The organism is Paraburkholderia sp. RL17-347-BIC-D (assembly GCF_046027915.1).
In the GTDB taxonomy this organism is placed as follows: Bacteria; Pseudomonadota; Gammaproteobacteria; order Burkholderiales; family Burkholderiaceae; genus Paraburkholderia.
The window spans coordinates 112,197-227,539 of the sequence record NZ_JARESS010000003.1 but is presented as its reverse complement, the minus strand read 5'-3'; the positions used below and the strand labels follow the sequence as shown (position 1 = coordinate 227,539).

99 protein-coding genes, 1 tRNA gene and 3 riboswitches (2 of these 103 cut by a window edge) are annotated in these 115,343 nt (G+C 62.6%); of the genes, 64 read left to right on the top strand and 36 right to left on the bottom strand.

What is annotated here, in order from left to right; genetic code table 11:
• Together P0D96_RS06515 and P0D96_RS06510 are read right to left on the bottom strand one after the other, a co-directional pair.
• Positions 1 to 31, bottom strand: the 5' end (the start) of a protein-coding gene (locus P0D96_RS06515; RefSeq protein WP_095417868.1) for a class IV adenylate cyclase. Its footprint begins 506 nt before the window's first position; the window shows 31 of its 537 coding nt (coding positions 1-31); the start codon lies at positions 29 to 31; the stop codon falls past the left edge of the window.
• Positions 32 to 357: 326 nt separating this feature from the next.
• Entirely contained in the window at positions 358 to 1,257 is a 900-nt protein-coding gene (locus P0D96_RS06510) for a LysR family transcriptional regulator (protein ID WP_408312515.1), read from the bottom strand.
• Positions 1,258 to 1,400: 143 nt separating this feature from the next.
• Here P0D96_RS06510 and P0D96_RS06505 point away from each other — a divergent pair, with 143 nt between their 5' ends.
• From P0D96_RS06505 to P0D96_RS06380, 26 genes are all read left to right on the top strand, one after another.
• Entirely contained in the window at positions 1,401 to 2,939 is a 1,539-nt protein-coding gene (locus P0D96_RS06505) for a CoA-acylating methylmalonate-semialdehyde dehydrogenase (protein WP_408312512.1), read from the top strand.
• 166 nt (positions 2,940 to 3,105) lie between these two features.
• Positions 3,106 to 4,818, top strand: coding sequence for a GMC family oxidoreductase (locus tag P0D96_RS06500; RefSeq protein ID WP_408312509.1), 1,713 nt, complete (start codon positions 3,106 to 3,108; stop codon positions 4,816 to 4,818).
• A gap of 286 nt (positions 4,819 to 5,104) precedes the next feature.
• Positions 5,105 to 5,884, top strand: a complete 780-nt coding sequence (locus tag P0D96_RS06495) for an ABC transporter ATP-binding protein (protein WP_132376519.1) — start codon at positions 5,105 to 5,107, stop codon at positions 5,882 to 5,884.
• Positions 5,881 to 6,639, top strand: a complete 759-nt coding sequence (locus P0D96_RS06490) for an ABC transporter ATP-binding protein (protein ID WP_132376520.1) — start codon at positions 5,881 to 5,883, stop codon at positions 6,637 to 6,639. The genes P0D96_RS06495 and P0D96_RS06490 overlap by 4 nt, the downstream gene beginning before the upstream one ends.
• 52 nt (positions 6,640 to 6,691) lie before the next feature.
• Complete coding sequence (locus tag P0D96_RS06485) at positions 6,692 to 7,906, top strand: ABC transporter substrate-binding protein (RefSeq protein ID WP_132376521.1); 1,215 nt, start codon at positions 6,692 to 6,694, stop codon at positions 7,904 to 7,906.
• Positions 7,907 to 8,093: 187 nt separating this feature from the next.
• Entirely contained in the window at positions 8,094 to 8,978 is an 885-nt protein-coding gene (locus P0D96_RS06480; protein WP_132376522.1) for a branched-chain amino acid ABC transporter permease, read from the top strand.
• Positions 8,978 to 9,949, top strand: a complete 972-nt coding sequence (locus P0D96_RS06475; protein ID WP_408312693.1) for a branched-chain amino acid ABC transporter permease — start codon at positions 8,978 to 8,980, stop codon at positions 9,947 to 9,949. Before P0D96_RS06480 ends, P0D96_RS06475 begins: the two co-directional genes overlap by 1 nt.
• Positions 9,950 to 10,464: 515 nt before the next feature.
• On the top strand, positions 10,465 to 11,631 hold the full coding sequence (locus tag P0D96_RS06470) for an ABC transporter substrate-binding protein (protein WP_408176353.1): 1,167 nt from the start codon (positions 10,465 to 10,467) through the stop codon (positions 11,629 to 11,631).
• Positions 11,632 to 12,000: 369 nt separating this feature from the next.
• Positions 12,001 to 13,161: an ABC transporter substrate-binding protein gene (locus tag P0D96_RS06465; protein WP_132376525.1), complete on the top strand. Its 1,161-nt coding sequence runs from the start codon at positions 12,001 to 12,003 to the stop codon at positions 13,159 to 13,161.
• 205 nt (positions 13,162 to 13,366) lie between these two features.
• Positions 13,367 to 14,422, top strand: a complete 1,056-nt coding sequence (locus P0D96_RS06460; RefSeq protein WP_408176354.1) for a branched-chain amino acid ABC transporter permease — start codon at positions 13,367 to 13,369, stop codon at positions 14,420 to 14,422.
• Between the two features lie 4 nt (positions 14,423 to 14,426).
• Positions 14,427 to 16,211: a branched-chain amino acid ABC transporter ATP-binding protein/permease gene (locus tag P0D96_RS06455; protein WP_132376527.1), complete on the top strand. Its 1,785-nt coding sequence runs from the start codon at positions 14,427 to 14,429 to the stop codon at positions 16,209 to 16,211.
• Positions 16,212 to 16,222: 11 nt separating this feature from the next.
• Complete coding sequence (locus tag P0D96_RS06450) at positions 16,223 to 16,975, top strand: ABC transporter ATP-binding protein (protein WP_206001998.1); 753 nt, start codon at positions 16,223 to 16,225, stop codon at positions 16,973 to 16,975.
• 174 nt (positions 16,976 to 17,149) lie between these two features.
• Positions 17,150 to 19,108, top strand: a complete 1,959-nt coding sequence (gene mnmG / locus P0D96_RS06445; protein WP_408312505.1) for a tRNA uridine-5-carboxymethylaminomethyl(34) synthesis enzyme MnmG — start codon at positions 17,150 to 17,152, stop codon at positions 19,106 to 19,108.
• Entirely contained in the window at positions 19,105 to 19,788 is a 684-nt protein-coding gene (rsmG, locus tag P0D96_RS06440) for a 16S rRNA (guanine(527)-N(7))-methyltransferase RsmG (protein WP_408312502.1), read from the top strand. Before mnmG ends, rsmG begins: the two co-directional genes overlap by 4 nt.
• Before the next feature lie 93 nt (positions 19,789 to 19,881).
• Positions 19,882 to 20,673 (top strand): ParA family protein, encoded by a 792-nt coding sequence (locus P0D96_RS06435; protein WP_132376531.1) that lies wholly within the window; start codon positions 19,882 to 19,884, stop codon positions 20,671 to 20,673.
• 18 nt (positions 20,674 to 20,691) lie between these two features.
• Complete coding sequence (locus tag P0D96_RS06430; RefSeq protein ID WP_408284651.1) at positions 20,692 to 21,579, top strand: ParB/RepB/Spo0J family partition protein; 888 nt, start codon at positions 20,692 to 20,694, stop codon at positions 21,577 to 21,579.
• Positions 21,580 to 22,385: 806 nt separating this feature from the next.
• Complete coding sequence (locus P0D96_RS06425) at positions 22,386 to 22,931, top strand: ATP synthase subunit I (protein WP_408284653.1); 546 nt, start codon at positions 22,386 to 22,388, stop codon at positions 22,929 to 22,931.
• Between the two features lie 163 nt (positions 22,932 to 23,094).
• Positions 23,095 to 23,946 carry a F0F1 ATP synthase subunit A gene (gene atpB, locus P0D96_RS06420; protein WP_132376534.1) on the top strand — a complete coding sequence of 284 codons (852 nt, stop codon included), beginning with the start codon at positions 23,095 to 23,097 and terminating at the stop codon, positions 23,944 to 23,946.
• A gap of 93 nt (positions 23,947 to 24,039) precedes the next feature.
• Entirely contained in the window at positions 24,040 to 24,309 is a 270-nt protein-coding gene (atpE, locus tag P0D96_RS06415; RefSeq protein ID WP_007180033.1) for a F0F1 ATP synthase subunit C, read from the top strand.
• Positions 24,310 to 24,447: 138 nt separating this feature from the next.
• Positions 24,448 to 24,918, top strand: a complete 471-nt coding sequence (locus P0D96_RS06410) for a F0F1 ATP synthase subunit B (RefSeq protein ID WP_408284655.1) — start codon at positions 24,448 to 24,450, stop codon at positions 24,916 to 24,918.
• Positions 24,919 to 24,920: 2 nt separating this feature from the next.
• Positions 24,921 to 25,460 (top strand): F0F1 ATP synthase subunit delta, encoded by a 540-nt coding sequence (locus tag P0D96_RS06405; RefSeq protein WP_006050846.1) that lies wholly within the window; start codon positions 24,921 to 24,923, stop codon positions 25,458 to 25,460.
• A 58-nt stretch (positions 25,461 to 25,518) separates the two neighbouring features.
• Positions 25,519 to 27,060 (top strand): F0F1 ATP synthase subunit alpha, encoded by a 1,542-nt coding sequence (gene atpA, locus P0D96_RS06400; protein WP_132376536.1) that lies wholly within the window; start codon positions 25,519 to 25,521, stop codon positions 27,058 to 27,060.
• A gap of 139 nt (positions 27,061 to 27,199) precedes the next feature.
• Entirely contained in the window at positions 27,200 to 28,084 is an 885-nt protein-coding gene (atpG, locus tag P0D96_RS06395) for a F0F1 ATP synthase subunit gamma (protein WP_408176363.1), read from the top strand.
• A gap of 101 nt (positions 28,085 to 28,185) precedes the next feature.
• Positions 28,186 to 29,580 carry a F0F1 ATP synthase subunit beta gene (atpD, locus tag P0D96_RS06390; protein WP_408176364.1) on the top strand — a complete coding sequence of 465 codons (1,395 nt, stop codon included), beginning with the start codon at positions 28,186 to 28,188 and terminating at the stop codon, positions 29,578 to 29,580.
• A 69-nt stretch (positions 29,581 to 29,649) separates the two neighbouring features.
• Positions 29,650 to 30,075, top strand: a complete 426-nt coding sequence (locus tag P0D96_RS06385) for a F0F1 ATP synthase subunit epsilon (RefSeq protein WP_012434800.1) — start codon at positions 29,650 to 29,652, stop codon at positions 30,073 to 30,075.
• 235 nt (positions 30,076 to 30,310) lie between these two features.
• Positions 30,311 to 32,041, top strand: a complete 1,731-nt coding sequence (locus P0D96_RS06380) for an AMP-binding protein (RefSeq protein WP_408284659.1) — start codon at positions 30,311 to 30,313, stop codon at positions 32,039 to 32,041.
• 890 nt (positions 32,042 to 32,931) lie between these two features.
• Here P0D96_RS06380 and P0D96_RS06375 read toward each other — a convergent pair.
• Positions 32,932 to 33,729 (bottom strand): transporter substrate-binding domain-containing protein, encoded by a 798-nt coding sequence (locus P0D96_RS06375; protein ID WP_408284661.1) that lies wholly within the window; start codon positions 33,727 to 33,729, stop codon positions 32,932 to 32,934.
• Between the two features lie 218 nt (positions 33,730 to 33,947).
• Between P0D96_RS06375 and hemE the strand changes: the two genes are divergently transcribed.
• The 4 genes from hemE (at position 33,948) to P0D96_RS06355 (ending at position 39,597) form a co-directional block, all read left to right on the top strand.
• Positions 33,948 to 35,048 (top strand): uroporphyrinogen decarboxylase, encoded by a 1,101-nt coding sequence (hemE, locus tag P0D96_RS06370; protein ID WP_132376541.1) that lies wholly within the window; start codon positions 33,948 to 33,950, stop codon positions 35,046 to 35,048.
• Between the two features lie 465 nt (positions 35,049 to 35,513).
• Complete coding sequence (locus P0D96_RS06365) at positions 35,514 to 37,760, top strand: primosomal protein N' (protein WP_408312499.1); 2,247 nt, start codon at positions 35,514 to 35,516, stop codon at positions 37,758 to 37,760.
• Between the two features lie 170 nt (positions 37,761 to 37,930).
• A complete protein-coding gene (locus P0D96_RS06360) occupies positions 37,931 to 39,352 on the top strand; it encodes a YeiH family protein (protein WP_408312497.1) in 1,422 nt (473 codons plus the stop codon).
• On the top strand, positions 39,352 to 39,597 hold the full coding sequence (locus tag P0D96_RS06355; RefSeq protein WP_408312690.1) for a hypothetical protein: 246 nt from the start codon (positions 39,352 to 39,354) through the stop codon (positions 39,595 to 39,597). Before P0D96_RS06360 ends, P0D96_RS06355 begins: the two co-directional genes overlap by 1 nt.
• A 112-nt stretch (positions 39,598 to 39,709) precedes the next feature.
• On the opposite strand, the gene P0D96_RS06350 is transcribed toward P0D96_RS06355, so the two are convergent.
• Positions 39,710 to 39,877, bottom strand: coding sequence for a hypothetical protein (locus P0D96_RS06350; protein ID WP_165923883.1), 168 nt, complete (start codon positions 39,875 to 39,877; stop codon positions 39,710 to 39,712).
• Between the two features lie 314 nt (positions 39,878 to 40,191).
• On the opposite strand from P0D96_RS06350, the gene putA reads away from it, so the two are divergent.
• Both putA and P0D96_RS06340 read left to right on the top strand, forming a co-directional pair.
• Positions 40,192 to 44,121 carry a trifunctional transcriptional regulator/proline dehydrogenase/L-glutamate gamma-semialdehyde dehydrogenase gene (gene putA, locus P0D96_RS06345; RefSeq protein WP_408312494.1) on the top strand — a complete coding sequence of 1,310 codons (3,930 nt, stop codon included), beginning with the start codon at positions 40,192 to 40,194 and terminating at the stop codon, positions 44,119 to 44,121.
• Between the two features lie 88 nt (positions 44,122 to 44,209).
• Positions 44,210 to 45,358, top strand: coding sequence for a branched-chain amino acid ABC transporter substrate-binding protein (locus P0D96_RS06340; RefSeq protein WP_132376545.1), 1,149 nt, complete (start codon positions 44,210 to 44,212; stop codon positions 45,356 to 45,358).
• A 143-nt stretch (positions 45,359 to 45,501) separates the two neighbouring features.
• Here P0D96_RS06340 and P0D96_RS06335 read toward each other — a convergent pair whose 3' ends face one another.
• The 8 genes from P0D96_RS06335 to P0D96_RS06300 form a co-directional block, all read right to left on the bottom strand.
• Complete coding sequence (locus P0D96_RS06335; RefSeq protein ID WP_408284667.1) at positions 45,502 to 47,220, bottom strand: thiamine pyrophosphate-binding protein; 1,719 nt, start codon at positions 47,218 to 47,220, stop codon at positions 45,502 to 45,504.
• 218 nt (positions 47,221 to 47,438) lie between these two features.
• Entirely contained in the window at positions 47,439 to 48,827 is a 1,389-nt protein-coding gene (locus tag P0D96_RS06330; protein ID WP_408284669.1) for an L-serine ammonia-lyase, read from the bottom strand.
• A gap of 29 nt (positions 48,828 to 48,856) precedes the next feature.
• The gene (locus P0D96_RS06325) at positions 48,857 to 49,987 is read right to left on the bottom strand and encodes an alginate lyase family protein (RefSeq protein WP_408284670.1); all 1,131 of its coding nucleotides are present in this window, start codon (positions 49,985 to 49,987) and stop codon (positions 48,857 to 48,859) included.
• 139 nt (positions 49,988 to 50,126) lie between these two features.
• On the bottom strand, positions 50,127 to 53,063 hold the full coding sequence (gcvP, locus tag P0D96_RS06320; protein ID WP_408312491.1) for an aminomethyl-transferring glycine dehydrogenase: 2,937 nt from the start codon (positions 53,061 to 53,063) through the stop codon (positions 50,127 to 50,129).
• A 71-nt stretch (positions 53,064 to 53,134) separates the two neighbouring features.
• The gene (gcvH, locus tag P0D96_RS06315) at positions 53,135 to 53,515 is read right to left on the bottom strand and encodes a glycine cleavage system protein GcvH (protein WP_012434788.1); all 381 of its coding nucleotides are present in this window, start codon (positions 53,513 to 53,515) and stop codon (positions 53,135 to 53,137) included.
• A gap of 64 nt (positions 53,516 to 53,579) precedes the next feature.
• Positions 53,580 to 54,698, bottom strand: coding sequence for a glycine cleavage system aminomethyltransferase GcvT (gene gcvT / locus P0D96_RS06310; RefSeq protein ID WP_408312488.1), 1,119 nt, complete (start codon positions 54,696 to 54,698; stop codon positions 53,580 to 53,582).
• An 80-nt stretch (positions 54,699 to 54,778) separates the two neighbouring features.
• Positions 54,779 to 54,932, bottom strand: a riboswitch (glycine riboswitch).
• A gap of 34 nt (positions 54,933 to 54,966) precedes the next feature.
• Positions 54,967 to 55,067: riboswitch (glycine riboswitch) on the bottom strand.
• 149 nt (positions 55,068 to 55,216) lie between these two features.
• Positions 55,217 to 55,567 carry a hypothetical protein gene (locus P0D96_RS06305; protein WP_132376550.1) on the bottom strand — a complete coding sequence of 117 codons (351 nt, stop codon included), beginning with the start codon at positions 55,565 to 55,567 and terminating at the stop codon, positions 55,217 to 55,219.
• A 195-nt stretch (positions 55,568 to 55,762) separates the two neighbouring features.
• A complete protein-coding gene (locus P0D96_RS06300) occupies positions 55,763 to 56,812 on the bottom strand; it encodes an oxidoreductase (protein ID WP_132376551.1) in 1,050 nt (349 codons plus the stop codon).
• 337 nt (positions 56,813 to 57,149) lie between these two features.
• Here P0D96_RS06300 and P0D96_RS06295 point away from each other — a divergent pair, with 337 nt between their 5' ends.
• On the top strand, positions 57,150 to 59,240 hold the full coding sequence (locus P0D96_RS06295) for a UvrD-helicase domain-containing protein (RefSeq protein ID WP_408312484.1): 2,091 nt from the start codon (positions 57,150 to 57,152) through the stop codon (positions 59,238 to 59,240).
• A 172-nt stretch (positions 59,241 to 59,412) separates the two neighbouring features.
• Here P0D96_RS06295 and P0D96_RS06290 read toward each other — a convergent pair whose 3' ends face one another.
• A complete protein-coding gene (locus tag P0D96_RS06290; RefSeq protein WP_132376553.1) occupies positions 59,413 to 60,309 on the bottom strand; it encodes a c-type cytochrome in 897 nt (298 codons plus the stop codon).
• A 275-nt stretch (positions 60,310 to 60,584) separates the two neighbouring features.
• Between P0D96_RS06290 and P0D96_RS06285 the strand changes: the two genes are divergently transcribed.
• Positions 60,585 to 60,660 (top strand) — tRNA-Arg (locus P0D96_RS06285).
• Positions 60,661 to 60,734: 74 nt separating this feature from the next.
• Positions 60,735 to 60,893, top strand: a riboswitch (yybP-ykoY riboswitch).
• A 96-nt stretch (positions 60,894 to 60,989) separates the two neighbouring features.
• Positions 60,990 to 62,000, top strand: a complete 1,011-nt coding sequence (locus P0D96_RS06280; protein WP_408312481.1) for a sodium:calcium antiporter — start codon at positions 60,990 to 60,992, stop codon at positions 61,998 to 62,000.
• Positions 62,001 to 62,082: 82 nt separating this feature from the next.
• On the opposite strand, the gene P0D96_RS06275 is transcribed toward P0D96_RS06280, so the two are convergent.
• Positions 62,083 to 63,150 (bottom strand): HAD family hydrolase, encoded by a 1,068-nt coding sequence (locus P0D96_RS06275; protein ID WP_408285547.1) that lies wholly within the window; start codon positions 63,148 to 63,150, stop codon positions 62,083 to 62,085.
• A 585-nt stretch (positions 63,151 to 63,735) separates the two neighbouring features.
• On the opposite strand from P0D96_RS06275, the gene P0D96_RS06270 reads away from it, so the two are divergent.
• From P0D96_RS06270 to P0D96_RS06255, 4 genes are all read left to right on the top strand, one after another.
• Complete coding sequence (locus tag P0D96_RS06270) at positions 63,736 to 64,479, top strand: hypothetical protein (protein ID WP_408176382.1); 744 nt, start codon at positions 63,736 to 63,738, stop codon at positions 64,477 to 64,479.
• 25 nt (positions 64,480 to 64,504) lie between these two features.
• Entirely contained in the window at positions 64,505 to 65,920 is a 1,416-nt protein-coding gene (locus P0D96_RS06265; RefSeq protein ID WP_408312477.1) for a DUF1254 domain-containing protein, read from the top strand.
• A gap of 7 nt (positions 65,921 to 65,927) precedes the next feature.
• Positions 65,928 to 67,436 carry a DUF1254 domain-containing protein gene (locus P0D96_RS06260; protein ID WP_408285553.1) on the top strand — a complete coding sequence of 503 codons (1,509 nt, stop codon included), beginning with the start codon at positions 65,928 to 65,930 and terminating at the stop codon, positions 67,434 to 67,436.
• 100 nt (positions 67,437 to 67,536) lie between these two features.
• The gene (locus P0D96_RS06255) at positions 67,537 to 68,511 is read left to right on the top strand and encodes a SphA family protein (RefSeq protein WP_408176384.1); all 975 of its coding nucleotides are present in this window, start codon (positions 67,537 to 67,539) and stop codon (positions 68,509 to 68,511) included.
• Here P0D96_RS06255 and P0D96_RS06250 read toward each other — a convergent pair.
• The 11 genes from P0D96_RS06250 to P0D96_RS06200 form a co-directional block, all read right to left on the bottom strand.
• On the bottom strand, positions 68,492 to 68,872 hold the full coding sequence (locus P0D96_RS06250; RefSeq protein WP_408176386.1) for a hypothetical protein: 381 nt from the start codon (positions 68,870 to 68,872) through the stop codon (positions 68,492 to 68,494). The genes P0D96_RS06255 and P0D96_RS06250 overlap by 20 nt on opposite strands.
• 74 nt (positions 68,873 to 68,946) lie before the next feature.
• The gene (locus P0D96_RS06245) at positions 68,947 to 69,684 is read right to left on the bottom strand and encodes a class I SAM-dependent methyltransferase (RefSeq protein WP_408176387.1); all 738 of its coding nucleotides are present in this window, start codon (positions 69,682 to 69,684) and stop codon (positions 68,947 to 68,949) included.
• A 5-nt stretch (positions 69,685 to 69,689) separates the two neighbouring features.
• The gene (locus P0D96_RS06240) at positions 69,690 to 70,475 is read right to left on the bottom strand and encodes a phytanoyl-CoA dioxygenase family protein (protein ID WP_408312474.1); all 786 of its coding nucleotides are present in this window, start codon (positions 70,473 to 70,475) and stop codon (positions 69,690 to 69,692) included.
• 33 nt (positions 70,476 to 70,508) lie between these two features.
• Positions 70,509 to 71,033, bottom strand: a complete 525-nt coding sequence (locus P0D96_RS06235) for a GNAT family N-acetyltransferase (RefSeq protein ID WP_408176389.1) — start codon at positions 71,031 to 71,033, stop codon at positions 70,509 to 70,511.
• Entirely contained in the window at positions 71,030 to 72,007 is a 978-nt protein-coding gene (locus tag P0D96_RS06230; RefSeq protein ID WP_408176391.1) for a hypothetical protein, read from the bottom strand. The genes P0D96_RS06235 and P0D96_RS06230 overlap by 4 nt, the downstream gene beginning before the upstream one ends.
• The gene (locus P0D96_RS06225) at positions 72,004 to 72,702 is read right to left on the bottom strand and encodes a WbqC family protein (protein ID WP_408176392.1); all 699 of its coding nucleotides are present in this window, start codon (positions 72,700 to 72,702) and stop codon (positions 72,004 to 72,006) included. The genes P0D96_RS06230 and P0D96_RS06225 overlap by 4 nt, the downstream gene beginning before the upstream one ends.
• Positions 72,703 to 72,707: 5 nt before the next feature.
• Entirely contained in the window at positions 72,708 to 73,853 is a 1,146-nt protein-coding gene (vioA, locus tag P0D96_RS06220; RefSeq protein ID WP_132376565.1) for a dTDP-4-amino-4,6-dideoxy-D-glucose aminotransferase VioA, read from the bottom strand.
• Positions 73,850 to 76,237, bottom strand: a complete 2,388-nt coding sequence (locus P0D96_RS06215; protein WP_408312471.1) for a tetratricopeptide repeat protein — start codon at positions 76,235 to 76,237, stop codon at positions 73,850 to 73,852. The genes vioA and P0D96_RS06215 overlap by 4 nt, the downstream gene beginning before the upstream one ends.
• 265 nt (positions 76,238 to 76,502) lie before the next feature.
• Positions 76,503 to 76,817 carry a flagellar protein FliT gene (gene fliT, locus P0D96_RS06210; RefSeq protein ID WP_408176394.1) on the bottom strand — a complete coding sequence of 105 codons (315 nt, stop codon included), beginning with the start codon at positions 76,815 to 76,817 and terminating at the stop codon, positions 76,503 to 76,505.
• A 3-nt stretch (positions 76,818 to 76,820) separates the two neighbouring features.
• Entirely contained in the window at positions 76,821 to 78,338 is a 1,518-nt protein-coding gene (gene fliD, locus P0D96_RS06205; RefSeq protein WP_132376568.1) for a flagellar filament capping protein FliD, read from the bottom strand.
• A 157-nt stretch (positions 78,339 to 78,495) separates the two neighbouring features.
• Positions 78,496 to 79,644, bottom strand: a complete 1,149-nt coding sequence (locus tag P0D96_RS06200; RefSeq protein ID WP_408312468.1) for a flagellin — start codon at positions 79,642 to 79,644, stop codon at positions 78,496 to 78,498.
• 267 nt (positions 79,645 to 79,911) lie between these two features.
• Between P0D96_RS06200 and P0D96_RS06195 the strand changes: the two genes are divergently transcribed.
• Complete coding sequence (locus P0D96_RS06195) at positions 79,912 to 80,853, top strand: aldo/keto reductase (protein WP_408176398.1); 942 nt, start codon at positions 79,912 to 79,914, stop codon at positions 80,851 to 80,853.
• A 361-nt stretch (positions 80,854 to 81,214) separates the two neighbouring features.
• On the top strand, positions 81,215 to 81,427 hold the full coding sequence (rpsU, locus tag P0D96_RS06190; RefSeq protein WP_006050883.1) for a 30S ribosomal protein S21: 213 nt from the start codon (positions 81,215 to 81,217) through the stop codon (positions 81,425 to 81,427).
• 185 nt (positions 81,428 to 81,612) lie between these two features.
• Here rpsU and P0D96_RS06185 read toward each other — a convergent pair whose 3' ends face one another.
• Both P0D96_RS06185 and P0D96_RS06180 read right to left on the bottom strand, forming a co-directional pair.
• Entirely contained in the window at positions 81,613 to 82,038 is a 426-nt protein-coding gene (locus P0D96_RS06185) for a hypothetical protein (protein ID WP_408176400.1), read from the bottom strand.
• 393 nt (positions 82,039 to 82,431) lie between these two features.
• Positions 82,432 to 83,028, bottom strand: a complete 597-nt coding sequence (locus P0D96_RS06180; RefSeq protein ID WP_408176401.1) for a DNA-3-methyladenine glycosylase I — start codon at positions 83,026 to 83,028, stop codon at positions 82,432 to 82,434.
• A 140-nt stretch (positions 83,029 to 83,168) separates the two neighbouring features.
• Here P0D96_RS06180 and P0D96_RS06175 point away from each other — a divergent pair, with 140 nt between their 5' ends.
• Both P0D96_RS06175 and P0D96_RS06170 read left to right on the top strand, forming a co-directional pair.
• Positions 83,169 to 84,050 (top strand): glucosamine kinase nucleotide-binding domain-containing protein, encoded by an 882-nt coding sequence (locus P0D96_RS06175; protein WP_408312466.1) that lies wholly within the window; start codon positions 83,169 to 83,171, stop codon positions 84,048 to 84,050.
• Positions 84,051 to 84,181: 131 nt separating this feature from the next.
• A complete protein-coding gene (locus tag P0D96_RS06170) occupies positions 84,182 to 85,003 on the top strand; it encodes a Cof-type HAD-IIB family hydrolase (RefSeq protein ID WP_408176404.1) in 822 nt (273 codons plus the stop codon).
• A 159-nt stretch (positions 85,004 to 85,162) separates the two neighbouring features.
• Here the strand turns inward: P0D96_RS06170 and P0D96_RS06165 are convergent, their stop codons facing one another.
• The 3 genes from P0D96_RS06165 to aqpZ form a co-directional block, all read right to left on the bottom strand.
• Complete coding sequence (locus P0D96_RS06165) at positions 85,163 to 85,474, bottom strand: PXPV repeat protein (RefSeq protein WP_132376575.1); 312 nt, start codon at positions 85,472 to 85,474, stop codon at positions 85,163 to 85,165.
• A gap of 286 nt (positions 85,475 to 85,760) precedes the next feature.
• Complete coding sequence (locus P0D96_RS06160; protein WP_408312463.1) at positions 85,761 to 86,456, bottom strand: histidine phosphatase family protein; 696 nt, start codon at positions 86,454 to 86,456, stop codon at positions 85,761 to 85,763.
• Positions 86,457 to 86,610: 154 nt separating this feature from the next.
• A complete protein-coding gene (gene aqpZ / locus P0D96_RS06155; RefSeq protein ID WP_408312460.1) occupies positions 86,611 to 87,351 on the bottom strand; it encodes an aquaporin Z in 741 nt (246 codons plus the stop codon).
• Between the two features lie 290 nt (positions 87,352 to 87,641).
• Here aqpZ and P0D96_RS06150 point away from each other — a divergent pair, with 290 nt between their 5' ends.
• A complete protein-coding gene (locus P0D96_RS06150; RefSeq protein ID WP_007179981.1) occupies positions 87,642 to 87,944 on the top strand; it encodes an H-NS histone family protein in 303 nt (100 codons plus the stop codon).
• A gap of 289 nt (positions 87,945 to 88,233) precedes the next feature.
• On the opposite strand, the gene P0D96_RS06145 is transcribed toward P0D96_RS06150, so the two are convergent.
• Entirely contained in the window at positions 88,234 to 89,298 is a 1,065-nt protein-coding gene (locus P0D96_RS06145) for a glycosyltransferase family 4 protein (protein WP_132376578.1), read from the bottom strand.
• A 705-nt stretch (positions 89,299 to 90,003) separates the two neighbouring features.
• On the opposite strand from P0D96_RS06145, the gene flhD reads away from it, so the two are divergent.
• From flhD to P0D96_RS06045, 20 genes are all read left to right on the top strand, one after another.
• Positions 90,004 to 90,324 carry a flagellar transcriptional regulator FlhD gene (flhD, locus tag P0D96_RS06140; RefSeq protein WP_013589958.1) on the top strand — a complete coding sequence of 107 codons (321 nt, stop codon included), beginning with the start codon at positions 90,004 to 90,006 and terminating at the stop codon, positions 90,322 to 90,324.
• Between the two features lie 51 nt (positions 90,325 to 90,375).
• Positions 90,376 to 90,936, top strand: a complete 561-nt coding sequence (flhC, locus tag P0D96_RS06135; RefSeq protein WP_011490228.1) for a flagellar transcriptional regulator FlhC — start codon at positions 90,376 to 90,378, stop codon at positions 90,934 to 90,936.
• Between the two features lie 214 nt (positions 90,937 to 91,150).
• Positions 91,151 to 92,011, top strand: a complete 861-nt coding sequence (gene motA / locus P0D96_RS06130; RefSeq protein WP_013340867.1) for a flagellar motor stator protein MotA — start codon at positions 91,151 to 91,153, stop codon at positions 92,009 to 92,011.
• 21 nt (positions 92,012 to 92,032) lie between these two features.
• A complete protein-coding gene (gene motB / locus P0D96_RS06125) occupies positions 92,033 to 93,040 on the top strand; it encodes a flagellar motor protein MotB (protein WP_132376580.1) in 1,008 nt (335 codons plus the stop codon).
• 84 nt (positions 93,041 to 93,124) lie between these two features.
• On the top strand, positions 93,125 to 93,502 hold the full coding sequence (locus tag P0D96_RS06120; RefSeq protein ID WP_132376581.1) for a response regulator: 378 nt from the start codon (positions 93,125 to 93,127) through the stop codon (positions 93,500 to 93,502).
• An 88-nt stretch (positions 93,503 to 93,590) separates the two neighbouring features.
• On the top strand, positions 93,591 to 95,876 hold the full coding sequence (gene cheA / locus P0D96_RS06115; RefSeq protein WP_408312456.1) for a chemotaxis protein CheA: 2,286 nt from the start codon (positions 93,591 to 93,593) through the stop codon (positions 95,874 to 95,876).
• Positions 95,877 to 95,939: 63 nt separating this feature from the next.
• Positions 95,940 to 96,476, top strand: coding sequence for a chemotaxis protein CheW (locus P0D96_RS06110; protein WP_074762485.1), 537 nt, complete (start codon positions 95,940 to 95,942; stop codon positions 96,474 to 96,476).
• A gap of 42 nt (positions 96,477 to 96,518) precedes the next feature.
• Positions 96,519 to 98,387, top strand: a complete 1,869-nt coding sequence (locus P0D96_RS06105; RefSeq protein WP_408312453.1) for a methyl-accepting chemotaxis protein — start codon at positions 96,519 to 96,521, stop codon at positions 98,385 to 98,387.
• Between the two features lie 204 nt (positions 98,388 to 98,591).
• Complete coding sequence (locus tag P0D96_RS06100; RefSeq protein ID WP_132376584.1) at positions 98,592 to 99,542, top strand: CheR family methyltransferase; 951 nt, start codon at positions 98,592 to 98,594, stop codon at positions 99,540 to 99,542.
• Positions 99,539 to 100,375, top strand: a complete 837-nt coding sequence (cheD, locus tag P0D96_RS06095) for a chemoreceptor glutamine deamidase CheD (RefSeq protein WP_408312450.1) — start codon at positions 99,539 to 99,541, stop codon at positions 100,373 to 100,375. Before P0D96_RS06100 ends, cheD begins: the two co-directional genes overlap by 4 nt.
• Positions 100,376 to 100,380: 5 nt before the next feature.
• Positions 100,381 to 101,469 (top strand): protein-glutamate methylesterase/protein-glutamine glutaminase, encoded by a 1,089-nt coding sequence (locus P0D96_RS06090; protein WP_408312447.1) that lies wholly within the window; start codon positions 100,381 to 100,383, stop codon positions 101,467 to 101,469.
• Between the two features lie 75 nt (positions 101,470 to 101,544).
• The gene (gene cheY / locus P0D96_RS06085) at positions 101,545 to 101,940 is read left to right on the top strand and encodes a chemotaxis response regulator CheY (protein ID WP_095417937.1); all 396 of its coding nucleotides are present in this window, start codon (positions 101,545 to 101,547) and stop codon (positions 101,938 to 101,940) included.
• Between the two features lies 1 nt (position 101,941).
• The gene (gene cheZ, locus P0D96_RS06080) at positions 101,942 to 102,652 is read left to right on the top strand and encodes a protein phosphatase CheZ (RefSeq protein WP_408176414.1); all 711 of its coding nucleotides are present in this window, start codon (positions 101,942 to 101,944) and stop codon (positions 102,650 to 102,652) included.
• 289 nt (positions 102,653 to 102,941) lie between these two features.
• Positions 102,942 to 103,487, top strand: coding sequence for a DUF2844 domain-containing protein (locus P0D96_RS06075; protein ID WP_408176416.1), 546 nt, complete (start codon positions 102,942 to 102,944; stop codon positions 103,485 to 103,487).
• A 15-nt stretch (positions 103,488 to 103,502) separates the two neighbouring features.
• Positions 103,503 to 104,792, top strand: a complete 1,290-nt coding sequence (locus P0D96_RS06070; RefSeq protein WP_408285594.1) for a DUF3443 domain-containing protein — start codon at positions 103,503 to 103,505, stop codon at positions 104,790 to 104,792.
• 356 nt (positions 104,793 to 105,148) lie between these two features.
• Complete coding sequence (gene flhB / locus P0D96_RS06065) at positions 105,149 to 106,372, top strand: flagellar biosynthesis protein FlhB (RefSeq protein WP_132376589.1); 1,224 nt, start codon at positions 105,149 to 105,151, stop codon at positions 106,370 to 106,372.
• Entirely contained in the window at positions 106,369 to 108,471 is a 2,103-nt protein-coding gene (flhA, locus tag P0D96_RS06060) for a flagellar biosynthesis protein FlhA (protein ID WP_132376590.1), read from the top strand. The genes flhB and flhA overlap by 4 nt, the downstream gene beginning before the upstream one ends.
• A 328-nt stretch (positions 108,472 to 108,799) precedes the next feature.
• Positions 108,800 to 110,773: a flagellar biosynthesis GTPase FlhF gene (gene flhF, locus P0D96_RS06055; protein WP_408285596.1), complete on the top strand. Its 1,974-nt coding sequence runs from the start codon at positions 108,800 to 108,802 to the stop codon at positions 110,771 to 110,773.
• The gene (locus P0D96_RS06050) at positions 110,766 to 111,635 is read left to right on the top strand and encodes a nucleotide-binding protein (RefSeq protein WP_132376592.1); all 870 of its coding nucleotides are present in this window, start codon (positions 110,766 to 110,768) and stop codon (positions 111,633 to 111,635) included. Before flhF ends, P0D96_RS06050 begins: the two co-directional genes overlap by 8 nt.
• A gap of 27 nt (positions 111,636 to 111,662) precedes the next feature.
• Entirely contained in the window at positions 111,663 to 112,397 is a 735-nt protein-coding gene (locus P0D96_RS06045; RefSeq protein ID WP_132376593.1) for an RNA polymerase sigma factor FliA, read from the top strand.
• A 60-nt stretch (positions 112,398 to 112,457) separates the two neighbouring features.
• Here P0D96_RS06045 and P0D96_RS06040 read toward each other — a convergent pair whose 3' ends face one another.
• The 5 genes from P0D96_RS06040 to flgA all read right to left on the bottom strand — a co-directional run.
• Positions 112,458 to 112,868, bottom strand: coding sequence for a type II toxin-antitoxin system HicB family antitoxin (locus P0D96_RS06040; protein ID WP_132376594.1), 411 nt, complete (start codon positions 112,866 to 112,868; stop codon positions 112,458 to 112,460).
• Positions 112,865 to 113,047, bottom strand: coding sequence for a type II toxin-antitoxin system HicA family toxin (locus P0D96_RS06035; protein WP_132376595.1), 183 nt, complete (start codon positions 113,045 to 113,047; stop codon positions 112,865 to 112,867). Before P0D96_RS06035 ends, P0D96_RS06040 begins: the two co-directional genes overlap by 4 nt.
• Before the next feature lie 311 nt (positions 113,048 to 113,358).
• A complete protein-coding gene (locus P0D96_RS06030) occupies positions 113,359 to 113,805 on the bottom strand; it encodes a flagella synthesis protein FlgN (protein ID WP_408176423.1) in 447 nt (148 codons plus the stop codon).
• A gap of 94 nt (positions 113,806 to 113,899) precedes the next feature.
• A complete protein-coding gene (gene flgM / locus P0D96_RS06025) occupies positions 113,900 to 114,253 on the bottom strand; it encodes a flagellar biosynthesis anti-sigma factor FlgM (RefSeq protein ID WP_132376597.1) in 354 nt (117 codons plus the stop codon).
• Positions 114,254 to 114,454: 201 nt separating this feature from the next.
• A protein-coding gene (gene flgA, locus P0D96_RS06020; protein WP_408285602.1) for a flagellar basal body P-ring formation chaperone FlgA crosses the window boundary here: on the bottom strand, positions 114,455 to 115,343 show its 3' portion. It continues 620 nt past the right edge of the window; 889 of the gene's 1,509 nt are visible here — the last part of the coding sequence; the start codon falls outside the window, past its right edge; the stop codon is at positions 114,455 to 114,457.

Below are 115,343 nucleotides of genomic sequence, written 5' to 3'. Positions count from 1 at the left end.
CGCGGGCTTTGATTTCAATGTTGCGTGCCATGTCAGGCTCCTGTCGAAGGATGGAGTGGTCGGCGGCTTCCGGTGTTGCCGGGGCGAAGCTGCCGGGAAGGACAAAGTCAAGTGGAACGGAAAAGGATGCGGAGCCGGCGCGTGAGCGCGAACCCTCAATCTAACAAAAACTGCGTGACGGTGTGGTTTCAGATGCCGGGCAGGCGATCGTGTTCCACGATCGGCGCTGGCGACGGTGCACGCGCAAGGAGATCGTCAGGAGGGCCGCACGATTTGATGAGCGTGTCATGAGAGGGGCTCATATCGCTCGCCCCTGGCGTCCTTGTGTCCTACACGCAAACTCGGTTCACCTGCGCCTCAAGTCGTCCATTGCTGCTCGATCAGCTTCAACGCCGCGGCAATCGCCGGTTCCTCCTTGCGTCGCGCGAGCGTGATAAAGGTGAGCTGAGTCGGCACGGTGACACCTTCGACGATGGTCAACGCGTGCGCATGCGCTTCGGCGATGGCGGTGGCGTCGCGCGCGAGCGTGAGACCGACGCCCGATTTGACCAGGTCGAGCATCGACGGCTCCTGGTCCACTTCCGCCACCTTGACCGGCTTCACGCCAGCCTCGTCGAAACAGCGCGACAACAACCGGTTATGCGCCGACGCCGGCGGCGTCCAGATCCACGGCAGCGCCGCGAGCGAACGCCAGTCGCGCGCGCCCTTCACGCGGTCTTTCCAGCCGGCCGGCGCGAGCACACGGTACTGGAAATGAGTCAACGTGACCGCATGAAAAGCCGGGCCGTCGCGTGGTTCGTCTTCGGACGGCAGGCCGATGTAGTAGCCGACATCCAGTTCACCCGCGCGAACCTGGTCCAATACCCAGCCTGACATGCCGTGGCGCAAGGCCGTCTCGATGTGCGGCCAGGTCTCCACGAGCTGCTTGAGAAAGCCGCCCAAGCGCAGGAACGCCGGATCGAGGATCGTGCCGATCCGTAGCCGTCCGCGCACTTCGTGACGCAGCGATTGCGCCGCCCGCTGCACGTCGTTCGCCGCGGCGAGCGCCCGTTCGGCGTGGGGCAGCAGCGCCTGGCCGTCGCGCGTGAGCGAGAGCCCGTGCGAGGTCCGCGTGAACAGCGTCACGCCGAGCGTCTCTTGCAAATGCTTGATTTGCAGGCTGACGGCGGGTTGGGTCAGGTGAAGATGCACCGCGGCACGCGTGAGATTGCCCTCGCGTGCCACGGTGACGAACGCCCGAAGTAGAGTCAGATCCATATCCTGATATTAGCTCGCCTTATAGCGCAGTTGAGCATTACTCATTGGATTTGTCGACCCGAAGCGCCGTACGCTTCAGCTTCAGCATGCGTTTATCACGCCGCGGGCGCCGGGGCGGAAGACTTCACAGGAAAGAGGACACCATGAGCGAGACATATCAGGACGAAACCCAGCGCAGCGCGACCAGCGCCCGCGCGCTGACCCATTTCATCAACGGCAAGACGCTCGATGGCACGAGCGGCCGTTTCGGCGACGTCTTCAATCCCGCGCAAGGCAGCGTGAGCGCGCGCGTGCCGCTCGCGAGCGTCGCCGAAGTCGATGCCGCCGTCGCCGCCGCCCGTGCCGCATTTCCCGTGTGGAGTGAAACCGCGCCGATCAAGCGGGCGCGTGTCCTGTTCAAGTTCAAGGAACTGCTCGACCGTCACCACGACGAACTCGCGGAACTGATCACGCGTGAACACGGCAAGGTGTTTTCGGATGCGAAGGGCGAGGTGATGCGTGGCATCGAGATCGTCGAGTTCGCGTGCGGCATTCCGAATCTGTTGAAGAGCGACTTCACCGATCAGATCGGCGGCGGGATCGACAACTGGAATCTGCGTCAGCCGCTCGGCGTGGTTGCCGGCATTACGCCGTTCAATTTCCCGATGATGGTGCCGTGCTGGATGTTCCCCGTCGCGATTGCGTGCGGCAACACGTTCGTGCTGAAGCCGTCGGAGCGCGATCCGTCCTGTTCGAACCGCCTCGCGGAATTGTTGAAGGAAGCCGGCTTGCCGGACGGCGTGTTCAACGTCGTGCACGGCGACAAGGTTGCTGTCGATGCGCTACTCGTGCATCCGGAAGTCAGCGCGTTGTCGTTTGTCGGTTCGACGCCGATTGCCGAATACATCTACACGGAAGGCACGAAGCACGGCAAGCGTGTGCAGGCTTTGGGCGGAGCGAAGAATCATCTGGTGGTGATGCCGGACGCGGACCTCGACCAGGCCGTCGATGCCTTGATCGGCGCGGCGTACGGTTCGGCGGGCGAGCGCTGCATGGCGATTTCGGTGGCCGTCGCCGTAGGGCATATCGCCGATGAGTTGATCGAGCGGCTCACGCCGCGCGTGAAGAGTTTGAAGATTCTCAACGGCATGGAATCGGATGCCGAGATGGGTCCGTTGGTGACGGCGGTGCATCGCGAGAAAGTGGTCGGCTATATCGACTCGGGTGTCGCGTCGGGCGCGAAGCTGGTTGTCGACGGACGAGGCCATCAGGTCAGCGGTCATGAGAAGGGCTTCTTTCTCGGCGGCACTCTGTTCGACAATGTTTCGACCGATATGAAGATTTATCGCGAAGAGATTTTCGGACCCGTACTGTGTGTGGTGCGCGTGCCGGATTTTGCTTCCGCGGTGGAACTGATCAACGCCAACGAGTTTGCTAACGGCGTGTCGTTGTTTACGTCCGATGGCGGCGTCGCACGCGCTTTTTCGCGCCAGATTCAAATCGGCATGGTAGGGATCAACGTGCCGATTCCGGTGCCGATGGCATGGCACTCGTTTGGTGGCTGGAAGAAGTCGCTCTTCGGCGATCATCACGCGTATGGTGAAGAAGGCGTGCGGTTCTACACGCGCTACAAGAGCATCATGCAGCGCTGGCCCGACAGTATTGCCAAGGGCGCTGAGTTTACGATGCCGGTAGCGAAGTAGTGTGAGGCATTTGCTTTCGGCAAGGCTTGTGGTGGCTTGCCGAAGGCCGTGGCAGAAACGAGTGCTAAACGGGCAGAAGAAAGGCGTAAAACACAAATAGAGCCCGACGCCGCAGTCGCATGGCAATCATGCGACTCGCCGACAAAAAAGCTTAGGAGACTGGACAATGAGCCATACCGATACGACGCCCGCGGCCCGGCGCCTCGAAGGCGAGTTCGACTACATCATCGTGGGCGCGGGGACGGCGGGTTGTGTGCTGGCCAATCGCCTGACTCAGGATCCCGACGTGCAGGTATTGCTGCTCGAAGCCGGCGGTAAGGACGATTACCACTGGATTCACGTGCCGGTCGGTTATCTCTATTGCATCGGCAATCCGCGCACGGACTGGCTTTATAAAACGCAGGCGGAAGCGGGCCTCAATGGCCGCTCGCTCTCGTATCCGCGCGGACGCGTTTTAGGCGGCAGTTCCTCCATCAACGGCATGATCTACATGCGTGGTCAGCGCGAAGACTACGATGAATGGGCGCGTGTCACCAACGACCCGTCCTGGTCCTGGAACTCGGTGTTGCCTGTCTTCAAACGCAGCGAAGACCACCATGCTGGCGCAACCGAATCGCATGGCGCGGGCGGACCGTGGCGCGTCGAGAAACAGCGGTTGAAATGGAAAATTCTCGAAGAGTTTTCGCGCGCCGCGCAAGAGACCGGCATTCCCGCTACCGACGACTTCAATCGCGGTGACAACACCGGTGTCGGCTACTTCGACGTCAATCAGAAGCGCGGCATTCGCTGGAATGCATCGAAGGCGTTTTTGCGTCCCGCACTCAAGCGGCCGAATCTCACCGTAATCACCGGTGCGCATACGCAGCGCGTCGTCTTCGAAGGACGCCGTTGCACAGGCGTCGAATATCGCGGCAACGACACGGACTATCTGGCCAAGGCCCGCTGCGAAGTGATCCTCAGTTCAGGTGCGGTCAACTCACCGCAATTGCTCGAACTGTCCGGCATCGGCAATGGCGCGCGTCTGCAGAATCTCGGCATCGAGGTCGTCAACGATCTGCGTGGTGTGGGTGAAAATCTGCAGGACCATTTGCAATTGCGCATGGCCTACAAAGTCGACGGCGTACGCACGCTCAACACTGCGTCCGCGCATTGGTGGGGCAAGCTGCTGATCGGCATGCAGTACGCGTTTTTTCAAAGCGGGCCCATGTCGATGTCGCCGTCCCAACTTGGCGCGTTTGCCAAATCCGATCGGGAGGATCGCTCGCTTACCCGGCCCGACCTCGAATATCACGTCCAGCCGCTTTCTCTCGACCGCTTTGGCGAACCGCTGCATCGGTTCAATGCGTTCACGGCGTCGGTGTGTCAGTTGCGGCCCACTTCGCGCGGCAGCATTCACATCGAATCCGCCGACCCTTCGGCGCCGCCGTTGATCGCACCGAACTATCTCTCCACCGATTACGACCGGCACGTTGCCGCCAATGCGCTGCGTCTCACGCGCCGCATTGCTGGAGCGCCCGCGCTGGCTCGCTATCGACCGCAGGAAATTTTGCCGGGCGTTCAGTACCAGACCGAGGAAGAGTTGCAGCAGGCCGCCGGCGCGGTCGGTACGACCATCTTCCATCCGGTCGGCACCTGTCGCATGGGCACGACAGACGACCCCGGAGCCGTGGTCGACAACCGGCTACGGGTTATCGGTGTTGACGGACTGCGCGTGGTTGATGCTTCTGTCATGCCAAACATCACCTCGGGCAACACCAATTCGCCCACGCTGATGATCGCCGAACGCGCCAGCGAGATGATCCGCGATGATCGCCGTGCGCGCGTGGCCGGCAGTTTCGCGACACAAACGAGCTCGGCGCCTTCCATGTCCGCCGTGTGACAGCTAGCGCACGAGCCGCATGAGATGCCCGTCCGTCATGCGCGGCGGGCATCTCGCACGTATGGGTCCCGCTCGGGCGGGCATCATCCACTAAGTGCAAATCCCAATGAATGCGCTGCATCATTGGCGCGACAATGGCAGCCATGCTGCGTGCCGCCCCATGGATCACCGTCCGGATTGGTGCAGCACGCCAACGAGCGGCACGGGGTGCCGCCGTCATAAAAAGTCGCGCAGCGGTTCGCGCGTAAGATCGTAATGCTTCGCCTTACTCCGTATGGAAGGGAACATGATTCTCGGCGATACGATTCTCGAAACGCGCGGCCTCACTCGTGAGTTCAAAGGCTTCATCGCCGTGAACGGCGTGAACCTGCGCGTGCGCCGTGGTTCGATCCATGCGCTGATTGGCCCGAATGGGGCAGGCAAGACCACCTGCTTCAATCTGCTCACCAAATTTCTGGAACCCACCGCGGGTCAGATCGTTTTTAACGGCATCGACATCACGAGCGAACGCCCGGCGCAAATCGCGCGGCGCGGCATTATCCGCTCGTTCCAGATTTCTGCTGTGTTTCCGCATCTGACAGCATTGCAGAATGTGCGCATCGGTTTGCAGCGCCAGCTCGGTACGGCATTTCATTTCTGGAAGAGTGAGCGTACGCTGCGCCAACTCGATGACCGCGCAATGGATCTTCTCACCCAGGTCGGACTGACCGATTTCGCCGATGTGTTGACGGTCGAACTTTCCTACGGCCGCAAGCGCGCGCTGGAAATTGCCACCACGCTTTCCATGGAACCCGAGCTCATGCTGCTCGACGAACCCACGCAAGGCATGGGCCATGAAGACGTCGACCGCGTGACGGCGTTGATCAAAAAAGTATCGAGCGGCCGCACCATCCTGATGGTCGAGCACAACATGAATGTGATCGCCGGCATCTCCGACACGATTACCGTGCTGCAACGTGGCGAAGTGCTCGCCGAAGGCAGCTACGCGGAAGTGTCGAAGAATCCGCTCGTGATGCAAGCCTATATGGGCAGCGCCGACGCGGCGCTCGCCGGAGCCCACGCATGAATACGATTGCCGAGCGTGAAAGCCTCGACGTAAGCGGGACGGAGAACGCTGCTCCCGCGCTGGACATCAAGGGTTTGCAGGCGTGGTACGGGGAGTCCCATATTCTGCACGGCGTCGATCTGACGGTGAACCGCGGCGAAGTCGTCACGCTGCTGGGTCGCAACGGTGCGGGCCGGACCACCACGCTGCGCGCCATCATGGGCCTGACCGGACGGCGCACCGGTTCGATCCGCATCGGCGGACGCGAAACCATCAATCTGCCCACGCATCGCATCGCGCATTGCGCCGTGGGTTACTGCCCGGAAGAACGGGGTATCTTTTCGAGCCTCTCGTGCGAGGAAAACCTGCTGTTGCCGCCGCCGGTCGGCGACAAGGCACACATGATGTCGCTCGAAGAAATCTATTCGATGTTTCCGAATCTGCAAGAGCGCCGCATGAGCCAGGGCACGCGGCTGTCGGGCGGCGAACAGCAGATGCTGGCGGTGGCGCGCATTCTGCGCACCGGCGCGAGCTTGCTGCTGCTCGACGAGATCTCGGAAGGGCTCGCGCCTGTTATCGTGCAGGCGCTGGCGCGCATGATCATGACACTCAAGGCGCGGGGCTATACCGTTGTGATGGTCGAACAGAACTTCCGTTTTGCCGCGCCGCTTGCAGATCGCTTCTACGTGATGGAGCACGGCGCGATTGTCGAGCACTTCGGGGCGAGTGAACTCGAAAGCAAGATGCCGGTCCTGCACGATCTACTGGGCGTATAAAAAACGCCCGATTGCCTCTGATAACCACAAGCGAAGAAACCAGGAGACAGGAATGAAAAAGAACCCACTCGCGCGGCTTGCCACACTTTGTTTCGCGGTCGCCGCCGGCGCCGCTTTGACGATGGGCAGCGCGCAAGCGGCTGACGACGCGGTCAAGATCGGTTTCATTACCGATATGTCCGGTCTGTATGCGGATATCGACGGGCAGGGTGGACTCGAAGCGATCCGTATGGCGGTGGCGGATTTCGGCGGCAAGGTGAACGGCAAGCCGATCACGGTGGTGTATGCGGACCACCAGAACAAGGCGGACATCGCAGCGTCGCGCGCACGTGAATGGTTCGACCGCGACGGCGTCGATCTGCTGATCGGCGGCACGAACTCGGCGACCGGTCTGTCGATGAACACCGTGGCCGGAGAAAAGAAGAAGGTCTACATCAGCATCGGCGCGGGCGCGGACACGCTGACCAATGAGCAATGCACGCCGTACACGATCCACTATGCGTACGACACCACGGCGCTGGCCAAGGGCACGGGCTCGGCGGTGACGAAGCAGGGCGGCAAGACCTGGTACTTCCTGACCGCCGATTACGCATTCGGCAAGGCGCTGGAAAAGAACACATCGGACGTGGTGAAAGCGAGCGGCGGCCAGGTGCTGGGTGCGGTGCGCCATCCGCTGTCGGCTTCGGATTTCTCGTCGTTCCTGTTGCAGGCGCAGGCGTCGAAGGCGCAGATTCTCGGCCTCGCCAACGCGGGCGGCGACACGATCAACTCGATCAAGGCGGCCAAGGAATTCGGCATTACCAAGACGATGAAACTCGCCGCGCTGCTGATGTTCATCGACGATGTGCACAGCCTGGGTCTGGAAACCACGCAAGGCCTCGTGCTGACGGACAGCTGGTACTGGAACAAGGACGCCACGACGCGCAAGTGGGCGCAGCGCTACTTCGAAAAGATGAAGAAGATGCCGTCGAGCCTGCAGGCTGCTGACTACTCGGCGACCATGACCTATCTGAATGCAGTGAAGGCGGTGGGTTCGACCGACTCCGACAAGGTGATGGCGCAACTGAAGAAGACCAAGATCGACGATTTCTATGCGAAGGGCTACATCCGTCAGGACGGCAGCATGATCCACGACATGTACCTGATGCAGGTCAAGACGCCGGCTGAATCCAAAGAGCCGTGGGACTACTACAAGATCACAGCGACGATCCCCGGCGAGCAGGCCTTCACAACCAAGGCGGAAACGCGCTGCGCGTTGTGGAAATAAACGCTGGTTCGTAACCAGATGGCCGTCTGCCTGCTGCTCCTGTCGGGCGATGCGTAACGTCACGATGGTACACAGGCTGACGGTGAACCGTTTCACATGCCGCGCGCGATCGGCGTCTTTGCCGCTGATTGCGCGCCGGCCGGATCGTGCGTGACCGATCTCACCTTGGCGATGGGTTAAGGCTTCAATGGAAATCTTTGGCGTTCCGCTACCGGCGATGCTGAGCCAGCTGCTGCTGGGGCTCGTGAACGGCTCGTTCTACGCGATTCTGAGCCTCGGGCTGGCGGTGATCTTCGGCTTGCTCAACGTGATCAATTTCGCGCACGGCGCGTTGTTCATGCTGGGCGCGATGCTCGCGTGGATGGGCTTTTCGTATTTCGGCCTGCCTTACTGGGTCATGCTGGTGCTGGCACCGCTGATCGTCGGACTGTTCGGCATCGCGATCGAGCGCTCGATGCTGCGCTGGCTCTACAAGCTCGACCATCTATATGGGCTCTTGCTGACCTTCGGGCTCACGCTGGTGGTGGAGGGCGTGTTCCGCTCCATCTACGGTTCCTCCGGGCAGCCGTACGACGTGCCGTCGGCGCTTTCCGGCGCAACCAATCTCGGCTTCATGTTCCTGCCGAACTATCGCGCGTGGGTCGTGGTGGCCTCGCTGGCGGTGTGCTTCGCGACATGGTTCGTGATCGAGAAGACGCGCCTTGGCGCCTATCTGCGGGCCGGCACTGAAAACCCGAAACTGGTCGAAGCGTTCGGCATCAATGTGCCGCTGATGATCACGCTCACCTACGGCTTCGGCGTCGCGCTCGCGGCGTTTGCCGGCGTGCTCGCCGCACCGGTGATTCAGGTCTCGCCGCTGATGGGGCAGCCGATGATCATCACCGTGTTCGCGGTGGTCGTGATCGGCGGCATGGGTTCGATCATGGGCTCGATTCTCACCGGCTTGCTGCTCGGCGTGATCGAAGGGCTGACGCGCGTGTACTACCCGGAAGCGTCGGCGACCGTCGTCTTCGTGATCATGGCGCTGGTGTTGCTGGTGCGCCCGGCGGGTCTCTTCGGCAAGGAAAAATGATGCAGAGAAAAGTGCTCTACGGTCTGCTGCTGATCGTGCTTCTCGCGGTGCCCGTGCTCGGCATCTATCCGCTCTTCGTGATGAAGGTGCTGTGTTTTGCACTGTTCGCGGCGGCGTTCAATCTGCTGATCGGCTACACCGGCTTGCTGTCGTTCGGCCACGCGATGTTTCTCGCTTCGGCCGGCTATGTCACGGGCTATGCGATCCAGACGCTCGGCTTCTCGCCGGAGCTCGGTGTGCTCGTCGGCACCGCGGCGGCGACCTTGCTCGGCCTGATCGTGGGTATCTTCGCGATTCGCCGTCAGGGCATCTACTTCGCGATGGTCACGCTGGCGCTCGCGCAGATGGTCTACTTCGTGTTCCTGCAGGCGCCGTTCACGCATGGCGAGGATGGCCTGCAAGGCGTGCAGCGCGGCAAGCTGTTCGGCCTGCTGGATCTGTCGTCCGACGTGGCGTTGTACTTTGTCGTGCTCGCCGTGATGGTGCTCGCCTTCCTGCTGATCGTGCGGATCGTGCATTCGCCGTTCGGGCAGGTGCTGGTGGCCATCAAGGAAAACGAGCCGCGTGCGGTGTCGCTCGGCTACGATACGGATCGCTTCAAGCTGCTCGCGTTCATTCTGTCGGCGGGGATTGCGGGTCTCGCGGGTTCGCTCAAAGTATTGGTGCAGGGCTTCGAGACGTTGAGCGACGCGTACTGGACCATGTCCGGCCTCGTGATCCTGATGACGCTCGTCGGCGGCATGGGCACCTTGTTCGGGCCGTTGCTCGGCGCGGCGCTGATTGTGGCGCTCGAAGACCGGCTGGGCGATATCGGCGGAGCGTTGGCGACGACCACGGGCGTCGAGTGGTTCCGCTCACTGGGCGAATCGGTGACCATTGTGACCGGCGTGATTTTCATTGCGTGCGTGCTGGCGTTCCGTCGCGGCATCGTCGGCGAAATCATCGCGCGCGTACGGCCGCTGCGGGCGTGATGCACAGTGAAACACGCAATTGCTTCGGCATCCGATATAATCCGGCCGTCTTGATGCGGCGAGTTTGGATCGATAATCGAGTCGAAATGCATACCCGGCAAGGCTCGCGCAAACGTGCCCCAATTCAGTGCCGCAGTGCACCACTAGGGTAATTGCTAGTTGTAGTACGCAGGGTGCTCGTTTAATCTTCATGCAGTTCTGATGCACCACGAAATTTGCAGGTGGAGAACGAGGAGACAATGAGGCACTCAGTGCCCAGACGAAAGCGCTGTTGGATTGATATCCAACAGCGCTTTTTATTTGTGTTTCTGCTTATTCGCCATTCAAATCCCCCGCTAATTCGGTGACCCTTTTTTATTCACCGAACATGTCTCTATTTCACACGGCTCAACCCCGCAAAACGCTTGCGGCACGTGGCTTTCGTCCGCTAAACTCGCTATTCACCGACCGCCTGGTCGGGATTTAAATCCACGGATTTAAATTCGAATGAATGACGGGGTAGATAGAGGAGCGGAATGAAGTCGGCATTGCGTTGGATCAGTGCGGCATTGGTCGCCACCGGAGTGAGCGCGGCATGGAGCGGCCATGCATTCGCGGACGTGAAAATCGGCGTGACCGTGTCGGCAACGGGCCCGGCCGCGTCGCTCGGCATTCCGGAAAAAAACACGATCGCGCTGCTGCCTAAAGAGGTGGCAGGCCAGAAGATCGATTACATCGTGCTCGACGACGCCACGGATTCCACCCAGGCCGTCAAGAACACGCGCAAGCTCACGAGCGAAGATCACGTGGATGCGCTGATCGGCTCGACCGTCGTGCCGAATTCGCTGGCCATGATCGACGTCGCCGCCGAAACCTCCACGCCCATGATCTCCATGGCCGCCGCGGCGAGCATCGTCGAACCGATGGATGCGAAGCGCGCGTGGGTCTTCAAGACGCCGCAGAACGACATTCTCATGGCCACCGCGATCGCGCAGCACATGTCGAATCACGGCGTGAAGACGGTCGCGTTCATCGGCTTCTCCGACGCTTATGGCGAGAGCTGGTTCAAAGAGTTCGGCAAGGCTGCGGATCTCGCGAAGATTAAGGTCGTCGCGAACGAACGTTTCGCGCGCAACGACGCATCGGTGACTGGCCAAGTGCTGAAGATCATGTCGCAGAATCCGGATGCGGTTTTGATCGCGGGCGCCGGCACACCGGCCGCGCTGCCGCAGAAAACGCTCAAGGAGCGCGGCTACAAGGGCAAGTATTATCAGACGCACGGCGTCGCCAATAACGACTTCCTGCGCGTGTGCGGCAAGGATTGCGAAGGCACGTATCTGCCGGCGGGTCCGTTGCTCGTCGCTGAGCAACTGCCCGATTCGAATCCGGTGAAGAAGAGTTCGCTCGCCTATAAGCGCGCGTACGAAACCGCTTACGGCGCGGGCTCGGTGTCGACCTTCGGCGGCCACGCGTGGGACGCGGGCCTGCTGCTGCAACGCGCGATTCCGCTGGCGCTGAAGAAGGGTCAGCCGGGCACGCCTGCGTTCCGCGAAGCACTGCGTGCAGCGCTGGAAAGCACCAAAGACATGCCCGCGTCGCACGGCATCTTCAACATGAGCGCGAACGACCACGCTGGTCTCGACCAGCGGGCGCGCGTGATGGTGGAGATTGTCGGCGGCAAGTGGAAGTTGTCCGGCGACTGAGCGAAGGCTAAGCGATATGGACCTCCATTAAACAAAAGACGCGTGCAGTTGACGCGTCTTTTTTATTGTCCGCATCGCGTGAAAAAGTGTGGTTCCGCGGCTTCAGGACAAACCCGCATTTGGGTTGCGGTCTATTGACCGTCGTTCATGCAGAACGCAATACTACTAACATGTTAGTGTTTTGTTCACAGGATTTCGCAGCAGTTTGCAGTCGTGGTACGCAGCAGGGAGTGGCACCAAAGCGGCAAAGGTATTCGCGCTGAGCAGGGAAAACCATGCTTGGCACACCTGAACCCTATAACTAGATTCAGACACCCGGCCCGTGAGTCGGATTACAGATACGCGCTTCAAAGCGTTTGGAGACTTGCAATGACAAAGACAAAGCAATGGGTACGCACCGGCATCGCCATGGCGTTGATGTGCGGCGCGGGCGCGGCGTTCGCCCAGGTGAAAATCGGCGTGACGCTTTCCACGACGGGGCCGGCTGCATCGCTCGGGATTCCTGAAAAGAACACGATTGCGCTGCTGCCGAAAGAGATCGGCGGCAAGACCGTGCAATACATCATTCTCGACGACGGATCCGATACCGGCAAAGCCGTGCAGAACACGCGCAAGCTGATCGACGAAGACCACGTCGACGCGATCATCGGTTCGACCGTCACGCCGAATTCGCTCGCGATGCTCGACGCGGCTGCTGAAGGCAAGACGCCGGTGATCTCGCTGGCGGCATCGGCGGCGATCATTTCGCCGATGGATGCGAAGCGCGCATGGGCCTTCAAACCGCCGCAAAACGACAGCCTGATGGCCGACGCGATCGCCGACTATATGGAGCATCACGGCGTGAAGACGGTGGGCTTCATTGGCTTCGCGGACGCCTACGGCGACGGCTGGAACAACGTCTTCACCGCAGCGGCCGCGGCACACAATCTGAAGATCGTTTCCAACGAGCGCTTCAACCGCACCGACGCATCGGTGACGGGCCAGGTGCTGAAGACGATGGGCGCGAATCCCGACGCGGTGCTGATCGCGGGCGCGGGTACGCCGTCGGCGCTGCCGGCCAAGACGCTCAAGGAGCGCGGCTACAAGGGCAAGGTCTACCAGACGCACGGCGTCGCCAACAACGACTTCCTGCGCGTGTGCGGCAAGGATTGCGAAGGCGAATTCCTGCCTGCTGGTCCGATCCTCGTGGCGGATCAGTTGCCTGACTCGAACCCGGTGAAGAAGTCGTCGCTGGCCTATAAGTCGGCGTACGAGAAGGCGTATGGCGCGGGCTCGGTGGCGACCTTCGGCGGTCATGCATGGGACGCCGGCCAGATGCTGCAAGCGGCGATTCCGGTCGCGCTGAAGAGTGCTCAGCCGGGCACCGAAGCGTTTCGCGTGGCACTGCGCGGCGCACTTGAGAACATCAAGGAGCTGCCGGTCTCGCACGGCATCATGAACACGACGACGACCGATCACAACGGCCTCGACAAGCGCGCACGCGTGATCGTGCAGATCGTCGACGGCAAGTGGAAGCTGCAGAACGACTAACGACAAGAGCGGTACGCGCCTCTCGCGCAACGTGCGGCATGTGACGCCGCATTGCCATTCTGTTCGATGACAATGGCATCGACCGCCGCGCCGTGTTCCGGCGCGGCGGTCGCCTTTTCAGGCATTGCGGGTCGGTGGACGGCTGCGAGTTCTGCCGCCACGACTGTTTCCCAGTTTCGATTTCGACGCTTCAGGACGAGGAAGTATGGATCTATCAATTGCGGCGATCCTCGCGCAGGACGGCATCACCACCGGCGCGATCTACGCGCTGCTCGCGCTCGCGCTGGTGCTGGTGTTCTCCGTGACGCGGGTGATCTTCATCCCGCAGGGGGAGTTTGTTTCGTACGGCGCGTTGACGCTCGCCGCACTACAGACACAAAAATTTCCGGCCACCTGCTGGTTGCTGATGGCGATGGGCGCGGCCTGCTTCGTCGTCGAGATAGCGGGGCTGGTGCGGCATCCCGAACGGCGCCGGCATGCGGCTCGCACGCTGGTCATGCTGGTCGGCAAATATCTGCTGTTTCCAATCGCGGTCTACGCGCTCACGCAAGGCGTTTTCATGCATCAGCTGCCGATGATCGCGCAGATCGCGTTGACGCTGCTGATCGTGATTCCGATGGGACCGTTCGTCTACCGGCTCGCGTATGAGCCGATCGCAGAGGCGACCACGTTGCTGCTGTTGATCGTGGCGGTGGCGGTGCACTTCGCCATGGTCGGCCTGGGTCTCGTGATGTTCGGTGCGGAAGGTTCGCGCACCACTGCGTTTTCCGATGCGACCTTCAACATCGGCACGCTGACGATTTCCGGGCAGAGCTTGTGGGTGGTTGGCACCGCGGTTGTGCTGATCGGCGCGCTGTATCTGTACTTCGACCGCTCGATCTCGGGCAAGGCCTTGCGCGCGACGTCGGTGAACCGGCTCGGCGCACGGCTCGTCGGCATCGGCACGACGCAAGCAGGGCGCCTCGCATTCACGCTGGCGGCGGGCCTCGGCGCGCTGTGCGGCATCCTCGTCGCGCCCTTGACCACCATCTACTACGACTCGGGCTTCCTGATCGGTTTGAAGGGCTTCGTGGGGGCGATTATCGGCGGCCTCGTCAGCTATCCGCTGGCGGCCGCGGGCTCGATCCTGGTCGGCCTGCTGGAATCGTATTCGTCGTTCTGGGCGAGCGCCTATAAGGAAGTGATCGTGTTCACGCTGATCATCCCAGTGTTGCTCTGGCGAAGTCTTGCCAGCCCGCACGCCGAAGAGGAAGAGGAGTGACGCGATGAAACGGATTATGCAAAACAAGTTCTTCTGGTTGTTCCTCGTGGTGCTGTTCGCACTGCCGGTGTTGCCGCAACCGATTCACGTGCCTGAGTACTGGGTGACGCTGCTCAACTACATCGGCCTGTATTCGATCGTGGCGATCGGCCTCGTGCTGCTGACCGGTATCGGGGGAATGACGAGCTTTGGGCAGGCCGCATTTGTCGGGATCGGCGCCTATGCGACCGCGTATCTGACGACACGGTACGGCGTCTCGCCGTGGCTCGCGCTGATCGCGGGTGTGGTGGTGACGGCGTTGATCGCGCTGATGCTCGGGCTGGTGACGATGCGCCTGTCTGGGCACTTTCTACCGCTCGGGACGATTGCGTGGGGACTCGCGCTGTTCTACCTGTTCGGCAATCTTGAGATGCTCGGCAAATACGACGGCATCAACGGGATTCCGGTGCTGAATGTGTTCGGCATCAACCTGGAGTCGGGCCGTCACATCTACTACCTGATCTGGCTGGTCGTGCTCGGCGCGGTAATTTCAGTTCAGAACCTGCTTAATAGTCGGCCGGGGCGGGCGATCCGCGCGTTGCGCGGCGGCGGGATGATGGCCGAAGCGATGGGCGTGAACACCGGCTGGATGCGCGTGGTGATCTTCGTGTACGCGGCAGTGCTGGCGTCGGTGTCGGGCTTCCTTTACGCGCATCTGCAGCGCGCGGTGAACCCGACGCCGTTCGGTCTGAACCACGGCATCGAGTTTCTGTTCATGGCCGTGGTTGGCGGCGTCTCCCACGTCTGGGGCGCGGTGCTCGGCGCGGCGATCCTGACGGTGCTGCAGGATTATCTGCAGACGTTGCTGCCCAAGCTGCTCGGCGAGAACGGCAACTTCGAAGTGATCGTGTTCGGCATCTTGATGGTGCTGTTGCTGCAGTACGCGCGCCAAGGCGTATGGCCGTTCGTCGCGCGGTTTTTCCCGAAGGGTCCGCGCGCTCATCTGGCGGATCACGCTGAACCGTTGCCGCAGCGCAGCAAACCAGCGGCCGGTGAGGACCTGCTGACGGTGAACAAGGCGCGCAAACAATTCGGCGGTCTGGTTGCGGTGAACGATGTCAGCTTCGAGGTGAAAGCAGGGCAAATCATCGGCCTGATCGGCCCGAACGGCGCTGGCAAGTCGACCACCTTCAATCTGGTGACGGGCGTGTTGCAGGCGACCAGCGGTGAGATCACGTTCCGCGGCGAGCGTATCGATTCGCTGAATTCACGTGAAATCGTTAAGCGCGGAATCGGCCGCACTTTTCAGCACGTCAAGTTGCTGCCGGGAATGACGGTGCTCGAGAACGTTGCGATCGGCGCGCATCTGCGCGGGCAGGCCGGCGTGTGGCGAAGCGTCGTGCGCCTGAACAGCGCCGAAGAAGCGCGGCTGATGGCGGAGGCGGCTCGGCAGATTCGTCGCGTCGGCCTGGAACAGCACATGTACGACGAAGCCGGCAGCCTTGCGTTGGGGCAGCAGCGGATTCTCGAAATCGCTCGCGCGTTGTGCTGTGACCCGACGCTGCTGCTGCTGGATGAACCGGCCGCTGGTCTGCGATATCAGGAAAAGCTGCAATTGGCCGACCTGCTACGCCGCCTCAAAGCAGAGGGTATGAGCGTGTTGCTGGTGGAGCACGATATGGATTTCGTGATGAATCTCACCGATCGGCTCGTGGTCATGGAGTTCGGAACCCGAATCGCGGAAGGTTTGCCGCAAGAGGTACAACAAGACCCGGCTGTGCTGGAAGCGTATCTCGGCGGGGTGGAGTGATGGAGAACACGATGAATGCTGCTGGTCCGATTCTCGACGTGGACGGTTTGTCGGTCCGCTATGGCAAAGTCGAGGCGCTGCACGGCGCGGCGATCAAGGTGCGGCCCGGGCAGATCGTCTCGGTGATCGGCCCGAACGGCGCGGGCAAATCCACGCTGCTGAACGCAATCATGGGCGCGTTGCCGACCACGGGCCACGCGAAGGGCGCCGTTCTGTATCAGGGCGAAGATGTCAGCGCGGTGCCAGTCGAAAAGCGCGTCGCGCGCGGAATGTGCCTGGTGCCGGAAAAGCGCGAGCTGTTTGCGTCGATGACGGTGGAAGACAACTTGGTCCTCGGTGCCTATCGGCGCAAGCGGGCAGGGGAGCGCAACTTCCTCGACCAGCTCGAGCCAGTCTTTACGTTGTTTCCGCGGCTAAAGGAACGACGCAAGCAGGCTGCCGGTACCTTATCCGGTGGCGAGCGGCAGATGCTGGCAGTGGGCCGGGCACTGATGGGCAAGCCGGACCTACTGATGCTGGACGAGCCGAGTCTCGGTCTTGCGCCTTTGATCGTGAAAGAAATTTTCCACATTATTAGCGCTCTGCGGCAGACCGGCGTTGCGACATTACTGATCGAGCAGAACGCGCGTGCCGCGTTGCAAATCTCCGACTACGGCTATGTGTTGGAAACCGGCGAACTGGCGCTGGAAGGACCTGCGGCGGACTTGGCGCAGAATCCGCGCGTGATCGAGACGTACCTTGGGCTGGCCAAAAAAGTGGCTTAGCGCTTAGTTGGTGGCTGTTGCGCGTTGTTCAAAGCGGTGTGTTTCACGTGAAACACACCGCTTTTTTATTGGTTGGCCATTCGGACGAAATTCGGGCCTAAACCGAACCCGTTATAATTCGCCCATACATTTTCCTTTGAAAGGCTCACGCGACGATCTGGCGTGAGATCCGCGATGCTCTTTCCCACAGAATTTGACGTAATCGTCGTCGGCGGCGGTCATGCCGGTACCGAAGCTGCTTTAGCTTCGGCGCGCATGGGCAATACGACGCTCCTGCTGACCCACAACATCGAAACCCTCGGCCAGATGAGCTGCAATCCGTCGATTGGCGGTATTGGCAAGGGTCATCTTGTGAAGGAAGTCGACGCGCTCGGCGGTGCAATGGCGGCCGCGACGGACGAGGGCGGCATTCAGTTCCGCATCCTGAATTCGTCGAAGGGCCCGGCCGTTCGCGCGACGCGCGCTCAGGCTGACCGTCTGCTGTATAAGCAGGCTATCCGGCATCGGCTCGAGAACCAGCCGAACCTGTGGCTGTTTCAGCAGGCAGTCGACGATCTGATGGTGGAGGGCGATCGCGTCGTCGGCGCTGTCACGCAGGTGGGCATCCGTTTCCGCGCACGTGCGGTGATTTTGACGGCTGGGACATTCCTCGACGGCAAGATTCACGTGGGTTTGAACAACTACACCGGTGGCCGCGCCGGCGATCCGGCGGCGGTGTCGCTGTCTGCTCGCCTCAAGGAATTGAAGCTGCCGCAAGGTCGCCTGAAGACCGGGACGCCGCCTCGTATCGACGGTCGCACGATCGATTTCTCGCAACTCGAAGAGCAGCCGGGCGATCTGGATCCAGTACCGGTGTTCTCGTTTCTCGGTCGCGTCGAGCAACATCCACGACAAGTGCCGTGCTGGGTAACGCATACCAACGAGCGTACGCACGACATCATCCGCGGCGGTCTTGACCGTTCGCCGATGTACACCGGCGTGATCGAAGGAGTGGGGCCGCGCTATTGCCCGTCGATCGAGGACAAGATTCACCGATTCGCGTCGAAGGAATCGCATCAGATCTTTCTCGAGCCGGAAGGGCTGACGACCAACGAGTTCTACCCCAACGGAATTTCCACGAGTTTGCCGTTCGATGTACAACTGGAGCTTGTACGCTCGATGCGCGGCTTGGAGCACGCGCATATCCTGCGGCCCGGCTATGCAATCGAGTACGACTACTTCGATCCGCGTGGGCTGAGGGCGTCGCTGGAAACCAAGGTGATCAATGGGTTGTTCTTCGCGGGTCAGATCAACGGCACGACCGGCTATGAAGAGGCGGCCGCACAGGGTCTACTGGCGGGGATCAATGCGGGTCTGTTTGTGCAAGGCAAGGAAGCATGGTGCCCGCGCCGCGATCAGGCCTACCTCGGTGTGCTGGTCGACGATCTGGTGACGCGTGGCGTGTCCGAGCCGTATCGCATGTTCACGAGCCGTGCTGAATACCGTCTGAGCCTGCGTGAAGACAACGCGGATATGCGTCTCACCGAGATTGGCCGTGAGTTGGGCGTGGTTGACGACGTCCGTTGGAACGCTTTCAGCCGCAAGCGCGACGCTGTTTCACGTGAAACAGAGCGTCTTCGCACGACCTGGGTGAATCCTAAGACATTACCGGCTGACGAAGCGACGGCGTTGCTCGGCAAGCCGATTGACCACGAGTACAGCCTGGCGGATCTGCTGCGTCGCCCGGGCGTGTCGTACGACGGGGTTTGCGGATTGCGCGCCGGCGCATGTGCCGCGCCTGAAACCTTGGCAGAAGACGACGTGCTGCTCGCCCAGATCAAGGAACAGATTGAGATCGGCATCAAATATCAGGGCTATATCGACCGCCAGGCAGGCGAAATCGAACGAAACGAGGCGCACGAAAGCACGCGTCTGCCCGAGGGACTGGACTACGCGGAAGTCCGAGGGCTGTCGTTCGAAGCGCGCCAGAAGCTGACGCAATTCCGCCCCGAAACCATTGGCCAGGCGTCGCGCATTTCGGGCATTACGCCGGCAGCGATCTCCTTGCTCATGGTCCATCTGAAGCGCGGCTTGGGTCGTCGTCCGACGAAACCCACCGAGCCCGGTACCGACAGTATGCCGGTGACGCGATGACGGTGAGCCAGAAGGGAGGTGGTAGGGACGCGCTGGCGCCGTTGCTAGAGGACGGTGTTCGCGAACTCGGCCTTGACTTGAGCAGCGCGCAAGTGGGCGAGCTGCTCGACTACGTCGCATTGCTGTCGAAGTGGAATGCCGTCTACAACCTCACGGCGATCCGCGATCCGAGGCAGATGCTGATTCAGCACATTCTGGATTCGCTTTCGATCGTGCCGCATCTGGCTCCGCTCGGCCCGTCTTCTGTACTCGATGTCGGCTCTGGCGGTGGCCTGCCAGGCATCGTGCTGGCGATCGTTTTGCCGGAATGGACCGTCACCGTGAACGACATCGTTCATAAAAAGACAGCTTTTCAGGCACAGGCCAAGGCCGAACTCGGCCTCGCGAACCTCTCGGTAGTGACCGGCCGGGTCGAGACTTTGCGGCCGGGCGCCGAAGTACCGGCAAAGTTCGACGTAATTGTCTCGCGCGCATTCGCAGAGCTCGCGGATTTCGTTACACTGGCCCGTCATCTGGTTGCGGAGCAGGGCGCGATCTGGGCCATGAAAGGGGTGCGCCCGGACGGCGAGATCGAACGCTTGCCGGCGGGCGCCCACGTGGAACAGATTATTCGGCTGAACGTGCCTTCGCTCGACGCCGAGCGGCACCTGATCAAGGTTTTGGTAGACGCAGGCGCCTAGCGGGCTGGAGGCTGGCGCTGGCCAGCCGCAACGTCGCACCAGTATCACCCACGATTTTTACTTCATCCAAGCTGCAAAAGGGACACACCAACGATGGCAAAAATCTTCTGCGTTGCGAACCAGAAAGGCGGCGTCGGTAAGACGACGACCACAGTCAATCTGGCCGCGAGCTTGGCAGCGCAGGGACAGCGAGTCCTACTCATCGACCTGGACCCGCAGGGCAACGCCACGATGGGCAGTGGCATCGATAAAGCAGCGTGCGCCAACACCGTCTACGAAGTGCTGGTCGATGGCGTCGCGGTAGCCGATGCGCGAGTGCGGCCGGAAGCAGTCGGTTACGACGTGCTGCCCGCGAACCGCGAACTCGCGGGGGCCGAGGTCGAGTTGGTCAGCGTGCAGAACCGTGAGCGTCAATTGAAGGCCGCGCTCGCGGCGGTCGAAAACGAATACGAGTTCGTGTTGATCGACTGCCCGCCGGCTTTGTCGCTGCTGACGCTCAACGGCCTGTGCGCCGCGCACGGCGTCGTGATTCCGATGCAATGCGAGTACTTCGCACTCGAAGGCTTGTCCGATCTGGTCAACACGATCAAACAGGTGCACGCGAACCTGAACCGCGACCTGAAGGTGATCGGTCTGCTGCGCGTGATGTTCGATCCGCGCATCACGTTGCAACAGCAAGTTTCAGATCAGCTGAAAGAACATTTCGGCGACAAAGTGTTCGACGTGGTGATTCCGCGCAACGTGCGTCTTGCCGAGGCACCCAGCTATGGATTGCCGGGCGTGGTGTTCGATAGGGCATCGCGCGGTGCGCAGGCGTATGTGCAGTTCGGCGCGGAAATGATTGAGCGGGTGCGCGCATTGAATGACGCGCCCCAGGCATCCTAAGCGGATCGAGGAAGCACGATGAATGCAGTAGCGAGAAAAAAGGGATTGGGTCGCGGCCTGGAAGCATTGCTGGGTGGCACCGCTGACATTACCGAGGCGGTGACGATCGAAGGTGCGCCCAACGTGCTGCCGCTCAGCAAGATGCAAGCGGGCAAGTATCAGCCGCGTACGCGTATGGACGAGGGCGCATTGCAGGAACTGGCGGCCAGCATCCGCGCGCAGGGCGTGATGCAGCCGATCCTCGTGCGTCCTGTGTCGGCGGACAAGTACGAGATCATCGCCGGCGAGCGGCGGTTTCGCGCGGCGCGTCTCGCGGGCCTCGACGAAGTGCCGGTGCTGGTGAGGAACGTGCCGGATCAGGCCGCCGCCGCGATGGCGCTGATCGAGAACATTCAGCGTGAAGACCTGAATCCGCTGGAAGAGGCGCAAGGCATCCAGCGCTTGCTCGACGAGTTTAATTTCACGCACGAACAGGCTGCGGAGTCGGTCGGGCGCTCGCGTAGTGCGGTATCGAATCTGCTGCGCTTGCTCAACCTCGCGTCGCCCGTACAGACGATGCTGCTGGCTGGTGATCTGGACATGGGGCATGCTCGTGCGCTACTGGCCGTCGACGCCGCGACCCAGATCACGCTGGCCAACCAGGTCGTCAACAAGCGCATGTCGGTCCGCGAAACCGAAAAGCTGGTGACGGCGACCACAAAGACTGCGCCAGCGGTGAAGGCGCGTGCAAATCCCGATGGTGGCCGCGATACGCGGCGGCTCGAAGAAGAGTTGTCGGACTTGCTGGCGGCGACGGTCAAGATCAAGCTCGGTCGACGCGGGCGCGGCCAGGTGCTGGTGGACTTCGGTGATCTGGACGCGCTGGAAGGCATTCTGGTCCGGCTGCGTGGCAACGCCACTGCCTGATCGGCGAGTCGAATGGGAGGGGCGCCTGATAGGCTTGCGATGGGCCTGAATGCCGATCGCAAGCTGTTGGGTACGCCATGAGTGCTTTGGGGCGGCGGGCTTGCAAAACAAACGCATAGAGCACTGATCGGACTTTGCGACCGATCGGTGATCCATATCAACGTTCGATGGATTCCTAAATAAAAGCGGCGCCAGATAATCAGGATTGCTCATATATCGAAACGTCCGACGGGACTCGTCGGCCGCGAGGATTACGGCGGTCGCGCGCGTAGTTGTTATGCTGCAATCTCCGCGCGGATGAATTTCACGGAGGAGGGCGTGCCCGACGCAAAAGCTGAAAGCTGCCCGCCAACTCACTAGCGCACTCATTGGACGCGAGCGAGCGAGATACTTCGCGAAAGCCTGTCTCGGGGATCGTCACGCACCAGTTAGTTCACGAATAAGAGCGCACCACTTCGCACCTACCCGGCGCCGTCCGCCATGTCCACTTGCATAGGCAAAAATCGACGTTTGTTGCATTTTCGAGACGTCTGCTACGACGTTTAAACGGCCTCTCGACGCGTGCAAACTCACGCGATTCAAACCGCATGTTTTGGCACCCCCCGACAGCCTTACATTTGACGTCTTTCACCCCGCAAAGCGGTCGTTCCCGCATGGTGGAGAGGCTTTTCACGCTGGTTATTGAACGGCCTAAAGTCTTGAATTGCCTGCAACTATCGCTTACAATCGCCCGGATTTAATTGCACGGGAACCCCGTAAGCGCAGCGTAAGCTCGCGGGCTGGAACAAGACTTTCGGAACACTGCGATGGCGGTCAAAACGTCGAATCAAGCGCCGAAGAATGGGCACGACGAACACCGCGATGAACGCAAAGCTTCCGTTGCGTCCACCGGTCAGCAAGCGACACCTGACGAAGCGTGGGATGTCGAGCAGCAAGATAACAATATCGTTCCGCTCACGCGGGCTGAAGCTGAAAAGCTATTTGGTCCCAACGTGAGTCGTCCATCGCGCGTTACGCCTTTCAAGGTCGTGGCAGCGCAAATGGTTTTGTCCCTGGGTGCTACGCTGGTGTGGTGGCTGTTTTACAAGCCGCCGGGCGCTGCTGCGCTGTCCGCGTTCCTGGGGGGGGCGATCTGCTGGGTGCCAGGCGCGTTGTTCGCGGCACGACTTAGAACGCTGAGCGGCGCTGAAACAGTGATGAGCTGGATGATCGGCGAAGCGCTCAAGATGGGGACAACGATCGCGATGTTTGTAGCCATCGCCTTCTGGTATCACGACGTACGCTGGGTTCCGCTGCTCGTGACTTACCTCATCGCGCTCAAGACGTACTGGATCGCCTTAGCCTGGCGCTAAGGTAGCAGCAACAAAAGTAGCAGCAAAAAATTCAGGCTGGCGCGCAGCGCTGGCGTAAGGAGTGCGGATATGACACGATCCGCACCCGGCGCGTTCCCGCAACACAGAATTGCCGCGGGCTCGGCCTAAGACGATTTTCGACAATTTGGGTGGCATTAACGATATGGCAGCTAGCGAAGGCACGCGCGCTCTGGATCCGTCCGAGTACATCGCGCACCACTTGCAGAACTTTTCCACCGCGCACCAGACGTCGATTTTCGACATTCACGTCTGGAATCTGGACACCCTTTTCTGGTCGATCGTCTGCGGTCTGGCCACGATCGCCATCCTGCATCTGGCAGCCCGCAAGGCGACGTCCGGTGTGCCGGGTCGTTTCCAGTGCGCGATCGAAATGCTGGTCGAGATGGTCGAAGATCAGTCGAAGTCGATGATCCACGGCACCCGCACGTTCATCGCGCCGCTCGCGTTGACCGTGTTCGTCTGGGTCGCATTGATGAACTCGCTCGACTTTATCCCCGTCGACCTGCCGGGCCGCGTGATCGGCTGGCTGGGCCTCTCGGGAGTGATCCCCCATCACCGCATCGTGCCGACCGCCGACCTGAACGGCACGCTCGGCATCGCGCTCGGCGTGTTCGCGCTGATGATTTACTACAACTTCAAGATCAAGGGCGCCGGCGGCTTCGTGCATGAGCTGCTGTCGGCTCCGTTCGGCGCGCATCCGCTGCTGTGGATCCCGAACCTTGCATTGAACATCATCGAGTTCGTCGCAAAGACGGTTTCGCTCGGCATGCGGCTGTTCGGCAACATGTACGCGGGCGAGCTGTTGTTCCTGCTGATTGCCCTGCTCGGCAGCATGTGGGGTTTCGGCGCGGACGCGTCAGTGCTCGGCTTTATCGGCCATGTCATCGCAGGCACGGTTTGGGCAATCTTCCACATCCTGATCGTTCTGCTGCAAGCGTTCATTTTCATGATGCTGACGCTGGTGTACATCGGACAGGCACACGACAGCCACTAATCACGGCGTGTCGAACGACGAATTGTTTTTAGTTTTGTTTTATTAAATCCCAGTTCCAACCAGTTCTAAAAGACTTTTCACAAAGGAGTGATCATGCAAGCTTTCATCGCCAACATCCAGGGTCTGACCGCCATCGGTATCGGCATCATCATCGGCCTGGGTGCAATCGGCGCCTGTATCGGTATCGGCCTGATGGGCGGCAAGTACATCGAAGCATGTGCACGTCAGCCTGAACTGATGAACCCGCTGCAAACCAAGATGTTCCTGCTGGCTGGTCTGATCGATGCGGCGTTCCTGATTGGCGTTGGTGTGGCAATGCTGTTTGCGTTCGCGAACCCGCTGCTGTCGAAGCTGGCAGGCTGAGGTTCCTCGGAAGTTTGCGCCTGAGCTATAACTGGTAAAGGCGCAGGGCGGAACGGGCACTTGGGCGCTGATCGAATACAGAATCGATGAGCGCCTTGCCGTTTCACTTTCCGAACTAGCAACGTTTAAGGAAACACCGTGAATCTCAACGCAACCCTGTTTGCGCAAATGGTCGTGTTCCTGATCCTCGCGTGGTTCACGATGAAGTTCGTGTGGCCGCCGCTGATCAACGCCCTCGACGAGCGCTCGAAGAAGATCGCTGACGGTTTGTCGGCTGCTGAAAAGGGCAAGGCAGAACTCGAAGCCGCTCACAAGCGCGTCGACCAGGAACTCGCTCAGGCACGCAACGACGGTCAGCAACGTATTGCTGACGCAGAAAAGCGCGCTGTGGCAGTCGCTGACGAAATCAAGGCTCAAGCACAGGCTGAAGCCGCTCGCATCATCGCGCAAGCGAAGGCCGACGCGGAACAGCAAGTCGTGAAAGCGCGCGAAACGCTGCGCGGCGAAGTCGCTGCACTTGCTGTGAAGGGCGCTGAACAGATCCTGAAGCGCGAAGTCGACCAGGCAGCTCACGCTGACCTGCTGACTCAACTGAAAGCCGAGCTCTGATCATGGCCGAACTTGCAACCATCGCCCGTCCGTACGCAGAAGCGCTGTTTGGCGTGGCCGAAGCTGGTGACATCGCCGCCTGGTCCACGCTCGTGCAGGAGCTGGCACAGGTTGCGCGTCTGCCCGAAGTGCTGTCGATCGCCTCGAGCCCGAAAGTAAGCCGCGCCCAGGTCAGCGAACTGCTGCTGGCCGCGGTCAAGTCGCCGCTCAAGGACAATGCGCAAGCGAAGAATCTGGTGCAAATGCTGGTGGACAACCATCGTCTGCAATTGCTGCCGGAAATCGCTGTGCAGTTCGAAGAGTTGAAGAACGCCCGCGAAGGGGCGGCAGATGTGCTGATCGTCAGCGCATTCCCGCTCGAAGGCGCGCAGTTGAACGACCTCGTCGCAAGTCTCGAACGCAAGTTCAAACGCAAGCTGAAGCCGACGGTCGAGATCGACTCGTCGTTGATCGGCGGCGTGCGCGTGACAGTTGGCGACGAAGTGCTCGATACCTCGGTCCGCGCGCGGCTTGCCAGCATGCAGACGGCTCTGACGGCCTGAAGCGCCCAAAGCGCTGAAGCGGCTGGCACGCAACAGAATTGACTATCAGGAGCGAATAATGCAACTCAATCCCTCTGAGATCAGCGAGCTGATCAAGAGCCGGATCCAGGGCCTTGAAGCGAGCGCAGACGTTCGCAACCAGGGCACCGTGATCTCCGTGACCGACGGTATCGTGCGTATTCACGGCCTGTCGGAAGTGATGCAGGGCGAAATGCTCGAATTCCCGGGCAACACCTTCGGTCTCGCACTGAACCTCGAGCGCGACTCGGTCGGCGCCGTGATTCTGGGTGAGTACGAACACATTTCGGAAGGCGACGTGGTCAAGACGACCGGCCGCATTCTGGAAGTGCCGGTGGGCCCGGAACTGCTCGGCCGTGTGGTCGACACACTGGGCAACCCGATCGACGGCAAGGGCCCGATCAATGCGAAGAAAGCCGACGCAATCGAAAAGATTGCTCCGGGCGTGATCTGGCGTAAGTCGGTTTCGGAACCGGTCCAAACCGGTCTGAAGTCGATCGACGCGATGGTGCCAATTGGCCGTGGCCAGCGTGAGCTGATCATTGGCGACCGCCAGTGCGGCAAGACCGCTGTCGCAGTCGACGCGATCATCAACCAGAAGGGCAAGAACCTCTTCTGTATCTACGTCGCGATCGGCCAGAAGGCTTCGTCGATCATGAACGTGGTGCGCAAGCTGGAAGAAACCGGCGCGCTGGAGTACACGATCGTCGTGGCCGCTTCGGCTTCGGAATCGGCTGCGATGCAATACCTCGCTCCGTACGCGGGCTGCACGATGGGCGAATACTTCCGCGACCGCGGTCAAGACGCACTGATTGTGTATGACGATTTGACCAAGCAAGCTTGGGCATACCGCCAGATCTCGTTGCTGCTGCGCCGCCCGCCGGGCCGCGAAGCTTACCCGGGTGACGTGTTCTATCTGCACTCGCGTTTGCTGGAACGTGCCGCTCGCGTCTCGGAAGCGTACGTCGAGAAGTTCACGAACGGCGAAGTGAAGGGCAAGAGCGGTTCGCTGACAGCACTGCCGGTCATTGAAACGCAAGCAGGCGACGTGACCGCATTCGTTCCGACGAACGTGATCTCGATTACCGACGGCCAGATCTTCCTGGAAACCGACCTCTTCAACGCAGGTATCCGCCCGGCAATTAACGCCGGCGTGTCGGTGTCGCGCGTCGGTGGTGCGGCTCAGACGAAGGTCGTGAAGAAGCTGTCGGGCGGTATCCGTACCGACCTCGCGCAGTACCGTGAATTGGCTGCGTTTGCGCAGTTCGCCTCGGACCTCGACGAAGCCACCCGCAAGCAGCTGGAGCGCGGCCGCCGCGTGACGGAATTGCTGAAGCAGCCGCAATATCAGCCGCTGCAAGTGTGGGAACTGGCGGTTGCGCTGTTCGCTGCGAACAACGGCTACCTCGACGATCTGGAAATTTCGCAAGTGCTGCCGTTCGAAAAGGGTTTGCGCGAACACCTGAAGTCGAGCCACGCTGACCTGGTCAAGCGCATCGAAGATACCAAGGAACTCTCGAAGGACGACGAAGCCCTGCTGCATGCGGCTCTCAAAGACTTCAAGAAGTCCGGCGCTTATTGATCCGCGAGTGATCCGCAAGGCATAAACGGACCTTGAAGCGGCGCGGGTCGCAGGAAACTGAACCCGCGCTACTTCGATCGCTTTGCATGGGACCCGAGTAACCGCTAAAGCGCTAACTCGGGCCGACAAGGAGCAAGCAATGGCTGGAATGAAGGAAATTCGCGGCAAGATCAAGAGCGTGCAAAACACGCGCAAGATCACGAAAGCGATGGAGATGGTGGCCGCATCGAAGATGCGCCGCGCCCAGGAGCGCATGCGCGCTGCTCGCCCGTATGCCGACAAGGTCCGCGATATCGCTGCGCACATGAGCCGTGCGAACCCGGAGTATCGTCACCCGTTCATGGTGTCGAACGAAGGCGCGAAGGCGGCCGGCATCATCCTCGTCACGACCGACAAAGGTCTGTGCGGCGGCATGAACACCAACGTGCTGCGTGCGTCGCTGCAGAAGTTCAAGGACTTGGAAGACCAGGGCAAGACGATCGAAGCAACTGCGATCGGCACCAGGGGGCTGGGTTTCCTGAATCGTCTGCGCGCCCATGTGGTGTCGAACGTCGTGCAGTTGGGCGACACCCCGCATCTGGAAAAGCTGATTGGCGCGGTGAAGGTGCAGCTCGACCTGTACTCGGAAGGCAAGGTTTCGGCGGTGTACCTGGCGTACACGCGCTTCGTCAATACGATGAAGCAGGAGCCGGTGATCGAGCAACTGCTGCCGCTGTCGGCAGATCAGTTCGAGCGCAAGGAAGAAGACGGCACGACGCCGAGCACGCAGTGGGACTACATCTACGAGCCGGATGCGCAGGCAGTAGTGGACGAACTGCTGGTGCGTTATGTCGAAGCGCTGGTCTATCAGGCCGTCGCGGAAAACATGGCATCGGAGCAGTCGGCACGGATGGTCGCGATGAAGGCCGCTTCGGACAACGCGAAGACGGTCATCAGCGAACTGCAGCTCGTGTACAACAAGAGCCGTCAGGCCGCGATCACGAAAGAACTGTCGGAAATCGTCGGTGGCGCGGCGGCAGTCTGACCTTGACGGTCAGGCACGCCGCTTCGTGTGCGCCTTCGTGGCGCACCCACCGAAACTGCGCCTTTGCGCAAGTGAAGAATTGAGTATCTAAAGGAAAAGCGATGAGTACTACTGCTTTGGTAGAAGGCAAGATCGTACAGTGCATCGGCGCGGTGATCGACGTGGAATTCCCGCGTGACCACATGCCGAAGATTTACGACGCGCTCATTCTCGAAGGTTCGGAACTGACCCTCGAAGTCCAGCAGCAGCTGGGTGACGGCGTCGTCCGTACCATCTGTCTGGGTGCATCGGACGGTCTGCGCCGCGGTACGACGGTGAAGAACACCGGCAACCCGATCAGCGTGCCGGTCGGCAAGCCGACCCTCGGCCGGATCATGGACGTGCTGGGTCGCCCGATCGACGAAGCTGGCCCGATCAACTCGGACGTGGTTCGCGGTATTCACCAGAAGGCTCCGGCGTTTGAGGAGCTGTCGCCGTCGACGGAACTGCTCGAAACCGGCATCAAGGTTATCGATCTGATCTGCCCGTTCGCCAAGGGCGGTAAGGTTGGCCTGTTCGGTGGCGCCGGCGTGGGCAAGACCGTGAACATGATGGAACTGATCAACAACATCGCTAAGGAACACGGTGGTTACTCCGTGTTCGCCGGTGTTGGCGAGCGTACCCGTGAAGGGAACGACTTCTATCACGAAATGAAGGACTCGAACGTTCTGGACAAGGTCGCGCTGGTGTACGGCCAGATGAACGAGCCGCCGGGCAACCGTCTGCGCGTCGCGCTGACCGGTCTGACGATGGCTGAGCACTTCCGTGACGAAGGTCTCGACGTGCTGTTCTTCGTCGACAACATCTACCGTTTCACGCTGGCAGGCACGGAAGTGTCGGCACTGCTCGGCCGTATGCCGTCGGCAGTGGGCTATCAGCCGACGCTGGCTGAAGAAATGGGTAAGCTGCAAGAGCGTATTACGTCGACCAAGACCGGCTCGATCACGTCGGTTCAGGCCGTGTACGTCCCTGCGGATGACTTGACCGACCCGTCGCCGGCTACGACTTTCGGCCACTTGGACGCAACGGTCGTGTTGTCGCGTGACATCGCTTCGCTGGGGATCTACCCGGCAGTCGACCCGCTCGATTCGACCTCGCGTCAGATCGACCCGCACGTGATCGGTGAAGAGCACTACTCGATCACGCGCGGTGTGCAGCAAACGCTGCAGCGCTACAAGGAACTGCGCGACATTATCGCGATTCTGGGCATGGACGAACTGGCGCCGGAAGACAAGCTCGCCGTGGCGCGCGCTCGTAAGATCCAACGTTTCCTGTCGCAGCCGTTCCACGTCGCTGAAGTGTTCACGGGCTCGCCGGGCAAGTACGTGCCGCTTAAGGAAACGATCCGTGGCTTCAAGATGATCGTCGACGGCGAGTGCGACCACCTGCCGGAGCAAGCGTTCTACATGGTCGGCACGATCGACGAAGCCTTCGAAAAGGCCAAGAAGATCCAGTAAAGGTCGGGTGTATAGAAGCGGGCGCCGGCCCATGTCGGTGCCCTCGAATTACGCTCACCAGGAGTCGATATGGCAACCATTAAAGTAGACGTCGTCAGCGCGGAAGAGCAAATCTTCTCGGGCCAGGCGAAGTTCGTCGCGCTGCCGGGCGAAGCAGGTGAACTCGGCATTTTGCCGGGCCACACGCCGCTCATCACGCGGATTCGTCCGGGTGCGGTGCGCATCGAAGCTGAAAACGGTGAAGAAGAGTTTGTCTTCGTCGCCGGTGGCATCCTCGAAATCCAGCCGGGCGCTGTGACGGTTCTCGCCGACACGGCTATCCGCGGCAAGGACCTCGACGAAGCCAAGGCTGAAGATGCACGCAAGCGTGCGGAAGAAGCGCTGCAGAACACGGGTTCGAACCTCGAATACGCAACCGCGCAAGCGGAACTGGCGTACGCGACGGCTCAGCTCGCTGCGATTCAGCGTCTGCGCAAGCTGCGCGGTCAGAACTAGGCAATACGTATCAGAGAGAAAGCAGCCTTCGCGGCTGCTTTTTTTTGACCACGACTTGACGTTTACGGAAAGGTCAGAAAAATCGAAGTTTTCGAATCGATTGGCGCCACGCCTTGGCAGTCTGGAAATGCGCTGCGGGTAAGACTTGATGCCGGACAGACACGCGCCGGTGGCACAATCGATTTCAAATTCATTTCAATAGGCGAGCTTCTGCTCAGCTCACGGAGACAACACCATGGCAATGCACGTGTCAGGCGAAGGTGCACTCATCGAACCCAAAGACGGACTGTCGTATGTCCGTGGGTCGACCGATATCCCGCTGAGCGAAGCAACGGTCGGCCAGTTTCTGCGCGATACGGCCGCACGCTTTCCGGACCGTCCGGCGGTGGTGTTTCGCGAGCAGCGCATTCGCTGGACATGGAAGGAGTTCGCCGAGGAAGTCGACATTTTGGCGGCCGGGCTGCTCACGCTCGGTGTCGAGAAGGGGGACCGCGTCGGCATCTGGTCGCCCAATCGCGTGGAATGGTTGCTGACTCAGTTTGCGACCGCGCGCATCGGCGCCGTGCTGGTCAACATCAATCCGGCGTATCGGCTTGCGGAGCTCGAGTACGCGCTGAACAAGGTCGGCTGCAAGGCGATCATCGCTGCCGAGCGTTTCAAGACGTCGATGTACCTGGAGATGCTGCAGGAACTCGCGCCCGAGCTGGCCACGCAAGCACCTGGTGAACTACATGCGGCAAGATTGCCGGAATTGCGCTACGTGATTCGCATGTGCGACACGGAAACGCCGGGTATGTTGAGCTTTTCCGACGTGATCGAGCAGGGGCGCGTGTCGCTCGACGTGGCGAAGCTCGACGCCATTGGCGCCACGCTCTCGTGCCATGAGCCGATCAATATCCAGTTCACCAGCGGCACCACAGGCAATCCGAAGGGCGCGACGCTGACCCACAGCAACGTGGTGAACAACGCGCGCTACATCGCGATGGCGATGCGGCTGACCGAACAGGACGGCTTGTGCATCCCCGTCCCGCTGTATCACTGTTTCGGCATGGTGCTGGCGGTGCTGGCGTGCGTGTCGGTCGGCGCGAATATGGTATTTCCGGGCGAGGGCTTCGAGCCGGCTGCAACTCTGGCCGCAGTCGCGGAAGAGCAGTGCACCGCGTTGCACGGCGTGCCGACCATGTTCATCGCCGAACTCGACCATCCGAACTTCGCCACCTACGACTTCTCGCGCTTGCGCACCGGCATCATGGCGGGCTCGCCTTGCCCGATCGAGACCATGAAGAAGGTCGTCTCTCGAATGCATCTGGGCGAAATCACCATCGCCTACGGCATGACGGAAACCAGCCCGGTCTCTTTCCAGAGCTCGACGACCGATCCGCTCGACAAGCGCACGACGACGGTCGGCCGCATCCAGCCGCATCTCGAAGTGAAAATCGTCGACCCGCTCGGCGAGATCGTGCCGGTGGGCGAAACCGGCGAACTGTGCACGCGCGGCTATTCGGTGATGCAGGGCTATTGGGGTGACGAGGCGAAGACACGCGAAAGCATTGTCGACGGCTGGATGCATACCGGCGATCTGGCGACGCTCGATGCCGAAGGCTACTGCAACATCGTCGGCCGACTGAAGGACATGCTGATTCGCGGCGGCGAAAACATCTATCCGCGCGAGATCGAAGAGTTTTTGTTCCGCCACCCGAAGATCCAGAGCGTGCAGGTGTTCGGCGTGCCCGACGCGAAGTACGGCGAGGAGGTCTGTGCGTGGGTCGTATTGCGCTCGGGCGAGCAAGCGACGGCTGAAGAGATCCAGCAGTTTTGCCAGGGGCAGATTGCGCACTACAAGGTGCCGAAGTACATCCGCTTCGTCGACGAACTGCCGATGACGGTAACCGGCAAGGTGCAGAAGTTCATCATGCGCGAGCAGATGATCAGTGAATTGAAGCTGCGGGAAGACAAGACGGCGTAACGCTCAACCGCTGGTCCGCGCGCGGCACATCATTGCACGAAGCGGATCAGCCAATGAGGTACAAAAGATAAAACCGGAAGGGCGAACCGTTTGCTGCGCAAGGTCGCTCAAGTACCGCGAATATGCCCAAAACAGCGCCTTACCGCGCTGCGCAAACGTTTGGCCAGACGAAAAAAAAGCGGGCCTGGAGCCCGCTAAAAACCACACGCTACGGGGTTAGCGCGAGGAGACCAAAGAAGGAACCGACTGAGACGACGACCCTGCGTCGACACGGCCCCAGCAGGGATGCCCCTTCACAGGGCTTCGGCATACGCCGACCGGCAAGTGCATCGTATCCGCTCACACCACGCACCCAGCCACATCCGTGTTGAAACCGTTGAGGGCATTGTGGGCGAATTAACCTACGAGCGCGGTAACAAAGTGTTTCAGGTTGTAACGCCCGCCAGATAAGGCGCTGCAGGATAAATTGCCAAAAGGAAACGTTTAAAACGCAATTTTTACCGATGACTCGCTCGCAATTTCATACGCATGATTGATGCTATTCGCGATGCATAATGCGGCGTAATCCGTTAAGTCGATTCCGCATGAAATGGTTGCACGTTCATCTTTTGGAACAGGAATCGCCCGTGTTACAGGTGCTTGCCCACCCGGACCGATTTCCGGAATCCAAATAATGTCGCCTGGCTGCGTTGCAACATCCCTCCTATACGCAATCGGGGCACAAGGGCCGGTTCGCTGGTTAATGGATTTGACGGTATTGTTCGGTTTTTACTTAACAGCACCCTGCACCGTTACATGATTGGCGCGTGAGGCAGGTCCTTTTGGCGTTTCTCGACCGACACCGCCTTACAGTGGAAACCGAAAAGAAGGCGGCCGAAAAACGCATTACGCTACTTCAGCCATTTATCTGAAATAGCTTGGTATTCGCCTGTGGCGCGCGCAAGGTGCAACCACTGATCGACGTACTGCTGGAACGCCACATCGCCACGCGGCAGCAACCAGGCCTTTTCTCCATACTGGAACGGCTTGTCCGGATGCACCGAGCAAAGTCCCGGATTCAGCTTCTGCTGCAACAGGGTCTCCGACGCATCCGTCACCATCACGTCCGCCTTGCCGGCGAGGATCTGCTTGAAGATCGTCACGTTATCCGGATAGACGGTCAGGTTTGCATGCGGAAAGTACTGTTTCGCGAAGCGCTCGTTGGTGCCGCCCGGATTGACGATCACGCGCGTCGCCGGCTGGTCGATTTGCGCCACGGTCTGATATTTGTTGCCGTCGTCACACCGAACGATCGGCGTCTTACCGTCGACCATGTAGGCCTCTGTGAAAAACGCGCGCTTTTGCCGTTCGAGGGTCGGCGACACGCCGCCCACGCCGACGTCGCATTTGGCCACAAAGTCGTTCATCAGGTTCGACCATGACGTTTTAACGTACTCCGTCTTGACGCCGAGCGATTTAGCGAGCGACTCCGTCATGTCGATATCGATGCCTTCGAACTGGCCGTCTGTCTTATAGAACGTGTACGGTTTGTAGTCGCCAGTCGTGCAGGCGCGCAGCGTGCCGCGCGCGAGGATGTCGTCGAGCCGCGAGGGCGCGCCGGCGGTGGCGCTGGTCTGTGCCCCGGCCACGCCGGCGTGCATCAAAACGCTGGCCAGCGCGCCGAGCAGTGCGAATGCTGCCTTGTTCATCGAGTCTCCTTGGTTGTATGTAATTGTTTGGTAAGTCCGTTGGATAATAGCCCGGCAATTCGCGCTTGAACATTGGCCGTTCAGCCAGGTCGCGACGCCACGGCCAACCTGCGGAAAACCGGCCGCGAGCGACGCGCACAACAGTTATTGGCCGGATCAAGCACGATGCGGTGAGCCGGGTCCGGTAAAATGCCCCTTTGCCCTCAGTCGTACGCAACGTGGCCCATAAACTCCTGAACGACACTTTCCTGCGCGCGCTGCTGCGCCAGCCGACCGACTACACGCCGATCTGGCTGATGCGGCAAGCTGGCCGCTACCTGCCGGAATACAACGCCACGCGTGGTCGAGCGGGCAGTTTCCTCGGTCTGGCAAAGAGCCCGGCGTTCGCGACGGAAGTCACCTTGCAGCCGCTCGAGCGTTACCCGCTCGACGCCGCGATCCTGTTCTCCGACATCCTGACCGTGCCCGACGCCATGGGGCTCGGCCTCGAGTTCGTGACCGGCGAGGGTCCCAAGTTTGTTCGCCCGGTACGCACGGAAGATGACGTCGCGCGTCTCGCGGTGCCGGACATCGACGCGACGCTGCGCTACGTGACCGACGCCGTGCGCGAAATTCGCACCGCGCTCACCGACGCCCAAGGCCGTCAACGCGTGCCGCTGATCGGTTTTTCGGGCAGCCCGTGGACGCTCGCGTGCTATATGGTCGAAGGCGGCGGTTCGGCGGATTTCCGCACGGTCAAGTCGATGCTCTATGCGCGGCCGGATCTGATGCATCGCATTCTCGACGTCAACGCGCGCTCGGTCGCGGCTTACCTGAACGCGCAAATCGAAGCAGGCGCGCAAGCCGTGATGATTTTCGACACGTGGGGCGGGGCGCTGGCGGACGGCGTCTATCAACGCTTTTCGCTGCACTACATCCAGCAGGTGGTGAGCCAGCTGAAGCGCGATCACGACGGCGAAAAAGTGCCGGTGATCACCTTCACGAAGGGCGGCGGCCTGTGGCTCGACGAGATCGCCGAGATCGGCGTGGATGCGGTCGGCCTCGACTGGACGGTGAACCTGAGCAAGGCGCGCGAGCGCGTGGGCGGGAAGGTGGCGCTACAAGGCAACATCGATCCCTCGGTGCTGTTCGCGCCGCCGGCTGCGATCCGCATGGAAGCGCGCGCGGTGCTCGACAGCTTCGGGAATCACCCGGGCCATGTGTTCAATCTCGGCCACGGCATTTCGCAGTTCACGCCGCCGGAGAACGTCGCCGAACTCGTGGACGAGGTGCATCGTCACAGCCGGGCGATTCGCAGTGGCGCTCATGCACCGGTATGAAGCCGTAATCGTTACCAATTTTTGTTGCAACGCAGCGAACTGGGCTCTCGGCCTAAGGGAAAATTTGCAGCTAGCGGGCCGTCAGATGGCGGTCCTGAGAAAGTCAAGACTTGACTTATGCACATTCATCACGCTGCGGCGCGGTAGAAGCTTTAGTCGCGTCCTGGCCCTTGCACATTGCAGGCGCATTTGATCTAAGCCTTGTCTGGCAAGGGTTTCACGGCATCAGTACAGAATGTGCGGAATCCCACAGAAGGCCGCTGCGGCGCGGTTCCCGGGCTGTCCGGGCAAAGTTCTCAACAAAGTTATCCACAGGCACGCGGACCGATTGCAATTGTTCAGCGGAATCCAAAACTTAGCGCCGAAATTGAAGTTTTACTTTAACTTCGACGGGTTCACCGTCTGCGTAACGGGCACCAAGATGCGGCGTCGTGTCGCGCCCATTCTTCTGATCTCCACTCGCGCGTGAGTGACGTGTTCGTCCGCGTTGCGCTGGATCATCCGCTGCCGACCCTGTTCGACTACCGGTGCGACACGCCCGAACCCGTCGCGCCGGGTATCCTGGTGAGCGTGCCGTTCGGCAAGCGCCATGTCGTCGGGCTCGTCTGCGAAGTGACCGCTCACAGCGACGTACCGTCCGACCGTCTTCGCTCGGTGAGCAGCGTATGCACCGCTTGTCCGCCGATATCGTCGGAATGGCTGAAGCTGGCTGCCTTCGCTGCCGACTATTACCAGCGTGGTCTCGGGGAAGTCGCGTTGCCCGCGTTGCCGCAGGCGCTGCGCGATGCGTCCCGCTGGTCGCGCCTGTTCGCACCGGAAGAGCGCTACAGCCTGACGCCTGAAGGCCGCACGGCGTTGCCCGATGCCCTGCCGGCTCGGGCAAGCGCATTGCGCAAGCTGGCGCAGGCCTTGGCGGAGACAGAATTCCTGCTTGCCGCCGACGCCCGCGCTCTGCACCCGAAAGCGATCGCGACGCTCGACGCGTGGCGAGCGGAAGGCTGGGTTGCGCTGGACATCATTGAAGCCGCCGCCGTCCTTGCCGCCGCCGCTTCGCCTGACGCGCCCGCGCCCACGCTGCCCACGCTCACCGACGAGCAGGCGGCGGCCGTCGAAGCAATCCGCGACGCCGAAGGCTTTGCGCCGTTCCTGCTGCACGGCGTGACGGGCAGCGGCAAGACCGAGGTCTATCTGCGTGCGCTCGCCGAGATTCTGGCCGCGAAGCCCGACGCCCAGGCGCTCGTCCTCGTGCCCGAAATCAATCTGACACCGCAGTTCGAGGCGGCCTTCCGCGCACGCTTCGCCGCGCTCGAAGGCACGTCGATCGTCACACTGCATAGCGGTCTCGCGGAAGGCGAGCGCGCCCGCAACTGGTTCGCCGCGCACACCGGCCGCGCGCGCATCGTGCTCGGCACGCGGCTGGCGGTGCTGGCGTCGCTGCCCAAGCTCGCGATCATCGTCGTCGACGAGGAGCACGATCCGGCCTACAAGCAGCAGGAAGGCTTGCGTTATTCGGCGCGCGATCTGGCGATCTATCGCGCCAAGCAACTCGACTTGCCGGTCGTGCTCGGCTCGGCCACGCCGTCGCTGGAGAGCTGGTGGCAGGCTGACCAGGGGCGTTACAAACGGCTCACGTTGTCGCGCCGTGCCGTCGCCGAGGCCGTGCTGCCCACGGTCAAACTGATCGATCTGGAAGAGGAGCGACGGCGTGGACGGGCGTCGGTGGAAGGTTTGTCGGGGCCGTTGATCGCCGCGCTGAAGGCGCGACTCGAACGCGGCGAGCAAAGCCTCGTGTTCCTGAACCGCCGCGGTTACGCACCGCAGCTTGCTTGCGATGCCTGCGGCTGGGTCGCCGGTTGTCCGCGATGCAGCGCCTATGTCGTGCTCCACAAGCCCGAGCGTGCACTGCGCTGCCACCATTGCGGCTGGGAAGCGCGCATTCCGCGCTCGTGCCCGGAGTGCGGCAACGTCGACATCGCGCCGATGGGCCGAGGCACGCAGCGCGTCGAAGAAACACTGGCAAGCGCGGTGCCCAGCGCCCGAATATTGCGAATCGACGCCGACAGCACGCGCCGCAAAGGCAGCGCGCAGGCGCTGTTTTCCGACGTCCATGCGGGCGAGGTCGACATCCTCGTCGGCACGCAGATGATCGCCAAGGGTCACGACTTCCAGCGCGTGTCGCTGGTCGGCGTGCTGAACGCCGACACCGCGCTGTTTTCCCACGACTTCCGCGCGAGCGAGCGACTCTTCGCTCAACTGATGCAGGTGAGCGGCCGGGCAGGCCGCGCGGGTCTGCCCGGCGAAGTGCTGGTGCAGACACGTTATCCGCGCCACGCGCTCTACCACGCGCTAGGCCGCCACGACTACGTCGGCTTTGCCAACTCCACGCTGGCCGAGCGGCGTGACGCGCACTTGCCGCCATTCGTCTATCAGGCTTTGTTGCGCGCCGAAGGCCGCACGCTCGAAGCCGCGCTCGCCTTCCTGCAGCAGGCGGCGGCCGAACTCACCGGTATTCCAGCCGCCGAACGCGTGACTGTCTACGATGCCGTGCCGCTCACCATCGTCAAGGTGATGCACGTGCATCGCGCGCAGTTGCTGATCGAGAGCGCGTCGCGGGCCGCTTTGCAGGCGACCTTGCGCGCCTGGCAGCCGCTGCTGCGCGGTCTGAAAGGCGTGCTGCGGTGGAATCTCGAAGTCGATCCGCTCGACATCTAAGGCGCGTCGCCGGGCCGACGCCGTCGTTACTCCTTTCGGTCATATTCTTAGAGCGAATGGTCGTTTCGTTTTGCGACGCCGCTCGCCTATATTTCGCCGGATCGGCGCACCTTCAGGCAAAACTCCAACATTCCCGCGCCGATGCACCTCAACTTCCTCGGGGCATGGCGATGAGCGATACCAATCCGACGCTGCAACCCGGCGCGGCGCCGACGAATCGGCACAGCACGCACGGTGGCGGACTTTTTTCAACTGAAGACTGGTGGGCAGTGTGGGTCGGCCTGCTGGTGATCGTGGTCGCCTGGGCGCTATTCGCGTCGGGCAGGAGCATCAAGTGGCTGGCGGTGGCGCCGGCTAAATGGTCGAGCGTGGCGCAGGCCGCGCAGGATATCGGCAAGCGTTTGCCCAACTATGCCGCGCTGTTTATCGCGTTCGCCCTGCTATTCGGCGTGAGCCTGGCAGCGCTGAAGCAGCGGATCGGCGCGTTCCTGGCGTCGTTCCTGATTCTGTTCATCGCGTCGGCGCTGATTTTCACGCTCGGCGCGTGGGTCAACGCGTCGAAGTACAACCTCGAGCCGCCGCTCGTCGCGCTGGCGCTGGGCCTGCTGATCTCGAACGTGTTCACGCTGCCTGAATGGATTTCTGCCGGCTTGCGCGTCGAGTTTTATATCAAGGTCGGTATCGTGCTGCTCGGCGCGACGTTACCGTTCACATTGCTGGTGTGGGCGGGACCGGTGGCGGTCGGCCAGGCGACCGTCGTCTCGCTTGTCACCTTCTTCGTGATTTTCTTTGCCGCGAAGGCATTCGGCCTCGACCGGCGTTTTGCCGCCGTGCTCGGCGTCGGCGGCGCGGTGTGCGGCGTCTCGGCGGCGATCGCGATTGCCGGCGCGGTGCGGGCCAAGCGCGAACAGGCTTCGGTGGCGATTACACTGGTCGTGCTGTGGGCGATCGTGATGATCTTCGTGTTGCCGTTCGCGTCCCGCTCGCTCGGACTGTCGACCGCGGTCGCCGGCGCCTGGATAGGCACGTCGGAATTCGCCGACGCCGCCGGCATCGCGGCCGCGCAAGCGTATGGCGATTTCGCGAAGCATGCGGGCGGCGCGATTGCGGGCGCGCCGGAGGCGTCATTGCAGGCGTTCACGCTGATGAAAGTGGTCGGCCGCGATATCTGGATCGGGATCTGGGCGTTCGTGCTGGCGATCGTCGCGACGACGCGCTGGGAGTCCCAAGACAGCGGCGTCAAAGCCAAGGCCAATGCCGGCGAGATCTGGGCGCGCTTTCCGAAGTTCGTGATCGGCTTCGTGATCGCGTCGGCGCTGGTGACGTGGATTGCCAGCCACTATTCACTGGCAGATTACCGCAAGGTGGTGACGCCCGAATTCGTCGCGCCGATTACGGCGTTGCGCACGTGGGCGTTCACTTTCTGCTTCCTGAGCATCGGGCTAACCACGCGCTTACGCTCGCTCACCGCCACCGGCCTGAAGCCGTTCCTCGCCTTTACGGTAGGCGTGGTGGTCAATATCGCCATCGGCTACGCGCTGTCCGCGCACGTGTTCGCGCCGTACTGGAACAGCGTGGGGCAGGGCTCGTGATGCGCAACGCGGGCCGCATCGACAGCACGGCACAGGCGCGCGAAGAAACGCGCGCGCCGTGCTGCGCGGGCTGCCGGTATCGCGCTGAGAATCGGGATTCGTTAGAGCAGGGCATTCCGGGTCTCGCGGTGTTCGGTTCTGCGTTCGGCGCGAGCGTGGCGGACAGCCGGCTTTGCCGGCTGCACGATCAACTCGTTTCGCCCGGCGACAGCTGCGCACAGTTCGAACCGCTTCATCAACATTGACACGCGCCTAAGCCACGCCGCGGCGTCGAGCCGGGCGGTGCATGCGTCCTGCCGCTGTGCCAGCCGGAGATCGGCGTCGCTCTGTCCGGCACGGAACGCCGGACGCGACCATTCACTCGTTTAATGCGGTCCGCGCGTCGCTCGCCGATGCGCGCGATGCCGCGGGCGTGTGTCCCTCGGCATCGCGCCTTCCCGGCCCACGCGTCGCGCCGCGGATGAACAGCACCGCGCAAGTCGCGCACATCGCCCAGATGCCCAATATCACCAGCCACTTTTCCATTTCGCCTGTCCTCTAAAACCCCGTACCGTTTTTTTGTGCGTCCCCGGAGGCCGCGTGCCGCTATGTTCCGTATAACGGCGCGCCGACCTGTTCTGATAAGGGTAAATGCAAAAAGAATCACGCCAGGGAAAGTACTAAGCGCAACCGCCGTACCCGCGCTCAGCGCCATCTAGCGCAAACCCCCGCCGCACAAGGCTCCCGTCAGGGTGCAACCATGCGTTTAACATGGTTGCACCTTTTTATTGGGAGGCGTACGATTCGCCCAACTTTTAGTCTTTTTCCAGCACATTCGTCTGGTATCCGAAGAAGGAAACATGGCTAGCACCACCCTTGGCGTCAAGGTCGACGACCTCCTGCGTTCCCGGCTGAAAGATGCCGCCACTCGTCTCGAACGCACTCCGCACTGGCTCATCAAGCAGGCCATCTTCGCGTACCTCGAAAAGATCGAGCACGGTCAGTTGCCGCCCGAGCTGTCGGGCGTGACGGGCTCGGCGGATCTCGCCGACGGCGCCACGGTCGAGCAGGAAGAAGACGGCGCGTCGCACCCGTTCCTCGAGTTCGCGCAAAACGTGCAACCGCAGTCGGTGCTGCGCGCGGCGATCACGGCCGCTTACCGTCGTCCGGAGCCGGAATGCTTGCCGTTCCTGCTTGGTCAGGCGCGCTTGCCGGCGAACCTCGCGGGCGATGTGCAGACCATGGCCGGCAAGCTCGTCGAGACGCTGCGTACGAAGAGCAAGGGCGGTGGCGTCGAAGGGCTGATCCACGAGTTCTCGCTGTCGAGCCAGGAAGGCGTGGCGCTGATGTGCCTCGCCGAAGCGCTGCTGCGCATTCCCGACCGCGCCACGCGCGACGCGCTGATCCGCGACAAGATCAGCAAGGGCGACTGGAAATCGCACGTCGGCCAGGCGCCGTCGCTGTTCGTCAACGCCGCGACCTGGGGCTTGATGATTACCGGTAAGCTGGTGACGACCAATAGCGAAACGAGTCTCTCGTCGGCGCTCACGCGTTTGATCGGCAAGGGCGGCGAGCCGCTGATCCGCAAGGGCGTCGATATGGCGATGCGACTGATGGGCGAGCAGTTCGTCACGGGTGAGAATATCTCCGAAGCGCTGGCCAATAGCCGCAAGTACGAAGCGCGCGGCTTCCGCTACTCGTATGACATGCTGGGCGAAGCGGCCACCACCGAAGCTGACGCGCAGCGTTACTACGCGTCGTACGAACAGGCGATCCACGCGATCGGCAAGGCTGCCGGCGGCCGTGGCATCTACGAAGGCCCGGGCATCTCGATCAAGCTCTCCGCGCTGCACGCACGCTACTCGCGTTCGCAGCAGGAACGCACGATGAGCGAACTGCTGCCGCGCGTGCGCTCGCTCGCGATCCTCGCGCGCCGCTACGACATCGGCCTGAACATCGACGCCGAAGAAGCCGACCGCCTCGAAATCTCGCTCGACCTGCTCGAAGCGTTGTGCTTCGATCCGGAACTGGCCGGCTGGAACGGCATCGGCTTCGTGGTGCAGGCGTATCAGAAGCGCTGCCCGTTCGTGATCGACTACATCATCGATCTGGCGCGCCGTAGCCGTCACCGCATCATGGTGCGCCTCGTGAAGGGCGCGTACTGGGACACCGAAATCAAGCGCGCGCAAGTGGACGGCCTCGAAGGCTATCCGGTCTACACGCGCAAGATCTACACGGACGTGTCGTACCTGGCGTGCGCGAAAAAACTGCTGAGCGCGCCCGACGCGGTCTATCCGCAGTTCGCCACGCACAACGCGCACACGCTCTCGGCGATCTATCACCTCGCGGGCAACAACTACTATCCCGGCCAGTACGAGTTCCAGTGCCTGCACGGCATGGGGGAGCCGCTGTACGAGGAAGTCACCGGCCGCGACAAGCTGAACCGTCCGTGCCGCGTGTATGCGCCGGTCGGCACGCATGAAACGCTGCTCGCGTACCTCGTGCGCCGCTTGCTGGAAAACGGCGCGAACACGTCGTTCGTGAATCGCATTGCCGATGAAAGCGTCGCGATCAAGGACCTGATCGCCGACCCGGTCGACGAAGCCTCGAAGATCGTGCCGCTCGGCGCGCCGCACGCGAAGATTCCGCTGCCGCGCAACCTGTACGGCGCCGAGCGTCTCAATTCGATGGGTCTCGATCTGTCGAACGAGCATCGGCTGGCGTCGCTGTCGTCGGCGTTGCTGGCGAGCGCGCATCATCCGTGGCGTGCCGCGCCGATGCTCGAGGACAACGAGATTGCCGTTGGCGTCGCACGCGACGTGCGCAATCCGGCGGATCATCGCGACCTCGTCGGCACGGTCGTCGAAGCGACGCCGGAGCATGTGAGCGCCGCGCTGGCGCATGCCGTCGCCGCTGCACCGATCTGGCAAGCCACGCCGGTCGAAGCGCGCGCCGATTGCCTCGCGCGTGCCGCCGATCTGCTCGAAGCGCAGATGCATACGCTGATGGGTCTGGTGGTGCGTGAAGCCGGCAAGTCGCTGGCCAACGCGGTCGCGGAAATCCGCGAAGCAATCGACTTCCTGCGCTATTACTCCACGCAGATTCGCGACGAGTTCTCCAACGACACGCATCGCCCGCTCGGTCCGGTGGTCTGTATCAGCCCGTGGAATTTCCCGTTGGCGATTTTCATGGGCCAGGTAGCCGCGGCGCTTGCTGCCGGCAACACCGTGCTCGCGAAGCCGGCTGAACAAACGCCGCTGATCGCCGCGCAAGCCGTGCGCATTCTGCGCGAAGCCGGCGTGCCGGCGGGCGCAGTGCAACTGCTGCCGGGCAATGGTGAAACGGTGGGCGCTGCGTTGGTGGCCGATCCGCGCACCCGCGCGGTGATGTTCACCGGTTCGACGGAAGTGGCGCGCCTCATCAACAAGACGCTGTCGAGCCGCCTCGATCCGGACGGCAAGCCGATTCCGCTGATCGCCGAAACGGGCGGCCAGAACGCGATGATCGTCGACTCGTCGGCGCTGGCTGAACAGGTGGTCGCGGACGTGCTGCAATCGTCTTTCGACTCCGCCGGTCAACGGTGTTCCGCGCTGCGCGTTCTTTGTCTGCAGGACGATGTTGCGGACCGCACGCTGGAGATGCTGACCGGCGCGATGCGCGAACTCGCCGTGGGCAATCCGGATCGTCTGTCGATCGATGTCGGTCCGGTGATCGACCTCGACGCGAAACGCGGCATCGACTCGCACGTCGCGGCGATGCGCGAGAAAGGCCGCAAGGTCGAGCAACTGCCGATGCCCGACGGTTGCGCACAAGGCACCTTCGTTCCGCCGACGCTGATCGAACTCGACAGCATCGACGAATTGAAGCGCGAAGTGTTCGGCCCGGTGCTGCACGTGGTGCGTTATCGCCGCAGCCAGCTCGACAAGCTGCTGGAACAGATCCGCACGACCGGCTACGGCCTGACGCTCGGCATCCATACGCGCATCGATGAAACCATCGCTCACGTGATCAGCCGCGCTCACGTCGGCAACATTTATGTGAACCGCAATGTGATCGGTGCTGTGGTGGGTGTGCAGCCGTTCGGCGGTGAAGGTTTGTCGGGCACGGGTCCGAAAGCGGGCGGCGCGCTGTATCTGCAGCGTTTATTGGCGACGCGTCCGGCCGGTTTGCCGAAGTCGCTCGCACAGGCATTGGTCGCGGATGTACCGCACGCAGCAGAAAACAGCGACAATCCGTCCGCTGCGTTGACGGCGTATCGCGACTGGCTGATTGCTGAACAACAGCCGGTGCTGGCCGCACGCTGCGACGGCTATCTGTCGCATGTGCCGGCGGGCGCCACCGCGGTACTGTCGGGACCGACTGGCGAGCGCAACACGTACACGCTCGGCGCGCGCGGCACGGTGCTGTGTGTTGCATCGACGGCGAGCGGTGCGCGCGTGCAGTTCGCCGCGGCGCTGGCTACGGGAAATCGCGCGTTGTTCGAAGGCGCTGCTGGTGAACAATTGGTGGCGCAGTTGCCCGCATCGCTGAAGTCACATGCGAGCGTGAAGAAGAGCGCTGACACGCCGTTCGACGCCGTGCTGTTCGAAGGCGATAGCGACGAACTGCTGGCGCTGGTGAAGGAAGTCGCGAAGCGTCCGGGCCCGATCGTTTCGGTGCAGGGCGTCGCGGCACGCGCGTTGGAAAGCGGCGATGAGGATTACGCGCTCGAGCGTCTGTTGACGGAACGCTCGGTCAGCGTGAATACGGCAGCAGCCGGCGGTAATGCGAATTTGATGACGATCGGTTGAGCGAACCTTAACGATCTTTTCAAAAAAGAAGGAAGCGGTACGGCGACCCCGAAACCGCTCCATCCACACCTGGTACCAAGGAGAAGCTATGCAACACAAGATGAAACAGCTGGCAGGCGCTGCACTGGTTGCAGCGATGTCGCTGGCGGGGACGGCCAATGCTCAATCGACGGAAGATGTGAAGGTCGGCTTCGCCGGCCCGATGACGGGCGCGCAGGCGCACTACGGCAAGGACTTCCAGAACGGCATCACGCTGGCAGTGGAAGACATGAACGCGACCAAGCCGGTGATCGGCGGCAAGCAAGTCCGCTTCGTGCTGGATTCGGCCGACGACCAGGCTGACCCGCGCACCGGCACGACGGTTGCACAGAAGCTGGTGGATGACGGCATCAAGGGCATGCTCGGCCACTTCAACTCGGGCACCACGATCCCGGCTTCGCGCATTTACGCGAACGCGGGCATCCCCGAAATCGCAATGGCGACGGCGCCGGAATACACGCAACAAGGCTTCAAGACCACGTTCCGCATGATGACGTCCGACACGCAGCAAGGTTCGGTCGCCGGCACGTTCGCGGTGAAGACCTTGGGCATGAAGAAGATCGTGATCGTCGACGACCGCACGGCCTACGGCCAAGGTCTGGCGGATCAGTTCGAAAAGGCAGCGAAGGCAGCGGGCGGCCAGATCGTCGATCGTGAATACACCAACGACAAGGCCGTCGACTTCAAGTCGATCCTGACCAAGCTGAAGTCGGTGCAACCGGATCTGATCTACTACGGCGGCGCGGATTCGCAAGCGGCACCGATGGTCAAGCAGATGAAGGCACTGGGCATCAAGGCGCCGCTGATGGGCGGCGAAATGGTCCACACGCCGACGTTCATCCAGATCGCGGGTGACGCGGCGAACGGCACGGTAGCATCGCTCGCCGGCCTGCCGCTGGAAGAAATGCCGGGCGGCAAGGACTACGTCGCGAAGTACAAGAAGCGTTTCAACGAAGACGTGCAAACGTACTCGCCGTACGCTTACGACGGCGCAATGGCCATGTTCGACGCAATGAAGAAGGCGAACTCGACCGATCCGGCCAAGTACCTGCCGGTGCTCGCGAAGACCTCGATGCCGGCAGTGACGGCGTCGAACCTCGCGTACGACAGCAAGGGCGACCTGAAGAACGGCGGCATCACGCTGTACAAGGTTGTCGACGGCAAGTGGACGACGCTGCAAAGCGTGGGTGGGAAGTAAGCAGCTCTGCCTGCTAGAGCACTCGGCTGCCGCGTGATGGTTTGACGCGGCAGCCGATGCAAAAAAAGCCCTGCGGTTTTCGAACGCAGGGCTTTTTGTTTGGTACTTCGCGACGTCGCCTGCCGAATGGCACGACAACGCAACTACTCCCCTCGCATCTTCCTCCCCTGCTCACGAATCTGTTCCAACGTCGCGCCCGGCGTGCTCGCTTCCTGCGGCATGCGAATCTCGATCACCGCCGCGCACTTCGCCTCCATCGAACGCTTTAGCGCAGGCAGAAAATCCTCAGTCCGCTCCACCGTCTCACCATGCGCGCCGAACGAACGCGCGAACGCTGCGAAATCCGGATTGGTGAGCCCGGTGCCATGCACGCGGTTCGGATAGTGCCGCTCCTGATGCATGCGGATCGTGCCGAAGTGACCGTTATTCACCACAATGAACAGCACATGCAGGTCATACTGCATCGCCGTCGCGAGTTCTTGCGCGGCCATCATGAAGCAGCCGTCGCCGGCCAGCGCAACGACAGCGCGTTGCGGATACATCGACTTCGCCGCGATCGCCGCCGGCACGCCGTAGCCCATCGCGCCACTCGTCGGCGCGAGTTGCGAACGGTAATGGCGATACGAAAAGTGCCGATGCAGCCACGTCGCGTAATTGCCCGCACCGTTGGTGAGAATCGCGTCGTCCGGTAGATGCGCGCGCAACTGCTGGATCACTTCGCCCATCTGCACGTCGCCAGGAATCTGACGCGGTTTGCGCCAGTCGAGATACGCTCGATGCGCCTCGTCCGTCGCGCCCGACCAGGCGAGTTTATCGGACGAAGGCTTCAACTCCGCAAGCAGCGCTGCCAGCTCTGGCATGCCGGAAACGATCGGCAGATCCGCCGCATACACGCGGCCCAATTCCTCCGCACCTTGATGCACATGCACGAGCGTTTGTTTGGTCTTCGGAATGTCGAGCAGCGTGTAGCCGTTGGTCGTCGCTTCGCCCAAACGCGGTCCGATTGCGAGCAGCACGTCGGCGTCGCGGATACGTTGCGCCAGCGCCGGATTGATACCCAAGCCGACGTCGCCGGCATAGTTCGGATGCTCGTTGTCGAGTGTGTCCTGAAAGCGGAACGCGAGTCCAACCGGCAGTTGCCAGTTTTCGACGAAGCGTCGAAAGTCCGCGCACGCAGCAGGCGTCCAGCCGCTGCCGCCCGCAATCACCATCGGCCGTTGCGCGCCTTCTAGCAATACGCGCAACTTCTCGATCTGCGCCGCCGACGGTGACGCCGCGACGCGCTGATACGCCGGCGCGCCGGCCACGGCTTCGCATGCATCGCTCAACACGTCTTCCGGCAACGACAACACCACGGGCCCTGGACGCCCGGAAGTCGCCGTGTGAAACGCATGGCTGAGATATTCGGGAATGCGTTTCGGATCGTCGATTTGTGCGACCCACTTCGCCATCTGACCGAACATGCGCCGATAGTCGATCTCCTGGAATGCCTCGCGGTCGAGATGCTCGCGCGCGCATTGGCCGATCAGCAGAATCATCGGCGTGGAATCCTGGAACGCGGTGTGCACGCCGATCGACGCATGCGTGGCACCCGGTCCGCGTGTGACGAGTGCGACGCCTGGCCGGCCGGTCAATTTGCCGACGGCCTCCGCCATATTCGCCGCAGCCGCTTCGTGACGGCAAACAATGGTCTGGATGCGTTCGGTCTCGTCGTGCAGCGAATCCAGCACGGCAAGAAAACTCTCGCCAGGCACACAGAAAACACGCTCGACACCGTGCGTGAGCAAAGCATCGACGACGAGACGCGCGCCAGTGGTTTGAGCGGCGGCGGAACCGGAAACAGGAGCATTCGGCTGCGACATTGCGGTGAAGCCTCCAGGCAGTGCATGAGTGCGATGTGAGGATGCCGCCGTCGGCAGGACGCTAGCCGATGCGGCGCTTCGACAGCTTACGCCGAGCGCGGCTGCGCTGTCACGGCGCAGCGCAACCTTGGTGCTCGCGCATCACGTGCCGCGCGAATAAAAACGCGAGCCTTATAGCCCGCGTCGTCATTCATCGTAAAGCCCGGAAAGCGCGCAACTCAACACTCGACGATATTCACCGCCAACCCGCCGCGCGACGTTTCCTTGTACTTGGTCTTCATATCCGCGCCGGTTTCGCGCATGGTCTTGATCACCGAATCGAGCGACACGTAATGGCTGCCATCGCCGCGCAAAGCCATGCGCGCCGCATTGACCGCCTTCACCGATGCCATCGCATTGCGTTCGATGCACGGAATCTGCACCATGCCGCCGACCGGATCGCACGTCAGCCCAAGGTTGTGCTCCATGCCGATTTCCGCGGCGTTCTCGACCTGGCGTGGCGTGCCGCCCATGACGGCAGCAAGCGCGCCCGCCGCCATCGAACACGCGACGCCCACTTCGCCCTGGCAACCCACTTCGGCGCCGGAAATCGACGCGTTCAGCTTGTACAGAATACCGATCGCCGCGGCGGTCATCAGGAAGTCGATCACGCCTTGCTGATTCGAGCCCGGCATGAAACGCGTGTAGTAATGCAGCACGGCCGGGATGATGCCGGCCGCCCCGTTGGTCGGCGCTGTCACCACGCGTCCGCCGGCGGCGTTTTCTTCGTTGACGGCGATCGCATAGAGATTGATCCAGTCGATCATCGACAGCGGATCGCGCAATGCCAGTTCAGGATTGCCCGACAGCGCGCGATACAACTGCGGCGCGCGACGCTTCACCTGGAACGGACCGGGCAAGTTACCGTCGGCGTCCGGATTGTTGATGCCGCAACCTCGCGATACACACGATTGCATCACGTCCCAGATCTTCAGCAAGCCCGCGCGCGTCTCTTCTTCCGTATGCCAGACGCGCTCGTTGTCCCACATCAGTTGAGCGATGCTCTTGCCGGTGGATTCGCACAGCGCGAGCAACTCGTTGCCGCTGCGAAACGAATGCGGCAGTTGATCGACGGCGCTCAGCACCTTCGTGTTCGGCGCGCCAGCCGTGACCACGAAGCCGCCACCCACCGACAGATAGGTCGATTCCCGCAACGTTTCGCCCTGCGCGTCGAACGCGCGCAACTTCAGACCATTCGGATGCTCGGGCAGCGCCTGACGATAAAACGAAATGTGATCCTTCTGCACGAACGGCACCTCGTGCGTGCCGAGCAGCGCCAGCTTGCGGGACAGGCGCACGGCTTCGAGCCGTTCAACGATCGTGTCCGGGTCCACAGTGTCGGGCGCATCGCCCATCAGGCCGAGCATGACGCCGCGATCGGTGCCGTGCCCCTTGCCCGTCGCGCCGAGCGAGCCGTACAGATCCACTTTCACCGATGCGGTCGCAGCGAGCAGCCCATCGCGTTCGAGCCCGTGTGCGAACATCAGCGCCGCGCGCATCGGCCCGACCGTATGCGAACTGGACGGACCAATGCCGATTTTGAAGAGGTCGAACACGCTGACTGCCATTTACTGCTCCCTGCTGATGATGAGTTGGTTTACCGCGCCGACAGCGGCAAACACACGGCGAGCCACGCGGGCGGCGTCGGTGCGAGCTGCAGCGCGATCGGCGTATAGCGCCCGTCGAGGCGCGCCGCCAGGTGAAACAGTTCCGTCGCGTTCTTCGGGTCCCACTGACCCGAATAGCCGGGCAAGCCGGCCTCGCGACGTCTTGCATCGAACGGAACGCTCGAATGCACGAATTCTTCATGCGTCTTGCTGCCGGCCGCATACGGCTCCAGCCAGTTGAGCGCGGCTTGCAGCGAGGCGCCGTCCGCGCCCTTTTCCGGCAGCCAGTTACGGTTATGGCGGCGCGCGGCGAGCGCGGCCGTCACGAGTGGCTGCAGATCGTAGGTGACATAATGCAGCGCGTCGCGTTCGCTGAAATCGATTGTCGAACCATCTGGCTCGATGTTGTCGCCGATATGCTCGACAAACAGACGCTGCGCCGCGTTGATCATCTTGCGGTTATCGAGCGTGAACGCGGCCATCGCAATCAGTTTGATCCGATGACTCTGCCAGTTGTTCTTGAACGTCCCTTTGAGCGGCCGAGGTTGCGCGTCGATTTGGCCGATGTAGCCGTTCGCGAGTTTCGTCAGGAACGCCATCGACGCATTGCGCGTTTTCACCGGCAACGCACTTGCCGTCATGTCGTACGCGAGAATCAGTCCTTCAAAACGGGTTTCGTCGATCGGATTGAAACTCGGTTGATAGGTCGTGACCCAGGCAAACAACAAGCGGTCGACGAGCTTGAGATAGCGGTCGTCGCTGGTGGCGCGCCAGGCGAGCGCGGCGTCGCGCAACAGATCGAGATCTTTCTCCGCTTCGACGCTCTGGTCGTAAATGCCCTCGTGCGGCAGCGTGCCTTCGGTGTGCAGTTTCGCCAGCGCATGCGGCTGATCGTTCAGATGCGCCTGCACATTGCTCACCAGCGCTTTCACGCCGGGATCGGCGTTCGTGCGTTCGCTGGTTTGCAGGGCGGGCGCCGCACAAAAATTCATCGCGGCCTGTGCTTGCCGCAGCGGCAGCAGCACGGCTGCGCCAGCCAACAGCAGCGTGCAGGCTTGCCGCCATGTCGGCGCTCGCGTTGCTTCGGTCCGGCTTTGCATCAATCGCACCTTTCGCGCCATGCGAAACTCCTCGTTAGGCTGATTCGGTGTGTGATGTTAGCCGTTTGCGGCCAGGAGCGACAGAGAACCGAGGACAGAACCACGCACCGCCCTGCCGCCTCTTTTCGAGGCAACGGGCGATGCGCGATAACTGTCCAGCTTACTCGTAGTCGGCGATCGGCACGCAGGAGCAGAACAGGTTGCGGTCGCCGTACACGTTGTCCGCGCGGCCGACCGGTGGCCAGTACTTTTTCGCGATCAGCGTGGGCAGCGGATACGCCGCGGTTTCGCGCGCATACGCGTGCTTCCAGTCATTCGCGATGACCACCGCTGCCGTGTGCGGCGCGTGCTTCAGCGGATTGTCTTCGCGGTCCGAGCGGCCTTCTTCGACGGCGCGGATTTCCTCGCGGATCGCGATCATCGCTTCGATGAAACGGTCGAGTTCTTCCTTCGATTCCGATTCGGTCGGCTCGACCATTAGCGTGCCCGGCACCGGGAAGCTCATTGTCGGCGCGTGGAAGCCGTAGTCGGCGAGACGCTTGGCGACGTCGTCCACGGTGATGCCGCTGGTTTCCTTGATCGGACGCAGATCGAGAATGCATTCGTGCGCGACCAGTCCGCCCGGGCCCGAATACAGCACCGGATAATGCGGCGCGAGTTTCTTCGCGACGTAGTTCGCGTTGAGGATCGCGGTTTCGGTCGCGGCGGTGAGATTCTTCGCGCCCATCATCGCGATATACATCCACGAGATCGGCAGGATCGACGCCGAACCGTACGGCGCGCCCGACACCGCGCCAATGCCGTTCGGCGCGCGTTCATAGCCCGACGAGATCTGGTTCGGCAGGAACTGCGCGAGATGCGCGCCGACCGCGACCGGCCCGACGCCCGGGCCGCCGCCGCCGTGCGGAATACAGAAGGTCTTGTGCAGGTTCAGGTGCGAGACGTCGCCGCCGAACTGACCCGGCGCGGTCAGGCCGACCATCGCGTTCATGTTCGCGCCGTCCACATACACCTGGCCGCCGTGCGCGTGCACGATCTCGCAGATTTCACGCACGTTCTGCTCGAACACGCCATGCGTGGACGGATACGTGATCATGATCGCCGCGAGTTTGTCGGCGTGCTGATCGGCCTTCTTCTGCAGGTCTTCGATATCGACGTTGCCTTGCGCGTCGCACGCCACCACGACCACCTGCATGCCGGCCATCTGCGCCGACGCCGGGTTCGTGCCGTGCGCCGAAGCAGGAATCAGGCAGACATTGCGATGCGCTTCGCCGCGCGACGCGTGATACGCGTGAATGATCAACAGGCCGGCGTATTCGCCTTGCGAGCCGGCGTTCGGCTGCAGCGACACGGCAGCGTAACCGGTGGCCGCGACCAGCATCTCTTCGAGCTGATCGATCATTTCGCGGTAGCCGACGGTTTGCTCAGCCGGCGCGAACGGATGGATCTGGCCGAATTCAGGCCACGTGACCGGCAGCATTTCCGAGGTCGCGTTCAGCTTCATCGTGCACGAGCCGAGCGGAATCATCGAGCGGTCGAGCGCAAGATCCTTGTCCGACAGGCTGCGCACATAGCGCAGCATTTCCGTTTCCGAATGGTGACGGTTGAACACATGGTGCGTGAGGTACGCGCTGGTGCGTTCGAGCGCGGCGGGGACCGACGCCGTGTTCGACGCGGCAAGCTTTTCGTCGAGCGTGTCGACTTGCGGCACGTCTTTCGCGCCCGCGGCTTGCGCGAACACTTCGAGCAGATCGGCCAGATCGCGGCGCGTGGTGGTTTCGTCAATCGACAGGCCGACTTGCGTGTCGCTCACGCGGCGCAGATTGATGCGCTTCGCTTGCGCGGCGTCGTGCAGCGCTTGCGTACGCGCGCCGGATTCGAACGTGAGCGTGTCGAAGAACGTTTCGTTGGTGAGCGTGTAGCCGAGCTGCTTCGCGCCTTCCGCCAGCAACGCGGCGATGCGGTTCACGCGCAGCGCGATCGTCTTCAGACCGTGCGGGCCGTGATAGACGGCGTACATGCTGGCCATGATCGCGAGCAGCGCTTGCGCGGTACACACGTTCGAGGTGGCCTTTTCGCGGCGGATATGTTGCTCACGCGTTTGCAGCGCGAGACGCAATGCGGGGTTGCCTTGCGCGTCGACGGTCACGCCGACGAGACGGCCCGGCATCTGACGCTTGAATTCGTCGCGCACGGCGAGGTATGCCGCATGCGGGCCGCCGAAGCCGACCGGCACGCCAAAGCGCTGCGTGTTACCGACGGCCACGTCCGCGCCCCATTCGCCCGGCGGCGTGAGGACGGTCAGCGCGAGCAGGTCGGCGGCGACCACCACGTGGCCGCCCGCTGCATGGATTGCTTCGGTGAGCGCGCGGTAGTCGCGCACGTCGCCGTTCACGCCGGGGTATTGCAGCAGCACACCGAACGCATTCGCGTTCGCCGCTTCCGCAGCCGGGCCCACTTTCACTTCGATGCCGACCGGCGTGGCGCGCGTCTTCACCACTTCGATGGTTTGCGGCAGCACGTCGTCGGCCACGTAGAACACGTTCGACTTCGGCTTGCTGATGCGTTGCAGCAGCGTCATAGCTTCAGCGGCAGCGGTGGCTTCGTCGAGCAGCGACGCATTCGAGATCGCCAGACCCGTCAGGTCGACGATCATCTGCTGGAAGTTCAACAGCGCTTCCAGACGGCCTTGCGAGATTTCCGGCTGGTACGGCGTGTACGCGGTGTACCACGCCGGATTTTCCAGCACGTTACGCAGAATCACCGTCGGCGTGTGCGCGTTGTAATAGCCCTGCCCGATGTACGAGCGGAACACCTGGTTCTTGTCCGCGAGTTCGCGCAGCGCGGCGAGCGCTTCCGCTTCGCTCTTCGGTTGCGCGAAGGGGCCGAGCGGCAGCGTTTCGGTGCGGCGGATCGTCTTCGGAATGACGGCGTCGATCAGCGCGGCGCGCGACGCGAAGCCGAGGGCTTCGAGCATCGCGTGCTGGTCGGCCGCGTCCGGGCCGATGTGCCGTTCGGCGAAGGCGTCATGCACTTCGAGCGCGGCGAGCGAGAGAGGAGTGCGGTTCATCAGACGATCCGGGTGTTCGAGCTTCATGGGTGTTCCTGGCGGTGCGGCTGTCCGTTCGAAAAGGACGCCGCACCTGTCGGGTTAAACGTAAAGGTGAATCAGGCGCCGATTGACTTGGTGTACGCGTCGGCGTCGATCAGACGGTCCTGCGTGGCGTCCGCAGCCGGCTTGATCTTGAAGAGCCAGCTTTCGTACGGCGTGCTGTTGACCGAATCAGGCGTGTCGGCCACGGCGGTGTTCGCTTCGATGATTTCGCCCGAAACCGGCGCGTAGATATCGGAAGCGGCTTTCACCGATTCGATGACGGCGACGGTGTCGCCTGCCGTGACGGTCTTGCCCAGTTCCTGGACTTCGAAGAAGACGATGTCGCCGAGCGCTTCCTGCGCGTGGTCGGTGATGCCGACCGTCAGCGTGCCGTCCGCTTCGGTGCGGACCCATTCGTGCGATTCGGTGTATTTCAGATCGGCCGGGATGCTCATCGGATGCTCCTATGCGGTGTGATTCGGTAGTGACTTGAAAAAAGTGGACGAACGCGCCGGTTGCTTAAACCGCGAGCACTTTGCCATTGCGCACGAACGGCAGTTTTACCACGCTTGCAGGGACGTTTTTGTCACGAATCTGAACGTGCACGGTGTCGCCCGGCTGCACGCCCTTCGGCACGCGCGCGAAGGCGATCGATTCCTGCATGGTCGGGGAAAAGGTGCCGCTGGTGATTTCGCCTTCGCCCTGCGGCGTGACGACTTTCTGATGAGCACGCAGCACGCCTGCCGCCTTGCCGTTGTCCTTCAGCAGAATCAGGCCGACGAACGCGGCCTGCGAACCGTCCGCTTCCAGCTTGCCTTTGCCGACGAAGTCACGCGGCGAGGTGAGGTCGACGGTCCAGGCGAGGCCGGCGTCGAGCGGCGAGACGTTGTCGTCCATATCCTGGCCGTACAGGTTCATGCCGGCTTCGAGGCGCAGCGTGTCGCGCGCGCCGAGACCGGCCGGGCGCACGCCTTGGGCTTGCAGCGCGTTCCACAGCGCTTCGACGTGATCCGCCGGCACGATGATTTCGAAGCCGTCTTCGCCGGTGTAGCCGGTGCGGGCGACGGTCAATTCACCGAACGGCGTGTTTTCGATGCGAGCGGCGTTGAAGGGCTTCAAGGCTTCCGTGGCGGCGCGCGCGGCCGGCACGGTTTGCCAGACTTTTTCGCGTGCGTTCGGGCCTTGCACGGCGACGATCGCAAAGTCGCGACGCGGCGTGATGGTCAGGCCGAAGCCGCCTTCGGCGTTGAGCTGGCCGAACCAGGCGATGTCTTTATCAGTGGTGCCAGCGTTCACGACCACGCGGAAGTGATCTTCGCCGAAGTAATAGACAATCAGATCGTCGATCACGCCGCCGTCCGGGTTCAGCAGGCAGGAGTACAGTGCGCGGCCGAGCGTTTGCAGTTTGGCGACATTGTTCGCCAGCGCGTATTCGAAGAAGGCGCGCACGCGCTCGCCGGTGAAATCGACGACGCACATGTGCGAGACGTCGAACATGCCGGCGTCGGTGCGCACGGCGCGGTGTTCGTCGATTTGCGAGCCGTAATTGACAGGCATGTCCCAGCCGCCGAAATCGACCATGCGGGCATTGAGCGCACGGTGGGTGGCGTGGAGCGGGGTGTGTTTGAGTTGGGTCATGGGGCCTCGGGCATCTCGCGAAACAAAAAAGGCCATGCGGCGCTACGCCTCGCGGCCTTCTGGCTGCGAGCGTGGTCCTGCATGACCCCTCTGTCCTCGATACCTGAGAGATTGCGCCACCGTGATCACATTGACGTGCCGCGGTGAAACGCGCGCCCCTTCGGTGGGCAGCTTGCCAGAATCTGCTCGATTAAACGATGCAGACGGCTACTGCCGCTCTCCAGAGTGCGAAAAACGAGTGCCTCGATGTTGCCTGGACGCGGGTTTTTCGACGCGGTCGGTCCTTTTGCCTGAGAGTTTGCGGGTGTGCCCCTTCGGCGGCGCGGCCTGCGATTTTCAGCGGCCAGCGCGCTCTCCCGACGCGTGCGGCGAATGTACGCGAGGGCCGGGGGCTTGTCAAATAAAGGCCCGCGAGCGGCGCGGCGGTTGACGCACCGCTCTCGCGCCTGTCAAAAAAAGCGCGGGACGTGATGCCGCGCTCGTGCCGCTTTTGGTGCCTGACCTGACGCGTGGCGCGACTATTCGCCGATGGCGTGCGCCGCGTTGTCCAGCTCCTGATTCAGCACGCGCTGTTCGTCGCTGGAGAGGCCGCCGCCATGTTGCGCGGCCATGTCGTGCGCTTCCTGACGGATCACGTCTAGACGATGATGCAGCGCGCCGCCTTGGGGCGGCGGGTAATAGCCCTGATTCACGCGGTTGTCGATCCGGCGGCTGAGATTGTCGATGCGGCCGTCGACCTGACGCAGGCGCTGATCCGCGATCTGTTGCGGGTTGGGACGAGGCGCCGGCTGGGGTTGAGGCGCCACCACACAGGCGGCGAGGGAACTGAGCAAGGCGCACGCGGCGAGCGCGCGGATAGTACGGGGCATGGACTCTCCGGAAGTCATTGTCGTTGTGTGGTGCTACCCGGCAGCAACGGATGACTGCCGGGCCGCGCTGACCGGCAGCGCGGCCTTATTTGTAACGTTATGTTCCTTTCGGGCTTGTCAGGGTTTGGCCCGCGCGGCATGGGTGGCGAGTGCTATTTTAGGTACACAAGCCGTTTCGACATGCCGGCCAAATCGTCAGCGAATCCGCTCAAACGGCAGCCGGACGCCTTCTTCCGAACTGCGCGCCGCAAGCTCGATAACCGTCATTACGTCGACGGCGTCCTGTGCGCTGACCGGGAATTTCACGCCGTGCTGGATGGCGTCGGCCACCGCGATGTAGAACCCGGTGTAGTCGCCATTGCGCGTCGGCAACTCGCGCTCGACTTCCTGATCGCCTTCCTGCACGCGCAGCACACCGGCGGCATTGCCGGCGCCGAAACCCTCGTCGCCCGGCCGCAGGCCCGCCTTCAACTGATCTTCCTGCGTATCGAGGCCGTATTTCATATAGCTGCCGCGCGTGCCGTGAATGGTGAAGCGCGGCGCGACCAGTGCCGTCAACGCGCTGGCGTGCAGCACCACTTCGAACTCACCGTAGCCGAGCTGGATATGCACGTAGTCGGGTGCGCCGGCGTCGTCGCGATGCGTGCGCACGGTGGCCGACACGGTTTGCGGCGCGCCGAACAGGGCCAGCGTCTGGTCGATCAGATGCGGCCCGAGGTCCAGCAGCAAGCCGCCGCCGCGCGACGCTTCCTCGCGCCAGCGCTGTCGCACCTCCGGCCGGAAACGGTCGAAATGCGATTCGTATTGCGTGATCCGTCCCAATTCGCCGCTCGCGAGCAGGTCGCGCACGGTCAGAAAATCGCCGTCCCAGCGACGGTTGTGAAACGGTATGAAGAGTTTGCTCCGGGCGAGCGCGATGTTGGCCAGCGTGTGGGCGTCGGCGGCGTTCAGCGTGACCGGTTTGTCGACCACCACGTGCTTGCCCGCTTCCAGCGTGCGGCGCGCCAGGTCGAAGTGCGTATCGTTCGGCGTGGCGATCACGATGCAGTCGATTTCTTCGAGCGCCAGCAGCGCGTCGAGGTCGGCCACCACCTTTGTATGCGGATAGTCGGCGAGCGCGCGCTCGGGTTGGCTCGTGGCAATGGCCGCGACGCTCGCGCGGCCGCAGTGCTCGATCACCGGCGCATGGAAGGTCGCGCCGGCGAAACCGTAACCCATCAATCCAATCTTCAGCGATGCGGACATGCTTGTCTTCCTGCAAAATCGGCGCGCCGCTTTGCCACCGCGGCGACGGCGCGCAACACCGCAATTGTGGCATGTCCTGAAGGTGGACCGTCAGCGTCGTCGGCTCGGCGCATGTTGATCGGATATTGCTTTTATGAGGCGGGCATCCGTTGCATGCATCCGTGTTAACATCGCTCCTCTCGCGCGAACCGCAGCGGGCCGGAACACCCTCGCACCGCGCAGGGCACCCGTTCCAGCCGCCGGGGCCGCGCAGCATGCCCCCGGGCCTTCGGCCGGCAGTCGCCGCGCCGCTACGCCCTCAACCGCTGCTTTCAACCGCATCACCCATCCACAGACGATGTCCGCAGGCCTGAACCCCGCTCAAAATGAAGCGGTCCGTTATCTTGACGGTCCGTGTCTCGTGCTCGCCGGCGCAGGCAGCGGCAAGACGCGCGTGATCACGCAGAAGATCGCGCACCTGATCGAGGCCAAGGGCTTCGAGCCACGTCACATCGCCGCTGTCACGTTCACGAACAAGGCCGCATTGGAAATGCGCGAGCGCGTGGGCAAGCTGCTCGAAGGCAAGACGCTGACCACGCCCGGCAAGGAAGGCCGCAAAGTGCCCGTCAATCAGTTGACGGTCTGCACTTTCCACTCGCTCGGCGTGCAGATTCTGCGGCAGGAAGCGGAGCACGTCGGCCTGAAGCCGCAGTTCTCGATCATGGATTCGGACGACTGCTTCGGCATGATCCAGGAGCAGGTCGGTTCGACGGACAAGGGCTTTATCCGCAAGATCCAGTCGATCATCTCGCTGTGGAAGAACGGCATGATCATGCCCGAGCAGGCGATCGCGATCGCCGCGAACGAGGACGAACATCAGGCCGCGATCGTCTACCGCAATTACGTGGCGACGCTGCATGCGTATCAGGCGGTCGATTTCGACGACCTGATCCGTCTGCCCGCCGAACTCTTCGAAAAGAACGAGCAGGTGCGCGACCGCTGGCAGAACAAATTGCGCTATCTGCTGATCGACGAGTATCAGGACACCAATGCCTGCCAGTACGAACTGGTGAAACTGCTGGCCGGCAAGCGCGCGGCGTTCACAGCGGTTGGCGACGACGATCAGGCGATCTACGGCTGGCGCGGCGCGACGCTCGAGAATCTCGGCCAGCTCAGCAAGGATTTTCCGAAGCTGCATCTGATCAAGCTGGAGCAGAACTATCGCTCGACGGTGCGCATTCTGACCGCCGCGAACAACGTGATCGCGAACAATCCGAAGCTGTTCGAAAAGAAGCTGTGGTCCGAACACGGCATGGGCGACACGATCACCGTCACGCCGTGCAACGACGAAGAGCACGAGGCCGAGTCCGTGGTGTTTCGCCTGTCGGCACACAAGTTCGAGCGGCGCGCGAATTTCCGCGACTACGCGATCCTGTATCGCGGCAACTTCCAGGCGCGCATTTTCGAGCAGGTGTTGCGGCGTGAACGGATTCCGTATGTGCTGTCCGGCGGCCAATCGTTCTTCGACAAAGCCGAGATCAAGGACATCTGCGCTTATCTGCGCTTGATCGCCAACGCGAACGACGACCCCGCGTTCATCCGCGCGATCACCACGCCGCGGCGCGGCGTCGGCAATACGACGCTCGAGGCGCTCGGCTCGTTCGCGGGCCAGGCCAAGGTGTCGCTATTCGAGGCCGTGTACATGGGCGGCATCGAGGCGCGTCTGTCGCCACGGCAGATCGAACCCATGCGCGTGTTCTGCGACTTCATGCAGCGCCTCACCGATCGTGCCGAGAAGGATGCCGCCGGCACGCTGCTCGACGAACTGATGGATGCGATCCACTACGAGGCTTATCTGTACGATGCGTTCGACGAACGCCAGGCGCAGGCCAAGTGGCAAAACGTGCTGGAGTTCATGGAGTGGCTCAAGCGCAAAGGCACCAAGGCTGAGCCCGCGGGCGCGGCGAACGACGAAGCCACCGGCTACGACACCGCCGACGGTCTCGGCGACTCCGGCAAGAGTCTGCTCGGCCTGATCCAGACCGTGGCGCTGATGTCGATGCTCGAAGGCCGCGAGGAAGATCCCGACGCGGTGCGGCTTTCGACGGTGCATGCGTCGAAGGGCCTGGAGTATCCGCACGTGTTTCTGGTGGGCGTCGAGGAAGGCATCATGCCGCATCGCGGCGGTCCGGACGACGAGCCGATCGACGACGCGCGCATCGAAGAAGAACGCCGGCTGATGTACGTGGCGATCACGCGTGCACAACGCAGCCTGCATCTGAACTGGTGCAAGAAGCGCAAGCGCGCGCGTGAAACGGTGGTGTGCGAGCCGTCGCGCTTCATCCCCGAAATGCTGCTCGACGATGCCCCGCCGCCGACGCCCGAAGAAGCGCCGATGTCGCCGAAAGACCGGCTCGCGAGTTTGAAGGCGCTGTTGCAGAAGCCTTGAGTGGGCGCTTCGAAACGTCGAGTGCGCAGCCGCTCGCGGACAGCGCCCAACCTGGCGCATAACGCGAATCTCGTAGGCGTGTCTGTTGGCCGAGATATAAAAAAATCCCTGCGCCGCGTCGCCACGGTGCAGGGATTTTTTGTCACGCGGCAAACGCCGCGAGCGGTGCGTCTTACTTCACCGCGCTGACCATGTAGTCGACGGCGGCCTTCACGTCCGCGTCGGAGGCAGTCGAGCCGCCCTTCGGAGGCATCGCGCCCTTGCCGTGCAGCGCGTAGTTATAGACCGTGTCCATTGGCTCTTTCAGACGCGGTGCCCAGGCGTCCTTGTCGCCGAATTTCGGTGCATTCAGCACGCCAGCCGCGTGACAGGCCTGGCAAACCTGCTGATACAACGCCTTGCCGGCTTGCGACGCGTCCGCGCTTTGCGTGCCGCCCGCTGCCGGCGCGGCCGCTTGCGGCACGCTGGCCATGGCGGCCATCGCTGCGGCGGCCTGAGCCGCGCCCGCGTCGGAAGCGCCGGCCGGCGCTGCCGCTGCTGCACCGGAGGCCGCAGCGGCGCCTGCTGCCGGCTGAGCCGGTTCAGGGAAGCTTCCGCCGGAGTTGTTGGCCATATAGGCGACCGCGCGGGCGATCTCAAAATCGCTGTAGTCGTCCGGGCTGGTGCCGCCGCGCGGCGGCATCGCGCCTTTACCGGTGAGGGCAGTGTGCAGCAGCGTATCGAAGCCTTGCGCGATGCGCGGCGCCCAGTCGGCAGCATTGGTAAATTTCGGCGCGCCTGCCGCACCCGACGCGTGACACGCGGAGCACACGGCCTTGTAGACTTCCTCGCCGCTCTTGTAGACGCGCGGCGCGTTGGCGTCGCGAATGTCGACCTGGGCGAACGGCTTGATGCGGGCGGTGACCTCGGCTTCGGAGAGAGAGTCGGTGCCGGCGCCGGTGCGCGTCGAATTGTCGACGTAGATCACTAGCAGAACGATGATGACGATCGGTACCGCAAAACTGGCAATGATCGCGGCGACGAGCTGTCCGGGGGTTTTGATCGGGGCTCCGTGTGGTGCTTCGCTCATGCTTGTCTCGTCTCCGTGGGTATGTGAGCGGTACAGCGTGACGGCAACTTCTTGTTCTTTAATCAGCCACGGACGATTATAGACGGAACATTTCGACGGCGGCGAGGGGCGCGGCGGGGTGTTCAGCAGGCGTTTACCCGCATCGCGAGGGTTGTCGGAAAGCCGCCGAATGCCGTCATTGGGGCCGTCCGGTGGACGGTGTGGCCGAAACCGGGTATCCTTTCGGTCTCGCTTTGGCGTCGCATCCGTTCTGGTTGCCGCGCTTTCGTGTTGAAGCGCCCGTAGCTCAATGGATAGAGTACTGCCCTCCGAAGGCAGGGGTTGCTGGTTCGATCCCAGCCGGGCGCACCATAGAGAGTCGATCTCGTTCAAGGGCTTACGCAGAATGCGCTAAGCCCTTTTGTTTTTTGCGGCCTTGTCGTGTCCCGACTTCCTTCATCCTTTGAAGGATGAGCGCGTCAACATACTTGGCCTGCGGGTCATGGCGCGTTCGACCGGGTCGGTTTGGCGAGCCCATTGACGCACTGCCTCGTTCTGGTCGGACGGGCGGCGGTGCGTCATTGGTTTGTCATCTACGTCCGACCGCGGAGTTGCCCTGTGAAACATCGTCGTACCCTGCCAGTCTCCCCTTCTGCCCGTCCGCCGCGCCGCTGCTTCTGCGTGTATGCGGAGCGCCGCGCATGACTGGTCTCCTGTTCGAACTTGGCATCATGCTGGTCGTCATTCTGGTGGCGGCCGAGCTCTTCACCAATGCGCTCGAGCATCTGGGCGAACGCCTCAAGATTTCCGAAGGCGTAACGGGTTCGCTATTCGCCGCTGTCGGCACAGCGCTGCCCGAGACGCTAGTGCCGCTGCTCGCGATCGCGGGCGGCACGACGGATAGCGCGGTCAATCAGGAGATCGGCGTCGGCGCGATTCTCGGCGCGCCGCTGATGCTCTCCACCCTCTCCACCTTCCTCATGACGCTTGCGATTCTCGGTTCACGCGGCGCGCGCGGCTGGGTCGCGCCAGAGCGTACGGGTTTCACGCGCGACCTCAACTATTTCCTGTGCGCGTTCGTGCTGGCCGCCGCAGCGATGTACGTGCCGCACGAGCAGATGATGGTGCGCGCGTTCTTCAGCGTGGCGCTGGTCGGCGTGTACGTCACTTATGTGGTGATGACCTTCCGCGCATCGAATGATCTGGTCGATGCCGGTCACGGCACCGAAGCGCCGGGCAAGATGCTGATCGCGCGCCTTCGCGTGCCGACCAATCTCGCGACCATCGTGGTGCAACTGGCGCTGGCCGTCGCGCTGCTGGTGTGGGGCGCGGAAGGCTTCATCCATGGTGTGCGCGGCGTGTCGCAGGCGCTTGGGGTGTCGCCGCTGCTGCTCTCGCTGCTGATCATTCCTATCGCCACCGAGCTGCCCGAGAAGGTCAACAGCATTCTGTGGATTCGCCGCGGCAAGGACACGCTGGCGTTCGGCAACATCACCGGCGCGATGGTGTTCCAAGGCACCTTGCTGCCAGCGATCGGTATTCTGCTGACGCCGTGGGTGCCGCGCATCGAAGTGGTGACCGGCATCGTGATCACGCTCGCGGCGGCGGCGTGGCTGCGGCTCAACGTGCGCGAGCGCGGCGTGCCGGTGTGGGCGTTGCTGGTTTGCGGCGCGCTCTATGCCACGTATCTGGCGATTACGCTGAGTCGCTAGACAAGGCGCTAAAGCCAGTCATAGCGCGACAACTCTAACAACCGCTGAAGGCCGCTTACGAATGGCCTTCAGCGGTTCAGGCTCAGTTCGCCGGGGGCGTCGCCGGCGCCGCTGCCGTCGTCGCGCCTTCAGGCTTGAACACGGTCTTCCAATCATCTTTCATATCGACGACGAGCCAGCCTTTCGCGCCGGCCTCGTCCAGACCTTTGTCGAGCTTGCCGCTCTTCGCCGCGCGGTCGTACGCGTATTCGCGTTGCGCGTCTGTGTGATGCACGAGCGCGGCGAGGCGCGGGCCGTCGCCTGCCGAGGTCCATTCGAGCATCGGCGCGTCGCCGTCCGCGTTACCGAACGCGATCACCGGACGTCGGCCGATCACGCGATCGATGGCAAGTGGTTTGGCCGAGCCGTCGACCAGCGTGTCGACTTGCGCGAGGCGCGTCAGCGAGACCGCGCCGTTGCTCTGGCCGTAGCGATACTTCACGGTGCTGCCGATCACCTGCTCGGGCGGAATGCCGTACATGCGCTGAGCCACGTCGCGGACGAACTCGACGTCGCCGCCCGTCACCAGATAGGTCTTGAAGCCGCTCGCGCGCAAATAGGCGAGCAACTCGAGCATGGGCTGATACGCGAGATCGGCGTAAGGCCGGTTGAAGCGCGGGTCGTTCGCGGCATCGAACCATTCGTGCACGAGCGCGGCGAACTGGTCGCCCGTCAGGCCGGCGTGGGCCGCCGCCAACACCCGCATCGAGCCGGCGTCGCCGCTTGCCGCCACATTCTTGAGATTGCCTTTGAGGATTGAGCGGAACGGTTCCTGACGCTTCCATTCCGGATGCCGCGCGGCCACCGTCTTCACACGTTGCAGCGCGAACACCAGTTGCACCGAGGCCGGTTGCTCCGGCCACAGCGTGCCGTCGTTATCGAACACGGCGATCCGGTCGGCGCGCGGGATGAAGTCCTTGGACTCGGGCGTCGTCACCAGCGTGACGAAGTCGACGATAGAGCGTTTGGTCTTCGTGTCGTTCCATGACGCCAACCCGGCGGCCGTCGATTCACCGGTCTGCGACATGGCGTCCTGGCGCGGCGTCACGGAGCAAGCGGAAAGAAGGACAACGGTGAAGGCAATGCAGTACCGGTGCAACGTGCGAATCATGAAAGCCTCATCGAAAGCGGTGGGTCGAATTCAAGCGAGCGCAAGTCTAATGGGCCAAAGCGGTTATTGCAGCCCTTGTGGGATTTTTTCGACATGACGGTTGAGCCTGTTCCGTCATAAAAAATGCCAATTGAACAAGCGGGGAAGTCGGACCCGATTGATCTGGCTTTCGGCCGCGTTACAAATTTATCTCTGTAATTTCCAGAATCGTTGCTAGTATTCCTAACGATGCCAGCGTGGTGAATCTTCTTCTTTCCGCATGCTTCGTTTGATGCGGCGTCTCTCGTTTCAAGGAGCGCTCATGCAAGCCGTGTATCCAGCTGCGCCGTCTTTCCAGATTGTTCAAGCGACATAACGCGGGTTATTTGCGTGACATCGCGTCCGGCTGCGCATGGCTGCCCGGACGCGCGAACACGCGAGCGAGATGAATTCGATTTAAATCAGTCACCCGAACGCCATCCCTTTGAAATGATTTCGCGTCAGGCAAAGGCAGGTGCTCGCCTATAAGAAATGGCCATAAAACGAGGCTCGATAGTGGGTTAAAGCTGCGTGTTTGGGGCGGGGGCATTATGCGCTGCCGCGTTCGTGTCGTCGCCGGTCTTCGCTCAGGCATCCGCCGACGACGCCAATAAAAGCAATAACCCGCTCAATCTCGCCGCCTCATTCAACATCCAGAATTACTACACGCCGAGCGTATTCGGCGCTAGTGCGCACACCAACGACCTGCTGCTGCGCCCTACCGTGCTGGTCGGCCCGAATAGCCTGACCGGCGTGCCGCAAATCTTCCGCGGCACGGTGCCGCTCAGTACGCGGCCCGATCCGAGCGGCGGCTACAACACCGGCCTCGGCGACCTCAATCTGTTCGACATCTTTCTGCTCTCGGAAGGCGACGTGCAGCTCGGCGTGGGCCCGCTCGTCACCATGCCGACCGCGACCGATCCGAGCCTCGGCACCGGCAAGTGGCAGGCAGGTCTTGCCGCTGTTGCCGTGAGCGCCACCCGGGCGCGGCTGATCGGCGGGCTCGTGCAGTGGCAGCACTCGTTCGCCGGACAAAGCAGCCGGCCCACCACGCAATCGCTGACCGCGCAGCCCTTTGGCATATTCAATCTGCCCGGCGGCTGGTACATCCGTTCGACCGGCATATGGACGTTCGATCTGCAGCACGGCAGCTACTACATCCCCGTCGGCCTCGGCGCGGGCAAGGCATGGAAGGGCGGTTCGACGATCTACAACGCGTTCATCGAACCGCAATACTCGATCGCGCATTCCGGTGCGGGCGTGCCGCAGTTCACGATTTTTGCTGGCCTGAACATGACGTTTGGCAAATAAACGAGAACTCGAGGGGAGCTTAGCGATGACGTTTTTAAAACGCGTGGGAATGCGGGCATGCGTCGCCGGATTGGCGTTGGCCGTGCTGCCGCAGATGCCGGCGACGGCGCAAACGAGCGCCCCGGCCGCCGCGGTGACCGCTTCCCCGGACGAAGCGCGCGGTATCGCCCGCGATGCGTTCCTGTACGCCTATCCGATGCTGTTCAACTATAAGACGCTCTATCAGCAGGCAGTCGATCCCACTTCGAAGTCGTACGTGGGCGGCTTTGGCAAATTCCGCAACTACTCGCGGCCGTACGGTCCCGAGAACAAGGAAATCGTGACGCCGAACAACGACACGCCGTACTCGTGGGCATGGCTCGATCTGCGCCGTGAACCGTGGGTGCTGACGGTGCCAGCGGTGCCGAACGAGCGCTACTACGTGTTCCAGTGGATCGACCTGTTTACCTATAACTTCGCGTACGTCGGTTCGCGCACCACGGGTAACGGCGCGGGCCACTATCTGTTCGCCGGACCCAACTGGCACGGCGACACGCCCAAGGGCATCGACAAGGTGTTCCGCTCGGAGACTGACCTGATTCTGACGCTCGGCCGCACGGCGCTCAACGGCGCGAGCGACGTCAAGAACGTGCAGGCGATCCAGAAGCAGTACAAGCTCACGCCGTTGTCCGCTTTCGAACACACGGCCGCACCACCGCCCGCCGCGAAACTGAGCTTTCCGAAATGGGACGAAGCGAAGGCGACCTCGGTCGACTTCATTGCCTACCTGAACTTCCTGTTGCAGTTCACGCAGCCGCCCGCGCCGTCGGAGCGCGAGCTGATGGGACGCTTCGCGAAGATCGGCATTGCACCCGGCGCACCGTTCGATCCGGCCGCGTTGCCAGCCGACACGCGCGCGGCGCTCGAAGCGGGCGTCGCCGACGGCAAAGCCGCATTGGCCGACGCGGAAAAGCGCACCACCAGTTCCTTCGACCTGTTCGGCAGCCGCGCCGACCTGAAAGACGATTACACGACGCGCGCCGTCGCCGCGGCGATGGGCATCTACGGCAATACGAAGGAGGAAGCGGTGTACGTCGGGACGCGCGTGAATGCCGAGCATCAGCAATTGATCGGTTCACAGCCCTACGTCCTGCACTTCGACAAAAAAGATCTGCCGCCGGCGAAGTTCTTCTGGTCGATGACGCTTTACGATTTGCCGGCGCGCCATCTGGTGGCGAATCCGATTCACCGTTACTCGGTCGGTGATCGTACTCAGGGGCTGAAATACGGTGCGGACGGTTCGCTGGATATCTACGTGCAGAACAAGGCGCCGGGCGCGAACGAAATGTCGAACTGGCTGCCCGCGCCTGTCGGTGCGTATGACCTCGTCATGCGAATCTACGGGCCGGACCAGACCGTGCTCGACGGCAGTTGGACGTTTCCGACACTGCAGAAGCTCTGAGGCGCGCATGGACGACCCGGACATCGACATGCATAGGAAGGCGGCGACATGGGTGACGGCGGCCGTGCTGGCGTCGGTTGCCGCGCCGATCCTTGCGAAGATGCAGCAGCGTCCGTGGTCTGCCGCGACGGCCGGCGCGGCGTCCGTGCCCGGTCCGGTGGCGGGCGACATGATGTCGGAGGAATACGCGCGGTTGGTGGCGCGCCAAACCTATTTCTGGGCGTGGCCGCTGGTGAATGTCTACCGCCGATTGCTGGCGATGCAGCAGGTGCCGCGGCCGGGGCTGAATGGAGGCGTCGCGCCGGTCGCTCCGCCCAACCGTCTCGCGATGCTGCGCGATTATGCTCAGCCGCAAACGCGCTACGTCGGCTGCCCAAATCGCGATCTGATTGACGGTTGCGCGATGCTCGATTTGCGCACTACGCCGGCGATCGTCCAGGTGCCGGATTTCGGCAGACGCTTCTGGGTCTATCAGGCCGTCGATCTGCGCACTGATAGTTTCACGAGCCTCGGCAAGATGTATGGCTCGCGGCCGGGCTTCTATCTGTTGGCGGGCCCGGACTGGCATGGCCCGGCGCCGAAGGGCATCCGCCAGATGTTCCGCTCGCCCACCGCGATAGGCATGCTGATTCCGCGCGTGTTCATGGACGACACGCCGGAAGATCGCGCACTGGTGCAGTCGCTGATTAGCAAAATCGGCGTGTATCCACTCGCGGACTACGACGGCCAGTTCAAGGAAACGGACTGGTCGGCACTGCCCGGTTTCGGCGCGGCCCGCAGTGCGACGCACGCAAGCGCGGAAGAGATCGAACGGGTCGATCCGAACCGTTTCTGGGACACGCTGCCCGCCGTGCTCGACGAAGCGCCGCCGCAACATGGCGAAGAGGCGCTCTATGCGCAGGCACGTGCGCTGATCGCCGCCACGCGCCGGGACGGCGCACTCAGAAGCGCCATCATCGACGAAACGGCGAGAGCCGAAGCGGATCTGATCGCACCGCTCTCCAATTTCAATCTGTTCGGCAAGCGGCTTGCGGGAAACTGGAATACCTTCAGCAACGGTGCAGCCTTTGGTACGGACTACTACTCGCGAACGGCAATAGCGACGTCGCACGTCTTTGTCAACAAGGCCAACGAGATAAAGTGTTTTTATTCGGATACCGATGCATCGGGCCGATGTCTTGATGGCAGCGGGCGCTACACCGTGACCTTCCATAGAGACCGGTTGCCGCCTGTCAAAGGTTTCTGGTCGCTGACGCTATATGACTCGCACCATTTTCTTTCCCCCAACCCGCAAAACCGCTACACACTCGGTACGAAGAACAAAGACCTGAAGTTCGACGCAGACGGCTTGCTCACGCTCCAAGTACAACACGCGAAACCCAGCGACGACAAGTTCGCCAATTGGCTGCCGGCGCCGGCCAACGAGGTGTTCTCCCTGTACTTGCGCGCCTACCGGCCGCAGCAAGCGCTGCTGGATGGCAACTGGACGCCGCCGCCAATCGTGCGCGAAGCCTGACGCCTGCGCGCTTGCGCGCAGTGCGGCTTGCGGACGCAGCCGGCCCGGATGCGGTTCCGTAGGAGTGAGAATGCCGAACTTCCATTCGATGAGGACGATTATGAGTCAACCTAACTGTTTCTTCGCAGCCAGGCGGCTCGTTGCCGGATTGTGCAAGGGCGCGTTTCTGACCACCGTCGGCGTGAGTCTCTCCCAAACGGCGTCGGCGACGGAAGGCGGCATCGGCCGTCCGATCACGGGCCAGCAGGTGATGCCCTACGGCGGCGTCGTCCCGCCGACCAGCGACTGGATCGTGTCGGCCGCCACGATCTATTACGAAGGCTCGCTCGGCGCGAGCAAGTCGATTCCGATCGCCGGACAGGTGACGGCCGGCGTCGACGTGACGGCCGTCTACACCATTCTCAACGCGGTCAAGACGTGGGGCATTACGGTAGGCGGCTGGAATTTCGCGTCCTCGTTTGGCGTGCCGCTTCAGTACACCGACATCTCGTCGTTTCACGGCCGCTTGCCGAACGACCACGGCACGCAGTTCGCCGATATCTTCTTCGCGCCGGTGGTCGCCGGCTATCACCTGACCAAGACCGACCACGTCGCGTTGAGCGTGCAGATCTATGCGCCGACCGGTGCGTACAACCCGAACCGGCTCGCCAACGCCGGACAGAACACGTGGACCTTCACGCCGACGATCGCCTATACGAAATTGCTGCCGCAGGAGAACATCGAACTGTCGTTGAATTACGGCCTTGAGTTCTACACGCCCAATAACGACACCCACTATCACAACGCGCCGGTCAGCGTGCTCGATCTGCTGGCGCTCAAGCGCTTCAGCAGCGGCTGGGGCGTCGGCGTGGTGGGCGGCTATATCCAGCAGATCGGCCATGACAGCGGCGGGATTGCGGACGTCGTCGGCGGCAGTCAGGGTCATTCCGTGGGCATTGGGCCGATGATCACGTGGTCGGGCAAGGTGCAGAAAACACCCGTGTCGGCGTCGCTGCGTTGGGTCAACGAGTTCAACGTGAGCAACCGGCCGAAGGGTAATGCGGTGCAACTGTCGGTCAATGCGACGTTTCAGTGACGCCGCGGCATGTGATGCGTGACAGGCGCGGTGCCGGACGGTCGGCGTTGGTGACAGAGAGCAGATTCACGCCCTTCACCGGTTGCAGTGCCGGCTTACCGTCCGTCACCACGAGTTCGGCCGGCTGCGCAGCGATCATGACGTCCGGTGCCTGTGCGGATTTCTTGCCGTCGGCGGGCAGCATCGGGTCGGACTGCAGATTCGTTTGCGCGTTTTTCGCCGCGTTGACCCGCCACGCGGCGGTGCTGAGTTGATACGCCACGCCGTCGAGCGATGCCGCGTCGTACCAGTCCGCGGCATTCAGATGTAGCGTGCCGCTTGCGTCCTGGAGCCATGCGCTCTTTGTCGAGCCGCGCGACAACCGTTATTACCTGCTGCTGTCCGGCCGCTGGTTCCGTGCGGCTGGGATATCCTTCACATCCGGACCGAAGCCGATCAACCGCGCGTGCCGCGCTCGCATATCGCGTACACGCTGGAGCACAAGTCAGGATAAACGCGCCCCAACTCGAAACAGCCATCCAGATACGCTCTGGATATGATACCGGCCTTCAATGCGGCATCGATCTGGAAGTTGGCAAGGCCCTTGAAGAAGACGCCGCCTTCGGTGACCGGGCGGAGCTTTGCCGCACGCAGATCGGCTCGCAGCGTATCGATCGAATAAGTCACGCGATGACCGTGTGCGGCTTCAGCCGCCGTCACGGCCGCGTGATGGTCGATCAGCCCCATATTGACCGCGATTTGCCGCGATCCGGCGCGCGCATTCGGAGCAGCCACGAACAGGCGGCCACCTTCCGATAACCAGCCACGGATCCGGCTCAGGACTTCGACCGGATGATCGAGGTGTTCAAGCGTGTGGATCAGGAAGATGTTGTCGTAGCGTCGCGCGGGTTCGAAAGTCTCGAACGTCGAGTGATGGAATTTGACGGCGCCTTTCGTCTTGGCTGACGCAACGGCGATGCAGTCCGCCGATGCCTCGACCACTTCCAGTGAATCGAAGCGCTGTGTCAGGAGTCGCGTGAAGTTACCTTCGAAGCATCCCAGTTCGAGCGCGTTGCCGCTGACGTGGAACGGTGCAAATGTTCGAAGCATGTATTCATGCATCAGATAATCGAAGTCATAAGCGTAGCGATGTTCGGGATGATCTTTCGCTTCTGCGTCGTAGTCTCTGCTCATGGTCGTCAATCCTGTCCGCGTTGATAGAACCGCTGCTCCACCGGCACGTAAAACTCATCGAGCGACTCAGGCACCCGGGCGTTGAAGCCGAGCACCTGGCGCATCCAGGCGTTGCAGCGGTCGAGATTGCTGTATCCGAACAGCCGCGCGTAGTCGAGTTGCGGCTTGAAGAAGGGGCTGGTGAACGTCAGTGTCAGTGCACGGCGCGGCGCATCGGTGGTGTTGCGGCCGGTGGCGTGCCACATGCGCGAATCGAACAGCAGAACCGAACCGCGTTCCCCGGTAGCTCGTGACGCCTGCGCGTAAAAATGCTCGTCGGTGGGCTGCTGCTGGAGGTTTTGCGAGTGCGAAAGAATATGCGTTGCGCCGTTGGCCAGCGTGAAATCGTCGAGCATCACCAGCGCGTTCACCATGAAGCGCCGCGAGTCGGAGCCGAAGCGGATATCGCGGTGCACGTTTTGTACGTAAGAGCGCGAGTCGCGCTCGTTGATCACGCCGCCGTACGAATTCAGAACGAAGTTGCCTTGAAAGTATCCTTTGAAAACCCGCTCCAGCGTTGAGAGCTCCGCCAGCAATTCGACGTAGCACGGGTCATCCATCAGAAGGTGATGCAAGGTGCCTGCGCTGTTTTCCTGCACACCGTTGCGTCGCCTGATCTGGTCGCGCAACGCGAGCGAAGGATCGAGCGCCTTCACCAGCGAATCGAGCAATTCGCGGCGAATCAGGCCGGGAAGCACCGTCCAGCCCGCCGTGGCGAGCGCGGTGTGCTGTTGATCGTCAATCGTGTTCATGAGTGGAGCGAGGCAACGGCAAAAGTAAAAGGCTCAGTGTCGATCGGCAGCCAGGATGGCCATCGGCATGACGTCGAGATAACGGCCGCCTTTGAAGGCCGCCTGGCGTAAAAGACCTTCGGCGCGAAAGCCCACTTTCTCGTAGAGCGCGATGGCGCGTGCATTGGACGCGAGCACGGTCAACGAGATACGGTTGAGGTTGAGGTCGCCGAATGCGTGTTCGAGTGTCTGGCGCGTGGCGGCCTCGCCGATGCCCCGGCCGCGTGCCGTCTCGGCGCCGATCTGAATCGAGAACTCCGCACAGCGGTTCACCCAGTCGATGCCTAGCAGATACGTCACGCCGACCACTGCCTGGGTAGACGCGAGGCACACGGCGAGACGCACGTTATTCGCCCGGGAGCCGAGATAGCTATCGAACCATTTACTGTCGATCTCGGTGCCCACATACCGGAAGGCGCCGCCCAAGTGGCTGACCAGCGCCTTGTCGGCGCGCCATGTGTTGATGGTCGACAGGTCGCCGCGTTCGATCTCGCGCAGGAATATCGTGTTGTCGTTCATGCGAGTCGGTCCAGTAAGTGTTGCACCATCGGCGCCAGATCGTTGTGCGTCAGCCGCTGATCGCATGGCAGGCACAAGGTCGAGTCAGGAAGGCTGCGTTCGAAGTCCGGCGCGCCTTCAGCGGTCGCAACGTCCGGCCAGTAGGTGGGCGTATAGATGCGTTGCGCCCGAAGCGCTTCGCGCACGCCGGTGGGCACGCCGAAAAACGGGTAGCAGAGCGGCACCGCGTGTTCGTCATAGCGAAACGTGAAGCGGTTGTAGCGCTGCAATTTCTCATGCAGAAAGGCGAAATTTTCGGCTCGCCGTGCGCGGACGCTTTCATAGTCGACGCCCGCGAGCAGCCTTTGAGTCAGTGCCGACATGCGCAACGGCTCTTGGTGTTTCAGGCTTTCTTCGGCCGCAGCGTAGTCGGCATAACCTGCTTCGGCGTCTTTCGCGAGCCGCGTCAGCAGATGCCCGCAGCGCAGCAACGAGGCATCGTCGGTCGCTTCCGGCATCGCGATCGGCTGCTGTGTGACGAGGTACCCGCCATCCGGCACGCCAAGGAATTTGCGCGGCGAGTACAGCGTGGCGAGGCAATCGGCGGGTTGCGCGAACAACGCCTGCGCATTGTCAATTACGACGCGTTCACGCGGGAACCGGCTGAGCACGTCGTCGACCTGTTGAGCGCACAAGCCGAAATAGTTGACGTAGACGAACCACTCACCGTGCGCGACATCGACAGACTGCGCGCGCAATTCGGCGTCGAGCCGATAGCGTTTGACCGGCGTGCCGGTCATGCGCAGCGGCTCGATCATTGCGTCGCAAATGTACCAGGGCATCCAGACGACAGTCGGCCGCATCGCCCGAAGCAGTGCGAGAAACGCCGCTCGTGACGACTGAAAACGCAGCGCATCGTCGTGGAGCGTCGCTTCGGTCCGCGGCAGTTCGAGTTCGAAATATCCGCCGATTGCGCGCGGCCCGCACGCGATCATGCTGCCACCTCGACGGACAGCATATCTCTGACGCTGTTTTTGCTATTGAACATCAGGACGTCGAGAATCGATAAGGCGGGGTGAAATGCGTCGTCGAACTGCGCGTAAGGACACAGATTCGGTTCGATGAAGGCGAGCTCGATGCCGCGCGCCGAGAATGCCGCACTATCGTAAAGTTCGCGGCCACCCGGCAGATTCACGTAGGTGCTCGCCTGTTCTCTCGCGCAGATGTCCATAACCCGCTCGGTGCCCTTGAGTTGCGCATTGCCGTACTTCGTCGACGATGGGACGAACTCGGTATCGATCTCGAGGTACCTGCAAATTTCCATGACGGTGTGCGACGCGAGCAGCGAAACAGGTGCGAGAGGCTCGGCCAGAATCCGTCCGATCAGTGCGCTGACCTGCGGGTAGTGAGGCGCTTTGGCATACGCATGCCGAATCGATTCGAGCAGTTTGCGTAACCAGCGCTCGCGCGGTTCGACCAGTACCTCGTTAATCTTCAACGAAGGACTCGCACCGCTGAGCGGCACGGTGAGGTAACGCACCTGGTCGCCCAGCAACATCCGGTTGCGGTTGATCCAGCCATTCTTGATGAAGTTCACATCGTCGTAAAAGACGAACTTGTCGACTGCCGCCGCCAGTTGGAAATATCCGATGTACGGAAACAGGTAGGGCTGCATGATCGCGAGCTTCATGACGTTCAGCTACCCGCGATGATCCCGACGATGCGATCGAGCATGCCGTCCGTCAGTGCCGGGAAAATCGGCAGGCACAGTATCTGTTGCGAAGCGGCGTGCGCAACCGGCAGATTTTCGGGGCGCGCGGAAGGCAGGCCGCGATAGATCGGGAAGTCCGAGATCAGCGGATAGAAATAGCGGCGCGCGTAAATGTTCTCGTCGCGGAACTTCTGATACAGCGCATCGCGGCTGATCGGGTAGTCCGGGCCGACGAGAATCGGAAAGTACGAATGGTTCGCCACTTTCTCGCCCGCTTTCGGCACGCAGCTAATACCGCGCACGTCGCGCAGCCGTTCGCGGTAGATCGCGTCGATCCGCGCGCGCCGTGCCAGTGCTTCATCGATGTGCTGCAGTTGAAGCAACCCGAATGCCGCGTTGATCTCGCTCATCTTGCCGTTGATGCCGGACGCAACCACGGTCACTTCATCGACGAAACCGAAGTTCTTCAGATGGTCGATACGCTGCTTTGTCTTGGCGTCCTGACAGATGATCGCGCCGCCTTCGAACGTGTTGAAGACCTTGGTCGCGTGGAAGCTCAGAACGGCGAGGTCGCCGTGCTCGAGCACGCTGCCGGTTTCGGTCTGCACGCCGAAAGCATGGGCCGCGTCGTAGATCACCTTCAGATTGTAGTTGTCGGCGATCTTTTGAATCGCCTCGACGTCGCACGGCTTGCCGTAGCAATGCACCGGCATGATCGCGGTGGTCTGCGGCGTGATCGCTGCCTCGATCTTGGCGGGGTCGAGATTCAGCGTGTGCGGATCGACGTCGGCGAATACCGGCTTGATGCCGTTCCAGACCAGTGAGTGCGCGGTGGCAACGAACGAATAGGGCGTCGTGATGACCTCGCCGGTCACGCGCAGCGCCTGCAGCGCGGTGAGCAGGGCCAGCGTGCCGTTGGTGAACAGCGCAAGATGCTTGACGCCGAGGTACTTGCACAGCGCCGCTTCGAACTGTTGGTGAAACGGACCGGCATTGGTCAGGATCTTGCTGTCCCAGATCTGTTGAAGATAGGGAATGAATTCTTCGAGCGGCGGGAGATGCGGCTGGGTAACGTAAATGCGCTCGTCGATCTGCGGCGCGATGGCCCCAAGCGGTAAGGCAGCGTTCATTTGTTTTCCCCTGATTTGGGCGACGCGGTGGTGTCGTCCGTGGCGGCAATGGCTTCTTGCGCCGTGACTTCGAATGCGACGGGCGGCTGATCGTCGCACCAGCGTTGCCACATGATTCGCAACGCGCGGGACAAACCTGCAGCGACCACTTCAGGCCGGAATGCCGCCGACGCCATGCAGCGTTCACGCAAGCCCGTGCGCAGCGCGGCGAGTGCGGAGATATCGGAGGACAGTGCAACGCCCTTGGCGACGAAATCCGCCTTGTCTGTAGCGAGGAACTGTTCGAGCCCGACGTGCGACATCCAGGTGGTGCCGGCGCGGCTGGGCAACGTGTTGCCTGCAATCGTCAAGGTCGGCACGCCCATCCACAATGAGTTCAGCACGGTGGTCGAGCCCGTGTACGGGAACGTATCGAGGCAGATGTCGACGTGAAAATGCTGTTGCAGGTAGACCGGAATACTCGAACGGCGGCGGAACATCAGGCGCTCGCGCGAGATGCCTGCGTCGGCAAACCAGTCGATCAGAAGCTGTTCATCCTCGTCGGTTGCAATCGCGCCCAGCAACATTCGCGACGACGGTTGTGCGTGCAGCAATTCCGCCCAGAGAGCGATCACGTCGGGACGCAATTTGTTGAGGCGGTTGAAGCTGCCGAACGTCACATAGCCGTTGTGCATGGCCGGCAGGATGTTGACCGGCGGCGCGCTTTCTTCCGGCAGGAAGGGCGCGTTCGCCGGCAAATGGACGATCTTTTCGGAGAACATTTGCTCCGCAGGGCCGAACGGCACGCCGAACCGGTCCACGAGATAATAGTCCATCGCACTTAGCCCGGTCGTGGCAGGGTAACCGAGCCAACTGACCTGGATCGGCGCGGGCTTGCGCACGAACGTGAGAAGGCGATTGCGACCCGTATGGCCGGACAGATCGAACAGAATGTCGATTCTGTCGTCGCGGATCCGGTTCGCCAACTGCGCGTCCGGCATGCCGGTGACCTGATGCCACTCATGGGCGCATTTGCGCAGCAGATGGGTGTAGTCATCTACCGCGATGTGGTTGTTGTACACATGCAGCGAGACACCGGGATCGGTCGCGAGGCGCTCCATGATCGGCAGCAGATAGGAGGCGACCGCGTGACGGAACAGGTCGCCGGAAACGAGGCCGATTTTCAGCTTGCGGTTCGGCGTGCGCTTGTTCACATGACGCGGCCATTGGGCGCGTACCGGCGCTTCGTGCTGTTGGGCGAATTTGACGTGTTCGGCGAACAGCGTGTCCTGCTCGACTTCAGGATTGTGAGTGAGCGAAAACAGATAGTTGTCCGCTGCGATTGCGTCTTTCGGGTCTTTCTCCAGCGCAACGCGAAAGCTTTCCTCTGCTTCGCTCACCATGCCCAGATCGAGCAGCAGCACGCCCAGCGTGTTGTGCATGCCGGACGTGTCCGGCGCCAGTTCGATCGCGCGCCGTGCCGCGGCCAAGCCCTCGGCCACGCGTCCCTGGTGAACCAGCGACATGCCATAGATCCGTTGCGCTTCGGCGTACCCCGGATTGATCGCGATGATCGCGCGGCAGACTTCTTCGGCATCCTTGTGCAGGCCTTTCAGGCGCAGCGTATCCGCGAGGACGGTGCGGCTTTCCAGTTCCTCCGGCAGCAATTCGGCAGCTTTGCGCAAGGGAATGAGCGCGTCGTCGTACCGGCCCAGGCGATGCAGTGCTATCCCGAACCAGCGCCACGCGTTACCGTCGGCGGGGAAGCGCTCGGTGAGCGTTCGTGCCAGTTTGACGGCGTCGGCGATCTGGCCTTTGTTGTACAGCGACGTGAATCGCGTCGTTTCCTGTTGGCTCACGCGCCGCCCAGATGCGATCGTAGACTTGCCGGCGTCAGCGGCTGGCTTCGCAGCGCCTGCATCTGTTTCGGCGGCCGCGCTAGTTTCTCGCTGCGGGTTCTGGACTGCCACAGGTTGCGTCGGGACGACCTTGCCGGGATTCGCCATTCGCACGATCAGGCCGTCTACCGCCGGGCCCTTCAGCCCCTGCTTCTGACCCATTTCCAGCGCGAGCCACGCAGCGGCCGTTTCGCCTGCGTCGATCAATGCGTTGATGTACGCCACCCAAAACTGGCCGTTGTGCGGCTGTTGAGCCAGCGCCACCTCGAAATGGGGCAACGCGTCCTTGGGACGGCCGGTTTGAACGAATAGCACGCCAAGGTCGTAAAGCGCTTCCGCGTGCTGCGGCTTCGCTTCGAGGATCGCCTGGTACAGCGCTTCGGCGTCGTCGAATTCGCCCTTGTGATGGTGCTCCAACGCCGTTTGCAAAACGAGCGCAATGTCTTGCTCGAGCTGTTGTTCGGGCGTCAAGGGTTCAGCCGTCGGCTGCTCGTACAGGAGAGTCATGGTCTCAGCACAGAATGGTCTATGACGGAAATTGTGCGACCGGGAGGGCGTTTCCGATGCGCGGAGATGACGGTAAAAAGGCCGCCTGTTTAGCGTATGGAGGAGGGTGGCGGAAAGCCGGAAGGCAAGAAAAAAGCCCGCACGAGGCGGGCTGAGGGAACGAGCGCGCCTCACTTCGGCACGTAGTTCTTATTATTCGGTCGGCCGGTTGAACCGGCTTTTGGGGAGCGGATGTCGCCTTGCGCGGCTCCGCTCCGGGTGATTTTTACAGGCGGGCCATCCGCTGGTATTCGCCGGCGGCCTTGGTGCGCCCGATGGCCGCTTCGAACTCGATATGCAGCTCGTTCTGGGTGACTGCCGCGTCCGCAAGCAGCGCCGCGTCGATCGCCTGGATCTGGCGGATCATGTCCAGCGCGCCCGGTTCCTGATCCGCGCTGAGCGACATCAGCAGCGGCGAGCGCGTTTCGGTCAGGCGGGCGGCTTCCGGCCAATCCGCCAACGAGGCCGCCTGCTCGATTTCGCGCGTGATGGAGAGCACGCGCTCGACCAATTCCGTCTGGTTCATGTTGTGCGCGTCCATGGCTTAGCTCTTGTTCGTGGCCAGCGCGCCCGCGCTGTTGGTGCCGCCGAACAGCGCGGTCAGGTATTGCGAATTGTTGTTCATGGTCGCCATCAACGTGTTCAGGGCGGTGAACTGCGCCTGATACTGGTTCGTCAGTTGTGTCGTGTAGTCGGCGAGTGCGGTTTGTTGCGTGGTGATGCTCTTCAGGTCGGCGTTCAGCGCGGTGTTGCGCGTGTCGATGATGCCGCCGGTTTGCGTGAACGTGGTGATGCTGGCGTTCAACTGCTCGGCAATGCCGTTGGTCGAGTTGAAGAGCGACGCGACCGTGGCCGGGCTGCTCGTCAGCGCAGTGTTCAGCGCGTTGTTGTCGACCACCATCGTGCCGTCGGCCGGATCGTCCTTCAGCGTGATGCCGATCGCCGCCAGCGTGGTGCCGGTGCTGCCCGAGCCGACCGAGCCTCCGATTATGTTGGCCAGCGTGTTCTTGATCGTCTGCAGCGTGGAGTCGCCCAACAGCGGCCCTTGCGACGTCGAGCCGGAGCTGAACGACGTGAGCGTGGACATCGTCGTCACGACGGTGTTGTACAGGCTCACGAAATTGTTGATCGCGGTGTTCTGCGCGGTGGTGTCCTGCGCAATGGTCAACATCTGCGGGGTGCCCGCGGGCGTGCCCACGGCCGCCGCCGTCAGGTTGATCGTCACGCCCGAAATAGCGCCGGTCACCGCGTTGCTGGAACTGCTGCCCGCGATTCCGCCGATCGTGTACTCCGCGTCCTGTGCGAAGCCGCTCTGCGTCCAGGCGCTGCCCGAATTGGCCGACGTGATGGTCGACTGGCCGCCCGTGGTGCTGGCGGTCGACGTCACGCCGAGGCTCGACAGGCCGGTGTCGCTGGTGATGTTGCTGGTCGAGACGTTGATGACGTTGGCCGCCCCGGTGTTCGCCGCGCGCAGCACAAGGTGAGCGCCGTCCGTGCCGGTCACGATCGTTGCCGTGACGCCGGGGTTGCTGCTGCTCGCATTGATCGCCGACGCGATGCCCGACAGCGTGTTGTTGGTGCTGTCGACGTTGATATCCATCGACTTGCCGTTCATCGAGATCGACAGCGTGCCGGTGCCCAGTTGCGTCGTAGAGCCGAAGGCTGCCGACGACAGAGCTTGCGAGCTGGCGATCTGGGTCACGGCGATCGAATAGCTGCCGGCCACGGCGCCGACGCCGGCTGTCGCGGTCAGCCCGGTGCCGCTTGCGGTCGCCGCGAAGGTCGCCAGCGTGTTGCCGTTGGCGAGATTCGTGATGCCCGACTGCAATGCGCTGAGCGCGGAACTCAGTGCGCCATACGCCGACAGCGTGGTGCTGTCGCTGGTTTGTTGTGCCGCCAGAGCCGAGGCTTGCCCGGCGACCTTTGCGTTCACGAGTGCCGTGACGAGCGTCGACACGTCCATCGACGAATTGCCCGTCGAGCCGCTGATGATCGATTGAGCAGCCGACTGCAGCGCGGCGTTGGCGCTTGCTGTAGAAGACGAGGTTGAGATCGAGGACATGCAGAGGCTCCGGGCGTCTGGAAATCTGTATTGGGTGGTGCGCGATGCTACATCACTAAGGGACGGAAATGCACGGCGGGAGGCATGCCTCCCGCCGTTTGAAACCCGGCGATGCGCCCCGCTTGCGCGCGGCGCATCGCCGTTACCGCGTCAGCTCTTACTGCAGGAGCTTCAGAACTTGCTGCGGGTTCGAGTTAGCTTGCGCCAACACCGAGATACCAGCTTGTTGCAGGACTTGCGCCTTGCTCAGGTTCGCCGTTTCTTGTGCGAAGTTGGCGTCCGTGATTTGCGATTGTGCCGACGACAGGTCGGTCGATTCAGCTTGCTGCGACGTCGAGATTGCGGTGAAGCGGTTTTGCGCGGCGCCCAGTGCAGCTTGCAGCGTATTCACGGTCTGCAGTGCGTTGTCGATCGAGACCATCGCTTCGTTCGCGCCCGTGACCGTGCTGATGTCGAGGCCCGAAACCGTCGGCGGGTTGTTGATCGCGTTGATCTGAGCGATCGCTGCCGCTGCAACGCCCGAAGCCGTCGCACCCATCGCCGTGGCGAGCGTGCCGTTCAGCGTCAGGTTGGTGATGGCCGTGCCCGAACCAGCGCCCGTACCAGCCGAGAAGATGTTGGTGACTGCGCCCGACGAAATTGCCTGGTTGTTCTGGTCGGTGAAGGTGTAGCCGCCCTTGCCGTCCGACAGCACGTTGACCGACGTGATCGTCGCGCCCGTGCTGGTGTACGTGCCGGTCGAAGCCAGGCTGACCGTGAACGAACCGACCGTTTGACCCGTTTGCACCAGACCGCCACCGATCTTCGCTGCCGACATCGATTGGCTCAGATCCAGGCTGATCGTCTGACCGACGTTCGCGCCGACCTGGAACGTCACTGCGCCTGCCGAGCCGTCCAGAATGTTCGTGCCGTTGTACGTCGTTTGCGACGCGATACGGTTCACTTCAGCGATCTGCGCCGAAACTTCCTTCTGCAGAGCGGCTTGGTCGCTCGACGACAGCGAACCGGTCGATGCTTGCACGGCCAGCTGACGGATACGTTGCAGGCTGGAGGTCAGCGAGGACAGTGCGCTCGATGCGGTTTGAATCATCGACACGCCGTCATTCGCATTCGACACGCCCTGGTTCAGGCCGTTGATCTGCGTTTGCATACGCGTCGAGATTGCCAGGCCTGCTGCATCGTCAGCCGCGCTGTTGATGCGCTTGCCCGACGACAGGCGGGTGATGGCTTGCGAAAGGGCGCTTTGCGAGCCATTAAGGTTTTGCTGTGCAACCAGCGAGTTGATGTTGCTATTGATTCCGAGCATGGAAAATCTCCTAAATAAGCCTTGAGCCCAATACGCCACGTTGGCATCGGCGGAAGCACTCGTTCATTGCTGGCCGCCTCAGTGAAGGTTGACGGCGTCCCTTAAAAAAACTTGAGGAACTTTGTGCAATGGCAAGCCAAACGTTTTCCATGCTGGTTTATTGCAATGCCGCTGAAAGCCGCTTGCAGCCTTGATCGGCGGACGCACTGCAGGTATTGAAAAGACGGCGTATTCTCTTTTTCTCTTGTGACAAACCCTGGAGAAATCATGCAAAAGCGCAGGATTGGGCGTTCGGAATTACAGGTCGCGCCGCTTATGTTCGGCGGCAATGTTTTCGGCTGGACCGCCGATGAAGCCACCTCGTTTTCGATTCTGGATGCGTTTGTCGATGCCGGTCTCGACTTTATCGATACCGCCGATGTCTATTCCGCGTGGGTGCCCGGCAACCAGGGTGGCGAATCGGAAACCATCATCGGCAAGTGGTTCCGTCGGAGCGGCAAGCGCGACAAGATCGTGCTCGCCACCAAGGTTTCGAAGCATCCGCTGCGCAAGGGACTGTCGGCGCCCAACATTCAGGCAGCGGTCGAGGATTCGCTGCGGCGCTTGCAAACCGATTACATCGACGTCTACTTTTCTCACGACGACGACACCGAAACGCCGCTCGCCGAAACACTCGGCGCGTATCAGAAGCTGATCGAGGCGGGCAAGGTACGCGTGATCGGTGCATCGAACTACAGCGGCGCGCGGGTCGAGGAGGCGCTTGCCGTGTCGCGCCAGCATGGCCTGCCCGAATATCAGTTGCTGCAACCGGAGTACAACCTGTATGACCGCGCGGAATATGAGCGCGACATCGAACCAGTGGCGCTCGCCAATCAGCTCGGCGTGGTGGTGTACTACAGCCTGGCGAGCGGCTTTCTGTCCGGCAAGTACCGCTCGCAGGCCGATCTGGCCAATAAGGCACGCGGCAGCCGGGTCGAAAAATATCTGAATGAACGCGGTTTGCGGATTCTCGACGCGCTAGACCGGGTTGCCGACGCGCATGGCAGCACGCCGGCCACCGTCGCGCTGGCATGGCTGATCGCGCGGCCCAGTGTTACGGCCCCTATTGCCAGTGCGACGTCGGTCGAACAGCTCAAGAGCCTCGCGGCGGCGGTTCATCTGATGCTGACGGGCGCCGATGTCCGCGAACTCGACGAAGCGAGCGCCTGAGCGCGCGAAAGGTGACCTGGCGCAATCCCTAAACCCCTGGTAGGATGGAGAGTTTCCTGATATCATCGGGAGTGAATTGAGATCTTTGCCTGTTTCGTCAATGTTTTTCGTTGATGAAAGGTTGGCGAAACGGCAGCAGACGCGGCTTTTGCATTATGTCTGTCCGCGTTCCGCGGTGAACTCCCCACCTCTCTTTTCCGGCCTCCGTGGCCGCATTGCCTCTCGTTTCATTCGTGGTTTGGCCGGGTTCTGCCCGCGTTTGCCTGTTACTGGCCATGAACTGAGACGACCGGAGGGCCGGCGCGTGAGCGGTATGCCGCCACGCAATTTACCCCTATCAAGTGATTGAGTTAGGAATTAAATGACGACGATTCTTCTGAAAGAAAACGAGCCGTTCGAAGTGGCGATTCGCCGCTTTCGTCGCGCAATCGAAAAGAATGGCCTGATCGCTGAACTGCGTGAACGCCAATCGTACGAAAAGCCGACCACGGCACGTAAGCGCAAGAAGGCTGCTGCTGTGAAGCGCCTGCACAAGCGCCTGCGCAGCCAGATGCTGCCGAAAAAGCTGCACTAAGCACGCTTTTTCCGCACGGCCGAACGGCGGTGTGAGCTTCGAAAGAAGCCACATCGCCGTTTTGCTTTTTGGGCGTCAGGTGGATCGCTCAGGTCAATGCGGGCTGCGCGACTTGGGGTTTGCTGCGCGGAGGATTGACGGTGGGCGCTGCGACGCCGTAGAGCGGCACCGCAGCTGTCTCCGGCTTACGCCGCGCTCTTCAGCCGATCAGCGGACAGGCCGAACTGGCGGGCGATCGAGCCCAAACGCTCGAGCCATTCCCAAGTGCCGAATACGTCGTGCACGTTTTGCAGGCAACTGAGCAGATCGACGGTCGCCGGGTCGTACACGTTGATGCGGGAACGCAGCAGCGCCTTCTTCAGCGCCGACACGCCGACGTCCATATATGCGGGCATCTCAGCGGGCGTTTTGCCGATGAAGCGCACCGGAATACCTTCCATCGCGGTCATGTAGTCGCGCGGCTTGATGAAGCTGCCGACCGGGCAGCCGCCGCAATAGCCGCGATAAGCCCCGCCGCCGCGCGGTAGCAGCGCGGCGTGCTTCTGGCCCAGCAAGTGCCCCACGGCCTGATCGAAAATCTCCTGATGCGTCACAAAGTTAAGAGTTTTCATGGTTGGTCTCCCACGCGTTACGCAGCGGTTATTCGTTGTTTGAGCGCACGACTAGCAGTATCGGGCGTGCTCCATTCGGCGAAGCCCGGACTAGCAAGGCGAAAAGCCGTCAATTCCCGAATTTGGCTTGTTTTTCGCAATGCTCCCCATGCCGCAGGGCCCGTCGACTGCCGCAGCCGCAACTCATAACCGTATAACGACCGAGATGCCCCATAAGCGCAGCCGGGCTTTACCGAATGGGTGCATGGCGAGGAATCCGGCGTCGTGTTCTCGTCCTCCAGGCCTTGCGTAGCGAGGTAATGACCGGACACCCGCTGCGGCGCTCGGGACTTTCCCTGAGCCGCCGTCCTTTGTTAGAACAGCGGCACTAAGCGCTGGTGAACCCGGGTCGCCTCAGCCCGCTTTGCGATTACGTCCTTTCTTGCCAAGCGCCGCGCATCGCGCGCGGCACATGCAACTCGCCTCGTGGTCGTTCACCATGCCAACCGCCTGCATGAACGCATAACAGATCGTCGAGCCGACGAACTTGCAGCCATAGCGCTTTAGCCCCTTGCTCAGTGCATCCGAAATGTCGGTCGATGCAGGTGCCTGCTTGTACGACGCCCAGTCGTTCTGGATCGGAGTCTGATCGACGAACGACCAGACGAAGTTGGCCAGTGATCCGTGCTCGGCCTGAATCTGCTGAACGGCGCGGGCGTTGGTAATGGCCGCTTCGATCTTGCCGCGATGGCGTACGATACTTTCGTCCTTCACCAGCGCCTCGACGTGCTTCGGCGTAAAGCGCGCAACCTTGGCGATGTCGAAGTCCGCTAAAGCGCGGCGATAGCCGGCCCGTTTGTTGAGAATCGTCGACCACGACAAGCCGGCCTGAGCGCCTTCCAGCACGAGCATCTCGAACAGATGCTGGTCGTCGCGCGAGGGTACGCCCCATTCGGTGTCGTGATACTGTGCGAGCGCTTCGCTCGATACCCAGTTGCATCGCTGTGTCACTGTCGCGCTCCTGCGTTGTGATGTCGCCCGCCAGCATAGCCGAAGCCGTGCGCACTGCAAGCTGGCCATTCGGCTAATTGCCGGATTGAAACCGACCTGCCACGCTATGCGTTATTCATCCACGGAACTCACTCGATTCCATGAACAAAGACTTCTTTCTGATCGGCATTGACGGCGGCGGCAGCGGCACGCGGGTCGTGCTCGGCGACGCGCAAGGCCGCGAACTGGCGCAGGCGGCAAGCGGGCCGTCGGGTTTGGGACTTGGCGTCGAACGTGCATGGCAGGCCATCGCGGCCGGCTGCGGCGAAGCATTTGCAAGTGCGGGCATGACGCTGGACTGGTCGCGCTGCGTGCTCGGCTGCGGATTGGCGGGCGTCAACAATCGCGACTGGTTGGCCGCGTTTCGCGCGCAAGCGCCCGCGCTAGCGGGACTCGCCGTGCAAAGCGACGCCTACACCACTTTGCTGGGCGCGCACGGCGGCGCGCATGGTGTGATTGTCGCGCTCGGCACCGGCAGCGTCGCGGCCGTGCTGGATGGCGAGGGCGAATGCCGCCAGGTGAGTGGCTACGGCTTTCCATCGGGCGACGAAGCGAGCGGCGCGTGGCTCGGATTGCGGGCCATCGTGCACGCACAGCAGGCGCTCGACGGTCGTGGCACTCACGACGATCTGGCCCAGGCGCTGGTCGCCCACACCGGCGCGCACGACCGCGACAGTCTCGTCGTCTGGCTCTGCGAAGCGAATCAGACAGCTTATGCGAGGCTCGCGCCGATCGTCATCGCCCACCGCACGCATCCGTTCGCGGCGCGCTTGCTCGGCGAGGCCGGCGTCGAAGTGGGCAAGATGATCGCCGCACTGGACCCGTCGGCGAGCCTGCCGGTCGCGTTGTGCGGCGGGCTTGGCGCGCCGTTGCGCGAGTACGTGCCGCTGATCTATCAGGAGCGCTTACGCGAGCCGCTGGCAGACTCCGCGCACGGCGGATTGCAATTGGCGCAGCGTGAAGCGCTCCGCGTCGGCGGCTGAAAACGGCGCGTCGCGGCGTGTGCGAGTCGCGCGATTGCGGCTGAAAATCATGGATACAGCCGGCGCGTTCCGGCGAATGCGGCCGGCAACGGTAAAATACGCAGCTTCGACGCTGCCCGCCTGCTCAAACTATGTACAAAGTCATCGCCACGGATCTCGACGGCACGCTGCTCAACGCGGATCACCAGGTGGACCCGTTCACGGTCGCCACCGTGCGCAAACTTGAAAGTGACGGGCTGCGGTTCGTGATTGCAACGGGTCGCCATTATTGCGATGTCGCCGGTATTCGCGACGTGCTGGGCATCAGTCCGTATCTGATTACGTCGAATGGCGCGCGCATCCACGCGCCGGACAACACGGTGATCCACGCGGACGACCTGCCTCCGGCCATTGTGCAAAAACTGGTGCAACCGGAAATCGCTGGCGCGCATGGTCGCGTGATCGTCAACCTGTTCGCCGATCAGGCGTGGCTGATCGACCGCGACGCGCCGGATCTGCTGAAGTTTCACCAGGACTCGGGCTTCACCTACGAAGTGACCGATTTGCCGAAACACGACGGCGTCGACATCGCGAAGGCCCTCTATATCGGCGAGCCTGCTGATCTCGCGCAGGTCTCGACGAATCTCGCACGCGAATTCGGCGACGCACTGTACGTGACCTATTCGCTGCCGGACTGTCTGGAAGTGATGACGGCAAACGTATCGAAGGGCCGCGCGTTGCAGATCGTGCTCGAGCGCCTCGGCGCCGATGCCTCGCAATGCGTCGCTTTCGGCGACAACATGAACGACATCGATCTGCTGGAGACGGCCGGCCATCCGTTCATGATGAACAACGCCAATCCCGACCTCATGACGCGCCTGCCAAACGTGCCGCGCATTGGCAACAACTTTGAAGCGGGCGTCGCACACCATTTGCGCAAGCTCTTCTCGCTCGACGACGAACTGATGTCCTGAGTGGAAATGGAAACGGCCCGCGTCGATTTTCATGGACGCGGGCCGTTTCTTTGAGCGGCACGTCTGGTGGCTCAGGCTGCTGGTGATGGCGTTGCGCGGCCGAGGTCTATCAAGGCCGGCAAGCCGCCTCATTTGCCGCCGTCAGTCGCACCAGGAAAATTACCCGTGCCATCCGCCACGGCGGTCGCCATGGTCGCCCCGGTTATCGTGGCCCCAGCCGCGGTCATTGTGGTTCCAGTTGCGATCATATCGATGGTCGCCGCGATAATAATCACCGCGATCGTAGCGGTGGTCCCAGCCGCCGTTGCGGTAGTAGACCGGCTGCGGCGCCACGTAGACCGGGGCCGGACGCGTATAAACCGGTGCGCCGAGCGACAGGCCGATGTTCAGATCCGTATGCGCTTGCGCGACACCGCATGCGCCCGCCGCGAGTCCTGCAGCAACCAGCAAGTGAGTGACGATGCGTTTCATGTTTGTTCTCCTGTGAGGCGACGTATGTTTGTCGCACAGGATCAATCTACGCATTCCCGTCGATGGGTACTGCGACCAGATGTTACGGACTGCAAGCATCGTCGCAGGCTTTGAAAGCTGTGAGCAGGCGTACGTGAGTACGTCGCGCGCCGCACGCCGTTCGGTCAAAGCACTGGTGCATAAGGATTCGCGGCCCTTTGCGCCGTGGCGAAGCGCGCCCGGCGCCACGCTTTACCCAAATCTGAGGACCGGCTGCGTAATTGAGGCTTACATCTGTATTACCCGTTTAATTTGCCGCACTCGAGGAAGCCGGGGATCCAGTCGCCGCCGACGCGCCCGGCAGTGCCGCGCAAGGGCAGTCGGTCGCGCGTCCATCCAGCCCCTGACGATCATGTTTGAAGCTGGCGTGCGCGGTGCCGCTTTGCCAGTCGAGGCGAACAACATAGATACTGTCGAAGTCGTCGCTCTTCCAGTTCGGAACATCGGCGGCATTGCCGCCATGCGTGCTCAGCATCTGGCGCAATAGCTTCACGATCAGCTTGTGTTCCCACGCCACGACAATTAGCTTGTTGCGATTGGCCGGATTGACGAGCGCGGTGCCGAGCTGGTCGATCTGAGCGAAACCATAGGGCGTTTGCACCGGCATCTGGAACTGGATGGCGGTCGGCTCGATCGTCGCAAGCGGCCGGATGTAGTAGTAGGGCTTGCCGCCGTCGTCTTTTTGCTGGCCGGGATCGGGTGCGTAGATCGCATCCGGTTTGCCGAACTTGGCCGCGATCACCGCCGGCAAGGCCAGCGCGCGGTTGAGCCCCTGACAGTTGAGTTGTCCGTAGCCCTGGGTAGGCTTCTCACCGTGTCGCACGAACACGAGCGTTTCCGTCTGGCCGTCGGCCGCATGCGCGGTGGGTAGCGCCAGCCCACCCGCGCACAAGCCGCTGATGGAGAGTGCGACGCCATGCAGAAATCCGCGGAAACGCTTCATGTGTGGCACCTGTGCGAGCTTGGGAAGTCGCACGATTCTAGCAGCGGGCACGAATAAGCCATCGGCGCGATATCGAGGTGCTTACGCTTCCGCCTCAAAACAAAGCGGGCGCCGTAGCGCCCGCTTTGTTTGCCCAAATGACCGCGCGCGCGGATCAGTCGAGCGCCAGCTTCTGCGAACTGCCGCCGCGGCTTTCAGCGATGACCGGGTACAACACGCCCGCGATCACTGCGCCGAGGATCGGCGCAACCCAGAACAGCCACAACTGATCCATCGCCGCACCGCCGACGAAGAGCGCCGGCCCGGTGGAACGCGCCGGGTTCACCGACGTGTTGGTCACCGGGATCGAGATCAGGTGAATCAGCGTGAGGCACAGGCCAATGGCGATCGGTGCGAAGCCGGCGGGCGCGCGCTTGTCGGTCGCGCCGAGAATGACGAAGAGGAAGAAGCCGGTCATCACCACTTCGCAAATGAATGCCGCGGCGAGCGAGTAGTGGCCGGGCGAGCGCTCGCCATAGCCGTTGCTGGCGAAGCCGCTGGCGACGAGATCGAACCCGGGTTTGCCCGATGCGATGAGCGACAGCACCAGCGCACCCAGCACCGCGCCGATTATTTGCGCCACGATGTACGGCAGCAGATCGCGCGCCGGAAAGCGGCCGGCGATGGTCAGGCCGACGCTCACCGCCGGATTCAGATGGCAGCCGGAAATGTGACCGATCGCAAAAGCCATGGTCAGCACAGTCAGGCCGAACGCGAGCGACACACCCACGAAGCCAATGCCCAGACCATGAACCGGGCCGGCGAAGTTAGCGGCGAGGACAGCGCTGCCGCAGCCCCCGAGCACGAGCCAGAAGGTGCCGAACAACTCGGCAGCGAGGCGCTTTGACAACTGCATGGTTGGTAATCCTAAAAAGATGGAGGCTTCCGCTAGCACGCGCGGCTATGTCCGTCTGCATGCCTTGAACGCGCAATTTTAGGGAAAGTTGGCCAAATCAGGTGTCAAGAATTGTCAATGTGGTGTCGCCTTTACCTTTTTATTGCGAGATAAAGATGCCGTTTTACAATTCACCGGTCTTAATAATTATCAGAGGATATCTTGCTAAATCGGTATTCTTGTCCATTGCGAATTTTTATAATTGCAGTTAGTCTGCGAGCCAATGAGTTCTAGAAAAGGGGAGAACCGGAATGTCTCAATATGCAGACCTCAAGGCGCAGATCGCCAAATTGCAGGCACAAGCAGAAGAAGCGCGCCGTACTGAAATCGACAATGTGGTCGCCGACATCCGCCAAAAGATCGCTGAATACGGTCTGACGGCTCAGGACCTCGGTTTTGCCGTCGCCGCCAAGCGCGGCCGCCCGCCCAAGAAGGCGCCGCTGCCGGCGAAATACCAGGATCCGAAGTCGGGCAATACGTGGAGCGGGCGCGGCAAACCGCCCAAATGGATCGTCGGTAAGAATCGCGAGCGCTTTCTGATTGGCGCTGCTTGAGCCGATCGCCGGTCGAGACGAAAGCCAACTGAAGGTTTATTGGTACTCGGTCTTTATTCGCTGAGCGCTAATCGGCGATGGAAGCGCATCCATACCCGTATTAAAAAAAGCCGCCCTCGAGGGGCGGCTTTTCTGGACAAAGAAGCGGGATAACCTGAAATTACCGCTCGCGCAAACGATTCACACGACGAATTGACTCACTATTGACCTACAAATCGGAAACGTCGTACGCGGCGGATTTCGTTACTCAAGCAGCTGAGCGAAAGTGCCCAGCCGCTTAGCTCGGCGTTTAGCCCACTGCGACTTGACGCAACACCGGGCGGCGCGTGGCTTCGATCAGTGCCGAATAGCCATCCACGTAATTCTGAGCCATCGTCTTCGAGCTGAAGCGGCGTTCGAACTGGGCCCGGATTTCGGTGCGCGACAGTTCGTCCAGGCGTTGCAGCGCCGCGACCGCGCCCTGCACGTCCTCAACGATGTAACCCGTCACGCCGTGGTCGATCACTTCCGGCACCGAACCGCGGTTGAACGCGATCACCGGCGTACCGCACGCCATCGACTCGATCATCACGAGGCCGAACGGCTCCGACCAGTCGATCGGGAACAGCAGCGCCTTGGCGCCGGAAAGAAACTCGGGCTTCTGCGCTTCATTGATCTCGCCGACGAACTCCACATGCGCCTGCGACAGCAGCGGCTCGATTTCGCGCTTGAAGTATTCCTGGTCGACCTTGTCCACCTTGGCGGCGATCTTCAGCGGCAAACCGCTTTGTGCAGCGATCTTGATAGCTGTATCGACGCGCTTCTCGGGACAAATACGGCCGAGGAACGCCAGGTATTCCGGCTTCTTGTGCGTTTGCGGCGTGAGCAGCTGCTCCGGCAAACCGTGGTAAACCGTGTTGAGCCAGTTCGCTTGCGGTAGCGGCGCGCGCTGCGAATCGGAAATCGAGACCACCGGCACGTTGGAGAAAGCATCGAACACCGGTTGCAGTTCCGGCAAGTCGAGGCGGCCGTGCAGCGTCGTCACGAACGGCGTGTCCATCGTGGTGAAGAGCGGGAACGGCATGTAGTCGAGGTGAAAGTGCAGCACGTCGAACTCATGCGCCACTTTGCGCACCTTTTCCATCATCAGGACGTGCGGAGCCAGCGCGTCGCGGATCGTCGGATCGAGACGCAGCGCACGAGGCCAGCAGGCGTCGAGGTTGGCCGAAGTGACCGAGTCGCCGCTCGCAAACAGCGTGACGTCATGGCCGAGGTCGACCAGTGCCTCGGTCAGATACGACACGACGCGTTCGGTGCCACCATAAAGTTTCGGCGGGACAGCTTCATACAACGGCGCAATTTGTGCGATTCGCATGCGTTTTCTCCTAATCAGAACGGCATCGCACAGCGGCGCTCGAGTAGAGCGAGGAGCGAATGCCTGACGGACGGTTGGGCGCGGTAAGCCGCCGCCCGGCGGTGCTCCGAACCTGCATCGGGTAATCCCTTAGCTTCATTATCGGGATCGGCCGCGCTAATTCGAGTTATTTTTCAAACGCTTAATGTTGTTACAGCGCGAAACATGGCCCGTTACAGGTCGTCGGAACGGCCATCCCGATAATCGGGAGAAATCGCCGGTCGTATATTCGGACGCTGCAAAGCCATCAGCAAGTCGCGGGCCCGGGCGGTGGAGATCGGCCCCTACACGCGGCGTGTTGCAGAGAAGTGAAAACGTCTTATAATTCTTCCTCACCGCTGCACGGTGCGGACCGTGAGTCAATCAGACTCACCATTTAGTTCACATCATTGCCAGCAACCTCATCGATGCGCACGGAAAGTTTCTAAATTGCGCCTATGGGGTTCCATCAAGCCCGCTCCGACCCGCCTTTGTAGGAAAAATTCCTACACGAATGACGGATTAATCCGTCAATAAGGCTGGGTGTCTGTCCGATTTTCGTCCGCTCCCCCTTTCGCCACAATGCTCGCAAGACCAGAAACGAGCCGATTCGTGCGGTTTCAGTGCGCGCGTTCGAGCAAACGTTTCCGTAACGGCCTGACCAGCCAGATACACCCCGGGGGAATCATGAGCGCGACAAGCGATATGCTCAATGAGATCAGAGAAGTTAACCTGTCTTATCTCCTGCTCGCCCAGCGACTGCTGCGCGAAGACAAGCCGATGGGCATGTTTCGCATGGGGATTTCGGACCAGTTAGCCGATGTGCTCGCCAATCTGTCGTTGGCGCAGACCGTCAAGCTGGCGGCGTCCAATCAGGTGTTGTGCCGTTTCCGTTTCGACGACCATGCCGTGCTGTCCGCTCTGGCGGACAAAGGCAAATCCAGCGCCGTGGCTCAGGCGCATTCCGCGATCCTGATGGCAAGCCAGCCAGTCGAGCAACTCGGCTGATGGCACGTTGCATTCCAAACAAAGCGATCAGGACGGGGAAAACGCAAACGGATGGCCTATAAAAGTGTTGTGCTCGAAGTCAGGGAAATTACCCTGGCGATCGAACTGATCGAGCTTGGCGCGCGTTTGCAATTGCTGGAAGCGGAAACCAGCCTGTCGCGCGACCGGCTCATCAAGCTATATAAAGAACTGAAAGGGGTCTCGCCGCCCAAGGGGATGTTGCCCTTTTCGACCGACTGGTTCATGACCTGGCAGCCGAACTTTCACTCATCGCTGTTCTACAACATCTACCGGTTCATGGCCGGTCATGGCGGCTGCCTGACGATCCAGTCGATCGTGAAGAGCTACCGGCTGTACCTGGAACACGTCCAGTTGCACGACGACGAGCCCGTGCTCAGTCTCACGCGCGCCTGGACGCTGGTGCGCTTCTTCGACTCCGGGATGCTGCAAATGACCGCCTGCTGCCGCTGCGGCGGACATTTTGTCGCGCATGCGCACGATCCGCAGCACGCATTCGTCTGCGGCCTGTGCCAGCCGCCCTCGCGCGCCGGTAAGACAAAGAAATTTGCCGACGCCCGGGCCCGCGAGAGCCTCGCCGCCCTCGAAGCTTGACCTGGGAGGCGGCCGCCGGTGCGCGGTGCGCCTTCCATCTCCCATCCGGCGGGCCTTCCAGCCCGCCCGCGCGACGCCCGGTCCAGCCGGACCGGCCGCATCCGCCTCTGGTTTACACCGGAGCGACGAGCCGCTTTTCCGCCAAAGTTTTCCGCTTCGTTGCCGTAAACCAGATTAACGACGGTCACCGTCGCTTCTTTGTGAGGGCTCGGCAGTGCTGATTTTCGTGGGAACACTCGTGACGCTTTTGTCCGTTTTCGGCGGTTACGCGCTGGAAGGCGGCCATCTCGGCGCGCTGCTGCAGCCCGTTGAAGTGCTGATGATCGTCGGCGCCGGCGTCGGCGCATTCATTCTGGGTAACGGAATGAAGACGATCAAGGCCACGCTGCGCGTCATACCAACCCTGTTCAAGGGCGCGAAGTACAACAAGGACGTCTATATGGAGCTGATGGCGCTCCTCTACGTCCTGCTGGCCAAGGCGCGCAAGGAAGGCACGCTGACGCTGGAAGCGGACATCGACGATCCGTCGAAGAGTCCGATCTTCACCCAGTACCCGAAGATCCTCGCCGACCATCACATCATCGAATTCCTGACCGACTACCTGCGTCTGATGGTGGGCGGCAACATGAACGCGTTCGAGATTGAAAGCCTGATGGACGAGGAGATCGAGACGCATCACCAGGAAGGCGAAGCGCCCGCTCACGCGCTGACCAAGGTCGGCGACGCAATGCCGGCGTTCGGGATCGTGGCCGCGGTGATGGGCGTGGTGCACACCATGGCCTCCGCCGACAAGCCGCCCGCCGTGCTCGGCGAGATGATCGCCCAGGCGCTGGTCGGCACCTTCCTCGGGATTCTGCTTTCGTACGGGCTGATCGGGCCGCTCGCGAGCGTCGCCGAACAGCGCGTGACCGAGTCGACCAAGATGTTCCAGTGCATCAAGGTGACGATTCTGGCCAGCCTGAACGGTTACGCGCCGGCGATTGCCGTCGAGTTCGGCCGCAAGGTGCTCTTCTCGACCGAACGCCCGTCGTTCGCCGAGCTGGAAGAGCACGTGCGCCGCGTCAAGGCCAAGTAAAGGGCGCCGGGAACCGAACCGATGAGCAAGGACAAAGACCGCGCCATTGTCGTCAAGCGCTCCGCGCCGGCCAAGAAAGGTCACCACGGCGGCGCCTGGAAGCTCGCGTATGCGGACTTCATGACCGCGATGATGGCGTTCTTCCTGCTGATGTGGCTGCTGAGCTCGGCCTCCACGGTGCAGTTGAAGGGCATTGCCGACTACTTCAACCAGCCGTTGAAGATCACGCTGTGGGGCGGCGACCGCAGCGCCGAGGACTCGAGCATTCTGAAGGGCGGCGGCCGCGATATCTCGACCGACGCGCAAGGCGTGACGCGCTCCACCGACGGTTCGAACAACCGCTCCGAGCGCAGCGTCTCGCACAACAACGAAGATTCGATGAAGCAGTTGCAGGGCGAGCTGGAACGTCGCGAGCAGGTCCGCCTGCACGATCTGCAGGTCAAGCTGATGGCCGCGATCGAAGCGAATCCGGTGCTGCGCCAGTTCAAACAGCAAATCCGCATCGACTCCACGCTGACCGGCTTGCGCATCGAAATCGTCGACTCGCAGAAGCGGCCCATGTTCGCGACTGCGAAAGACCAGGTCGAGCCATATATGCGCGACATTCTGCGCGAAATCGGCCACACGCTGAACGACGTGCCGAACCGCATCATCGTGCAAGGCCACACCGACGCCGCGCAGTACGCCGGCGGCGAGAAGGGCTACAGCAACTGGGAACTGTCCGCGGACCGCGCCAACGCGTCGCGCCGCGAGCTGATCGCCGGCGGCATGGACGAAGCGAAGGTCATGCGCGTGCTCGGCCTCGCGTCGACGCAAAACCTGAACAAGGCGGACCCGATGGATCCGGAGAACCGCCGCATCAGCATCATCGTGCTGAACAAGAAGTCGGAGGAGGCGCTGAACCATGACGACTCCACCACGACCACCTTGTCGGACGACGCAGCCGGCTCCAAGCCGTTGCTGCAAAAGCTTGCGCAGCCGGTAACGGTTGCACCGAAGTTGCCGGCGGCAGCGCCGGCGGCCCAGTAACAGACAGCGATCGCCTCGCCCGTTCATGCGCCCTGCCGGCGCGGACGGAAGGGCGATCCATAGCGTACGTGCAGCGAGGTTTTCATGATCAGGCACATCCTGGCAATCGACGATTCGGCATCGATGCGGCAGATTCTCGCCGCCACGCTGACGACGGCAGGCTACGAGGTGACGCTCGCGGCGGATGGCGACGAAGGGCTCGAAAACGCGCTCGCCATGTCGTTCGATCTCGTGCTGACCGACCAGTACATGCCAGGCAAGACCGGCCTTGATCTGATCGCCGCGCTGCGCAACAACCCGGCTTACCAGGCCACGCCCATCCTCGTCCTCACGACGGAATCGGGCGAGCCGTTCAAGGAAGCGGCGCGGGCTGCGGGCGCGACCGGCTGGATCGAAAAGCCGCTCGACCCGGACATGCTGACCGAACTGGTGGCGGCGCTAGCCGAGCCAGATCACGCGTAAGCACCACCCATAGACCCAGTTATAGAAGCTCTCGACGCGGCGGCACGGCAGCCCAAGCCAAGACAGGAACTCTCGCGGTGACCCAGGCATGACACTCGACATCACTCAGTTCTATCAGACGTTCTTTGACGAAGCGGACGAACTGCTCGCGCAGATGGAGCAGTTGCTGCTCAATCTGGATATCGCCCACCCGGACCCTGAAGACCTCGCGGCAATTTTCCGCGCGGCGCACTCGATCAAGGGCGGCGCGGCAACGTTCGGTTTTACCGCGCTGACGGAAACGACCCACATTCTCGAATCGCTGCTCGACCGCGCGCGCAATAACGAACTCGTGCTGCGCAAGGACATGATCGACACGTTCCTCGAAACCAAGGACGTGTTGTCCGGCCAGCTCGCCGATTACCGCGCGAGCGCCGAGCCGGACGCGGCCACCGCGAAGGCAATCTGCGCGAAGCTCGAACGCCTGAACGCGGAGAGCCGCGACGGCGCGGCGCCGGCTGCGGCGGCCGTGGTCGCGAGCGCGGCACCGGTTGCAACACAGGCAGTACAAGGCGGGACCCCGCCGGAGCACGTCGTCGAACAGGCGGTGCAGGCGGCGGGTGAATGGATTGACGGCGAACCGGCACAGACCGGGCAAGCCACGGGAGCCGGCGAAGAATCCGGCCCACATCTGAAAATTACGCTACGGGGCGTTGGTGAGAAGGACCAGGAACTGCTGGCCGAAGAGCTCGGCAACCTGGGCAACATCGTCGGGCAGGTCAAGAGCGGCGGCGATCTGACGCTGTGGCTCGCGACCGATGTGACCTCCGACGACATCATCGCCGTGTGCTGTTTCGTGATCGACGAAAGTCAGATCGTGATCGGCCGCGGCACCGCACCGGCGGACGACGCGCAGCAAGGCGAACCTGGAACGCCCGACGCTGCCGATTCGTCCCCGGCGCAAGCAGTACAGGCAACTCACGCGGGCCACGCAGCATCGTCGGCACCGGCGGCCGACACCGCTGCACCCGCATCAACCGCCGCGCACGGCCTGTTCGACGCACCGGCCGCGCCGGCGCATGCCACGGCTCAACCCGCGGCGGCGCCGAGCGCACCGGCGCCGGCTCAGGCCAGCGCGGCGAGCGCAGCCGCGCCCGCCGAGCAGGACCGCAAGGCGGCACGCCCGGCTGCGGCAGCGGGCGGCGCGGAAGGCAGTTCGATTCGCGTCGGCGTCGAAAAGGTCGATCAGTTGATCAACCTGGTCGGCGAACTGGTGATCACGCAAGCCATGCTCGCGGAAACCACCAGCACGTTCGACCCGGCGCTGCACGACCGCCTTTTCAACGGCATGGCGCAGCTGGAGCGCAACGCGCGCGATCTGCAGGAAGCGGTGATGTCGATCCGCATGATGCCGATGGATTACGTGTTCAGCCGCTTCCCGCGTCTGGTGCGCGATCTGGCGGCGAAACTCGGCAAGGAAGTGGAACTCGTCACCTTCGGTCAGGCGACCGAACTCGACAAGAGCCTCATCGAACGGATCATCGATCCGTTGACTCACCTCGTGCGCAACAGTCTCGACCACGGCATCGAAACCGTGGAAGCGCGGCGCGCGGCGGGCAAGGATTCGACCGGCCAGCTGGTGCTGTCGGCGGCGCATCACGGCGGCAACATCGTCATTGAAGTAAGCGACGACGGCGCGGGCCTGCGCCGCGACAAGATTCTCGCGAAGGCGGCCAAGCAGGGCATGCAGGTCAGCGAAACCATGACCGACGAAGAAGTCTGGAACCTGATCTTCCTGCCGGGCTTCTCGACGGCGGAGCAGGTCACGGACGTGTCGGGCCGTGGCGTCGGCATGGACGTGGTGAAGCGGAACATCCAGTCGATGGGTGGTCACGTGGAAATCACTTCGCACGCCGGCAAGGGCAGCACCACGCGCATCGTGCTGCCGCTCACGCTGGCGATTCTCGACGGCATGTCCGTCAAGGTCGGCAACGAGATCTTCATTCTGCCGCTGAACTTCGTGATGGAGTCGCTGCAGCCGCGAGCCGAGGACATCTACACGGTGGCCAACGGCGAGCGCGTGGTGCGGGTGCGCGGTGAATATCTGCCGCTCGTGGCGTTGCACGAAGTGTTCAACGTCGAAGGGGCGAAGCAGGAACCGACGCAAGGCATCGTCACCATCATGCAAACGGAAGGGCGCCGCTTTGCAATGCTGATCGACGAACTGGTGGGCCAGCAACAGGTGGTCGTGAAGAACCTGGAAACGAACTACCGCAAGGTGCACGGCATTTCCGCCGCGACCATTCTCGGCGACGGCAGCGTCGCGCTGATCGTCGACGTGGCGGCGCTGAACCGCGAAACGCGCCACGCGCATGGCGCGATGAGTCTCGCATGATGTCCGTCACACTCGTCGTAACACTTACTCAACTCAATTCATCCCAACCGTTTGGGGGCTAACGTGGCAGAAGTCCAATCCATCAATTCGAGCGTCGCGAACGCGAGCGGTACGAATGGCCGCCGCGACGCGCAGCAGGCAGACGCCGGCGGTCAGGAGTTCCTCGTCTTCACGCTCGGCGCCGAAGAGTACGGCATCGACATTCTCAAGGTGCAGGAAATCCGCGGCTACGACAACGTGACGCGGATCGCCAATGCGCCTGAGTTCATCAAGGGCGTGATCAATCTGCGCGGCATCATCGTGCCGATCGTCGACATGCGCATCAAGTTCCATCTGGGCCGTGTCGAGTACGACCACCAGACGGTGGTGATCATCCTGAACGTCGCGCATCGCGTGGTCGGGATGGTGGTGGACGGCGTGTCGGACGTGCTGACGCTCGCCACCGACCAGATCATGCCGGCGCCGGAATTCGGCGCCACGCTGACGACCGAGTACCTCACGGGTCTGGGCACCGTCGACGGCCGCATGCTGATCCTGATGGACATCGAGAAGCTCATGACCAGCCGCGAAATGGCGCTGATCGAAACGCTCGGCGTCTAACGCGGCAGCCTTCACGAAACGATTGGGACAGGGAGCATCGAAATGCTGAGCAGGTGGTCGATTCGCACGTCGTTGACGATGGTGGGGATCATTCTGGTCGCGCTGACCGTGGCGGTCGGCGTGCTTGGGCTGACCGCGCTGAATCGCGCGAGCCAGTCGCTCGACCGCATTGCGCGCGGCGATCTGGCCGCCATCCATGCACTCGACGATGCTTCGTCGTACCTGCTGCGCTCGCGCGTGTCGCTGGATCGCTTCAACGCGTTGAGCGCGTCGGGCGACACGGAGCAGGCGAAGAAGGTGCTCGATCGTGCGCAGGAGTTGTACGGTAAGGGCAATCAGAGCTGGCAGGCGTATCTCGACGCGCCCAAGAACGGCGTCGAGCAGGCGCAGCTGGACGAACTGCTGGCGCGTCGCACGGCGCTGATGCGTGACGGCCTGGAGCCGGAGTTCGCCGCGCTGCGCGCGAACGATCTGGCCGCCTATCACGCGATCGCGGATACGAAGATCAGCCCGTGGTTCGTGTCTTACGACAACGCCGCGTCCGCTGTCGTCAAGAGCTTGCAGCAGCACGCCGTGGATCAGCAAGCGAGCGCGCAATCGAACATCTCGCTGATGACGACGCTGATCATCGCCGTCACCGTGCTCGCGCTGCTGGTGGTGGTGGGCATCCGCTTCGCGCTGCGCGGCCTGATCGTGCAGCCGCTCGCCGACGCGACGGCGTGCTTCGAGCGCATCGCCTCGGGCGATCTGTCCGAATCGATCAACGTCTTCAGCCGCAATGAAATCGGGCGGCTGTTCGCCGGCATCAAGCGCATGCAGGACAGCATGTCGACGATGGTGAGGGCGGTTCACAGCAGCACGGAATCGATCGACACCGGTGCGCGCGAAATCGCAATGGGCAACACCGACCTGTCGCAGCGCACCGAACAACAGGCCGCCTCGTTGCAGGAAACCGCGTCGAGCATGGAGCAGTTGACCGGCACGGTACGGCAGAACGCCGAGAACGCGCGTCAGGCGAGCCAGCTGGCCGTCAATGCCTCCGACATCGCCACGCGCGGCGGCGACGTGGTGAGCCAGGTCGTCACGACCATGCAGGACATCGCGAGCAGTTCGAACAAGGTCGTCGACATCATCGGCGTAATCGAGGGCATTGCCTTCCAGACCAATATTCTCGCGCTGAACGCGGCGGTCGAAGCCGCGCGCGCCGGCGAACAGGGCCGCGGCTTCGCGGTGGTGGCGGGCGAAGTGCGCAGCCTCGCGCAGCGCAGCGCGAGTGCCGCGAAGGAAATCAAGGAACTGATCGGCGACTCCGTCGACAAGGTGCAAAGCGGCTCGGCACTGGTCGGCCGCGCCGGTACGACGATGGACGAGATCGTGCAGGCCGTGCGCCGCGTGACCGACATCATGGGCGAAATCAGCGCGGCGTCCGAAGAGCAGTCGGGCGGCATCGAACAGGTGAATCGCGCGGTCGTGCAGATGGACGAAGTCACACAGCAGAACGCCGCGCTGGTCGAACAGGCGGCGGCCGCGGCGGCCTCGCTCGAAGATCAGACGCGTCAGTTGCAGGCCGTGGTGAACGGCTGGAAAGTGGCCGGCGGCGCGGTGAATAAGAGCGCGGCGGCAACGCGTTCGCAATCGGGGGCGCCCCGTGTGACCGGCAGCAAGAGCAAGCCGGCGGGCAAAGCCGCACCGCATGCGTCCGCGAACGGCGGCGCAGCGCATCCGGCAGCTAGCACGGCGCATCCGGCGGCAAACACAGCATCGGCTTCGGGCAGTCACGATGCCGGCGCCGCACGCGTCGAACCGGCGCTGAAACCGAAGACGGCCCGTGCGGGATCCGAATCCGCAGCACGTCCGGTCGCGGCAAGCGCGGCCTCGGCGGGCTCGGACGCGGACTGGGAAACATTCTAGGACGTGGCACAAAGACATGCGGTCATTCGGCATCTCGCTCCATGAGGAGCGAATCATCGAAGCACGCTTTATCAGCGTGTCGCGGGCCGACTGCATGTTAGAGAAACTCGCGGGCGGGCGCGACCCCGCGAACACAATCCCTTCATTTCGAGGCGATGCCTTGGCAGGAAAGCGGGATGGCTCGTATCGCAGGCAGGAACTTTCATGATGGCAACGCGCGCACAGCAACGTCCCGTTGGGGCAGAGCCGGTTAGATCCGGTGAGCAGGCACGGGACTTCGAATTCACGTCGGCGGACTTCGCTCGCATTCGCGAACTGATTCACCGCAGCGCGGGCATTTCGCTGTCGGATCACAAGCGCGACATGGCGTACAGCCGTCTGGCGCGCCGTCTGCGTGCCCGCGGGCTCGACACCTTCAAGCAGTATCTCGATCTGCTCGAAGCGGAAAACGATCCGGCCGAGTGGGAAGCCTTCACCAATGCGCTGACCACCAACCTGACGGCGTTTTTCCGCGAGGCGCATCACTTTCCGATCCTCGCCGAATTCGTGCCGCGCCGTCCGCAGCCGGTTTCCGTATGGTGCTCGGCGGCTTCGACCGGTGAAGAGCCGTACTCGATTGCGATGACGCTGATCGAAGCGCTCGGCGACAGCGGCGCGCGTCAGGCCTCGGTGCTCGCCACCGACATCGACACCCAGGTGCTGGCCAAGGCCGAAGCCGGCACGTACCAGTTCGATCAGGTGAAGCATCTCTCGCCTGAGCGGCTGAAACGCTTCTTCCTGAAGGGCACCGGCGCGCATGCCGGCATGGTCAAGGTGCGCCCGGAAGTGCGCGCGCTGGTGCGCTTCGAGCAACTGAACCTCACCGATCGCGATTACCAGTTGCGCTCGCAGTTCGACGCGATCTTCTGCCGCAACGTGATGATCTATTTCGACAAGCCGACGCAAGCGCAAGTGCTCGCGCGCTTCGAACCGCTGATGAAGTCGGGCGGCCTGCTGTTCGCCGGCCACTCGGAAAACTTCACGTACGTCACGCAGGCGTTCAAGCTGCGCGGCCAGACCGTCTACGAGTTGACGCGTGACGCAACCGGCGTGCGCACGCCGGCGCGCGCGACGGCAACGGCGGCGCATCACACGACGAACGGGGTGACCGTATGAGCAGCGCCCTGCCGATCGCCACCAATCTGTATTTCGACAACCACTTCCAGCGCCCCGGCGTGAAGCTGTTGCCAAACGAGTTTTACACCACGCATGAAGACATGGTGCTGGTCACCGTGCTGGGCTCGTGCGTCGCGGCCTGCATCCAGGACCGCACGGCCGGTATCGGCGGCATGAATCACTTCATGTTGCCCGACGACGGCGCGGACGTCGCGCAGGCCGCATCGGATTCGATGCGCTACGGCGCCTACGCGATGGAAGTACTGATCAACGAGTTGATCAAGGCCGGCGGCCGGCGCGAGCGCTTCGAAGCCAAGGTGTTCGGCGGCGGCGCGGTGCTCGCCGGCATGACGACGATGAACATCGGCGACCGCAACTCGGAGTTCGTGCGCCGCTATCTGGCGCTGGAAAAGATCCGCATCGTCGCCGAGGACTTGCAGGGCTCGCATCCGCGCAAGGTGGCGTTCATGCCGCGCACGGGCCAGGTGATGGTGAAGAAGTTGCGCCTGCAGCAGGAAGCGGGCGTGGCCGAGCGCGAACAGGCGCTGATGCGGCAAAGCGCCGAAGCGCGCGCCGAGCGGCTCGCCGCGGCGCGCAAGCGGGTGGAACTGTTCTCGACGCCGGCCGCGTCGAGAACCAAGGTCGAACTGTTTTCGACGCCCGCCGCCGCCCGCCCGAAGATCGAGCTGTTCGGCTCGTCTGCCGGCGCGGCAGCGGGAACAGCGGCTACCGCAGCGGGCAGTCCGGGCGCAGCGAACCCGCGCATCGAACTGTTCGGCGCAGGCCCGCGCCCGCTTAATTCAAACAACGCCAGAACTACAGAGGAGGCGTGAGCGCTGTGCAAAAGATCAAAGTACTGTGCGTCGACGATTCGGCGCTGATCCGCAGCCTGATGACGGAAATCATCAATGGCCAGCCGGATATGACGGTGGTGGCGACCGCACCCGACCCGCTGGTCGCGCGCGAACTCATCAAGCAGCACAATCCGGACGTGCTGACGCTCGACGTCGAAATGCCGCGCATGGATGGCCTCGACTTCCTCGAGAAGCTGATGCGTCTGCGGCCGATGCCGGTCGTGATGGTGTCGTCGCTGACCGAGCGCGGCAATGAAATCACGCTGCGCGCGCTGGAACTCGGCGCGGTCGACTTCGTCACCAAGCCGAAGGTCGGCATTCGCGACGGCATGCTCGATTACTCGGAAAAGCTCGCCGACAAGATTCGCGCCGCCGCTCGCGCACGCGTGCGCCAGGCCGCGCCGGCGCAGCACGCGGCGGCGCATGCCGCGCAGGCGCCGGTCGGCGCCGCGCCGCTCTTCAACAATCCGCTGCTCAGTACCGAGAAGCTGATCATCGTCGGCGCGTCGACGGGCGGCACGGAAGCGATCCGCGAAGTGCTGGTGCCGCTGCCGCCGGACGCACCCGCGGTGCTGATCGCGCAACATATGCCGCCGGGCTTCACAAAATCTTTTGCACAACGCCTCAATGGTTTGTGCCGGATTACCGTTAAAGAGGCAGAGCACGGCGAACGCGTGCTGCCCGGACATGCGTATATCGCGCCCGGGCACGCTCATCTGTTGCTTGCCCGTAGTGGCGCGAACTATATTGCTCACCTGTCGGACGAGCCGCCGGTGAACCGGCATCGTCCGTCGGTGGACGTGTTGTTCCGTTCGGCCGCGCAGCATGCGGGCAAGAACGCGGTCGGCGTGATTCTGACCGGGATGGGGCGCGACGGCGCCGCCGGACTGCTGGACATGAAAAAAGCAGGGGCGTACACCCTTGCGCAGGACGAAGCGAGCTGTATCGTGTTCGGCATGCCGCGTGAAGCGATTGCGCTCGGCGCGGCGGACGAGATCGCAGCGTTGTCGGAAATGAGCCGACGCGTGATGGCGCGTCTCTCGGCAATGGGCGACCGCGTTCAACGGGTATGATGCGCGCCGGTAGGATTTGAGGCGTTAGTTTGAGGCGGACAGGCGCCGCACCATGGATCAAGCAAAGGGAATGAAATGGATAAGGGAATGAAGATTCTGGTTGTTGACGACTTTCCGACGATGCGCCGGATCGTTCGCAACCTTCTCAAAGAGCTCGGCTACTCGAACGTCGACGAGGCGGAAGACGGTCAGGCCGGTCTCGCGCGTTTGCGCGGGGGTACGTATGACTTCGTGATCTCCGACTGGAACATGCCGAACCTCGACGGTCTGGCCATGCTCAAGGAAATTCGCGCCGACGCCAACCTCACGCACCTGCCGGTGCTGATGGTGACGGCTGAATCGAAGAAGGAAAACATCATCGCGGCGGCGCAGGCCGGCGCGAGCGGTTATGTCGTCAAGCCTTTCACGGCCGCGACGCTCGACGAGAAGCTCAACAAGATTCTCGAGAAGATGGCCAAGACCGGGAGCTGATGTGAATCTGCCGACCAACGCGCAAGGCGCCGACGCGGTCAACGAGAGCGGCGACTTCGCGTCCGACCGCATCCTCGCCCGCATTGGACAACTGACGCGCACGCTGCGCGACTCGATGCGCGAGCTCGGGCTCGACAAGCATGTCGAGCGTGCGGCCGAAGCCGTGCCCGATGCCCGCGACCGTCTGAAATACATCGCGAATATGACGGAGCAGGCCGCCGAGCGCGTCCTGTCCGCGATCGACGTCGCCAAGCCGATCCAGGAGCAGCTGCGCAAAGACGCGGGCGAACTCGACGCGCGTTGGGAGCAGTGGTATGCGGCGCCGATCGAGCGCGAGGAAGTGCGCGCGCTGATGAACGACACGCGGACCTTCCTGCGCGGTGTGCCCGACGCGACCAGCGCGACCAACTCGCAGCTGATGGAGATCATGCTGGCGCAGGACTTCCAGGATCTGACCGGCCAGGTCATCAAAAAGATCACGGATGTCGTGTACCTGATCGAGCAGCAGTTGCTCGGCGTGCTGGTCGAGAACATCGCGCTCGAACGGCGCGAGCAGTTCGCGGCGAACGCGGCGGCGCTGGCGGCCGAAGTCTCGCCGACCGGCAGCCCCGAACATCTGCTGAACGGTCCGCAGATCAATCCGGAAGGCAAAACGGATGTGGTGCAGGACCAGTCGCAAGTCGACGATCTGCTGGCAAGCCTCGGCTTCTGACCTGCCGGGGTCATAGCACGTCGCGGCGGCCCGCCAAGGGCGCGCCAGATCGAACCAGTACGCATAGCAAGCCGCGCGCCCGCGCCGGCTTGCTGTCTACCGACACAAACCACAGGCATACTACGAGCTCAAGCAGCGGCACGGCGCTCCGGTGACGACACACACCGGTCGGTAGCACGATGGGGAAAAACCCTCCGCAGTGCAACCGCAGCGGTGCCGTATGATCTGCATACATGCAGCCGGTTTGCACGACGTGCGAATCGAGCAGCAGCTCGGGAGGAGCCTCGTCATGTGGAGTCGTGTACGCCGCGCCGGGATCGTTACGGCGCTTGCCTTACCATGTTCGCTCATCGCCGTGCAGTCCGCTCATGCGGGACTGGGCGGCGCCCCCATGACGCCGCCCACGGGCTCGTCAGTCTCAACTCGTACCATTCAGCCCGGCAGCAGCGCCGCCAATGCGGCGCAGGGCGTGATGCGTTCAGCATCGAACGCCGCGTCTTCCACTTCCACTTCCGCGTCCTACACCGTGCGTGAGACGGCGCTCGGCAACGGCACCGTGGTCCGCGAATATCTCGCCGCGAACGGCTCCGTCTTCGGCATTGCATGGCGCGGCCCGCAAATGCCGGATCTGAACGATCTGCTCGGCAGCTATTTCCCGCAGTACGTGGCCGGCGTGAAGGCGGTGCGCGCGGCGCGCGGCGGCGGCCGCGGCCCTGTCTCGGTCGACCAGAGTGGCCTCGTGGTGCGCTCCGGGGGCCATATGGGCTCGTTCAACGGTCAGGCGTGGCTGCCTCCGGCGCTGCCCGCCGGCGTCAGCGGTTCAGACATCCAGTAATAGCGAGGACGAGACATGCGAACCAAGCATATTGCTGTGAAGCTCAAGGGCTGGATGCAGGCCGTCGCGGCCTTGGCGTTGGTGTCGGCGCTCGTCGCATGCGGCGGCGGTGGCGATTCCAATAACAATTCGTCGAACGCGCTGAACGGCGGCTCGCTGCCGCCGAGCCCGACCCAGCAGCCAATCGCCGCGAACGCGGCGAACACCGTGCCCATCACGGTCGGCCGGGGCGTGACCGGCATCGTCAATATCCCGACGGTCAGCGTGACGGTTTGCGCGCCCGGCTCGACCTCGAATTGTCAGACTATTAACAATATCCAGGTCGATACGGGTTCGTACGGACTGCGCGTGGTCAGTTCGGCTTTCAACGGCTCGCTGCTCAGTGCGTTGCCGGTCAGCACCGTCGGCGGCGCGCAGCTTGCCGAGTGCGCGACGTTCGCGGATGGCTTCACGTGGGGCACGGTGCGCACCGCGACCATCGCGATCGGCGGCGAGAGAACGACGGCGGCGATTCCGATGCAGATCATCGGCGACAAGGACTCGAGCACGGTGCCCACGAGCAGTTGCGGCAACGGCTCGGACGAAAACACCGCCAGCGATCTCGGCGCGAACGGCATTCTCGGCATTGGCACGTCGCCGACCGATTGCGGTGTGACCTGCGTGGATGCCGGGACGGCGGCCAACTTCAGCAATTACTTCGCCTGTCCGAACGGCGCGTCTTGCGCCCGCACGGCGGTGCCGCTCGCGCAGCAGGTGGCCAATCCGGTCCCGTTCTTCCCGGTCGACAAGAACGGCGTGATCGTGCAGATGCCGCCGGTGTCGAATACCGGCGCGCCGTCGGCAACCGGCACACTGGTGTTCGGTGTCGGCACGCAGTCGAACAATGCGCTCACCGGGGTCCAGCTCTTTACCACCGACGCTTTCGGCGACCTGGACAACAGCGTGTTCAACGGTACGACGGTGCAGGCCTTCCTCGATTCGGGCTCGAACGCCTACTTCTTCGGCGATAGCTCCCTCGCGCAGTGCGGCAGCAATTTCGCGGGCTTTTACTGCCCGTCGTCGGCGCAAACGCGGACGCTGACGCTGGTCGGGCTGAACAACACGCAGGCGAGCGCCAGCATCGGCATCCTGAGTGCGTCGACGCTGTTCGGCAACGGCAGCAACTACGCGTTCAACGACCTGGCAGGGCAGATCGGCGGCAACAGCAGCTTCGATCTGGGCTTGCCGTTCTTCTACGGCCGCCACGTGTACTACGGCATCGATCAAACCGCGAACGGCGGTCAGGCGCCTTTCGTGGCGTTCTGATCGAAGCGCCGCACTGAAGGCTGAGGCGGGACCGACGCTCGCGCGAGACCCGCGCGAGCGTCCGGTCCGGCCGCGAGCGGTGGCTTTGCGCGGATCGATCACTGATCGGCCGCGAAAACCTGCCCGCGCCGGCGCGCTTACACTGAGCACGCCGCGCCATCCCGGCACGCTCGCGTCGACCACACTGTCTCGTCGCGGCGCGGCCAGCAAGCCCGACCGGCCGGCTTCCCGGCTGTTCCATCCCTCGAAATACCCCCCTTTCTCCGCCCTTATCCGCCGATCGGTGCTTGCGTCGAGCGGGAATAATCGCTCTCACTGGAAAGAGGCGCCGTGCCTCAGCCGACTGGAGAGCTTTTGTGGCAGAGGATAGCGACCTCGAAAAAACCGAATCAGCCACTCCCCGGCGCCTGCAGAAGGCGCGCGAGGAAGGGCAGATCGTGCGTTCGCGGGAGCTGTCCACGTTTGCCCTGCTGGCGGCGGGCTTCTTCGGCGTGTGGGGGATGTCCGGCAGCATCGGCGAACATTTGCAGAGCATGCTGCGCGCGGCCTTCACGTTCGATCACGCCAGCGCGTTCGAAACCCGCCGCATGATGATCGGCGCGGGCGTGGCGAGCCGCGAAGGGCTCTACGCGCTGTTGCCGATTCTCGGTTTCACCGGCGCGGCCGCCTTGTTCGCACCCATGGCGCTGGGCGGCTGGCAGTTGTCGGCGAAAGGCCTCGAACCGAAGTTCAACCGCCTCAATCCGATCGCCGGCCTCGGCAAGATATTTTCGATCAACGGACCGATCCAGCTCGGCATGTCGCTCGCGAAGACGCTGGTGGTGGGCGTGATCGGCGGCACCGCGGTCTGGAATCGCCGCGAGGAGATTCTCGCGCTGGCCACCCAGCCGCTGCATCTCGCGCTTGCCAACACCGTGCATCTGATCGCCGTGTGCTGCGGCATGACGGTGGCGGGCATGTTCGTCGTCGCCGCGATGGATGTGCCGTATCAACTGTGGCAATTCCACAAGAAGCTGCGCATGACGAAGGAAGAAGTGAAGCGCGAACACCGCGAAAGCGAAGGCGATCCGCACGTCAAAGGCCGGATTCGCCAGCAGCAGCGCGCGATTGCCCGTCGCCGCATGATGACCAACGTGCCGAAGGCCGACGTGGTGGTGACCAACCCGACGCACTTCGCCGTGGCGCTGCAATACACCGACGGCGAGATGCGCGCGCCGAAGGTGGTCGCCAAGGGCGTGAACCTCGTGGCGGCGCGGATTCGCGAAATCGCCGCCGAAAACAACGTGCCGTTGCTGGAAGCGCCGCCGCTCGCGCGGGCGCTGTATCACAACGTCGAACTGAACCGCGAGATTCCGGGCCCGCTGTATGGCGCGGTCGCCGAAGTGCTCGCGTGGGTGTACCAGTTGCGGCGCTTCAAGACCGAAGGCGGCGACGTGCCGCTCGCACCGACCGAACTCGACGTGCCCGCGGAACTCGACAAGGGCGGCGTGTCGGACGATGAAGCCGAGCAGGAAGCCGCCGACACGCTCAACCCCGCTGTTAACCCAGATAACGACGACGCTTCAGGAGCCTCCGCATGAACGCTCGCGCCGGTTTCCTCGCTCGACGGCCGGATGCCTTGAGCAGCACCAATTTACGCGCCCTCGCCGGGCCGGTGCTGATCTGCATGATCCTCGGCATGATGATTTTGCCGTTGCCGCCGTTCCTGCTGGATCTGCTGTTCACCTTCAACATCGCGCTGTCCGTGATGGTGCTGCTCGTCAGCATGTACACGATGAAGCCGCTCGACTTCGCCGCGTTCCCGAGCGTGCTGCTGTTCTCGACCTTGCTGCGCCTCTCGCTGAACGTGGCGTCCACGCGGGTCGTGCTGCTCGAAGGCCACACCGGTCCCGACGCGGCCGGCCAGGTGATCGAGTCGTTCGGCCACTTCCTCGTGGGCGGCAACTTCGCGGTCGGTATCGTCGTCTTCATCATTTTGATGGTGATCAACTTCATGGTGATCACCAAGGGCGCGGGGCGGATCGCGGAAGTGTCCGCGCGCTTCACGCTCGATGCGATGCCCGGCAAGCAGATGGCGATCGACGCCGACCTGAACGCCGGCCTCATCAACGAAGAACAGGCCAGGAAGCGCCGCGCCGAAGTCTCGCAGGAAGCCGAGTTCTACGGCTCGATGGACGGCGCGAGCAAGTTCGTGCGCGGCGATGCGATCGCCGGTTTGCTGATCATGGTGATCAACATCGTCGGCGGCTTGATCGTCGGGATGGTCCAGCACGGCATGGACTTCGCGTCCGCGGGCAAGAACTACACGCTGCTGACGATCGGTGACGGCCTCGTCGCGCAGATTCCGTCGCTGGTGATTTCGACGGCGGCCGGCGTGATCGTCTCGCGCGTGGCGACCAACGAGGACATCGGCACGCAGCTTACCGGCCAGTTGTTCACGAATCCGCGCGTGCTGGTGATCACCGGCTGCATTCTCGTGCTGATGGGCCTGATTCCGGGCATGCCGCACTTCGCGTTTCTGATTCTCGGCGGCGGTCTGATCCAGCTTGGCCGCACGATGAAAAAGCGCGCCGACGATCGCAAGAACACCACGGCACTCGTCGATGTCGCGCCGGCCGCGATGGCGCCGGTCGAAAACACCGAAGCGAGCTGGGACGACGTGACGATGATCGACACGCTCGGCCTTGAAGTCGGCTACCGGCTGATCCCGCTCGTTGACAAGAACTCGGACGGCGAACTGCTCAAGCGGATCAAGAGCATCCGCAAGAAGTTCGCGCAGGAAATCGGCTTTCTGCCGCCGGTCATTCATATCCGCGACAACCTTGAGTTGCGGCCGAACGGCTATCGCATCGCGCTCAAGGGCGTCGAAGTGGGTGTCGGTGAAGCGTATCCGGGCCAGTGGCTGGCGATCAATCCAGGCCAGGTCTCCGCCGCGCTGCCGGGCACGCCGACGCAGGATCCCGCCTTCGGCTTGCCGGCCATCTGGATCGATACGAACCTGCGCGAACAGGCGCAGGTGTACGGCTACACGGTGGTCGATTCGAGCACCGTGGTGGCGACGCACCTGAATCACCTCGTGGTCACGCACGCGTCGGAACTGCTCGGCCGCCGGGAAGTGCAGGCGCTGCTCGAGCGGATGCAGAAGGACACACCGTCGCTGGTCGACGATCTGGTGCCGAAGTCGCTGCCGCTCACCACGCTGCAAAAGGTGCTGCAAAACCTGCTGGAAGAAGGCGTGCCGATCCGCGACATGCGCACGATCCTCGAAGCGCTCTCCGAACACACGCCGAAGATCACCGACGCGCACGATCTCACCGCCGCCGTGCGCCTCGCGCTGGGTCGCGCGATCACGCAGCAGTGGTTCCCGGGCATTGGCGACATGCAGGTGATGGGCCTCGATTCGAATCTTGAGCGTGTGCTCTCGCAGGCGCTCTCGACCGGCTCCAATCCGGGTCTCGAGCCAGGCCTCGCGCACACGCTGCTGAACGAAACCCAGAAGGCGATGACGCGTCAGCAGAACCTCGGGCTCGCGCCCGTGCTGCTCGTGCAGCACGCGTTGCGGCCGATGCTCGCGCGTTTCCTGCGCCGCAGCCTGCCGCAGTTGAAGGTGCTGTCGTATGCGGAAGTGCCCGACACGCGCAATATCAAGGTGGTGAATCTGATCGGCGCGCACGGCTGACGCGGGCAGCTCACCGTGGCCTGCTTCCGGCCGATGTCTCTTGCCGGCGCTCATCGAGCGCCGGTTTTCATTTCGGCGCCTGACTTTTCATGCCGCGAGCGGACGGCGGAGTACATGCTGCGTCCGCGAAAGCGCCGCCGCGCGCGCGGGAAAGGCATGTTTAAAACCGCCGTGCGCATGACTTGCGGCGCGTTTCCATCGCCCGAATTGCCCACGTTTAACGGTCTTTATCCATCGATCGTGACTCGACGGGTTTCGCAATAATGATCTCAATGGGAAGCGGTATGTTGCCGGTCCGTTAGTCCGTTTACCTCATCGGGGGTCCAGCTTGAACATTCGTAAATTTGTCGGTGCTACCAGTCGTGATGCGCTGCGTCTCGTGCGCGAAGCGTTGGGCGCGGATGCCGTCGTACTGTCCAATCGCACGATGGACGACGGCAGCGTCGAGATCGTCGCACTGGCCGACAGCGACCTCGCCGCCATCACGCCGAAGGTTCCGCGCGCAGGCGCCGGCGCAACGCAGGCTGGATCGATGAATGTCATGGCTGGACAACCGGCGCTCGCCGCACCGCGCGCCATGCCGGCAACATCGGCGATGCAGGCGAATCCGTATGCGAGCGGCATGCCCGATGTGTTCTCGTCGGTGTTCGGCGCAAGCCCGGAAGCGGGCGCGGAGAATGCGGGCAACAGCTCGGTCCACGCCAATTCCAGCCACGCCGATGAAGACGCGAGCGACGCACCGGCCGCCATCATGAAGCCGGCCGCGAACGCGCCGAAGGCCGCATTGGCGGGCACGCCCAAAGCGTTGCCGGCCGCGCCGGTGAAGGCAGCGGCACCGGTCAAGCCAGCAGCGGCGTTGCCGTCGCAACCGATCGCCCTCGAACAACCGAGCGCCCGCGCCGCGGCGTCGCGTCTCACCGAAGACATCCGCGCCGATCTGCTCAAAGCGGCCGGCGTACCGGCTGCGCCGAGCGCGCCGAGCTCCAACGCGCAAACGCCGCGCACCATGGCCGAATCGAATCCATGGTTGATCGACCACGCGCGCCGCATCGCCGCCGAACAGCAGCCGCAAGGCGCATACAGCGCGCGCCCCGCGGCGATGACGCCGGCCGCTGCGATGGCCAAGGGCCTCGGCGCCGCCGTCGAGCCGGGCAAGACCCCCGCGCCGCAAGCCGTCGACACGCCCGACTGGGCGCGCGAAGGCGCGCAAGCCGCCGCGCGCCGCGCCGCGCAGAAAAACGCACCCGCGCCGTCCTCGAGCGATGACGCCCGCACGCCCGCTTCGGTCGCCGAAGCGATCAAGGCGCGCATGGAGCAGGTCGTCAACGACACCGTGATGAGCGAACTGTCGTCGATGCGCGGGATGATGGAAGAACACTTCGCCGGCTTGCTGTGGGGCGAACGCCAGCGCCGCAATCCAGTGCGCGCCTCGCTCACCAAGCATCTGTTCGCCGCCGGTTTCTCCGCGCAGCTCGTGCAGATGATGGTCGACAACCTGCCGGACGACGTCGAGAACATGGAAGGCGGCATGGACTGGGTCCGCTCGGTGCTCGATTCGAACCTGCCGGTGATGGAAGACGAAGACGCGCTGATGGAGCGCGGCGGTGTGTTCGCGCTAATGGGCCCGACGGGCGTCGGCAAGACGACGACCACCGCCAAGCTTGCCGCGCGCTGCGTGATGCGCTTCGGCGCCAGCAAGGTCGCGTTGCTCACCACCGACAGCTACCGGATCGGCGGCCACGAACAACTGCGCATCTTCGGCAAGATTCTCGGCGTCTCGGTGCACGCGGTGAAGGACGGTGCCGACCTGCAACTCGCGCTCTCCGAACTGCGCAACAAGCACATCGTGCTGATCGACACGATCGGCATGAGCCAGCGCGACCGCCTCGTCTCCGACCAGATCGCAATGCTGTGCCACGCTGGTCAGCCGGTGCAGCGCCTGTTGCTGCTCAACGCAACGAGCCACGGCGACACGCTCAACGAAGTCGTGCAGGCCTATCAGCGCGCGCCCGATCAACAGCCGCTCGCCGGCTGCATTCTGACCAAGCTCGACGAAGCCACCAATCTAGGCGGCGTGCTCGATACGGTGATCCGCTACAAGCTGCCGGTGCACTACGTGTCGACCGGTCAGAAGGTGCCGGAGAACCTGTACGTCGCGACGAGGAAATTCCTGATCAAGAGCGCCTTCTGCATACCGCGCGACAACTCGCCATTCGTGCCACACGACGACGACATTCCGGCTTTGCTGTCCGCTTTGTCCGCGCGTTCCACGTCCGAGTTGCACGAGGTCCGCTTTGGATAAGCTCATCTCCGATCAGGCAGAAGGATTGCGGCGGATGTTGGCTCGCAGCGGCTCGCGCGTGATTGCGGTGACGAGCGGCTCGGCCGGTGTCGGCTCGACGACGACGGTGGTGAACCTCGCCGCCGCGTTGGCGCAGCAAGGTAAAGACGTGCTGGTAATCGACGAATGCCTCGGCGAGAAGTCGGTGAGCGCGATGCTCGGCGGCGTGCGCGGCGCAGGCAATTTCGCCGCCGTGATGCGTGGCGAGATGACGCTCGACGACGCCGCCGCGCGGCACGCGCTCGGCTTCTCGGTGCTGGCCGCCTCGCGTCCTAACCGGGAAGGCCATACGGCTGCGGAGTTCGGTGTGGTGTTGCGAGGCTCCGCCGATGTCGTGCTGATCGACGCGCAACTCGATCCGCAAGGCCACCTGTCGGCGCTCGCGATGCAGGCGCACGACGTAATGATCGTCACGCGCATGGCCGCGCAGGCGATCACCGACGCGTACGCATGCATGAAGCGCCTGCACTACGGGCACGCCATCGCGCAGTTCCGCGTGCTGGTGAACCACGTGCAGAGCGTGAACGACGCGCATACCGCGTTTGCAAACCTGGCCGGCGTGGCCGGGCGCTACCTGACGGTGGCGCTGGAAGACGCCGGTTGTATTGCCGCCGATGGGCGGATGGCGCGAGCCCTGGAGTTGTCGCGTTGTGTCGTCGATGCGTTTCCATCGACACCGGCTGCGCGCGACTTCCGGCACCTCGCGGCCGAATTGCAGTACTGGCCGATGCGGCCAGCGATGTCGTCGCAAACGCCGTGGATGGCGCCTGCGACAGTTACAGCGGCGCAACACGCCGACCAACCGTCTGCGCAGCACGCCTAGAGGCGGCACAAGGACAAGGGGAGCACGATGTACAACGCTCAGGGAAAGATTTCCCAAGCCGAAGTTCTGACGAAGTACGCACCGCTCGTGCGTCGCCTCGGCTTGCAGCTCGTCGCCAAGATGCCGGCGAGCGTCGATCTCGACGATCTGATCCAGGCCGGCATGATCGGACTGCTGGACGCGGCAAGCCGCTACAAGGAAGACCAGGGCGCGCAGTTCGAGACTTACGCCAGCCAGCGGATTCGCGGCGCGATGCTCGACGAGTTGCGCAGCAACGACTGGTTGCCGCGCAGCTTGCGGCGCACCTCGCGTGAAGTGGAAACGGCGGTGCACAAGGTGGAGCAGAACCTGGGCCGCTCGGCGAGCGAAACGGAGATTGCCGAGCACCTGCAAATGCCGCTCGACGAGTATCAGTCGATGCTGCAGGATCTGCACGGCAGCCAGCTGATCTACTACGAAGACTTCGACCGTTCGGCGGACGACGAGCCGTTCCTCGACCGCTACTGTGTCGATCACTCGGACCCGCTGTCGGCGCTGCTCGACGACAGCCTGCGCTCGGCACTGGTGGAGGCGATCGACCGCCTGCCGGATCGCGAGAAGCTGCTGATGTCGCTGTACTACGAACGCGGCATGAACCTGCGCGAAATTGGCGCGGTGATGGAAGTCAGCGAATCACGGGTGTGCCAGTTGCACAGCCAGGCCGTGGCCCGTTTGCGCACGCGCTTGCGCGAGATGGCCTGGGCGAACGCCGAGGCGACCTGAAGTTCGAGTACTCGATGGTATGAATGAGCAGGGAGCGGAGCGTCGCGCATCCGCTTTTCCTCATGCCTCGGCCATTTCATGTTCCGCGGCCAGTGCCAGAAAGGCCGAGCGCGACATGCCACGCGCCTGGGCATAAGTGTCGATCTCCTGGACCAGCGCTTCGGGCAGCGAGATATTGATACGTACCGCCTTCTTCAAGGCGGGAATATTCCGGGTGGCGACAAGTCCCCACGTGAAATCCGCATAGTCGGGATTGCGCCGATGCTCTTGCAGCGTTCGTCGCGCGGGAATCGGCAAGCCCTCGTCGAGCAGCAGGTCCAGATGTGCCTCGATAGCCTCCTTGGCGTTCGCGTAGGCTTCCTCCAGCGTGTCGCCTGCCGCATAACAGCCCGGAATGTCGGGCACGATGACGCCGAACGCGTGATCCGCGCTACCCGGTTCAATCGCGATAGGGAAAGTCAGGTTTTTCATTTCAGGCCCGCCTGTTTCAGGATGCTGTTCAATGTGCCGGGCGGAAGGTCTTTCTTCGGATGCGGGATGGTCACGAGACCGGATCTTGCCGCGTGACGAAAATGATGGTGGCTGCCCGATATGCGGACCAGCTGCCAACCCGCCGCTTGAATGAGTTTCACGACCTCGGCACTTTTCATACTGCACTCCTCGAATCATACACACCATTACACAATCTCGCTAGTGCTTAGCACTCCGTTGATGCACGTCCGGATAGCTTTGAAAAAGCCCGGGACGACGGAGCGACTCAGTAAGGGGGAAGCCGTGATTTCAACGCGGGTGGCGATTCCGCGCCACCTGGCCGGATGGCTAACGTGTGTGGGAAGGAGGGCGGCGTGATCGATACGGAATGCTTGAAAAGCAAAAAGGGCTCGTCAAAAGACGAGCCCTTTTCAATACAGCTGTTTCAGCCAGACCCGCGCGTCAGGCCATGCGGGTCCAACGACAATCTCTACACGGTGGGACGCGCCGGAATCCGGCCATCTGGACCATAAAAACCGACCTTCTGCGGCACGGCCACCTGCAGCGCCGTGAGTGCCCGCTGGTTGTAGTCCATGCGCACGCGGATCAGTTCACCGTTGCTGGTATTGCAGCGCCGCGCGCGTTCGGCGGCTTTCTGCAGCAGCGACCATTGCTCGGCGATGCGTGGGTCGGTACTGGCCGCGAGCTCCATGCCGGGCCAGCCGGCCGGAAAGCCCAGCTCGGCGAGCAGCCCGTCACGCGTGGCTTCGAGCTTGGCGAGCTCGCCGATCAGTTCGGTTTTCTTCTCGACGATCGGCGGCAGCAATTCCAGCGGCGACAAGGCAGTCAGCGCCTTGGTCTCGAGCGTCAGAATCGAGGCAAATGCCTCGACGGCCGAATATTCTTCGATGAGGGTGGCAAGCAGGGCGTCTTTCATCTCAACAACTCGCTGAACACGACGGCTCGCGAATGCTCCGCGAGCCGGGTTTGTCGAACGCCGCCCGGCACTTCACCGTACTTCGATGCGTCGATCAGTTGCCGGCCGACGAGGTTTTGCTTTGCAACAGTTCGCGTGCGGTGTTCAGCACGCCGTCGGCGATCTTGCCGGAATCGATCTTCAGCGAGCCGTCCTTGATGGCTTGCTTGATCGACTCGACGTGCGCCGTGTCGATATCGGCCGAGCCGGACGCCGCGAGGCTGCGCAGATGCTGCGACAGACCCGACAGGCTGACGCTGGCGTCGCCCGAACCGCTGGTGGTGGTCTGCGAGGCCGTGCCCGCATTCTGCGCGTTGCTGTTCGCGGTCGTCGCGTCGCTTTGTTGCGAACGGGACAGGGCGTCTTTCAACGTCGGCAGATTCGAATTGGTTGTGGAATCGACTTTCACGATTGGCTTCCTGAACGATTTGATCCTTATAACGGCTACCGCTGATCAAAACTTTAGCGCAATCGATCAAGGCGTTACCTTTCCTTACATCTCCGGCCGGCCCCTTGGCTGGCCTGCTTCCGGCGCAGCCCGCCGCAGCGCTCGCGGCCGCAAGAACGGGCGTGGCGCCGGAGTTCGTCATGGCGTGCTCGCCGTAGCGGCTCACAGCTGAATCTCCACGGTCGCGCCGTCTTTCACGATGCCGGAAATGATCTGGCCGTTCGCCGTCTTGACCCGCACCTGCTGGCCCGGCGACGCATTGTTCATCGCGCTGCCTTCCGCCGAAATCGCGAAACCATCGCCGGCCGCCACGACCCGCACCGTCTGTCCGATCGATACCGCCGACGCGCTTTTCAGCATGTCGCGGCGCAGCGGCATGCCGCCGGCGACGCGCGTGAGCGTGACCGAGCCGACCGCCTGCGACGGATCCGTGACAATGGCCTGGGGCAAGCCGGTCAGGTCGCCGTCGCGCGCAACGAGGTCGGCGGCGGTGAGCACTTCGCCCGGCGCCATGGCACGCGCGGCCAGATAGTACGTGGCGTGCAGCGAGATGCGCGCCTGCAGATAAATGGTCCACGGGCGCTCGCCCGCGCAGCGCACGCCGACGGTCATGCGGCCCCACAGGCGCGCGCCGCTCGGCATGAACGGTTCGAGCATCGTGCAGTCTGCGAGACCGCGCGGAAACGCCGGCGCCACGGTGATGTCGACCTTGCCGGGCAAACCGGTGGACTGCTGCTGCAGGAACGCGAGCGCGGCGCTGCGGATCGCTTCCGGATCTTGCTGGCCGGGCAGCGGCGCAGCTGGCGCGAGCGTCGCGGGGCGAAGATTCTGTTGCGCGACGGCGGGAGCGACTTGCCGCACCGTCGGTGTGCGAGCGATAGCGGCCGGCGCGGGCGCGGCCGTCGCAGCCGGCGCGACAGCGGCACGGGTCGCGACCGGCTTGCCATTCGCGCCCAACTGCGGCGGCTCTCCGCGTGAAGCGAGGCTATCGAATCCTGCCGCCGCGGAGGCCCCAGCGGCTGCGTTGAGCGGCGCATTGGCGGCCACCGGC

Excerpts from the sequence above, each read along its gene's own strand:
- P0D96_RS06510 (WP_408312515.1), bottom strand. The coding sequence starts at position 1,257 with ATGGATCTGACTCTACTTCGGGCGTTCGTCACCGTGGCACGCGAGGGC.
- P0D96_RS06505 (WP_408312512.1), top strand. The coding sequence starts at position 1,401 with ATGAGCGAGACATATCAGGACGAAACCCAGCGCAGCGCGACCAGCGCC.
- P0D96_RS06500 (WP_408312509.1), top strand. The coding sequence starts at position 3,106 with ATGAGCCATACCGATACGACGCCCGCGGCCCGGCGCCTCGAAGGCGAG.
- P0D96_RS06495 (WP_132376519.1), top strand. The coding sequence starts at position 5,105 with ATGATTCTCGGCGATACGATTCTCGAAACGCGCGGCCTCACTCGTGAG.
- P0D96_RS06490 (WP_132376520.1), top strand. The coding sequence starts at position 5,881 with ATGAATACGATTGCCGAGCGTGAAAGCCTCGACGTAAGCGGGACGGAG.
- P0D96_RS06485 (WP_132376521.1), top strand. The coding sequence starts at position 6,692 with ATGAAAAAGAACCCACTCGCGCGGCTTGCCACACTTTGTTTCGCGGTC.
- P0D96_RS06480 (WP_132376522.1), top strand. The coding sequence starts at position 8,094 with ATGGAAATCTTTGGCGTTCCGCTACCGGCGATGCTGAGCCAGCTGCTG.
- P0D96_RS06475 (WP_408312693.1), top strand. The coding sequence starts at position 8,978 with ATGCAGAGAAAAGTGCTCTACGGTCTGCTGCTGATCGTGCTTCTCGCG.
- P0D96_RS06470 (WP_408176353.1), top strand. The coding sequence starts at position 10,465 with ATGAAGTCGGCATTGCGTTGGATCAGTGCGGCATTGGTCGCCACCGGA.
- P0D96_RS06465 (WP_132376525.1), top strand. The coding sequence starts at position 12,001 with ATGACAAAGACAAAGCAATGGGTACGCACCGGCATCGCCATGGCGTTG.
- P0D96_RS06460 (WP_408176354.1), top strand. The coding sequence starts at position 13,367 with ATGGATCTATCAATTGCGGCGATCCTCGCGCAGGACGGCATCACCACC.
- P0D96_RS06455 (WP_132376527.1), top strand. The coding sequence starts at position 14,427 with ATGAAACGGATTATGCAAAACAAGTTCTTCTGGTTGTTCCTCGTGGTG.
- P0D96_RS06450 (WP_206001998.1), top strand. The coding sequence starts at position 16,223 with ATGAATGCTGCTGGTCCGATTCTCGACGTGGACGGTTTGTCGGTCCGC.
- mnmG (WP_408312505.1), top strand. The coding sequence starts at position 17,150 with ATGCTCTTTCCCACAGAATTTGACGTAATCGTCGTCGGCGGCGGTCAT.
- rsmG (WP_408312502.1), top strand. The coding sequence starts at position 19,105 with ATGACGGTGAGCCAGAAGGGAGGTGGTAGGGACGCGCTGGCGCCGTTG.
- P0D96_RS06435 (WP_132376531.1), top strand. The coding sequence starts at position 19,882 with ATGGCAAAAATCTTCTGCGTTGCGAACCAGAAAGGCGGCGTCGGTAAG.
- P0D96_RS06430 (WP_408284651.1), top strand. The coding sequence starts at position 20,692 with ATGAATGCAGTAGCGAGAAAAAAGGGATTGGGTCGCGGCCTGGAAGCA.
- P0D96_RS06425 (WP_408284653.1), top strand. The coding sequence starts at position 22,386 with ATGGCGGTCAAAACGTCGAATCAAGCGCCGAAGAATGGGCACGACGAA.
- atpB (WP_132376534.1), top strand. The coding sequence starts at position 23,095 with ATGGCAGCTAGCGAAGGCACGCGCGCTCTGGATCCGTCCGAGTACATC.
- atpE (WP_007180033.1), top strand. The coding sequence starts at position 24,040 with ATGCAAGCTTTCATCGCCAACATCCAGGGTCTGACCGCCATCGGTATC.
- P0D96_RS06405 (WP_006050846.1), top strand. The coding sequence starts at position 24,921 with ATGGCCGAACTTGCAACCATCGCCCGTCCGTACGCAGAAGCGCTGTTT.
- atpA (WP_132376536.1), top strand. The coding sequence starts at position 25,519 with ATGCAACTCAATCCCTCTGAGATCAGCGAGCTGATCAAGAGCCGGATC.
- atpG (WP_408176363.1), top strand. The coding sequence starts at position 27,200 with ATGGCTGGAATGAAGGAAATTCGCGGCAAGATCAAGAGCGTGCAAAAC.
- atpD (WP_408176364.1), top strand. The coding sequence starts at position 28,186 with ATGAGTACTACTGCTTTGGTAGAAGGCAAGATCGTACAGTGCATCGGC.
- P0D96_RS06385 (WP_012434800.1), top strand. The coding sequence starts at position 29,650 with ATGGCAACCATTAAAGTAGACGTCGTCAGCGCGGAAGAGCAAATCTTC.
- P0D96_RS06380 (WP_408284659.1), top strand. The coding sequence starts at position 30,311 with ATGGCAATGCACGTGTCAGGCGAAGGTGCACTCATCGAACCCAAAGAC.
- P0D96_RS06375 (WP_408284661.1), bottom strand. The coding sequence starts at position 33,729 with ATGAACAAGGCAGCATTCGCACTGCTCGGCGCGCTGGCCAGCGTTTTG.
- P0D96_RS06360 (WP_408312497.1), top strand. The coding sequence starts at position 37,931 with ATGAGCGATACCAATCCGACGCTGCAACCCGGCGCGGCGCCGACGAAT.
- P0D96_RS06355 (WP_408312690.1), top strand. The coding sequence starts at position 39,352 with ATGCGCAACGCGGGCCGCATCGACAGCACGGCACAGGCGCGCGAAGAA.
- P0D96_RS06350 (WP_165923883.1), bottom strand. The coding sequence starts at position 39,877 with ATGGAAAAGTGGCTGGTGATATTGGGCATCTGGGCGATGTGCGCGACT.
- putA (WP_408312494.1), top strand. The coding sequence starts at position 40,192 with ATGGCTAGCACCACCCTTGGCGTCAAGGTCGACGACCTCCTGCGTTCC.
- P0D96_RS06340 (WP_132376545.1), top strand. The coding sequence starts at position 44,210 with ATGCAACACAAGATGAAACAGCTGGCAGGCGCTGCACTGGTTGCAGCG.
- P0D96_RS06335 (WP_408284667.1), bottom strand. The coding sequence starts at position 47,220 with ATGTCGCAGCCGAATGCTCCTGTTTCCGGTTCCGCCGCCGCTCAAACC.
- P0D96_RS06330 (WP_408284669.1), bottom strand. The coding sequence starts at position 48,827 with ATGGCAGTCAGCGTGTTCGACCTCTTCAAAATCGGCATTGGTCCGTCC.
- P0D96_RS06325 (WP_408284670.1), bottom strand. The coding sequence starts at position 49,987 with ATGGCGCGAAAGGTGCGATTGATGCAAAGCCGGACCGAAGCAACGCGA.
- gcvP (WP_408312491.1), bottom strand. The coding sequence starts at position 53,063 with ATGAAGCTCGAACACCCGGATCGTCTGATGAACCGCACTCCTCTCTCG.
- gcvH (WP_012434788.1), bottom strand. The coding sequence starts at position 53,515 with ATGAGCATCCCGGCCGATCTGAAATACACCGAATCGCACGAATGGGTC.
- gcvT (WP_408312488.1), bottom strand. The coding sequence starts at position 54,698 with ATGACCCAACTCAAACACACCCCGCTCCACGCCACCCACCGTGCGCTC.
- P0D96_RS06305 (WP_132376550.1), bottom strand. The coding sequence starts at position 55,567 with ATGCCCCGTACTATCCGCGCGCTCGCCGCGTGCGCCTTGCTCAGTTCC.
- P0D96_RS06300 (WP_132376551.1), bottom strand. The coding sequence starts at position 56,812 with ATGTCCGCATCGCTGAAGATTGGATTGATGGGTTACGGTTTCGCCGGC.
- P0D96_RS06295 (WP_408312484.1), top strand. The coding sequence starts at position 57,150 with ATGTCCGCAGGCCTGAACCCCGCTCAAAATGAAGCGGTCCGTTATCTT.
- P0D96_RS06290 (WP_132376553.1), bottom strand. The coding sequence starts at position 60,309 with ATGAGCGAAGCACCACACGGAGCCCCGATCAAAACCCCCGGACAGCTC.
- P0D96_RS06280 (WP_408312481.1), top strand. The coding sequence starts at position 60,990 with ATGACTGGTCTCCTGTTCGAACTTGGCATCATGCTGGTCGTCATTCTG.
- P0D96_RS06275 (WP_408285547.1), bottom strand. The coding sequence starts at position 63,150 with ATGATTCGCACGTTGCACCGGTACTGCATTGCCTTCACCGTTGTCCTT.
- P0D96_RS06265 (WP_408312477.1), top strand. The coding sequence starts at position 64,505 with ATGACGTTTTTAAAACGCGTGGGAATGCGGGCATGCGTCGCCGGATTG.
- P0D96_RS06260 (WP_408285553.1), top strand. The coding sequence starts at position 65,928 with ATGGACGACCCGGACATCGACATGCATAGGAAGGCGGCGACATGGGTG.
- P0D96_RS06255 (WP_408176384.1), top strand. The coding sequence starts at position 67,537 with ATGAGTCAACCTAACTGTTTCTTCGCAGCCAGGCGGCTCGTTGCCGGA.
- P0D96_RS06245 (WP_408176387.1), bottom strand. The coding sequence starts at position 69,684 with ATGAGCAGAGACTACGACGCAGAAGCGAAAGATCATCCCGAACATCGC.
- P0D96_RS06240 (WP_408312474.1), bottom strand. The coding sequence starts at position 70,475 with ATGAACACGATTGACGATCAACAGCACACCGCGCTCGCCACGGCGGGC.
- P0D96_RS06235 (WP_408176389.1), bottom strand. The coding sequence starts at position 71,033 with ATGAACGACAACACGATATTCCTGCGCGAGATCGAACGCGGCGACCTG.
- P0D96_RS06230 (WP_408176391.1), bottom strand. The coding sequence starts at position 72,007 with ATGATCGCGTGCGGGCCGCGCGCAATCGGCGGATATTTCGAACTCGAA.
- P0D96_RS06225 (WP_408176392.1), bottom strand. The coding sequence starts at position 72,702 with ATGAAGCTCGCGATCATGCAGCCCTACCTGTTTCCGTACATCGGATAT.
- vioA (WP_132376565.1), bottom strand. The coding sequence starts at position 73,853 with ATGAACGCTGCCTTACCGCTTGGGGCCATCGCGCCGCAGATCGACGAG.
- P0D96_RS06215 (WP_408312471.1), bottom strand. The coding sequence starts at position 76,237 with ATGACTCTCCTGTACGAGCAGCCGACGGCTGAACCCTTGACGCCCGAA.
- fliT (WP_408176394.1), bottom strand. The coding sequence starts at position 76,817 with ATGGACGCGCACAACATGAACCAGACGGAATTGGTCGAGCGCGTGCTC.
- fliD (WP_132376568.1), bottom strand. The coding sequence starts at position 78,338 with ATGTCCTCGATCTCAACCTCGTCTTCTACAGCAAGCGCCAACGCCGCG.
- P0D96_RS06200 (WP_408312468.1), bottom strand. The coding sequence starts at position 79,644 with ATGCTCGGAATCAATAGCAACATCAACTCGCTGGTTGCACAGCAAAAC.
- P0D96_RS06195 (WP_408176398.1), top strand. The coding sequence starts at position 79,912 with ATGCAAAAGCGCAGGATTGGGCGTTCGGAATTACAGGTCGCGCCGCTT.
- rpsU (WP_006050883.1), top strand. The coding sequence starts at position 81,215 with ATGACGACGATTCTTCTGAAAGAAAACGAGCCGTTCGAAGTGGCGATT.
- P0D96_RS06185 (WP_408176400.1), bottom strand. The coding sequence starts at position 82,038 with ATGAAAACTCTTAACTTTGTGACGCATCAGGAGATTTTCGATCAGGCC.
- P0D96_RS06175 (WP_408312466.1), top strand. The coding sequence starts at position 83,169 with ATGAACAAAGACTTCTTTCTGATCGGCATTGACGGCGGCGGCAGCGGC.
- P0D96_RS06170 (WP_408176404.1), top strand. The coding sequence starts at position 84,182 with ATGTACAAAGTCATCGCCACGGATCTCGACGGCACGCTGCTCAACGCG.
- P0D96_RS06165 (WP_132376575.1), bottom strand. The coding sequence starts at position 85,474 with ATGAAACGCATCGTCACTCACTTGCTGGTTGCTGCAGGACTCGCGGCG.
- P0D96_RS06160 (WP_408312463.1), bottom strand. The coding sequence starts at position 86,456 with ATGAAGCGTTTCCGCGGATTTCTGCATGGCGTCGCACTCTCCATCAGC.
- aqpZ (WP_408312460.1), bottom strand. The coding sequence starts at position 87,351 with ATGCAGTTGTCAAAGCGCCTCGCTGCCGAGTTGTTCGGCACCTTCTGG.
- P0D96_RS06150 (WP_007179981.1), top strand. The coding sequence starts at position 87,642 with ATGTCTCAATATGCAGACCTCAAGGCGCAGATCGCCAAATTGCAGGCA.
- P0D96_RS06145 (WP_132376578.1), bottom strand. The coding sequence starts at position 89,298 with ATGCGAATCGCACAAATTGCGCCGTTGTATGAAGCTGTCCCGCCGAAA.
- flhD (WP_013589958.1), top strand. The coding sequence starts at position 90,004 with ATGAGCGCGACAAGCGATATGCTCAATGAGATCAGAGAAGTTAACCTG.
- flhC (WP_011490228.1), top strand. The coding sequence starts at position 90,376 with ATGGCCTATAAAAGTGTTGTGCTCGAAGTCAGGGAAATTACCCTGGCG.
- motB (WP_132376580.1), top strand. The coding sequence starts at position 92,033 with ATGAGCAAGGACAAAGACCGCGCCATTGTCGTCAAGCGCTCCGCGCCG.
- P0D96_RS06120 (WP_132376581.1), top strand. The coding sequence starts at position 93,125 with ATGATCAGGCACATCCTGGCAATCGACGATTCGGCATCGATGCGGCAG.
- cheA (WP_408312456.1), top strand. The coding sequence starts at position 93,591 with ATGACACTCGACATCACTCAGTTCTATCAGACGTTCTTTGACGAAGCG.
- P0D96_RS06105 (WP_408312453.1), top strand. The coding sequence starts at position 96,519 with ATGCTGAGCAGGTGGTCGATTCGCACGTCGTTGACGATGGTGGGGATC.
- P0D96_RS06100 (WP_132376584.1), top strand. The coding sequence starts at position 98,592 with ATGATGGCAACGCGCGCACAGCAACGTCCCGTTGGGGCAGAGCCGGTT.
- cheD (WP_408312450.1), top strand. The coding sequence starts at position 99,539 with ATGAGCAGCGCCCTGCCGATCGCCACCAATCTGTATTTCGACAACCAC.
- cheY (WP_095417937.1), top strand. The coding sequence starts at position 101,545 with ATGGATAAGGGAATGAAGATTCTGGTTGTTGACGACTTTCCGACGATG.
- P0D96_RS06075 (WP_408176416.1), top strand. The coding sequence starts at position 102,942 with ATGTGGAGTCGTGTACGCCGCGCCGGGATCGTTACGGCGCTTGCCTTA.
- P0D96_RS06070 (WP_408285594.1), top strand. The coding sequence starts at position 103,503 with ATGCGAACCAAGCATATTGCTGTGAAGCTCAAGGGCTGGATGCAGGCC.
- flhA (WP_132376590.1), top strand. The coding sequence starts at position 106,369 with ATGAACGCTCGCGCCGGTTTCCTCGCTCGACGGCCGGATGCCTTGAGC.
- P0D96_RS06045 (WP_132376593.1), top strand. The coding sequence starts at position 111,663 with ATGTACAACGCTCAGGGAAAGATTTCCCAAGCCGAAGTTCTGACGAAG.
- P0D96_RS06040 (WP_132376594.1), bottom strand. The coding sequence starts at position 112,868 with ATGAAAAACCTGACTTTCCCTATCGCGATTGAACCGGGTAGCGCGGAT.
- P0D96_RS06035 (WP_132376595.1), bottom strand. The coding sequence starts at position 113,047 with ATGAAAAGTGCCGAGGTCGTGAAACTCATTCAAGCGGCGGGTTGGCAG.
- P0D96_RS06030 (WP_408176423.1), bottom strand. The coding sequence starts at position 113,805 with ATGAAAGACGCCCTGCTTGCCACCCTCATCGAAGAATATTCGGCCGTC.